Source organism: Achromobacter sp. (genome assembly GCF_032102605.1).
In the GTDB taxonomy this organism is placed as follows: Bacteria; Pseudomonadota; Gammaproteobacteria; order Burkholderiales; family Burkholderiaceae_B; genus Achromobacter.
The window spans coordinates 189,838-305,180 of sequence record NZ_DAMDGT010000007.1; the positions used below are offsets into that span (position 1 = coordinate 189,838).

Consider the following 115,343-nt stretch of genomic DNA (forward strand, 5'->3'; position numbering starts at 1 on the left):
GCGTCGGCTCGGGCGTCGGCTCGGGCGTCGGCTCGGGCGTCGGCTCGGGCGTCGGCTCGGGCGTCGGTTCGGGCGTCGGCTCCGGCGTTGGCTCGGGCGTAGGCGCAGGCGTCTCGCCCGGCGCCTGCGTGGGCGGTGGCGGCGTTGGTACGGGGGCCACGACGCCTGCGCCCCCGACCGGCAGTGCAATCGTCGGCAGGTGGACCGGAGGCACCGCGGCGCCCAACCCGAAACTTACGATGTCCCCCTCGGCGCAAGGATTCAGTTGCAACGGGGCTCCTTGCACGATTACCTCTTTCGATCCGATGATTTGAATGCTCGTTCCCACCAACGCGATCGTCCCGTCGGCCAGCAAATTGATGCCGGCTTTACCGCAGGTAATTCCAACCACAGCGCCCGCGTTCACCAGGTAACCTGCGCCAACGTTCAAGTTGGCGGCGGCTCCAACGTTAACTGCATAAGCGCCGCCCACGTTCAGGCCGCAAAGGCCGCCAACCTGGGTGGTTTGCGCCAATCCGACGTTATAGGATGCCGTTCCGCACACCGTGCTGCTGAGCATGCCTCCGACGGCTGTCGAGTGGTTGATGCCAACGGCCTGGCCGTAGGTCAGGGCCACTGTGTGCAGCTCGGCGCCCTTGGTCAACCTCACCATGTCGCGCTCGGCCTGCATATAGAATTCCTCGCTGCCGGCCTTGTCCTCGAAGCGGAATCCGTTGTAGTTTTCCCTTCCGCCTTCAAGGCTGCGAGTCACGATACCGCTCTTGGTGGCTTCGGCCGGAAGGTCCCATGGCGGACGCGTCACGCTGTTGTACAGGCCGCCCAGGATGATGGGGCGGTCCGGGTCGCCGTTCATGAAGCCGATCATGACTTCCTGTCCGATGCGAGGGATATACATCCCACCAAAGTTCGATCCTGCCCAGGCCTGGTTGACGCGCACCCAGCAGGAATCGGACGCGTCGTTGCGCGCGTACCGGTCCCACAGAAAGCGCACTTTGACGCGGCCGAACTCGTCCGTCCACACCTCCTGGCCTTCCGGCCCGACGACCAGGGCCGACTGAGGGCCGTTGACCACCGGTTTGGACGTCACCCGGGGCATGCGGAAGACTTCGTCCGTCGGCTGCACTTCCATTTCGTTGGTGCATTCGTACAGCACGCCGCTGCCCGCCTCCTCGGGAATTTCGGACAGCGACAGGTTCGAGGCCAGCACCAGGTACTCGCGGTTTGCCTTCTCGTACAGGTGATCCGTCAGGTTGAAGGTCTGGCCGGTGGCCAGCCCGCGGACATTGCCAAAGCCGCGCGATCGCACACCACGCGCGCGCCGTTCTTCCATCCGTACCCGGCTAATCAGCGCGCCATGTTTGGCATCGGTATAGTCGCCCGGCCATTCGAAGATCTCTCCTTCGGACCAACTGGTTTCCCGGGGCTGGTGGCTGGACGTCACCAGTTGCATGCGCGGCCGCGTGAAGTCGAAGTCGTCGACCACCACGCGGCCTGGAAACAGCCGCTCATCCACGCCGAACTGCCGGAAGACGTCGCAGTCCAAGCGGCCGCCCTGCGGGTGCATCGGAATATTTTGATAGGCCTGGCTGTCCGGCGGACGATGCGCGCCAACGTGGTCGCACAACACCAGACGATGCGTGCCTTCGGTGTGCTCGAAGAACCAGTAGATTCCCCATTCCTCCATCAGCCGCTGCATGAAGTGGAAATCCGTTTCTCCGTACTGCACCTGAAAATTGCGCGGCTCATTCGCGTCGCTTTCAGGCAGGATCGCGTACTTCTCGATGTCCAGCCGCTTTTCCACGGGATAGGGATAATCTTTGAGCACGTGGTCGATGATCTGCACCACGTTCTGATCCTGGAAGATCTTGTAGTCACTGGTCAACGTCGCCAGCCAAAGCCACGGCCGCAGCGTAACGCTGTAAAGATTGTGATCGCGTTCCTGTCGCACGAACCCTGCCTTCACCACCAGGCCCGAGATTTCGCGAGGGCTTCCGTCAGACAACTGGACCGTCGCCGTCAGCTCTTTACCGATCATGCCCGTCAGATCCAGGTTGGCGGTCACCGAAAGCGGCACCTGCGTGTCGTTGGGCGTGCGCAGGATGACGTCATAGGTGAACAGTTCGCCCATGCGCTCCTGACCTTCCAGCGACTGAAGGCGCAGCATGGGCTTGCCCATGGCGGACGGCAGGCCAGCACCCTTGATTTCGACCGTGCGGGCTTGATTTGAAACTGCAGTACTCACGTTGGCCATCATTTACTTCCTCAGGCAAGATCGGCCGAATCAGCGGCCGTTACCGACATAAAACTCACATACCCGGCTTGCACATCCTGTTGCCAATACCACGCCAAGCCATGGTCTTCGAAGACAGTCGAAGGCCAGTTGCGCCAAGGCGCGTGCGGCACGCCGGCCAGGCCGTCATCCCGGACTTCGGAGGGCCAGCCGTCGGCCCAGCTACGCGCAGTCGACAAGTCCCGAACTTCCTTGCGCCGCCGCAGCGCACCCAACACGCCGGATCCGCCCGGACGCCATAGCCGATTGATCTGGTCAACCAGGCCAACTCCGCGCGCCGCAGGCATGGCGGGCGCCGCCAGGTGGCTGCGCAGCAGACGTGAGAGACAAAACAACGCGTTGTCATGGGCGCCCAGCAGCGTCGACACGCCAGCCGGCGAAAGCTGAAACCACATCAGGAAGGGATGCTCCCGGCCGAATTTGTCCCGCGACGGGGCATACACCCCAGCCACATAGCGGTCTCGCGAGAACGCCACGCAGCCTGGGCGCAGCACGAAACTCCACGGCATGTGATAGGCGTCTACCTGAAGCGATTCCCGCCAGGCTTCCTGGAACGGCCCCTGCAGCCAGTGCCGCCAAGCCTGCTGGACGTCCGCGGAAGCGCCTTGCCGAAGAAAATCGCCGTAAGCCGGGAGCTTTCCCCAGTAAGCGGGTCGGGGCAGGTTCACCACGTTCCCCCCGGACAGCGGAAGCCGCGCAGCAGAGATCCCGTCAGGAAGTTGCCCTTCCGCCCGCCGCCGATTTCCAGAACCGCGTGACGCCCGTCAAAGTCGAAATCGACCAGCGACCTCCCGGATGAAGCCGTGGCGGTCACGCGCCCGTGCTGCAACAGGCGCAGCGGCGCCCACGGACCCGACAGGTGCACCGACGAAGACTCTGTCGTCACGCGCGGCTTGGCGGACAGCTCCAGGTGGCTGCCGCTGCGCGGCCCCGGCCAAGCGAAGGAAAAGGGAGAGACTGGTCCGTGTACGTACCGCAGGCTCTCACCATCCACGTCGAGCAGCAGTTCGGTGATGGCTGGGTCCACAGACACGATGCTGCCCGTCAAGCGGTAGTGCAGACCCCGGTTGCCGGCGCCATCGAAGAACGCCTTGCGAATGTCGGCAGCGCGCTCGAAGGGCTGCAGGTCAGGCCCCTGGATCGGCCGCATCCCCGGACCCGTGGACTTGTAGCGCCAGGGGCTGGAACTGGTGTCGACATAGCTGGCGAGCGACCGCTGGAACGTCGCGTCAAATACCCCTCCTGCGGCGAAAAGCTGCACGAAGTCGTCCGGGTCCACCTCCTGGTCCGAGTCTGAAAACGGGAATTTTCCCGATATCGCCGAGCGGCAGATGCCCCCGACTGCAGCGTTGACCTGCTCGGACAGCAGTATTCCGGTCTCTCGGCCCAATTGGTTGGCCGCGCGCTGCGACAGACCCGCCAAAATGCGCTTGAACGGCGCCGGCAACGTTTCGGCAGTCAGAAAAAGAGTGGGACTGGTTTCCTGTGGCGGCGGCATGCTTGCCGAAGCCAGGGCGTTGCTGGCAACCGCCATCTGGGTATATTGGTCGTTGATCAGTTGCAGTACCTGCTGCAGCTGCGCGCCTGGCTTTACGGGGTCGATGGGGCCCGGGTTGGGAGATCCCATCACCATTTCTCGCAGGGCCGAAAAGCGCTTGTCCACCAATTCTTCAGCCAGCTTGTCCTGGTCGAAATCGACCGCCAGCTTGTTCAGCGCGTCTGACGCCCGAGCGACCGTCGAGGACCGGCGCTGGGCCGTTTCCGCGGCGAGCTGGATGGCGGCGCTGGCCGCAGGATTGCTAGCGTCCGCATCGGCGGACAGCGTCGTCTGCCGTGATAGCGCAAATCCCAGTCGCGCCAAAGGCGAATTTGTCGCCGCCAACGCGCGCAAGGTAGCCACGTCGACGGCAAGAGGGCCGTCACCCGCGCCGAATCCCGAAACCAGCCGGATCTGATTGATATACCTTTCCCAGTGCGCGGCATAGTCACGCAGGAACAGCGTCTGCACTTCGCGTTCGATGCGCTCCTTGTCGAGCCAGCCGCGACGGGCGTCCTGCGCTCCCGCCAGCGCATTGTCGTCACCGGCGTTCTGCCGTCCCAACATCCAACTTTCACGAGACCAGACCGAATCGATGAATTCGCTCACCCGCTTGCGGAACACGTCGCGATAACCCGCGTAAGTAAAAATTCCGGGAACTCCCGATTCCCCGTCTGCGGCATGGTCGCTGAACAGGGCGGCGTCGCTCGCACCCAGCACTTCATGCAACGTGAACCGTGCGGGCGCGGCGGCTTCCAGTGCGCGCATCGCGCGCTCGTACATGCGGGTGGCGTCGGGTCGCTCTTGCAGCATCGACCTTGCCTGCTCGACCAGCGCGGCATCCTGCTCCGCCTGGGGCAACGCTTCGTAGCCCGTGCCGAACAGCGAATGCAGATGCACATCAAGTTGAGACTTTTCGCGCTCGCTGTCGTGTCGGCTACGTGCCCATTGGCGCTTCACCCAGTCGATCAGGGTGTCGGGCTCGAAGTACCGGGTGTCATACAGCGACAGGTAAAGACCCAGCGTTCCATAGATACCCTCCGTATCCTTGCCCGCGACCTGCGAGCGCAACGCGGTCTCCAATGTCTTGTCGACCGTCGGCAGAAGGTGTTTGCGCAACATGCGCGAGTACGTCTCCTGCGCGGCAGAATCGACCGGCGGCGCGGCGTACAGGCCATACCGGTAATCCAGCGGCGGCGCATCCAAATCCAGGCCCTCGACCTGAGCCATCGTTGCTGCGTCGGTCAGCAGGCGCACTCCCTGGGAATCCAGGGTTCCCGCCGGCACCTGGGCGGCGCGCTGCGTCACCCCTTCGGCCTTTTGACCCACTGCTGCAAGGTAATGCGTGTTGTTGGCGCGACTTGCCACCATTCCGCTGACCAGCCACACCATCAGACCCGCCGACGCCAGGTGAACGCCCCAGCGGGCTACCCCCTGCGCCAGGATCCACTTTCGATTGGGCCGGACCAGGTGTGACTCGGGAATCATGACCTGTTTGAAAAGGTTGCGCAGAAAGTAGCTGCGATGCGCCATCAGCGCGGGCTCCCGCCCAGCCGACGTCAACGCGACACCCTCGCCGCCATACAGTCGGCCCAACGTGCGCCGGAGCCTTTCAAATAGCGAATTCCGATCCGCCGTGACGACCGTCTCGGCCTGCCGGGCGCTGCTCAGATAGACGCCACGCAACATGCGCTGGATCTGCACGTCGTCATAGCGCGAATCCAGGAACACCTTTGACAGCAGATCGGTCAGTTCCCGCGCCAGGCCGCGAAACTCTTGCGGAAAGGGGTACAGCCGCTTGCGCCGCACCGCGCCGTACTCTTCGACGAGACGTGCGTTCAAGCAATCTTCCAGCCGCCGGCTCAACAATTGAAATTCGCTATCGAAGCGAGTGCGCAGGTCGAAGGGTTGCGCACTGGATTCTTTCAACGCATAGTCCAGCGTGAATCCCCAGACTTGAGACCGCCCTTCGGCAGTCATGGCCTGGAAGTACTCGTCAAAGCCGGGCAGCAGGTCGAGCTTGGTCACCAGCACATACACCGGGAACCTGATTCCCAGAGCCTGTCGCACGTCGGCAAGGCGCGCACGCAGGATCGATGCGAGCATGCCGTTATCGCCCGGCTGCTCCAGAAGTTCGGCCACGCTGACCGCCAGGATCACGCCGTTGATCGGCGCGCGTGTCCGATGCTTTCTAAGCGCGCCCAGGAAGCCCTGCCACTCGGCTGCGTTCACCTGCGCAGCCTCGGCATTGCCCTGCTCATCCTGGTCGCTGTATCGGCCGGCCGTGTCGATCAATACCGCTTCGTTGGTAAACCACCAGTCGCAATTCACCGTGCCGCCCGCGCCGGGCAGGCTGGCGACGCCCATCTGCTCGGCCATGGGAAAGTCCAGGCCGGAGTTCAGGATGGCAGTGGTCTTGCCGGCGCCCGGCGTGCCGATGATCATGTACCACGGCAGGTCATACAAATATCGCTTGCTTTCCAGCAGACGCCTCCAGCCCTGCGGCCCGGCCCGTAGGCGCTTGATCTGCCCAACGGCCTTCGACACGACCAATCGCACGGCGCGCACTTCGGACGAAGCGTCCCTGTCGGCCTCGTCGCGCTTGGGCGCGAGGATACGCCGCAGCAACGCTTCGTCCGTGCGCAGCAAACGGAACAGCCGGTAAAGGCCGTATATCGCGCTAAGCAGCACGATGACCGATATCACGCCTACCCGCACGCCGACTTCAGCCAGCGGCCTGAATTCCCCTATCGCCGCCATCGGCCCGCCGAACCAGACCAACGTGCTCAGCGCCGCCATCGACACGATCCACAACGGCCACCCACTCAACCAGAAAACAAGCGCGGCAAACAGCAGGCTTATCAGCGCCACGCGCACGATGGCCTCGTCCAGCGGCCGCAGGCCGCCTACGTCCAGCATCGGCCCGACCATCCAGACCATCGCCGCGAGCAGAACGCAGACCACGATGGCGCCAAAGCGCCACGAGAACAAGAAGCCCAGCAATCGTTTCATTGTTTGATCATCCATTGCGCGCCCGATGGCGCGCACATCAGTACGACGTCACGTACAGCTCGACACGCCGGTTCTGTGCCCGGCCTTCGGGCGTGCTGTTATCGCCAAGGGGGTTTTGCTCGCCGCGGCCTGCGGATATCGCCTGCTCTGGCGTCATCCCGCGCTTGAGGAAAATGTCTCGGACGAACTCTGCGCGCTTTTGCGATAACGCCTGGTTGTCTGGAAATTGGCGGGTGCGTATGGGCTGGTTGTCCGTATACCCAAACACCTCGACTTTGCCGTCCACGCGCTTGACCTCGTCCGCAACGCGCTGCAGCACTTCGATCATCGGGGCATAGACGTCGCTGCGTCCGGAAACAAACATCGTGTCGCCCGGAAAGGTGACCAACGTCCGCTTGGGCTCCTCGCGCAGCCTCACCAATCCCCGCGCGATCTCCTCTTTCAGGAGTTCAGCAAGCCGCAGCCGGGTCGACGGCGACGCCAGCCCGTCCGTGGACGGCACGCTGGCGACGGCCTCCGGCTGCCCTTCCAGTCCGACCTGAAGAATGCGGTGCGCCAGGGTGTCGCGCTGGGTACCGATGTCGTTGAGCAGGTAGGCGAATACAGCCGCGCATACGAGCAGCGCGACTGACGCGCTGAGCCAGGCCGGGATGATCCGCCGCGAATTTCCGGATATGGGGCCGTCTCCGCGCCAGTTCACCGACAGCTCGCTGGTGGCGGAATCCCGCGCGCGTGCAACCAGCGCCGACAGGCGCTGGCGAATCTGCTCGAGATGACGGTGCCCGTCGGCCACCACGCTATAGCGACCTTCGAAGCCCAAGCCCAGGATGTGGTACAGCACTTCAAGCGTTCCGGCGTACTCGTCGGGGTCGCTCGCCATTCGGCCGATGAGAAGGAAGAACTTCTCGCCGCCATCCGCCTCGCCCTCAAAGGCAATCAGCAGGCCTTGGGCCGCCCAGACGCCTCCTGCGCCCCAGGCGCTGCGGTTAGCGGATTCGTCCAGCGCGGTGCATAGGCAGTAGCGTGCAACGGCAACCTGCTTCCAGGGCACGCCCGCCTTGTCGCACAGGTTCTGAAACTGGGCGATTTCCCGCATGAGCAGTTGGCGCAATGCCAGAATCGCCGTCTGGTCCGGCAGATGCTCGGGCATGGAGGCCAGCAACCGCAGCAAAGGCCCCGCCGCTTCGAGCAGCGGATTGTGCGCGGCACGCACGTCTTCCAGCCGCACGGCCAGATCGCCGGCCGATCCCTCCTCATCCACGGCAAAGTCCAGGGCCTTTGACGGCTCGGGCCGTGGCATGTCCGGCCTGGCGGGAGCCGTTCCGGTCAGCAGATCGAACGTCCTTACGTCAAATCCGGGTGCGTTCATCGGCTTCGGACTCCCCACAATTCAAGTTTCAGCTCAGGAAAATGCCCGGCGATGTGCAGGGCAAGGCCGCCCTGCCGAGCGATCTGGTCCCACAGCGGCCCGGAACGGGTCAGCTCGAAATACACGTTGCCCGCGGCGAACGGAATCTGGCGCGGGGGAACCGGGAGCGGGGATAGCGCCACGCCCGGCAGGTGCGAACGGATCAGTTCGGAGATACGGTGCGGATGCGAGATCTTTGTTTGCGACACGAACTGCTGGAGCAGTTGGTCAGGCGACATCTGGGCGCTGACGGCAAGCACCAGGTTGGCGTAGCCCTGCAATTCCGACGGCATCAGCGTCGCGGTGCGGATGCCATGGGCTTGCTCGACGAGCGCAATAGGCTGCGCGCTGCGCACCAGCACCTGGTTCAACAGGCTGTGCACTTCCGCGACCAGCGGCTGGATGCTGCGGTACAGTTCGGCGTGGTCATAGCCAGGGGCCGGCGTGGGTCGCCGCGACTGCGGCCTGACGTAGGTGGCCAAATCGCCCGCCAACATCGCCAGGGTGGTGTACAGGGTTTCGGGCGGCGTTTCACCTACGCGGCAAACGTGGTCCAGCAACGGGTCATAGCGATTCAGGATCTGCAACAACAGGTAGTCCGACACCTCGGCAGCCGACGTCACGCTGCCCTGTCCGCTAGACAGGCGGCTAGCCAGTGCGTCAGCGCGCAGCTTGATCAGCCCCTGCAGTTGCTGCCCCCATTGCACAAGCAGCGGATTCGCGGAACAGGCGCTGACGGGCGGGATGAAGTCGCCATCGTGCAAAGTCACGGAGCCATCCGCCAGTATCGATTTCACGCGGCCGACCGCCACGCCGATCCATGATTGCGTCAGCTCTTTCTCGGGCATCAGGCGTAACTGCAGATGCGCCAGCTGTACGGCCTTGGCGCCCTGGCCGATCACATTGCTGTCGGCCATTTCCTTTTCGAACGCGACGTAGCGCGCCATCGAGGACGAAGCGTGCTCGAACGCGGTCTCGTCCACGTCGGGCAGGCGCAGCGGCACGGCCAGGAATATCCGCTGGTTCAGGTGTTCGGGCAGCACCGTCAGGGGCGCCGGCGGAAGGTTGTGAGCCGGAATATCAAAAGGAGTGCCGTCGGGGAACACGCCGGATCCCTTCTGCAGAGCGACTTTTCCGAAGGACAGCGCTTCGTGGTCGACCTCGTAGCGAGAGAATCCCCAGAAGAATGGCCCAGACGGAACGGCTCGCTTATGCGCGAAGTACTCCAGGTAGCGTTCCTGCTGCTGGAATAGTTGTGGAATGAGGAAGAGGCCCTCGCTCCACACGACTTTGCTGTAGAGGCTCATTGTTCAATCCGCCTCGGTGACAGAGACAGTGTCCGCGCCGACCTTGATCCGCACGCGCACAGTCTGATTGGACGAGCTGAACCAGCCCTTGACCTGCTTGGGCGGCATCGGATGAGAAGCCCGCCATACGCTGCGACCCAGGTCGCGGTATCCGGCAATGACGCCGACCGATACGGTCTTCGGGTCGGCGCGGCGTTGAATGCGCTTGGAGTCGCCCGGACGCAGAACCAGCTCATCGGATTCGGCCAGGTCATCACCCAGCACCTGGCGCGGTTTGCCCTGCAGCGAAAAGAAATCTGCTTCCTCGAATACATTCCGGGACTTCAATTCGAAAATGCGGACCTGGATAGGCGCCGGCCGACCCTGGTTATCTGCATTCACGCGCGCATCCGCCTCGATCACAATGTCGAGGTTGACCGTCTTCTCCGGCGATTCGGCCTTGCTTGCACAGGCGGACAGGGAGGCCGCGAGCAGCAACGCCGCCAGCAAGATCATCGACCGCAGAGAGTCAATCAGCAAACGTAAAGATTCGGTTGTATTCATAGGATCGACGCGCGCCGGAAAAGGGGGGGTGTCCTGACAAGACACCCCGCAGCACGCAATTACGGTGGGAAATGGACGGATACCCCGCGCAGCGGCAGCCCGTCCGTCCTGATTTCAGGAATCCCGCAGGGCTCAGGCGGCGTTCTTCTTGATGTCGAACGTGGCCGTGACTGCTCCGCCGCTGCCGCCCTGGGCGTTCTGCAGGATGTATTCCTGCTTCATGCTGGAGAACGACAGGCTGACGCGTTCACGCGGGCGCGACTCGTCGGTGGACACGCCCTCGGGATTGACGCGAGTTACGAGCACATCGTTCATCGTCAGCTTCAGGTATTCCAGCGGGCTGCCGCCGGATTTGCGCACGACCAGTTGTGCCTGCTTGATGTGCTTGCCCAGCAGGCAGTACTGAACCAGGTTGGGCGTTGCACGGTCGATGAAGTGCTCGAACGTCAGATCGTCGACGGTAGCCTTGCCGGCGCCGCCGCCCGAGCCCATGTGCATGTTGGACTGTTGCGACACGCCCCAGGACCAGCTCAGGACTTCGATTTCGTTCTTGTGCGTTGCATCTTCGGTTTCGCCTTCGATGCCGTCGATCTTCAGGAAAATATCGTGTGCCATGGGAAATCCTTTACATCATTTGTTGTTGCGAAAATGGCCGGACTGGTTTGAAGAGCAACCGGCCGACTGCTCCGGCGGGAGAATCCGCCACACTCAACTCACCCAGGCCTGGCCTCAGGCCGCCGCCTTGACAGACGGAAGCTTGGCCACCAGGCGCAGCGAAACGGTCAGGCCTTCCAGCTGGAAATGGGGCCTCAGGAAAAACTTGGCTTGGTAGTAGCCGGGGTTTCCTTCGACGTCCTCGACCACGACTTCAGCCGCAGCCAGCGGGCGTCTTGCCTTGGTCTCCTGCGAACTGTTGGCCGGGTCGGCGTCGACGTAGTTCATGACCCATTCGTTCAGCCACGCCTGCATCTCGTCACGTTCCTTGAACGACCCGATCTTGTCGCGGACGATGCACTTCAGGTAGTGCGCAAATCGCGAGCACGCAAACAGGTACGGCAGCCGCGCCGAGAGATTGGCGTTCGCAGTGGCGTCGGCGTCGTAGTATTCGGCCGGCTTCTGGAGGGACTGGGCGCCGATGAAGGCTGCGTAGTTGGTGCTCTTGCGGTGGATCAGGGGAATGAAGCCGTTCTTGGAAAGTTCGGCCTCGCGTCGGTCGGAGATGGCGATCTCGGTAGGACACTTCATGTCCACCCCGCCGTCATCCGTCGGGAACGTGTGGCAAGGCAGGTTATCCACAACGCCGCCGCTTTCCACGCCACGAATAAGCGTGCACCAACCGTATTCCTTGAACGAGCGGTTGATGTTCACTGCCATCGCGTATGCCGCGTTGGACCAGACGTACTTGCGATGATCGGCGCCGTCGGTGGATTCCTCGAAGTCGAACTCGTCCACGGGGTTGGTCTTGGCGCCATAAGGCAGGCGCGACAGAAAGCGCGGCATCGCCAGCCCGATGTAGCGGGCATCCTCCGAATTGCGCAGCGCGTTCCACGGCGCGTATTCAAGGTTCTGCGTAAAGATCTTGGTGAGATCTCTTGGGTTGGCCAGCTCCTGCCAGGAGTCCATCTGCAGCACCGAGGGCGCGGCGCCGGTGATGAACGGCGCATGCGATGCCGCCGCCACCTTGGCGATGGACGCCAGCAGATCGACATCGTGGGGCGTATGGTCGAAGTAGTAATCGGCCACGAGGCAACCGTAGGGCTCGCCGCCCAACTGGCCATATTCTTCTTCGTAGACCTGCTTGAAGATGGGGCTCTGATCCCATGCCAAGCCCTTGTGGCGCTTCATCGTGCGGCGCAGCTCTTCCTTGGAAAGATCCATGAAGCGGATCTTCAGCTTTTCGTCGGTCTCGGTGTTGTTGACCAGATGATGCAGCCCGCGCCAGGCACTTTCCAGCTGCTGGAACTCTGGGTGATGCAGCACCAGGTTGATCTGTTCAGACAGCTTTCTGTCGATTTCGCCGATGATGGCCGCGATGCTTTTGTAGGCATCGTCGGACACGCGCACTACGTTCAGCAGCGCCTGCTCGGCCAACGTCTGTACGGCGCGTTCCACGGCCGCGCGGGCCTGGTCGGTCTTGGGCTTGAATTCGCGGGCCAGCAGATTGTTGAAATCCGAATGCAAGGCTTCAGGTTGCGCCGCGGCCATTGCCGTGGACTTATGCTTGACTGCCATTTTCTTCACTTTCCAATTCTCGGTTTCGTTGCGGGCGACGCCTTACTCGGCCGGGGCCTCGTCAGCATTCGCTTGCGGCTTGGGTTCTTTGGCCAGGGTCTGCAGCAGCGTGGGATCACTCAGAACTTGATTGATGAGGGTCTCGGCGCCCGCCTTGCCGTCCATGTACGTCTGCAGATTGGCCAGCTGAGTTCGGGCTTCCAGCAGCCTGGCGAGGGGCTCGACCTTGCGCGCGATGGCGGCGGGGGAAAAGTCGTCCATGCTTTCAAAGGTGATGTCGACCATGAGCTGGCCCTCGCCCGTCAATGTGTTGGGCGCCGCGAACGCCACGCGCGGCTGGATGGCCTTCATGCGTTCGTCAAAGTTGTCGATGTCGATGCTGAGGAACTTGCGCTCGCCCACGGCGGGCAGTGCTTCGATGGGCTTGCCGGACAGGTCAGCCAACACGCCCATGACGAACGGCAGTTCGACCTTGCGCTCGGATCCATAGATCTCTACGTCGTACTCAATCTGGACTCTGGGCGCGCGATTGCGCGAAATGAACTTCTGGGAACTACTGGAAACCGCCATGGTTGCTCCGACGCTAACTAAAGGAATATGAAAGTATTGAAAGCGCGCTTGCCGACATCCACAAAGCCCCACGTCCGAGACCGGATCGGCATGCGGCCTGCGCTGAAATCGAGAACAGTCGCAATACACGCAGCTTATGCAAGAGGCATTTCGACCGGAATCAGACTTGTCCTAGATCGTGAAATTTGTTTTGGGAGAATGCCGCCACGTTGCAACGATTCGGCCGGGGCCATGCGGAAACTCGTCGTGCATGCGGGTTCTTAATCCGCAGGCACGATGCCCTCGTCTAACGTGCTGCAGGCAAAGCCATCCGACGGAAGCGGCGTCAGGGTTATTTCCACACGCCGGTTCTGCGCGCGGCCTGCTGCGGTGATGTTGTCTTCGGCGGGCTGCGAAGAGCCGCGGCCCGATACGTAGAATTGGTCAGGTCGAGCGCCGCTCATCGCGATGAGTTCATCGCGGACGGCCTGCGCACGCGCCATCGAAAGCTCGGAATTTTTCTCGGCGCTACCCGTTGCATCGGCATGACCGACGATCCTGACGTGCAGATCCCGGTTTGCCCGCAGCAACTGCGCGGCGGGTTCGAGCAGCCGTAAGGCGCTTGCGCGGACCAGCCGGGCACTGCCGCTTTCAAATGCCGCCATGCTATCCAGCCGCAATGCCGTCTGCGGCATCCGATAGGCAGCAATCGCCTCCGACAACTTGCGCGACGTGACCTCGGCGCCGGCCTGATGAAGCGCCCAGGATCGAAGCCCGCCTTCGCCCAGGCTGCGCGCGAGTTCGTCGTGATCGGATCGGAGCTGCAGCAAGGCTGCGCACTTCTCGAACATGCGTTCGGCCGGCAGCGATTCGTAGGCTTGCAGATCTTCGGCGTATCGATGGATATCCTGGAAAATGCGCCAGAAGGGAATCGAAAGCAGGAGAACCACCGCCAGCGCCGTCACTGCAGCGCCGACGCCTATTCGCGCCCAAGGCCATGGAGGCGTGCGGGGCGGCTTGGCCACGAGATCCCTCCACATGATGCCTTCGCCTGCCGTGTCGAATTCCAGATGCGGCAACGGCAGCGCGCCGGTTTGAGGAGGCGCCAGCGCAGGATTCAACCCCGTCCGACTGGTCAGCCAACGCAGCCAGGCCGACATATTGGGAATGGTCACACCTGCTTCCACCAGATACACGCCAGCCAGGAACAGGGGCGGCGTGTTGGCGACGTCCTCCAACGCGGCGAGCAATGCGGCTTCGGTCGCCCAGTCAAGAACGGACAGGGCCAGGCGTTCACGGAGCATGCCTGGCGCGGGCGGGCGGCGCACCGCAGCATCGCGCAGCGATTGAACGGCGTGCCGCAGGGTGACGCGACTTATGGCGTTGTGCCCACGGGACGGCGCGCTGCTCAGCCTGACGGGATGTCCCGTTGCAGGGCCAAGGCATGCGTACACGGCGGCGTAGACCGCGACGGTGGATCTTCCCAGCACGGCACAGCGGGCAACGGCTTGCCGCCACTCGCGCCATTCACGACGCATTGTCATCTCGTCGTTTCCGGCGGGCACGATGGGCAGCAGCACGGCGCATCGAGCCCCATCGAGCGAAGCCTGCTGCAGCATACTGAGTAGAGCTTCGGGGTTTTCGGCAAGCACCCACGCAGCGTTTCCACCCCAGCGCTTTCGCAGTCCTTCCTGCGTCGCCCGTTGCTGGGGCTTCTCGAAAAGGTACGCGGCATTCGGCCCCGCGACGATCACTGTGGCGACGGCTTGCTGTGGAGCCTCGTCATTCACGACCGTTTACCTCCTGCGACGCCGAAGGCCAGATCTTGATCAGCCTTTCGCTTAGTTGGTGGCGGCAGCGCGCGGCGTCGGGACTGCGACGCAGCAACCCTGCCGCGAACAGGAGGGCATACCAATGCAGCCAGCCTTCAGCACCGACGGACTGCTGGCATACCGTGTCGATATCGGCCAACACCGCCTGACCAGCATCGACTTGACCCAGTTCGACTTCGCACAAGGATGAACTTGCCCAAGCCTTGCGCACGGAATCGGGGCAGAAGTCCATCGTAGCTTCGTCCAACAGAAGCGCATGCGACAGACGTAGCTGGCGCACCTGCGCAGGCGTCACCGCTCGCGCGAGCAGGTCCTCGTCGACGTTGGCCATCAGGGCGACGCAACGCGCTCTCCAGGCATGCAAGGGGCCGATGGCGGCGTTCTGGTGCAGCACAGAAAGATGCAGCAGCGTCTCGTCCAGCATCGGCGTGTAGCTGTACAGATCCGGTTGATCGCCGGATGGGCTTGCTGCGGTCATGGAATATCGATTACGTAGTTCACATAGGTATTGACCACGCCGGCGGTGGCCCCACCCGTGCCGTAGTATCGGGCGAAGTACACGAGATTCAGCAGGCCACCATCACCCGTGGCATTGATCGGGGTGACACTGTCCCTGTCGCCGACACGTATCTGGCTACCGGACTCGTTCAGTAGCTCGACCTTCACGCCGGTGGCGGCAACGCCCGGAGAGGCGTCCTGCGGGTCCAGGCGCCCGTTGGCATCCGACGTAGGTCCCGCAAGAAAGTAAGCGCGCACAGTGCCGGGGGTTCCTTCGCATTCGATGGGGATCTCGAAGCGAGTGGACCCGGCGACATCTCCTGGCGAAGCCAAGGACTGCACAGACACCGTGGGCAGTTTCACGGTCGTGGTCTCTGCGCCGCTTTGGACGTTGCAGCTCAACGGCACGTAGCGGCCCGTAAATCTGATTTGCACGTCTTCGGTCGCGCCGAACGCCGCGCCCGCAATCAATGCCGTTGCCAACATCGGCATCGCAAGGAAAGACCGCGCACGCGGCGCGTTCGATTTCAGTTTCATGAGTTAGCCTGCCTTGTCAGGTACTGTCTGCGCCACCGGACCGGTGGTGTGACACGGCGCCTGGATTCGCACGATGCTGTTCGCATCGGCCTTGGAAGACGGTTGCGTCGCCGGTGCTTCGGCGGGAAGACGATATTCAGCCCGGCACTGCTGGTCTGGCCCTTCGCCCCAACGGACTTGCACGGCACCCTGCTCGGCCAGCCCGCGCACCAGCGCGGCGCCGCCTTGCCCCACAGTGCCCAGGGCGCGTCCCCCTTCTTCCTGGAACACATCGGCGCCCAGCGGAACGGCGTCGCCGTCTTCGCGGCGCAAGCGCAGCAGCACAGGTTTGCCCTGGGTGGTGCGCATCTCAACCAGCACAACGGAATCCAACGTGGGCACCACTTCTTCGGCGGTGTTTGCAAGTTCGACGTCCATGCCAACATTGGACGGGTCCAGCATCACGTGGTTGACACGGTACGGCGACAAGGTGGGAACCAGTGCATAGCCGTTAGCGTTGATCTTGGCACCGTGCCCGTTAATGAGGCGCGCACCGGTGGCGCCCTTGGCTTGCACCAATGCCGCGGCGCGCCCGAGCGACGGCCCTGCCGTGACGCCTCCGGCATGGGCCACCACCGAACCCCGCGCACCGAGGCCCATCTGCTTTGTGCGGTTGCCCACGGACGCGTTGGCGGTGTACGTGCCGAAAGGCGCGCGGTAGGTTCCGTAGGCGCCCAGCGTGTTCGTGCTGGCGCTGGACTCTTCGCTTTGCGCGGTCGTGGCGGTCAAGCCGAACGAGACCGGATGGTTGACGCCACCCGAGCCGTTGGCCGAGGCCTGAACCAGATGGTCGCCGTGCGATCCGCGGGCGACGCTGGTGCTGAGGCTGTTGAAGCCCGGCCCGGAATCCACCGCGTTTCGGCCCAGCGGGATCGACAGCGTCAACATGACCTGGTTGCCGAGCGAGCCGGACTGACCGCTGCGGCTGCGCTGCGCATACACCGCATACGTGAGCTGGCGGTAACCGCCGCTATAACCGACCTGAAACTGCAGATCGTGCCCGGAGTCGCCGCGCCAGTAGTTCTGGCTGCTGCCGGTAACGAATACGTTGCCGCGCTTGCTGACCGGCTGCGATACGTTGACCTGGAACCGTTCTTTCACGCGATAGTCGTTCCAGGCGTAGTTGGAGTCGGAGTCGCCGCGCCCGGCCCGCGCATAGATCGCGTCGCGCAGAGAATAGAAATTTGACGTGGAATAGCGGTAGCCGGCCATGGAGAAGCGCGTGCCGGTGCCCTGAAGGATGTTCGCGTAGTTCAGGCGAGTGCTGACGCCCGTGTGGGACGTTCCGTCCACCTGCGTGCGCGCGCCGGTCACGTCCAGCGAGAACGCCCCGACCGGAGAGTTCAAGGCGGATCCCAGCATCAGCGAGGCATATCCCTCGGAAGCCTGCGTACCGATGTAGGCCGTGACGCCGTCGGTCACGCCGTACTGATAGGTGCCTTCGAACATCCAGGGTTCACTGTCGAACTCGGCGTTGCGGTACTTGCCCACTCCGGCGCTGTAGCGGTGCACGCCCTGGCGCAAGAGCAGCGGCACCGTCGAGAACGGCACGCTGAAGCTGCTCTGACGTCCGTCTGCTTCCTGTATGGTGACTTGGAGGTCACCTCCGTAGCCAGCCGCGGGCACGTCCGAGAATTCGAACGGACCGGCAGGCACGTTCTGTTCGTGGATGACGCGCCCGCCCTGTCTCACGGTGACGACCGCGTTGGTATCGGCAATGCCGCGTACGACGGGTGCGTAGCTGCGCATGGACTCGGGCAGCATCCGGTCATCGGTGAACAAGCGAACGCCACGCAGGCTGCTGGTGTCGAATAGTTCACCGCTGGTGTTGCTGTCGCCCAGCACGAGTTGCCCGCGCCACGGCGCTATGCCACGCTGAGCGTAGGTTTCGAGGCTGTCCCAACTGGAGTTGCCCTGATTCGACCAGCTTTTGGTTGATCGCTGGCGAAGGCGCCACGGCCCGAGGTTCACGCCGGACGTCAGGCCAAGATAGAGATTGCTGAACTGACCGCCGCCGTTATTGGTGCGGCTGGAGTAGCCGTTCAGGCTGTAATCCAACAAGCCCACCGTGACACCGTCGTCCCACCGCGCGGGATCGACCCAGCCCCTGACGCGAGTGTGCATGAATGCCTGCGGCACGCTTATATCAAGCTGCAAGTCGCCCAGGTTCATGTCGGCGCGCGCGCCGGGGACGGCTGCGCTCAGCACCTTACAGCCGCCCGCCAGTTCAGCGACAGGTCGCTGGCCCTCCGTTGAATCGCCGGGCTTTGCGGCGGGCAGTCGTGAGGTGTCGACGCCAAGCTGTTCGAGATCACGCTGGCTGAAGCAGGGCTCGGAGAAACCTGACGCGTTCACCGCTTGGAACTGGACTTCGAACGTGCCGGCCCGTTGGCCATTGACCTTGACGTCGGCGACATAGACGCCCGGCAACACGGCATTGCCTTGGCTGAACCGTGACAGGTCCATGGACGTACCAAAGAGAAACCGGGAGTCGAAATCGACTTGGGCATATCGCGGGGACTCCTGGGGCTGTGCCGCGAATGTCGCGCCGGGCACCATAAGCGCCGAGACCGCCACATGCCGCCAACGTCCCGACCGGGCCTTCCGGGAATTGCCCGAGATCCCGGCCGCCCACCTCTTGTGCAACTTCACGCAATCTCGCAGCATTATCTTGTCCTTGAATAGCTACTGACGCGACCTGAGTTCCGCCTGCGTCTGCACTTCCGCACCATAGTCATTGATGACCCCGAAACGAACCTGATTGACCTCAACCGGCACCTTGTCTGCCGTCTTGCCTGCCGCGCGCGTCAGCTCCAGCGAGCCAAACGGCGGAACCATGTCCTGGTTGAAGACGACCTGTGTTCCAGCGATGCTGGCTTGGACGCGGCTGAAGGTGACGTGGTACGGGGTGGGGTTGTGCACATGAACCTGGCCCTTTGCTGTGAGCTCCCAGGAAAGGGCTTTCGGGGCCTCTTCGATCTGCGTGGGCAGGCCGCTTGGACGCAAGAAGAGTTTCAAGCGCGTGCGCACCGCCAACTGCATGTAGTTTTCGTCCTGCTTTCGTTCGGTCTTGGGCGGGACTTCCAGGACGTTCAGGAAATAGAGGGATTCGCGGTCGCGTGGGAGATCGGCGCCGACATAGACGATGCGCAGCGTCTGCCCCTTTTTTGGTTCGACGCGCGACATGGGCGGCGTAACGAGGAACGGAACATCCAGCTTGGCGGGCGACTCATTAATGGAGCCGTCATCGATCCACGCCTGCACCAGCAGGGGCTTTTCATCCGCATTGCGCATTCGGATGCTGACTTCGCGGCTGCCTTCCAGGTAAACGACGCGGGTGCCGGTGATGACCACGCCGGCATTTGCACTTGCCGCAGTGCATGTCAGAAGCACGGCGAGCGCCGTGCGCAGATAGACGAGAAACACGGTAGTCCTTGAACTTGATAAGCAGGAGAAGGCTCGCGGGGGGCTGGAGCCCCCCGCGACAGTGCTACTCAAACAAGCAGATACTTACGGATAAGCGAGCGTGAACTCGGCGAAGGTCTGGACAGCGCCGGCGGAGGGCGAGCCCAGCGAGTAGTACTGACCGCCGTAGATCATGGTTGCGCCACGCGTGGCGCCGGTGCCGGTGACATCGAACGCCTTGCCGGTGGAGCCGGCGGGCACGACCGAGCCATCGGCGTTGAGCAGCTGCACCGTAACGTTGGTGGCGGCGGAGGCCGTTGCCAGGTTCAGCAGCGTGCGGTTTGCGGCTTCCATGTTGGTCATTTCAAAGTGGGCCTGAACCTGATCGATGGTGTCCGGGCACTCGATCACGTCGATCTCGAATGCCGTGGAGCCTGCCGTATCGCCCTTGGTGCCCAGCGACTGCGTCGAGACGACGGGCAGCTGGACGGTCTGATCTTGCGAGTCGGTCGCGACTTGGCAGGTTTCGGCGATCAGCATCCCGTTGAAGTTGACCTTGCCCGTACCGATGGCGGGAGCGGCGCTGGCCGGCAGCGATGCTGCTGCAAACAGGGCGGCGATCGAGAGACCGAGAATGTGGGATTTCATGTTGAGGTTCCTATACTTTGATATCGATATTGAGAGTGATCAAAAGCCGAAAGCAGGCAGCGTGTTGCGCTTGACCGCCTTTCGGCACGACCACGGTCAGTCTAGGGAGCCCCGCCAATTCTTCACATCAGTGCTGTCTGACGAGCGGCTAATTTGTCCCATATGCGGGGCGTTATCGGCCACTATCGGACGAAATCGCGTCAGCCAATCAGGCCGTTGCGCACGCCGTACCTGACAAGTTCGCTGTCTGTGTGGATGCCGAGCTTGCGCATGGCGGCGCGCTTCTGTGCGCTGACGGTCTGCTTGGATCGGGAGAACTTCTCGGCGATTTCTCCCACGGACAGGCCCGCCAGAAACAGTCGGACGACTTCTACTTCGCAAGGCGTCAGCCTGCCTGCGCGGTCGGCGCCGACCGTGTCGGGCCCAGCCTGAAGCGCACCGCTTATCCGGGGCGATCGATAGCTTTCACCGCGACAGATGGCCTGTATTGCATGCCGCAAGTGTTCCGACATGTCCGCCTTGCTGACAATCCCCTGGACCCCCTGGCGATCGACGGCTTTCAGCACCAGTGGACTGTCGATCGAGGTCAGCACGACGAGCTTCAGCGCGGGGTGCCGCTGCTGGATCAACGACAACATGCCAAGTCCGTCGCCGAAGTTTTCGCCCGCCATGACGTAATCACTGACGAGCACGTCGCAGGGCTCACGTTGGAGGACGCTGAACAGATGGGTGGAGTTCTTGACGCATGCCACAACTTTGGCGTGGCTCATGGCCGCGATTTCGACTTGAACGCCCTTGATGCAGACAGGGTGGCTATCGGCCACGACGACTCGGATCGGATTGGACATGCGCGGCCCCTTTAGTTTGCATCGAGCAAGTGCGGCTTGAATGAGAACGCTGTTTCGGGCGGGGCGTTGGTGTCCAGGAGCTGGATATCCACCTGATCCAGGACCATGCGATCGGCCATGGCGTCCATCCAGACGGACGCAAGGCGAGGAAGGATGTGTTGCTCAAGGAAGCCGATCAGCGCGCGCGCCCCCGTTTGGTCCACCCGGCAGGCGGCGACGACATAGTCAACCACTTCCTGCCCGTAGGAAAGCCGGGCCTTCAAAGTTTCGGACATACGGCGCACCACGCGGTCCAGATGCAGACGCACAATGCTTGCCAGCGCGTCGCTGCGCAAGGGCGCATACGGCACCACGGTCAGGCGCCCGAGCAGCGCCGCCGGAAAGCGCGCCAGCAGCTCGGGTTCGATGGCCTGGCGCAAGCCGTCGAACGCGGGCGGCGCGTCCTCGTCACCACATAGCGTCGAAATCATGTCGCTTGCCACGTTGGTGGTCAGCAGGATGATGGTGTTCCGGAAGTCGATGTAGCGGCCGTCTCCGTCTTCCATGTAGCCCTTGTCGAACACCTGAAAGAAAAGCTCGTGCACATCGCTGTGCGCCTTTTCGACCTCGTCCAGCAGAATCACGGAGTAAGGCCGGCGCCGCACTGCCTCCGTGAGCACGCCTCCTTCGCCGTAGCCCACGTATCCGGGCGGCGCGCCACGCAGCCCCGAAACTGTATGGGACTCCTGGTATTCGCTCAGGTTGATGGAGATCAGGTTCTGTTCACCGCCGTAAAGGGCTTCCGCCAGCGCCAACGCGGTTTCGGTCTTGCCCACGCCGGACGGGCCCGCAAGCAGGAATACACCTTGTGGCTTTTGAGGATCGGACAGGCCGGCGCGCGCCGTGCGCACGCGCTGCACGATGCGCTCGATCGGCTGTTGCTGGCCTATCACTCGCGCATGCAGGGCGTCCTGGAGATTTCGCACAGCCGTGATCTCGTCCGTCAACATGCGTCCCACGGGAATGCCAGTCCAGTCGGCGACGATTTCCGCCACGGCGCTGTCGCCTACTTCCGGATGCACCAATGGGGTCTCGCCCTGCAGAGCGCGTAGCGCCTGGGCGGCCTCGGCCAGCGCGTTGGCGGATTCAGGCTCTGTGCCGTCCTGTGCGCCATTGAGCGCCATAGAACGCCGTTCAAGCAGCGCTTGAACACGATCTCGCTGTTCGCTCCAACGGCTTTCGATGGCCGACTTCTCTTCGCGCACCATCGCCATGCGCGCGTCGATTTCGGTCAGTTCGGCGGCGTTTCGCAGACCGACGGTAACTTCGGCGTTCAGCAGGTCACGTTCGGATTCCAGGGCCAGCATGCGCTGTTCGACGTGTTCCAGCATCTTGGGCGGCGCGTGCTGGGACAGGGCCACGCGGGCGCACGCGGTGTCCAGCAGGCTGATGGCCTTGTCGGGCAGCTGCCGAGTGGGCAGGTAACGCTGCGACAAGGTCACCGCTGCGCGCACGGCGTCGTCTCGCACCAGCACGCCATGATGGCGGGCGAAGCTGGGCACGAGGCCGCGCACCATCGCCACGGCCTGTTCCAGCTGCGGTTCGGCCACTTGCAGCATGTGGAACCGACGAGTCAGTGCGGGGTCTTTCTCGATGTAGCGCTTGTATTCCGCCCACGTGGTGGCGCCGATCACGCGCAAGTCGCCGCGCGCGAGCATGGGCTTGAGCAGGTTGGCCGCGTCGCCGGTGCCCGCCTGCCCTCCGGCGCCCACCAGCGTGTGCATTTCGTCGATGAACAGAATGGTCATCGACGTGGAGCGCTTGGCCGCTTCCAGGAGCCCCTTCAGGCGCGACTCGAATTCGCCCTTGACGCTGGCGCCGGCAAGCATGGCCCCGATGTCGACGTTCAGCACGCGCGCACCCGCCAGCATCGGCGGCACCGTGCCTTGCGCGATCGCCAGCGCCAGGCCTTCGACCACGGCGGTCTTGCCGACTCCCGCCTCGCCGGTCAGCAGCGGGTTGTTCTGGCGACGACGCATCAGCACGTCCACCATTGCGCGAATTTCGGTTTCTCGGCTTAGGACCGGATCCAGACCGCCGTCACGGGCGCGGGCAGTGAGGTCGGTGCAAAACTTCGTCAGCACGTCGTCCTGGCCCCCCGGGCCGCCGGGTGCGGCGCCTTCAGATCCCTGCCCCGATTCCGTGCCCGACGCCTCGGGCGATCCTTCGATCCAGGCGCGCAGCGGCACGGCCAGATCGTCCATCGGAATCTTGCGAAATTCGGGGGAAATGCCGAGCAGGACCCGCCGCAATTCGGGATCCGTGGCGAGCGCATGGACCAGCCAGGCCCCGCGAATGCGGGTGTCGTTGAATTGAAGCGTGGCGCTGATCCACGCACGTTCGACTGCGATTTCAACCTGGTATGAAAAATCGCTGACGGAGCCGGCGCCGCCCGGCAACGACGCCAACGCTTCGCGCAGGTGCAGGTCGATGATTTCAGGATCGGCTCCTGCGTGGCGCAGGATTCGTTGAAGATCGCCGTCAGACTGATTCAAGAGCTGGTGCAACCAATGGACCACTTCCACATAGGGATTACCGCGTAATTTGCAGAAAGCCGTTGCCGATTCCAGGCTCTGGAATGTTCTTTGATTGAGTTTTCCAAATAGGACGCGCCGAAGGATTGTCATTCGTCTTTTACAGGTTGGCCAAAGAAATCCTGCTGAGGCTAGCCAGCATCCATCAACGAAACAATCAGACTAGACAAATGCTTTATCGGACCGAACGACGTTATGTGCGCTTCTCTTCGTCGCTTTATCAAGCACCGCCTATCGTTCAATGCACCCGCATAAGTCTTGCGGCTCGCCATTTTCGAAATAGTCCTATTCCTTGTTTTCTTCCGGACCATAAGAATCGCACCGGCGATCGCGCCTTGTGTTCTTGATTCGTGCGTCGCCGCAGCACCGCCGGACCAACCTAAGCGGCGGTTTTCAGCCGCCCGACAGGTGGCCGGCATTATTTAATTCGCAGACAGGCAGAACCTCTGATTCATATGCATATGCATCCGCCCCGAATACGGCTCGGCATTTTGGATAGCCATCCCCTGATACTCAAAGGCCTTACCGCAATATTCGATAAGTGCATCGACATCGATGTGATCGGCGCGTGCGACGACAGCGTCGATTTGCTGAACACGATGAAGTCCACCCGCGTCGACGTCATACTGCTGGAGTACTTTCTGGACAGCTCAGACCAGGACGCGGCCGAGATCATTCCCATCCTTCGCCGGCGGCACCCGGGCACGCGCATCATCATTTTTTCCGCGTCGCAGGATCCCAGCATTGCGGCGTTGGCATTGCGGCTTGGCGCCCATGGCTTCGTCAGCAAGAACGCTCACGAGGACGTGCTTCTCAATGCGCTGCGTCGCGTTCATGCCGGGGGCCAGTTCATCGACCCGGCCATCCGGCACTTGCTGCCCGACAGCCTGTCGCCCATCTACCCTGTCGCTTCCCATGGCGACCACGCCGGCAAGCGCATCCAGGCGCTGCTGGATAGCGCAAAGCTTTCTCCCAGCGAACGCATCGTCGTCAAGACGTTCGTGTCGGGGATCAATGTGATGGAAATCGCGGCCCGCCTGCAGAAAAGTCCCAAGACGGTCAGCACGCAGAAAGCCGCCGCGTTCCGCAAGCTGGGCGTGTCTTCGGACAGCGGTTTGTTTCGTCTGATAAGCAGCACGTCAGAGCCGTACTGAACTGAACCAGGCCGTAGCGCCTTGATGCGCGTGAGGGTTACCCGCGCTGCGCGGCGCGGTCGGCTTTTTCTGGCTGCACCAGCACCGCGCCCTTGCGGCGCGTGAACTGCGCCAACGACATCAGCGCCAGCCCGTGCATGGCCGCCACTGCAGGAAGCATCGTTTCTTCCTTGCGCGTCAACACACCGACGATGCGTTCCACCACGGGCTCCGCCAAGGGCACGAAGACCAACCCGCTGCCAGCCGCCGGCCGCGCCAGGACTGGCAGGACCGTCACCCCAAGTCCACCCACCACGCTGGCCAATAGCGATGCGCGGTTGGACACCACGATCGCGGGATCGTCGATGGCGCTGCCCAGTTGACGGTTTTTCAGGGTTTCAAAGGTGGCGTTGCCGATCAGGCGCTCGTCGGCCAGCGCTTCCCATGGCACCGGGCCACGCCGACGCGCCAGCGCATGGCTCTTCCTGCAGACCAATCCGAAGGCGTCGCGCGCCACCGGCGTAAAGGCAACCTCGGCGGTGCGCGGCGCCTGCCCGGCCACGCCGACCTGCACTTCTCCAGACAGCACCAGACGGTGCACTTCGGGCGATGTTTCGTCCAGGGCGCGGATCCTGATGTCCGGGTGGCTGCGCGCGTAGCGCTCGAGCAGCCGCGGCAGCCATTCGTCAGCCAGCGAAGGCATGACGGCCAAGGACACGGGACCCTGGTTGCCCGTGCCGAACTGCCTGGCGGCGTCCAGCACGCGGTCATGCGTGGACAGCAGCTCCTGGAACAGTGGGGTGACCGCCACGCCCAGCGGGGTCAATTGGGCGCGCTTGCCCGGTTCGAACAGTGGTGCGCCAAGTTGCTGTTCGAGGTCTTGCATGGCGGCTGACACTGCCGCCTGCGACCGAAAGGTGCCCTGCGCGGCCGCCCGGAAGCTGCCGTGATCCGCGGCCAGCAGGAACTGCCGCAGGTGCTGGATCTTCAAGGACGTAGGCATGGTGCTGATGACTCTTAAATTCGGATTTCCCGAAATTAGCTTACGTTAATTTGGATTGTCAAAACTCGACAATGCGCCCAACAATGATCCCATCGTTTATCACTTTGGATCTGGAGCGCGGAATGTCTCTGCAAGTGCGCAAGGTAGTCAGTTACGTCGAAAAGACCCTTATTGAAGGCGGCCGCGCGGCCGAGCGCCCCCTTGTGATGATTGTGGCCGCCGCCGTCATCCGCAATCCTTGGGCCGGCCTGCCCTTTCAGGAGGACCTGCGACCGGGCATCCTCGAGGCCGCGCCGCCGCTGGGCGAACTGCTGGTGGGGGAAATCCTGCGGCAGGCCGGTTCGGCGGACAATATCGAGGCTTACGGCAAGGCCGCTGTGGTGGGCACCGCGGGCGAAGTCGAGCATGCCTCTGCGCTGATCCACACGCTGCGCTTCGGCAATGCCTATCGCAACGCCGTGGGCGGCACCAGCTACCTCAGCTTCACCAATATGCGTGGAGGGCCGGGCTGCGTGATTTCCGTGCCGCTGATGCACAAGCAGGACGAAGGCCTGCGTTCGCACTACCTGACGGTGCAGACCACCATCAATGATGCGCCGGCGCCGGATGAAATCGTGATTGCGCTGGGCGCGGCCACCTCCGGCCGTCCGCATCATCGTATCGGCAACCGCTATTCCGACCTGCAGGAACTGGCGCAAGAGGCAGAGGCAAAATGAGCGCGCAACGGCGGCGTTCCGGCCGCGGCGAACCTCTGGTCCTGTTGCACGGCGTCGGTCTGGACCACACGCTTTGGGATGACCTGGCGCCCCTGCTCGAGCCGGACTTCGACGTGCTGCGCTATGACCTGCTGGGCCATGGCGCGGCGCCCGCGTTGCGGGGCAAGGCTGACATCCAGGATTTCATCGCGCAACTGGACCAGGAGCTGGACGACGCCGGCTGGGGCGGCGCGAGCGTGCTGGGCTATTCCATGGGCGGCCTGATCGCTGGCGCCTACGCCGCAGCCCGGCCCCGGCGGGTCAACCGCCTGGTGCTGCTGAGCACGGTGTTCCGACGCACGGACGACGAGACCGCGGCCGTGCGCGCCCGGTTGGAGGCGGCGGCGACGCAGGACACGCAGGCGGCGGCCAAGGTATCGCTGGCGCGTTGGTTCACCCCGGCGTTCCAGGCTCGCCGCCCTGAGCGCGTGGCCCAGGTGGAACGGCGCCTGCTGGAGAATGATCGCGACAGCTTCCTGGCCGCCTATGCCCTGTTTGCTAATGGCGACTCGATCCTGGCGCAGGCCGCGCCGGATATTGCCTGCCCGGTGCTGGTCATGACGGGCGAACACGATGTTGGCTCGAACCCGCGCATGACGCGAGAGCTGGCAAGGGCCCTGCCCAAGGCATGCGCCCGCGTGGCGCCGGAGCAGCGGCATATGCTGCCGGTGGAGGAACCCGCCTCCGTGGCCGCCGCGATTCGAAGCTTTTTCCAGGCGCACTGCACGCAGGGCCAGGGCGCGCCAGCACAAACGCATACATAAACGCCGTAATCCCACACGTAACGGTTTACGCACACGCTCACACACACGCACACGCAAACGCAAACGCAAACGCAAACGCAAAAGCGCAACCCGGAATCGTCCACCGCATAGAGACGATGCGCGACAAACCCGCCGCCAGGCGGGGACGGAGACAAGAAACATGGACCGCAGAACCCTGATCAAGACCCTGGCGGCGCTGGCGCTCACGCCGCTGAGCGCCACCGCCGCCCGCCAGGCCGCCGCGCGCGAAGCGCCCTTGCGCGTCATCGTGCCCTTCCCGCCGGGCGGCGGCACGGACGTGCTGGGACGCGTCATCGCCGCGTCGCTGGAAGGCGCGCTGGAGCGTTCGGTGATCGTGGAGAACAAGCCCGGCGCCAGCGGCATGCTGGGTGCGGACTACACCGCCAACGGCGCGAAAGACGGCAGCATGCTGCTGTTCGCTGGCCTCGTGCCTTCGGTGCGCTATTACGCGCGTCCGCCGGAAGAGGTGCTGAAGCAACTAGCGCCGGTCTGCCCGATCGCCCGCTCGCCCTACATGGTGGCCGTCAACAGCGACCTGCCTGCGAAGACGCTGGGCGAACTGGTGTCCCAGGCCAAGCGCGAGCCCAAGGGGCTGACCTTTGGCACCCCGGGCAACGCCACGCCGCAGCACCTGGCGACCGAATTGCTGCAGGCCGCCTGCGGCATCGAGATGCTGCACGTGCCCTACCGGGGCACCGGCCCCATGATGACCGACCTGCTGGGTGGGCAGATCCAAGTGGTGGTGGCTACCGTGGCCGCCGTGGAACCCTATCTGAAGAGCGGCCGCCTGCGCGTGCTGGCGGTTACCAGCCCGCAGCGCCTGCCGAAGTATCCGGACATTCCGTCGGTGGCCGAAAGCGGCTTCCCCGGTTTCGCTGCGCAGATCCAGTTTGGCACGTATTGCGCGGCGGGCACGCCCGAAGCGACCATCGCCGCCTTGAACCAGGGCATCAATCGCGCCTTGAAAACCGAGGCCGTGCACGCCAAGCTGGCCGAACAGGGTTTCGAGCCCACCGGAGGCACGCCAGCGCAACTGCAGGACGCGTTGCTGGCGGAAATCCGCGACGTGGCGGGGCTGGTGCAGTCCGGCAAGGTCCGGGTAGACCTGTAAGGAAGCGTACGGCGGGTTGCGGACGGGTGCGGCGGCTAACTAGAATCGCGATTCGTCCCCAGCCGCCGGCCTTCCCATGCTCCGATTTCCCTCCGCCCTGACCGGCGCGCTGGCCCTGGCAGCGCTGCTTGCCTGCGGCGCGGCCCAAGCCGCCCGCGACGCGTGCCCGCAAGCCGCGGATATCGTCCGCGCCGTCTACCCGCAAGCGCCCGCTCCCGATGCCGAGGGCCGCGTGCGGCTGGGGCAGGACAACCTTGTCGTCCAGATTTCCGATGACGAATTCGGCGCTCCGTTTGCCGTGACCTGCAAGGCGTGGCCCGCGAACCCGAACCTGTTGCTGGCCGCCATACCGTTGGTACAGGACGGGCCGGACGATGCCGACGGCCACGACGGCGACCTGCAGATATTGGTGCTGGATCGCGCCACGCTCAACATGCTGCACGACCTGCGGCTTGAGGGACTGATGTCGGACGACGCCATCCGGGTGAGCGGCGTGTCATTCGACACCGCGCGTTACGACGTCGCGCCCGGCCGCCGCACCTTCGGCCTGCGGATTTCGCGCGAAGGCTCGTCGCGCGCCAACCCGTTCTCCGAGACCAGCCTGCGCCTTTTCGACATTGGCGCACAGCGGCTGGACATGGTGCTGGACGGCCTGATCGTCGATCGCTCCAGCGGCGAATGGGACACCAACTGCGCCGGCGAATTCACCGAACGCACCGTCAGCCTCGCCATGGACACCGCCCAGGCGCAAGGCCTGCGCGACATTGTCGCGACGGAGTCCTACGAATCCAGCCGATCGGCGGTGCAGCATGGCGACTGCGTCGAGAAGACCGTGGACAAGGGCAAGACGCCGCACACGCTGAAGTTCGACGGCCAGCGTTACCGGATCCCTGAATCGTTGCGTGCGCTGGACCGCGAAAACGCGGGGTAAGCCTGCCAGCCGCCCGGCCCCGGTCGGTCGCACGTGACCCGGTCGCCTCGGCCTCTCTTTCCGAGGCGGTAATCCATCACCCCGACGCATGTTCCTCGCGGCAGCGCGGGCGCCCGGCCGCTTGCGTTGGCCGTGACGGCCGAGGTAAATTGTTGACAATCTGATCCGCCGAATGCGGTTTTGCCGGTTTATTTCTTCAAATTCAGATTGAATTGTCGACACCATGAGCAAAGTGCTGACCCTGCCGGGCGCGCCGCCCGGCGATTCCGAAACGCTGTCGGACCACATCTTCCGCAAGATCCAGTCCGCCATCGTCAAGGGCGAGATCGCCCCGGGCAGCAAGATTTCCGAACCCGAACTGGCGCGCATCCATGGCGTCAGCCGCGGCCCGCTGCGCGAGGCCCTGCACCGGCTCGAAGGCCAGAAACTGTTGGTTCGCGTGCCACACGCGGGCGCGCGCGTCGTGTCCCTGTCGGTCCAGGAACTGTCCGAACTCTATGAAATCCGCGAATCGCTGGAAGGCATGGCCTGCCGGCTGGCCGCCGAGCGCATGCCGCCGTCGGAAGTCGCGGAATTGCGCGGCGTGCTGGAAGCGCACGAACGCGACGAGGCCTTCCAGGCCGGGCTGGGCTACTACCAGCAGGAAGGGGACTACGATTTCCATTACCGGATCGTCAAGGGCAGCGGCAACCAGATGCTGTTCCGCATGCTTTGCGACGAGCTCTACCAACTGGCGCGCATGTACCGCATCCAGTATTCGACAACGCCCAACCGCCCGCGGCAGGCTTACGCCGAGCATCACCGCATTCTGGACGCCATCGCGGACGGCGACGGCGAACTGGCCGAAATCCTGATGCGCCGGCACATCCGCGCATCCCGCATCAACATCGAACAACAGATCGCGCACAGCACCCAGCAGCGCACGGAGGCATGATGAACAAGTCGTACCGCAAGACCCTGCCCGGCACCCGCCTGGACTATTTCGACGCTCGCGCGGCCGTGGAGGCGATTTCGGCCGGCGCGTATGACGGCCTGCCCTATACCTCGCGCGTCCTGGCCGAGAACCTGGTGCGACGCTGCGATCCGGCGCTGCTGACCGACGCGCTCAAGCAGCTGATCGAGCGGCGCCGCGACCTGGACTTTCCGTGGTTTCCCGCGCGCGTTGTCTGTCATGACATCCTGGGCCAGACCGCGCTGGTCGACCTGGCGGGCCTGCGCGACGCCATCGCGGACAAGGGCGGCGACCCGGCCAAGGTCAATCCCGTCGTGCCGGTGCAGCTGATCGTCGACCATTCGCTGGCCGTGGAATACGACGGCAACGATCCCGACGCCTTCGCCAAGAACCGCGCCGTGGAAGACCGCCGCAACGAGGACCGCTTCCACTTCATCGACTGGACCAAAGAGGCCTTCGAGAACATCGAGGTCGTGCCGCCCGGCAACGGCATCATGCACCAGATCAACCTGGAACGGATGTCGCCCGTGATCTACACGCAGGACGGCGTGGCCTTCCCCGACACGCTGGTAGGCACCGACAGCCACACCCCGCACGTTGACGCGCTGGGCGTCATCGCCATCGGCGTGGGCGGACTGGAAGCCGAAAACGTCATGCTGGGCCGCGCGTCGTGGATGCGCCTGCCCGACATCGTCGGCGTCGAACTGGCGGGCCGCGCCCAGCCCGGCATCACCGCCACCGACATCGTGCTGACGCTGACCGAATTCCTGCGCAAGGAAAAGGTGGTGGGCGCCTACCTGGAGTTCTACGGCGAAGGCGCTTCCAGCCTGACGCTCGGCGACCGCGCCACCATCTCGAACATGGCGCCCGAGTATGGCGCCACGGCCGCGATGTTCTCGATCGACCAGCAGACCATCGACTACCTGCGCCTGACCGGCCGCGAAGACGAGCAGATCGCGCTGGTGGAAACCTACGCCAAGACGGCGGGCCTGTGGTCCGACAGCCTGAAGACCGCGCAATACGAGCGCGTGCTGCGCTTTGACCTGGCGACGGTCGTGCGCACGCTGGCCGGCCCGTCCAATCCGCATCGCCGCCTGCCGGTGTCGGACCTGGCCGAACGCGGCATTTCCGGCGTGGTGGAGAACCAGCCGGGCCTGATGCCCGACGGCGCCGTCATCATCGCGGCCATCACCAGCTGCACCAACACCAGCAATCCGCGCAACGTCATCGCGGCCGGCCTTCTGGCGCGCAACGCCAACCGCGCGGGCCTTGCGCGGAAACCCTGGGTCAAGAGCTCGCTGGCGCCGGGATCCAAGGCCGTGCAGCTTTACCTGGAAGAAGCAGGGTTGACCGAAGACCTGGAAAAGCTGGGCTTTGGCGTCGTGGCGTTCGCCTGTACCACGTGCAACGGCATGTCCGGCGCGCTGGACCCGACGATCCAGCAGGAAATCATCGACCGCGACCTCTACGCCACGGCCGTGCTGTCCGGCAACCGCAACTTCGACGGCCGCATCCATCCCTACGCCAAGCAGGCCTTCCTGGCGTCGCCGCCGCTCGTCGTGGCCTACGCCATCGCCGGCACCATCCGCTTTGACATCGAGCGCGACGTGCTGGGCGTGGCGGCCGACGGCCGCGAGATCCGCCTGAAGGACATCTGGCCCAGCGACGAAGAGATCGACGCCATGGTCAAGTCGGCGGTCAAGCCAGAGCAGTTCCGCAAGGTCTACGCCCCCATGTTCGGCATCAAGGACGATCGCAAGAGCGCCGTCAGCCCGCTTTACGACTGGCGCCCGCAAAGCACCTACATCCGCCGCCCGCCGTACTGGGAAGGCGCGCTGGCCGGCGAACGCACGCTGCGCGGCATGCTGCCGCTGGCCGTGCTGGGCGACAACATCACCACCGACCACCTGTCGCCGTCCAACGCGATCCTGCTGGACAGCGCCGCCGGCGAATACCTGGACAAGATGGGCCTGCCCGAAGAGGACTTCAACTCGTACGCCACGCACCGCGGCGACCACCTGACCGCGCAGCGAGCCACCTTCGCCAACCCCAAGCTCTTCAACGAAATGGTGAAGAACGCCGACGGCACGGTGAAGCAGGGGTCCTTGGCGCGCGTGGAGCCGGAAGGCAAGGTCATGCGCATGTGGGAAGCCATCGAGACCTACATGAACCGCAAGCAGCCGCTGATCATCGTGGCCGGCGCGGACTACGGCCAGGGCTCGTCGCGTGACTGGGCCGCCAAGGGCGTGCGCCTGGCCGGCGTGGAAGCCATCGTCGCCGAAGGCTTCGAGCGCATCCACCGCACCAACCTGATCGGCATGGGCGTGCTGCCGCTTGAGTTCAAGCCGGGCGTGAACCGCAAGACGCTGGACCTGGACGGCACCGAAAGCTACGACGTGATCGGCGAGCGCAAGCCGCGCGCGGACCTGACGCTGGTTATCCACCGCCGCAATGGCAGCACCGAGCAGGTGCCGGTGACCTGCCGCCTGGACACCGCCGAAGAAGTTTCGATCTACGACGCCGGCGGCGTGCTGCAACGTTTTGCGCAGGATTTCCTGGAAGCCGCGTCCGCCTCGGACGCCGGCAAGCTGGCCTGACCGGCGTTCCACTGACCGGCGGGCGCTTCGGCATCCGCCGCCCTATTCCGATATCTCAGGACTGTTCCATGGCACATGCTCCCCAAACCAAGATCACGGCCACCTACATGCGCGGCGGCACCAGCAAAGGCGTGTTCTTCAAACTGGATGACCTGCCGGAATCCGCGCGCGTCCCGGGCGCCGCGCGCGACGCGCTGCTCATGCGCGTGATCGGCAGCCCCGACCCCTACGGCAAGCAGATCGACGGCATGGGCGCCGCCACCTCCAGCACCAGCAAAACCGTCATCGTCGGCAAGAGCACTCGCCCCGACCATGACGTCGACTACCTGTTCGGCCAGGTATCCATCGACCAGCCCTTCGTGGACTGGAGCGGCAACTGCGGCAACCTGTCGGCAGCGGTCGGTCCCTTCGCCATCACCAACGGTTTGGTGGATCCGGCGCGCATTCCGCAGGACGGCGTCGCCGTGGTGCGAATCTGGCAGGCGAACATCCAGAAGACCATCATCGCGCACGTGCCCATGACCGGTGGCGAGGTGCAGGAAACCGGCGACTTCGAACTGGACGGCGTGACTTTCCCGGCCGCCGAACTGCAGCTGGAATTCATGAACCCGGCCGAGGAAGGCGATGGCGGATCCATGTTTCCCACCGGGAATCTGGTGGACAACCTGGAGGTGCCGGGCGTGGGCACCTTCAAGGCCACGATGATCAATTCCGGCATTCCCACCATCTTTCTGGAGGCCGACGCCCTGGGCTACACCGGCACGGAGCTTCAGGACGCCATCAACGGCGACGCCGCCGCGCTGGCGCGCTTCGAGACCATCCGCGCGCACGGCGCGGTGCGCATGGGCCTGATCAAGGACGTCTCGGAAGCCGCGGGCCGCCAGCACACGCCGAAGGTGGCGTTCGTTGCGCGCCCGACGGAATACGTGTCGTCCAGCGGCAAGAAGATCGGGACGGGCGACATCGACGTGCTGGTGCGCGCGCTGTCCATGGGCAAGCTGCACCACGCCATGATGGGCACGGCTTCGGTCGCCATCGCCACCGCGGCGGCCGTTCCCGGCACGCTGGTGAACCTGGCGGCGGGCGGCGGCGAACGCGACAACGTGTGCTTCGGACATCCGTCGGGCACCTTGCGCGTCGGGGCGCAGGCCCGGAAGGTCGACGGCGAATGGAAGGTCACCAAGGCCATCATGAGCCGCAGCGCACGCGTGCTGATGGAAGGCCGGGTGCACGTGCCGCGCGAGGGATTCTGACCCGAGCGCGGCCACGCCGCGCCCGGTTTTCCTGGTGTGTGGGCAGGGTTCCAGCAATTGCGAGCCGCGAGCAAAGGCTCGCAATTTTGTCTAACATGCCGCTCATGACGGGCCGAGCGCTGGACGCCACGCGCATCCGCCCCTATAATTTTCGTCTGTTGTCATTCATCACCGGCCCCGCCGACGCTTAACCGTCGGGGGCAACCGTCACACGGCTGCGTACAGCGGCCCGGCGCCAGCGCCGAAACACCCCAACCCAGCCCCAGGCTCCACCGCCGGCGGCTGCGGAACAACAACCTGCCTATCCGGCAGGACCATTGCTCACCGCATTGAGCCCCATCGACGCCCATGGCATTCGTGCCCCCGGCGCGTGGGACCCATGCCGCGGCAAGGCACCAATACGGTGTGTCTTGAATCTGTCCGCTCCGGGGCGCTATCCGCTGCCTGGAACGGACAGGCACGCGATCGCGCGCTCGGCACGCATATGTCCAGCGCGTGGTGCAAGGGTGTTTCGTCCTCGCCATGGGCAGGCCCGCCGCCCATCGCACCCCGCGGAATCGGCGCTTATGCAGCCACGGCTTCGGCCGCGCCACGGCTGTCGAGGAGTAAGGATCCCCAAGATGCAAGAGCCAGTTTTCTTCCAGTTGTCGGCTACCACAGCCATCCTGTTGCTCGCCGGTTTCTACGGCGCCACCTTTCTCATGTCGCTGTTCATCGGTGAAAAACATGAAAATGTCGACGGCTACATGGTGTCGAACAACGCGGTCGGCTTCGGCCTGTCGGCCGCCAGCATGATCGCCACCTGGATATGGGCGGCCTCGTTCTACGCCAGCGCCACCTCCGGCTACAAGTACGGCCTGTCAGGTCCGCTGCACTACGGTTTCTGGGGCGCCCTGATGATTCTCTTCATCTATCCCTTCGGCAAACGGTTCCGGCAACTGGCGCCCAAAGCGCACACCCTGGCCGAAGTGATTCATGCGCGCCATGGCACGTCCAGCCAGATGATCATGGCGGTGTCGAACATCGTGGGCAGCTGCATCAGCCTGATGGTGAACTTCACCGCGGCAGGGGCGCTGGTGTCCATCCTGAGTCCGTTGACGTTCATCCAGGGCGTGCTCATCGCCGGGCTGGGGGTGTTGTCCTACACCTTGTGGTCGGGATTTCGTACATCGGTCATGACGGACTTCGCGCAACTTGCAGCGATGATCATCGCCGCCGTGATCATCATCCCGCTGATCTTCTTCAACGCCGGCGGGCCCGACCTGCTGCAAGCCAACATGTGGCGCCTGGACAGCGAGCAGGCCGACTTCTATTCCACCAAGGCCATCCTCGAACAGGGCGCGCCGTACTTCGTGGCGGTGCTGGCCTATGCGATTGGAAACCAAACCATCGCACAGCGTCTGTTCGCCGTGCGCGAGGATCTGATCAAGCCCACCTTCCTGACCGCCACGATCGGCTATGGCGCCGTGGTGATCGGACTGGGCATGCTGGGCCTGCTGGCGCTGTTCGTCGGTCTGGAACCCGCTGGCGGGGACATGAACAACATCATCCCGCAGATGGCTTCCACCTATCTGCCGCCGTTCGGCATTGCGCTGTTTTTCCTGCTGGTCGTGGGCTCGCTTTCGTCTACCGCCGACTCCGACCTGGCGGCGCTGTCCGCCATCGTCATGACCGACGTCTACGCCAAGAACATCGCCCGCGGCCGTCCGGACCCGCGGCGCATGCTGTGGTGGGGCCGGGCCACCATGATCGTCGCCACGATGATCGGCGTCATTTTCGCGAGCCTGCGCCTGGACATCCTGGTCATGCTGGTCTTCGTCGGTGCGCTGTGGGGCGCCATCGTGTTCCCGGTGATCGCCAGCTTCTATTGGGACCGCGTCGACAACCGCGCCTTCGTCAGCGCCGTCCTGGCCGCGGTTCTGCTGTTTGCGGTCGTGCGCTTTGAACTGCTGCCGATCTCCGGCGCGCTTGCCGTGTTCTTCGAGATCTGCTCGGCCATCGGTGGCGGCGTGGTGCTGGGCCTGATGGCGTTCGGCTTCTTCGGGCGCGTCGTCGCCATCGTCGTCGGCGCCATCGGCACGGCGGTCATGCTGCCCGCCTTCATCGGCAATCTGCGCGACTACATCGTGCTGATGGGGTCGCTGACGGCCTACGGCGTCAGCGCCAGCGTGTGCGTGGCCTTGAGCCTGCGCAACCGGGAACGTTTCGACTTCGGCCTGCTGAGCGAACGCGTCACCTCCTTCCAACGCGCGCAGGCTGGCGAAACGCACGCGCCGCCTCAGGCGGTCGCGTCGGCCAAGGCCTGAGCCCCGCCCCCCTTCACACCAGGAGATGGATATGTTGTTGACCGCTTACTTTCTTGTCTGGCCGGCTGTTTCGGCCGCGATTCTGGCGATCCTGTGCGTCACGTTGTGGCGAGACCTGCGCGCGGCAAAGCGCAGCGGGAAGGCCATGATCTGAGGCTCGGCGCTCGAGCGCCGCAGGGGGCCACCGCATTGCTGAATCAAGGCGTGGAAGGCGCGCTTCCCATCACCTTCAGCACCGCCGCACCCGTCGCGAGCGCACGACCCGCGACGCTCAATTCGCCTTGCATGAACACCAGGCTGGACGTCGCGCGCACCACCCGTCCGCGCACTTCCAGGAACTGGCCTGCACGCGCCGCGGCCAGGAAGTGCGTGTCCAACTGCACGGTCACGCAGGTGCGGCGGCCCAGCGCTTCCCACGCAATGGCGCTCAGCCCGTGGTCCAGCAGCGACGTGAGCAATCCGCCGTGCACCACGCCCGCCGGGTTCAGGTGATTGGCGTCCGCCATGAGTCCGTAGGCCCAGCCTTCCGCTTCCTTGCGCACGTACAGCGGGCCGATCAGGCCCGCGAATCCAGGCAGGTCTCTCTTGCGCCATCCTTGGGGCACGGCCGGTGTAGGCGCGGCGGACTCAGGCGCGACCGACTCAGGCGCGGCCGGTTCAGCCGAGGCCGGATCAGGCAAGACGGGATCGACGTCGGATTGCGCATTCATCGGCTCAGTTCCTTGCCGCCAGCAGTTGCGATAACCCGGTTGCCTCGGCTTGCAGTTCCCGCGCAAGCGAATCGACGCGCGCCGCGTCCAGCTGTTCGGCCAGGCCCGCCGCCACCAGCGCGTGCGTCAGCCGTTTGTGGCTGTCGAACACGGGCACGGCGATGACGACGACGCCGTTGATGTAGTTGTTCCGATCCAGGCTGTAGCCCTGGCGGCGCACGTCATCGACGTCGGCTTTCCATGCTGAAAACTCGGGCGCCTGATCCCAGCGCAGGGCCTTGAACCGGCGCTCCAGTTCCTTTTCCGACAAGTCCGCAAAGGCGGCCACCAGACGGCCCGTCGCGCTGATCAGCGCGGGAAAGCGGCTGCCCACGTCCACATGCAAACGGAACGGCGCATTGGAACGAGACAGCGCCAGCACCACCATGTGATCGCTGCCCGAGACTTCGACGCCGATGGCCGTGACGCTGGCGGCGTTGGCGATCCTGTCCAGCACCGGCTGCGCCAGCGCAGGAAAGGGATTGCTTTCGATCACGCTGCGCGCCAGCGTCAGCATGCCCACGCCCAGGCTGTAGCGCTTGGCGCCGGTATCGACCTTTACCAGCCCCTCCTCGACCAGGACACGAAGAATGTGCAGGCAGGTGCTGGTCACCATGCCCAGCTCCTGCGATATCGCCTTCAGCGTCATGGGTTCGCCGCCCTTGCCCAACAGACGCAGGATCGCGATGGACCGCGTCACGGCCGGAACCGGCCGAACGCGGGGGCCGGCGGCTGCCGCGACTTCCGGGGTACTGGTTTCACTCATCGGGTTCTCCGTTTTTATTGCGGCAAGCATACCTTGCACAGCCGCCAAAGCCAGGGTTTCGCCCACACCGTAATTGTATATATACAATTCATAAACGCCATTGACAATTTATTTGGCGGCGCGCATAGTCGCTTCAACAGGTTGCCGACCCACACAGGTGCGACGAAATGACGAAGCTGACCGAAACCCTTTCCTACGCGGACGCCCAGGCGCTCTGCTCGCCGGAAAAGCTCTGGGAGCTTTTCGATGGCGACCGCGAATACATGAACATCGCCCACGAATGCATCGACCGGCATGCGCACAAGACGCAGCCCGCGATCATCCTGGTCCGCGCAGCCGGTGGGGACGAGGCGTACTCCTTCCGCTACATTGCCGAGGAATCCTCGCGCTTCGCGCACTACCTGGTTGAGCAGGGCATCCAGCCCGGGGACCGCGTGGCCGTGATGCTGGAACCCTCCCTTCCCTTCTACGTGGCCATGTTCGGCGCCATGAAGATGGGCGCCATCGCCGTGCCGCTTTTCACGCTGTTCGGGCCGGACGGCATCCGCCTGCGGGTTCAGGACTGCCAGCCGCGCATGCTGGTCACCAACGCCGAAAAGGCGCCGCTGGCCGCCGGTGGCGACGACATGCGCGTCGTCATTGCCGACGACGCGTTCATCGGGACGCTGGGCGGTTACCCGACCCGGTACGACTGCCGGACGCGCGCCGACGACCTGGCGATCTTCCAGTACACGTCCGGCACCACCCGCGAACTGCCCGATGCCGTCAAGCACACGCACCGCGCATTGGTGACGCTGATGCTGGCGGCGTTGTACGGCACCGGCGTGCGCCCCGGCGACCGCTTCATGTGCCCGTCGTCGCCCGCCTGGGGCCACGGCCTGTGGCACGGCACGCTGGCGCCGCTTGCCATGGGCGTGACCATCGGCGCCTATGCCGGCAAGTTCAATGCCGAACGCCTGCTGCAGGCTCTGCAGGATCACGGCTTCAACAACATCTCGGCCGCCGCCACGCACTACCGGATGATGCGCAACAGCGGCGCGGCGGATCGCTATCGCTACAAACTGGACAAGGTGTCCTTCACCGGCGAACCGATAGACAGCGAGACGTCGGCTTTCGTGGAAGCGACCTTCGGCCGGCCCGTCTGCAGCATGTACGGCACCACCGAAATCGGCGTGTGCCTGGTGAACTACCCCGGCGCCCCGGATTTCAAGGTCAAGGCCGGCTCGCTGGGAAAACCGGTGCCCGGACTGCGCGTGCAAGTCCAGGACGCCCAAGGCCAGCCCTGCGCGCCCGGCGAAACCGGCGAACTGAAGCTGTGGCGCCGCGACGCCTGGGTAGCCACCAAGGACTTGGGACGCGTCGACGAGGACGGCTATTTCTGGCATGGCGGCCGCGCCGACGACGTCATCATTTCGGCCGGCTGGACCATGAGCGCCGTTGAAATCGAAGACGCCATCCTGAAGCACCGCGACGTGGCCGAGGCCGCCGCGATCGGCGTGCCCGACCCCTTGCGCGGCCAGGTGGTCAAGGCCTTCGTGGTGTCGGCCCGCGCCGGCGACGACGCCTTCGTCGAGGAAATCCAGGACGCCGTGCGCAGCCGCCTGGCGCAGCACGAGTACCCGCGGCAGGTGGTGTTCGTATCTGAACTGCCCAAGACACCCGCCGGAAAGATCCATCGCAGGAAATTGCGCGAGCAAGAACTGGCAACCGCCCAACCGGCGTCCGCCGGCGCCGCGCACGCCTAACTACCCCCAGGAGACATCATGCTGACCCAGACCAAGACCGAACGCAGCTTCCCCAAGATCACCGAACGCGGGCTGGACGAGCTGCGCGAACGCATCGGCGTCAAGATCGGCGCCACGGCCGAGCCGTGGTGCTACGAGGCCACGCGCGACAACATCCGCCACTACGCCCACGGCATCGGCGACGACAATCCCCTGTGGTCGGACCCGGAGTACGCGGCCAAGACCCAGCACGGCGGCATCATTGCCCTGCCCAGCTTCCTGTTCGCCACCAGCCGCATCGTGTCCGGCTACGTGGGCGGCCTGCCCGGCGTGCATGCCATGTGGTCCGGCGCCGACTGGACGTGGCACAAGACGGTCAAGCGCAACGACACCATCTCGACCGAAGCGCACCTGAAGAACCTGATCGAACACCAGACGCGCTTTGCCGGCCGCGCCGTGCAGCAGATCTACCACGTGGACTTCTTCAACCAGGACGGCGACAAGGTCGCCGAGGCCGATAGCTGGTGCTTCCGCACCGAACGCGACCACGCTCGCGAACAGGGCAGCAAGTACAAGGAAGTGCGCGCCCGCGAGCCGCGCCGTTACAGCCCGGAGGAAATCAAGGAAGCCTACAAGCTATATGCGCAGGAAGAAGTGCGCGGGGCCACGCCCCGCTATTGGGAAGACGTGAAGGAAGGCGACGAGCTGCCCGTGATGTTCAAGGGTCCGATGACGGTGACGGGCTTCATCGCCTACGCGCAGGGCTGGGGCGGCCTGTACATCCGCGCCAACAAGCTGGCGTGGCAACTGATCGACGCGCACCCCGGCGTGGGCATCACCAACCGCTTCGGCATTCCGGACGTGCCCGAGCGCGTGCACTGGGAAGAAGACTTCGCGCTGGAAGTGGGCGCCCCGGGCGCGTACGACTACGGCCCCGAGCGCAACTCGTGGCTGACGCATCACCTGACCAACTGGATGGGCGACGCGGGCTTCCTGCGCAAGTCCACCTGCAAGATCCGCCGTCACAACCCCGAGGGCGACATGCTGTTCTTCAAGGGCAAGGTGGTGCGCAAGTATGTGGAAGACGGCCGCCATCTGGTCGAAATCGAACAGGAAGCGCGCAACCAGGACGACGAGCTTTCCGTGTTGGGTTCCGGCGTGGTCGAATTGCCTACCCGCGCCTGACCGGCGGCAATCCCCCAAATCGAGGTGGGCGATGTCTGATTCATCGGAACATGCTGCACCCGGCCCCGCCGCCCCTGCCCGGGGCGCGCTGGAAGGCCTGCGCGTCATCGACTTGTCCCGCGTCCTGGCCGGGCCGCTATGCTCGCAGATGCTGGCCGACCAGGGCGCGGACGTGATCAAGGTGGAACCCCCCGGCGGCGACGAGACCCGCAGCCTGGGGCCGCCGGTCAACGAGGACGGCGCCGCGGCCTACTTCACCGCCGTCAACCGGGGCAAGCGCGCCATCGGGCTGGATCTGTCCCAACCCGCGGGGCGCGACGTGCTTTTTGCGTTGCTGGAAGACGCCGACGTCCTGATCGAGAACTACATCCCGGGCACGATGGCCAAGTGGGGACTGGATTACGAGGCGGACCTGAAGCCCCGCTTCCCCCAACTTATCCACTGCTCGATCTCGGGCTTTGGCGAAGACGGCCCGCTGGGCGGTCTGCCCGGCTACGACGCCGTGCTGCAGGCCATGTGCGGACTGATGAGCGTCAATGGCGATCCGGCCAGCGGCCCCACGCGTATCGGCGTGCCCATCGTCGACCACCTGACCGGCTATACCGCGCAGTCCGGCATCCTGCTGGCGCTGTACCACCGGGCGCGCACCGGACTGGGACAGCGGGTCGAGGTCACCCTGTTCGACACCGCGCTAAGCCTGCTGGTGCCGCATGCCGCCAATTGGATGCACACCGGGCAGGCGCCCGGCCTGCTGGGCAGCGCGCACCCCAACATCGCTCCCTACGACCGCTATGCCTGCAGCGATGGCGAGATCTTCCTGGGCGTCGTGAATGACCGCCAGTTCCGCCGGTTCTGCGATTACGCGGGCCTGGCGTCGCTGCCGGAGGACGCGCGGTTTTCCACCAACCGGTCGCGGCTGGAAAACCGCGATGCATTGCGGGACGCGATCGAGCATGCCCTGGCGTCCCGCCCGCGCGAAACATTGTGCGCGGACCTGATGCGGCTTGGCGTGCCCGCCGGCCCCGTCAACAGCGTGCCGGAAGCCTTTGCGCAGGCGCACACCGCCCATCGCGGCATGCGCGTCGACCGCGACGGCTACCACGGCATCGGGCCGGCGGTCCGGCTGTCGCAGGCGCCTGCGCGCGTGCGCCGGCTGCCGCCCGCCTACGGACAGCACACCGACGAGGTCCTCCGGGAGGCCGGCCTCGGCGAATCACAAATCGCGGCGCTCAAGGAACAGGGCATCCTGCCGCGCTGGCCTCCTCCGAAGCCCTAGCCGCAACCCGATGCAGCCAAATAAAAAATCGAGGAGACCACCATGAAGACACTACGCCTTATCGCCGCGCTTGCGGCGCCGCTGCTGTTTGCGCAGCCCGCCGCGGCCGCCGACAGCTATCCCTCCAAACCCGTCAAGATCATCGTGCCCTACCAGGCCGGCCAGGGCACCGACGTCGCCGCCCGCTACCTGGCCGAATACCTGGCCCGCGACCTGGGCCAGCCCTTCATCGTGGAAAACCGCCCGGGCGCGGGCGGCAACATCGGCGCCTCGGAGGCCGCGCGCGCCGCGCCCGATGGCTACACGCTGCTGATGGGCACCAATGGCACGCACGTGCTGAATCAGTACATGTATACGTCCACCTCCTTCGATCCCGAGAAGGACTTCACGCCGGTCATGCTGGTCAGCTCGTTTCCCATGGTGCTGTTGACCACGCCGGCCTCGCCCTACGCCAGCCTGGCCGACCTGCGCAATCCAGCCAAGGCGAAGCCGGACAGCGTCAACGTGGGCATGCCCAGCACCACCGCCCGCCTGGTCTACGAACTGCTCAAGAAGCAAGGCGTGACCAGCATCCGGGGCATCCCCTACAAGGGTTCGGCCACCGCCACGACCGATCTGTTGGGCGGCCAGGTGCAGGTAGGCATCGACACCGTCAGCGCCGCGCGCTCGTTCATCACCAGCGGCAAGCTGCGCCCGCTGGCAGTGACCTCGTTGAAGGAATCGGCCCTGCTGCCGGGCGTGCCGTCCGTGGCCGGTCAGGGGCTGGACGGCTTCCAGGTCATCGCCTGGAACGGCCTGTATGCGCCGAAGGGCACGCCCCCGGCCGCCGTGAAGCGGCTGAACGAAGACCTGGCGAAGATCCTGGCGCGGCCCGAGGTGCGGCAGAAGCTGCTGGACCTGGGCCACGAGCCGGGCGGCGGCACGCCCGACGAGCTGGCGTCGTTCGCCCGCAGCGAACGGCTGAAATGGCAGCCGCTGATCGAGCAGGCGGGACTGAAGGCAGAATAAGACACCCCGCGTCACGCGGAAATGCCGCCCACGGCATTTCCGCTCCGGATCACTGGGCCTTTTCCTTCGGCGCGCTGGCCACCAGCGCGTCGAATTTCTTGTCCAGTTCCGCCAGTGAATCGCGGATGTGGGCGCGGCGTTCCTTGATCCATTTGTCCTGCGCGGCAAGCTGTTCGCGCGCTTCCTTGATCATGCGGTCCATTTCCTTGGGCTGCGGACCGCCGCTGGTGGCGCGGTTCTTCACGATGGCCACCGGGTCCAGCGTCGAGCGGAACTCCGCTTCGCTCATGGGCAGATCCGTGCCGTACTTCGAATCCTTCATGGCGTCGGCATAGATGCGCCGCGCCTGTTCGTACGGGAAGTCCAGCGGCTTGATGTTGTTGGTCTTGGCGTACGACACGACTTCCGACGCAAAGTGGTGACCTGCGCGGAATGGCAGCTTGTATTTGTGCATCAGCACGTCGGCCAGTTCCTGCGATGCGGTCCAGTCGCTGTTCAGCTCTTCCAGCGCGCGGTCGGGGCTGATGACCATGGCCTTCAGCACGCGGTCCCAGCGCTTCAGCGCGGAGATGCCGCTGTCGACCATCGCGGAGTTTTGCTTTACGTCCTTGGGGTCGCTCATGCCGGGCGTGATGTTGTGCGTCTGCAGGACCGGGCCCATCGCCAGCGTCACCGCCGTGGACGCATCGCTGCGCGTGTCGTTCAGCAAGCCCGGATTGCGCTTTTGCGGCATGGCGCTGGACACGTAGGTGTTGCCGCCGCCCTCTTCCAGCAGGATCCACGGGCGCGACTGCGCATACTGGGTCATCACGTCTTCGACGAAGTTGCCGGTGCGCAGCGCGATGCTGGTGACGATGGACGCGACCTCGACCGGTTGATCCATCGACGAAATCTGCGAGGCGTCGTAGGCGTTGTCGACCAGCGCCGAGAAGCCCAGGTATTGCGCCATGCGCTTCCTGTCCAGCGGCCAGCTCGTGCCGTTCAGCACGGTGGTGCCCATGGGCGAGCGATCGATGCGCACGTAGGCTTCGCGGATGCGCTGTGCATCGCGCGCCAGACCCGCCGCCTGGCCCAGCAGGTAGTGTCCATAGCTGTTGGGTTGCGCGGCCACGCCGTTCGTGTAGTTGGGGACGATGGTGCCGGCATGCTTGGCCGCCAGCTCGACAAGGGTCGTGGACGTGGCGTTGAGCTGGTCCGCCAGTTCCAGCAGCTTGTCGCGCAGGATCGCGCTGCGATAGGTGGCGTGCATGTCCTGGCTGGAACGGCCCGCGTGCAGCAGGGTGATGTCTTCGCCCGCGGCCTTGATCAGCAAGGGCTCGAACGTGATGACGGTAGCCGGCCGCTTGGCGCCTGGCTGGTTGCCGTCGCTGATGACCTTGGCCACGCCGGCCGCCAGTCGCGGCGCCATGGACTTGTCCAGCAACCCTTCGTCCGTGTTGATGACGGTGGTGGCCTTGTTCATCTCGCCCAGCCAGAAGAATGGATCGCGGGGCGGGGACTGTTGCGCGGCGGCGGCGTTGCCGGCCAGGGATAGCACCAGGGCGGCGCCCAGCGTGGGAAGAAACTGTCTCATGGCGTTCTCGTTATAGGGGTGGGCGGACAGTGTATCGAAGCCCCTTTGCGGGGGACATCCTGTATTGCACCAAGGCGCCGGCTGAAAATTGCCGCCGCGAAAAAAAAGCTGGCCTCCGAAGAGGCCAGCTTTTTGCGAAAGCGCCGAGGCGGATCGCCCTAGAAGCGCCAGCTCACGTTCACGGTGCCGGTGTTCTGGCGGTTGCCGTCGCCGAACTGGCCCGAGTAGGCCAGGCCCAGGGTGGCGTTCTTGCTCATCGCCAGATCCACGCCCACTTCCATGACGGCCGCATCACGCGCCAGCGGGTTGCCCGCCACGGTGAACGGCTGGCTGCCGTCGAACGACATCGTGGCTTCCGGATTGACGTCGCCGTAGGCATGGCGCCATCCCAGCATGCCGCGCAGGCGGCCGGCGGTGTCCTTCACGTCGAAGGTGGTCTGCGCGCGCAGGGCCAGCGTGGTCGTGCCCACGTTGTTGGTGCTGCTCTTGCCGCTGAGCGCGGCGTCGCCGCCCGACTCCGAGAAGCCGCGGGTGCGCAGGTCGCTGAAGTCCGCGCCAACGAAGGGCTCGAGGGTGATGCGGTCGGTCAGCGGGATGGAGTAGCCCACGTCGGTGAAGATCTGGCCGGTGCTGGCGCTGTAGTCAGCCTTCAGTTCCTGACGCTCGCCAGCCGCGTTGATGTTGCGCTTGCTGTCGATGTCGTGCCACGTGTAGGCCACGCCGGCGGTGAAGTTGATCTTGCCCGAGCCGGCTTCGAACGACTTGCCGCCGTAGAGGATCGCGCTGTAGCTGTTCACGTCGGACTTCGCGGAACGGTCGTCCACGGTGATGCGGCTGTCGGTGTAGCCGAACGCGCCACCGAGGCGCCAGCCATTGCCCACGCCGTGATCGCCGCCGACGAAGATGCCGACATCGCGTTCACGGGACTGGGCGACGTTGCCGTTGCCGTCCATCGTGCGCCAGTTGCCGAACACCTGCGCCCACATCGGCTGCGCGGCGGAGCGCGGCAGCATCGAGGCGTCGCCGCGGCCGACCTGAGCCGTGGCGGGGCCAGGCAGGAAGCCGGCGTTCATGTTGGCGCGCAACTGGGCGGTGGGAAGGCTTGCCACGTTGTTGCTGACATTCTGCATCGCGGACACGCTGCTGCCGAAGGATTCGCCGGACAGGTCGGCGAACACGCCGGCCGGGGCGCCGTTGGGCAGGTTCAGAACACGCGTGTACAGCGAGCTGTTCTTGGGCAGGGTTTGCACGGCCTTCGCCGCCGAACGCTGGTTGCCGGTCGTGGCCAGGTCAGCGAATTCGATGGGGCGGGTTTCGCCGCCGGTGTTGCCGCCGTTGTCGATGGGTTTGGAATCCGGCTCAGTGGACACCTGCTTCATGTCGAGCGACAGCACGACATCGTTGTCCTGGTGGCTCAGCTTCGGTTGCAGGTAGGCCAGGTCGCTGGACACGCTGTCGAAGTTGCCGTTCAAGCTGCCGGCCGACAGGATGGTGTAGTTGGTCGAAGCCGCATACGTGCCACCCGAACCGACGTGCACCACGGAGCCCGCCAGATTGGCCGTGCCGGTGACGTTCACGCGGTCGCTTTGGCCGTCAGGCGTGGCGTCGACCCGGTAGGTCGAGCCCTTGTTGAAGGTGAGGTCGCCGTTCACCGTAAGGTTGCCGATCGGCGCCGCGATGGGGCTGATCGAAATCGCGGCAGTTGGCGCCAGGGTCGCCATCATGATGTGGCTCGACGATTTCGCGGAGCCCGGCGACAGCGTCGCACCCGATTCCAGGATCGTCGTGCCCACGTTGCCGGAACCGGCCAGGGTGCCGTTCACCGTCAGCAGGCCATTCACCTCCGACCCGGAAAGCGTCAGCGTCTTGCCCGCTGCGACGTTCACGGCGCCAACCGTGATGGTGCCTTGGGGCGTGAAGTCGGTATTGATGTTCAGCGTGCTGCTGCCACCGCTGCTGGCCATGAGCCTGGGCTGATCGTCGTCACCGATGATGGCGCCGTAGACGCTGCCGCCATCGATGTTCATCGTGGAGGTGCCAAGGCGCACGTCGCCAATGATGGAGCCCGTGTTCGTGATGAGCATCGGCGAACGGGCGCCCTCGACGTCCACCGCGACGCCATTGGACAGGATAGAACCACCATAGGCGTTGATGTTGCCGGAGTTGACAATGCCGCCCGTCACTTCAGCACCGCCGCTCACCACGACACCGCCCCAGATGTTGCCGTCGTTTTCAATACGCCCGAAGACAGTGCTGCTGTTCGTGATTTCCACGGCCACACCGCTCGACGGGAGGATGGGGCCATTGTTGCCGGAATAGATATTGCGGTTATTGATGATATTCCCAGCGACCTCGCCGCCATCGGTAACCGTGATACCGGCGCCCGTGCCCGTGCTGCCGCCTGCGAAGCTGTGGAAGATGTCTTGACCGTGGATATCGCCATTGTTGACGATGCTGCCGTCTATGCGGGCGCTGGAAATCTCCACACCGTAAATCGTGCCGCCAACCTCGTTACGAATCGAACCAGTCAGGCGCGAACCCGACTCCACCGAGATGGCCTTGAAACCGTCGTACCGCCCTTCCATCAATACACTGTTGACGATGCTCCCATCGCGAACCGCGTTGTTGAAAAGCCGGATGGCCACGAAGTTTGGAAATGCCGAATTCTCGATATCGCCCGTCAACGTCGGCTGGCTAGTGCCATCCTGCTGATAGCCGACGAGCTGCGCCGAGGCCGACGGAGCAATGAAAGGTGAAGCACTCAGGCTAAGCAGAACGGCAATACGGGTAAGCGGAAAGCGGCGAGACATTTTGTAGTAACCATGTAAATTTCGTGTCTGAAATGTACTGATCATTGCAATCTCGAACCTGAGCGAATCTAAGCGATTTGTAAATTTTTGGGCGATTCTCGCCGTATCGTCGAAATTAGACCAAAAACGGGGCGCTTTTCACTATTTTGATGCAGCCTTACGCCGGCCTGACTGAAACAAACAGATGCTTTTGCGCAACAATCTTGGTCCCGAGGAGGCGAATCATGAAGCAGCGCCAGCTTTCACACCCCTCGCGGGTGCGGCAGCGTCAGGCAGAAACACACCGGTTCGTCCCCGCCCGCAGACTCCAGCGTCACGCCCCCGCCTAGTCGCTGGGCAATCGAACTCACCAGATACAGCCCCAACCCGGCTCCCGGGTGCCGCAGCGCGTTCTGTCCCCGGTAGTACTTCTGGAACAGCCGCTCCACTTCCGCCGGTGGAATCCTGCTGCCGGGATTGGAGACCGCGATCCGCAGCATTTCCCCCTGGTCTCGCACGTCCACCAGGACGGCGCCGCCCTCCGTGCAATGCCGGTCGGCGTTAGCCAACAGGTTGCGCAGGGCGATGCGCAGCAGGCCCGCATCGCAGTCCAGCACATATCCGCCCGGCTCGTAGACGCACTGCACCCGTCCCGGCGGGTAATCGCTGGCCAGATCCGCCAACAGCTCGTGCAGGTCGCATTGAATCAGGCGCAGGTCGGCCCGCGGCTCGCGCATGCGGTCATCGGTAAGGTATTCGTCCACCAGGGCCAGAAGACGCATCGCGGCGTCCCGGATATTCGCGCAGCGCGCCAGGCTTTTTTCCAGCGGCGCCGCCAGATTGCGGCCTAGTTGCTGGGCCGACGTGGTGATGATCGCCAGCGGCGTGCGGAATTCGTGGGACACCATCGCCACGAATTCGCGCTGTTCCACGAACATCTGGCGTTCCTTTTCCAGCGACGTGCGCAATTCGCCTTCCAGCGCCACCCGGCGTTCGATCTCGCTTTGCATTTCGGCCGTTCGCAGCGCGACCTCGCGTTCCAGCCAGTGGCTGTGCTGGCGGGCCAGGTCGGCGGCCAGGTTGGCCTGCTGCAGTTCCCGGATGCGCCGCTGCCGTTCGTAGCGGCCGACGATGAACAGGCTGAGCAGCAGCATGTGCAGCATCGTGCCCAGGGTAGAAACATACTCCGTGAACGCGTTGACGGGCAGCAGGCCCAGGTTGCGCAGAAAGGCGATCAGCACGCTTACGTAGAACACCCCGAACGCCAGCACGAAAAAGCGCGCCGGCCGCCAGCCCCGCTTGAGCAGGTAGGCCGCCAGCGTCGAAAAGCCCACGATCACCAGCAGCGCCAGCGCCTGGATAGGCTGCATGCCGGCGGCGTAATGGCCCGTCACGATCAGGCCCGAGCAGACCACCGCAATGCCCCAGAACAGCCGGTCGAGCCATCGCACCGCACGCGGGTACAGCGCTTCCAGGTTCAACTGGCGGCAGGCGATCCGCAGCGCCACCGGCAGGCTGACGGCGATGCCGACGCCCAGCAGGCGGTCGCTCCAGCCCACGGGCAGGCCCGTCAACTGCTGGACCAGCCCCAGCGACAGCACTTCGTTGAAGACGCAGTTGCCGATATAGGCAAGGAACAGACCGCTCATGGGCGCCCGCGTGACCAGCCAGAATGCGGCGTGCGCGCAGATCAGCAGCAGGTAGAAGCCGAAGTACAGGCCGAATAGCAGGCCTTCGCGGCGCGACTGGTTGTCAAAGGCCAGCCGCTGCCAGACCTCGAGCCGGGTCGCCAGCGCATTCTTGCTTTGCAGCCGCAGCAGGATCACGTACGACCCGGGTTGCGAGGGATTGAACTGGACGACGGGGCTGCGGTAATCCACCGGCCATTCCCGGCGCGCAAGGTCCTCGCCGCTACGTCCCAGCAGTGTCCAGCTCTGGTCGTAACCCACGTAGATGCGCACGTCGTCCAGCAGCGAATTGCTCAGGCGCAGCATCCATCCGCCCTGCATGACCTTGTCCACCTGCAGGGGCAGCCGCAGCCAGATCGTGGCGGGCGTGAAGCCGGCGCTCAGATTGCCGGGCAGCGCCGTCCAGCCTTCCGCGGCCGCGGCGCCCGCGACGTCAAGCGTCCCGTCAGGGTCGACCAGGCGCTCCAGATGGCCGCCGGCGTCCTCAACCCGATCCACCGCGTCAAGGCGCAGGGGCTCGGCGCGCGCCTGCCCGGCCGTGGCCAGCAGGCCTGCGACAAGGCAAGCCAGCAGCGCCAGCCACAGCCCTGCCCTGGAGTAATATTCCCGTTTCATCAAGTCGCGATCTACGCAGCATTTCCGTGCAACCCGGCAGATTACACCAGCCCCAAACGCTGCATCCCGCAGGCATCCCATGCCTGAAGTGATACTGCTCGAGGACGAACCCGTACTGCGCCAGGAGCTTGGCGAGTTTCTTGAAGAACTGGGATACGCGCCAACGTGCGTCTCCAGCCTTCAGGAATTCGACCAGCGTTTCGAACCTGACCGTCATCATCTGGCCGTCATCGACATCGGCCTGCCGGACGGCTGCGGCCTGGACCTCATCCAACGTCTGCGCCAGGAAGGCCAGCAGGTCGGCATCATCGTGTTCAGCGCGCGCCAGACCGGCCGCGACCGGATTTCGGGCCTGGGCATGGGCGCCGACCACTACCTGGGCAAGGGCTGCGACCTGGACGAGCTGGCCGCCACGCTTGCGGCGCTTGTACGTCGCCTGGGCCTGCCGCTACCGGGCGTGGACACGCCGCCCCCGAACTGGCTGCTGGAAGTCGGCCCGCGCCGGCTGCACATCCCGGGCGCCGCAGCCATGCCGCTGTCGCAGCAGGACCTGACGGTGTTGCATTGCCTGATGAGCCAGCCGGGCGAGAACATCAGCCGCAGGCAGATCATCGAAGCGCTGGGCGCGGACTACCTGGAATACGACCAGCGCCGCCTGGACACACAGATGCGCCGCCTGCGCCGCCGCGTGGAAGCGCTGAGCGGGCAGACGCTGCCCGTGAAGACACTGCGCAGCAGCGGATACTGCTTTTATCAACCGGCTCGCGTGCAGGGCTGATGCGCTACAGCGGCGCGGGCTCGCCCTGCAGCCGGATCTGCGCCACGGTCAGTTCGCCGCGTTGATCCAGCGAAAACTCGTACCGGTCCGGATAGCGCAATTCCAGGCGCCGACATAGATTGCCCAGGCCGCCATTGCTTTCCACCCGGTCAAAAGGCGCCTGCAATTCGCCGGGGTTGTTCACCTCGATGACCAGCGCGCCGCCCTGCAGCCGCGTACGGATGTGGATCACGAACCGGTCATGCTCGCAACGCATGCCGTGCTTGATCGCGTTTTCAGCCAGCCCCTGCAGCGTCATGTGCGGGATGTGCATCTTCAGCGTGGCGGGATCGACCTGGCAGCGGCATTCCAGCTTTCTTTCGAATCGCAGCGCCTGGATGCGTATGTAGGCCTGCGCCGCTTCAATGTCTTCTTCCAGCCGGCACAGCCCGCGCCCGCGCCGGTCCAGCGAATAGCGCAGGTATTCCGCCAGGCGCCGCGTCATCTCCTCGGCCACGGCAGGCCGGTCCGCGATCTCGGCGACGATCGTATTGAGCGCGTTGAAAAGAAAGTGCGGCTCGACCTGTAGCTGCAAGTGCTCCAGCTCCAGCTTCAGCGAGCGGGTCTCGGCTTTCATCTTCTGCAGGCGCTCGGTGCGCGCGGCCAGTTCGGCCGACACGCCGAAGTAGATCAGCGTCCAGATGGACAGGATCCCCATGTAATAGATGAAACCCAGCCAATACTGATTGCCGGGGATCTCGCGGATCCCGGCCAGGAACAGATGATTGATGGCGTAGGCGATGGCGGCCAGCAGCGTCGAGGCGGCCACGCACAGCAAGACGGCGCCGGCCAGCACCTTGACCGGATCGCGCGCGGTGGCGGGCAGGCGGCCGTGCAGGGTGGCAGCCAGGCTGGTCAGGGCAAACGCCAGCGGCTCCAGCGCCAGCGTCAGCCAGAAGGCCGCGACGGCGTTGCCGTACACCGTCAGCCGGATGAAGTACCCGACGATGGCCAGGAATATCCAGCCCACGGCCTGGGCGCGCCAAAACCCCGGAGCAGATTCTCCCTGGCTCAATTCCCGGCCGATCGAAGTCCAGATCATGCACACTCCACCCGAAACGGCCGGGCGCGGACGGCGGGTTCCACCGTCGTCGCGGATGGCCTTATATTTACCCGCGGATCGGACCGAAAGAATACACTCGCCCCACTTTGCTGCCCGAGAGAACCATGCTGCGCGTGCTGATCATCGACGACGAAGCCCCCGCCCGGCGTTATCTGCGCCGGCTGCTCGAAGCCGCCCCCGCGGTCCAGGTCGCCGGCGAGGCGGCGTCGATCGACCAGGCACGCAGGCTCATCCATGACCACAACCCGGACGCCATCTTTCTGGACATCGAACTGGCCAGCGGCACGGGCTTCGATTTGCTTGAAGACCGGCAAAGCACCGCTTCCGTCGTGTTCGTCACCGCGCATGACGGCTACGCCGCCCGCGCCTTCGATGTCGAAGCGGTCGACTACCTGCTCAAGCCCGTTTCGCCGGACCGGCTGACTCAGACGCTGGCGCGCCTGCGGCCTCGCGCCAATGGTTATCTTTCGATGCGCACCCGGACGGGGACGCGGCTTGTCAAAGTGCAGGAATTGACGGTCGTGCAGGCGCAGGGGGACTACGTGCGACTGTGCAGCGCCGCCTACGCGAACGAACTGATGCACATCACGCTCAAGCGTCTGGCGGCGCAATTGCCCAGCCCCCCGTTCTGCGCCTTGTCCCGGTCCATCATCATCAATCTCGAACATATTTCCCACCTGGAACAGCGGCCCGGCGCGCAGACCGAGGTGTGCTTCAACAATGGGGTCGAGCCCATCGTCTTGGGCCGCGTGGCCTCGCTGCGCTTGCGGCGCGCGCTGGCCTAGGCGCGCGGCGTTCAGAACGGCATCGACACCTTCAGCGCGGCGCTGTTGCTGCGAACATGCTGCGAGAACTGGCCTTCATATTGCAGCCGGAAATCCACGCCGCCCGCGTTCATGACCTGCAGGCCCGCACCCACCTTGCCGACCACGTCGTCGATGGGCAGCGACGTATCGAACGATCCTGTTCCCGCCGGCGCGCCACGCAGTCGTGCGCTGGACGTCCAATCGTCCTGCGACAGGAAGGACGCGCCCGCGTACAGGAAGGGGCGCAGCAGCGCGCCATTGCCCAATTCCGCGCGGCCGCCGACTTCGATCATGGGCGACACGCCCATGATGAAGTTGTCGCTGCTGTCGACCGACAGCGCCAGCGGATTGGAGCCCGACTCCGTGTAGCCCGGCATCCGGCTGTAGCTGAAGTCCAGATCCACATAGGGTTTGACGTACATGCTGCCGTGCACGAACGTCCGGGCAGCGCGCAGGCGCGCGTTGAAGCCATAGACGTCGGGCCGGCTGGACAGGCTTTCCTGGTAGCCCGCGATGTCGATGTTGCGGTCCATGCTGTAGCCGCCGTAACCGCCGCCCAGCGCCGCCGAAAACACCCACGGTCCCGCTTCGCGCTTGAGCACGACGCCCGCGTAGCCGCTGTCGCCATCACCGCTGACGCCGCCGTCGTGCGCGCGCACGCGGCTGTTTTCATAGGCGAAGGAGCCACCGAGGAACCAGCCGGGACTGACTTCTCGCTGGCCGCCGAACTGGTATGTCACGGTGTCGTAGTCAAAGCCCGAGATGCCCCGGCTAGCCTCCTGATCAGTCGCGCGTCCGCTCACCTGACCCCAAAAGCAATTGCCCTCGCCGGTCATCGCATCCGCGCCGCTGAACACCGGGCAGGACATCATTGCGCCAGTGAACTGCGCCAGGTTGGATGCCGATTGCACGGCAGGAGCCAGCGTCACCCCCGGCGACAGATTGGCCACGCTGTCGCGATAGGCGCTGGCGCCCTGACGCGAAGCCAGGTCCAGTTGCGCGAACAGCGGCGCCAGCGCTGAATTGCCGCCCGCGTCCCAGATGCGTTGCAGATTGCCAGCCACCTGGCGCTGGTTGGATTTCAGATCCATGGACGGCGCATTGAAGTCCGCCGCTTCGACACGGATGTGGGTATCCCGGCCGGATTGGCGTGTTTCGTAGTCAAAGACCGGGCTGTCCACCGCGGCAAGCGCCCCTTTCGAATTGCCCTGAACCGTCAGCACGAGAAGTTCGCGATTGGGCAGCAAGGCCTGCGGCAGCACATCCATGCCGCCCGCCAGATCCGCGTCGCCCTCGACGACCATGCGCGACGACCGCAAGCCATCGAAGTCCACGTCGGCGCGCAGCACGCCGCTGCCGGACTGCGTGAGGTTGCCGCGCACGGCCAGCGTCTGGAACTGGCCGGGCTTGCCGATCACGATCAGCCCGTCATTGCGGACGTGCGCATCGTAGGCGGTGGCGTCGGTGGCCAGTGCGCCTGCCTGGTTGTTAAAGGTGCAGGCGGGAAGAGGATTTTCGCTCTTGCACTGGAAGTTGCCGGATACCGTGCCGTAGTTGTCGATGTTCAACACGGAACCGCTGGTTGTGTAGTTTCTTCCGTCGTAGCGGACCGCAACGCCCGACAGCGCGCTCAGCGAGCCCGTAGCGTTCACGGTCAGGTGGTTTTCGAAGCCCGAACTGATCCAGACGCCGCTGCCGGATCCCGATCCGCCCTGGACCTGCCCGTTGATCGTGACGACGGCCGGCGCCGGATAGACGACCCCGTCGCTTTGCGCAAAGATGCCCGCCGCGCCCGCGCCGGTGGCCTGTAGCACACCCGACTGCGTGACCGCGACGACGCTGGAGTTTCCGCTTACCAGGGTGGATCCCGCATAGCCGCCCTGCGGGCCGCCTGCCAGCCCGCCGCCCCCGCCGATCGACTGCGCCACGATGCCATGTGCGTTCGCGCCGCTGACGATGAGGTTGCCATCGAAGGAAACGCTCACCGCTCGCCCGTTTCCGGATTCATAGGTGTTCGGAATCGACGGCCTGACAAAGCCTCCGGGATTGAGCTGAATGGCTTGTGACACGTCGCCAACGATCCCGCCGCCCCCGCCAATCGACTGGGCGACGATCCCGTGCGCGCCGGCGCCGCGCGTGGTCAGGTTGCCGCTCAGGTTCAACATGACCTCTCTGCCGTCGCCAGCGGAACCGCCGCTGCGCAGACTGCCCAGGGCAATCGTGCCCCCGCCGTATGCGCTGCCCGCCGTCGCGATGCCTCCGCCCGCGCCGATGGACTGCGCGACGACGCCGATTGCACGATCGCCATAGGTGTTCAGATCCAGGCCGGTGGTCACGCTGACCACGCCCCCATCGCCATCGCCGCTGACGTTGCCCGCGGTCATGTCGAACTGCTGGCCTCCCGGATTGGCGGCCGACCCGGTGCTGCCCGCCATGGCGATGCCGCCTCCGCCCCCGATCGATTGCGCGACCAGGCCGTACGCGCTGTCGCCGTGAGTCACGATATTGGCCCAACTGCCGTTGGTGACTGTCACCGCGCCGCCATTGCCGCTGACGCCGCCCAGCGTCATCTGGCCACGCGCGCGCGGCGAGCCAGACCCGGCCATGCCGCCGCCTCCGCCGACGGATTGCAGCACGATGCCGGCCGCGCCATAGCCTGCGGTGTTGAACCCGTTGCCGCCGTTGTCGTTGAGCCAGGCCGTGATATCGCCGCCGGCCCCGCCGCCACCGCCGCGGCCACCGACCGACAGCGTCACGTTGGACACGGAGACGCTGGATGACACCGTGGAAGCGCCGCCCGCTCCGCCGCCCCCGCCAACGGATTGCAGCACGACGGCATCGGCATAGTCGCCATAGGTCTGCGTGGCGCCGCCCAGGCTGGCCGGGGCGCTGCTGCTGCCGATGGCGCCACCTGCGCCGCCCGCCCCGCCGCTGCCGCCGACATAGACATCGAATTTGTAGGTGGCGCCCGCGTCATCCACCGGCGACGGTATGGACGTCGACTTGCTATCGCCGCCCACCGCGCCGCCCAGGCCGCCCGAGCCGCCGATGCTCTGCGCCAGCAGGCCGTCCGCATCGGCGCCGTAGGTGGTGACCCGCCCGCCGCTGTTCAGGTTGATCGTGCCGCCATTGCCGCCCCCGCCGCCGCCGCGCCCGACCTGGACCGAGCCCTCGACGTCCGTGCTGCCGTCTTCTTCCGAGGCCTGCACCTGCAGGCCGACCTGGCCACCCTGCGAAGCGCCGCCGCCCCCGCCGATCGATTGCACCAGCGCGCCGCGCGCGCCGTCGCCCTGCGTGCTGACCGTGCTGCCGGCGTCGATGGTCAGGCTCGCGACGCCGCCGTCTCCGCCCGAGCTGCCGGCGCCGCCCAGTGCAATGGAGAGCGACACGTTCGCGTCGGTATTGACGCTGCGCCCCGTCGCCGATCCGACGCCGCCCGCGCCACCGCCGCCGCCCACGCTCTGCACCAGGATTGCATTCGCGGAATCGCCGGCGGTGGCGATGCTGCTGCCCTGCAGGACGAGCGTTGCGGCGCCGCCCGTCATGCCGGCGCCACCGGTGCCTCCCAGCGCAGACTGCAGGGATCCGCCGATCGATTCGCCGGTGCCGATCACCGTTGACGTAGCCGATGCGCTGCCGCCCAGGCCGCCGCCTCCACCGATCGACTGGACGATCACCCCCTGCGAATTTGCGCCCTTCGTCTGGATGGCGGCGTTGCCCAGCGTCGCCGTGGCCGTGGCCCCCGCCCCGCCGCCGCCGCCCGAACCGCCCACCGAGAAGCTGACCGCCACGCCGATCGGCACGCTCTCATCGGGAACCGAAACGCTCATGGCCTGCGCCACCGACGCGCCGCCCGCTCCACCGCCGCCGCCGATCGATTGCACGATCACGCCGTGCGCGTCGCTCGCATTCGTCACCACGCCCGCGTTGGCCACGTTGGCCGTGGCGGCGCCGCCCGCGCCGCCGTTGCCACCCGCGCCGCCCACGGCGACGGCCATTGAAAATCCCACGCCGTCGTCATAGGCCGAAGCGGCGCCGCCGGTGCCGCCACCGCCGCCAATGGCCTGCGCGACAAGGCCGTAGGAATGATCGCCCCCGGTCTGAAGCGAGAAGCCCTCCAGGCTGGCGACGGCGTATCCGCCCGCGCCTCCGCCCCCTGCGGTGCCTCCGATGACCGCCACGCCGTTGGCGGCGCCGCCGTCTCCGCCGCCTCCGCCGATGGACTGGGCCAGGATGCCTATCGACGCCGATCCATTGGTGTTCAGGTTCCCGCTGTGGCTGACGTTCACCGTGCCGCCGGCGACCGCGCTGCCGCCGCCTCCGCCCACGGCGACGATGCCCGAGCTGGGCCCCGCCGTGCCGCCGCCTCCGCCGATCGCCTGCGCCACGATGCCATGGGACGACGCGCCAATGGTCGTGATGGTGGACAGGCTGTTGACCTGGACGGCGCCGCTGGCCCCGCCGTTGCCGGCGTCGGCGCCCGCGTTGCCGAACAGCTCGAAATTGCCCGACGTGGCGCCGCCGATGCCGCCCATCGATTGGGCAAGAATGCCGATCGAGTAATCGCCCTGGGTCTTGATCGTGCCGCCCGCCACGCCTTCCTGCGCGTCGCCGGTGTCGACGACGACCTTGCCGCCGGCGCCGCCGACGCCCGCGTTCTCCGCCTTGAAATCGATCGCGCCGCTGCTCTGATGCAGGCCGCCGCCCGCGCCGCCATAGCTGCGCACCGCGACGCCATGCGACTGCAGGCCGTTCGTCGATATGCTGGCGCTGCCGTTCACGGTCACCTGCGCGCTGCCCCCATTGCCGCCGTTGCCGCCATTGCTGGTTCCATAGCCAATGCCGCCGTTGCCGCCCTGGCTGACTACGTTGACCCCGGGCAGGTAGTCGCCGCTGGTGACCAGCGCGGATCCGTCGTTGAGCACGGCGGTGGCGAGCGCCGTGCTCGTCCCGCCCGTTCCGCCGATCTCGCCGGTGGTGTTGGTAACCGTGTTCGGGCCGCCGCCGCCATCGCCGCCCAGTCCGACCACCACGATGCCCCCGGACAAGGACTCCAACGAGGTCGGGGGCTGCACCGAGTGGCTGGTAACCGAAATCTGCCCGAAGTTGACCGCCGCCACGTATCCGAACCCGCCGCCCGCGCCCCCGTTGTCGCTGCCGTCGTTCGACGTGAAGCCGGCGTTGCCCTGGCTGGTGGCGTACAAGCCGCGCACGCCACCCGTCATGAGATTGCTGGTGGAGCCGCCGGGAGTGTCCGCCTCGACCTGCACCTTGCCGAAGTTGGCGACCTGCGTGACGCCTCCCGGATTGCCGCCGCCGCCCGTGCCGCCCCGACCATTGTCGTGGCCGCCCGCGCCGCCGATAGATTCCGCGCCGATGCCCCAGGCGTAGCGTCCCGCGCTGCCCGATGACACGGTTACCGAGCCATTGTTGGCAATGCTGACAACGTCGCTGTTGCCGCCGCTGCCCCCCACCTGGTCTCCGCTCGGATCGCTCATCTGGTTGCCGCCCGTGCCGCCAATGCTGGCGCCGTAGATGCCCACGCCGCCATAAGGCAGCTTCTGCACCACGACCTGTCCATTGTTGGTGATGCTGACAGCCGAACCGTTGCCGCCATTCCCTCCATTGCCCCCGCCAATGACCGTATCGGGCGGCGTGCCGCCCATCCCGCCCACCGATGCGCCGTAGATGCCGAACTGGGCGCCGGCGTCGTCCCAGATGCCCGGCGCCGTCCCCTGCGCGCTCTCCACGGGAGACGCGTTGGACTCCACCGATTCGTTGTTCGTGATGGCGATCAGGCCGCCCCAGCCGCCGGACGTGCCCGTGTTATCCCCGTCGGGAGATCCCGTGCCGCCTTTCAGCCGCATGAACAGCGGCGCCTGCTGCGGGTTGGGTCCCAGATAGCCGTTGTTGACCACGATGTAGTTGCCGCCGTAACCACCCGCGTTGCTGCCGGCGCCCGTGGCGCCCGTGTAGTCGATGGTCAGGTTGCCGCTGTCCGTTGCGCCGACGGTGCAGGTCGTGGGGGACGACGACGACGTCGGCTGCGGACAGGTGATATCGGCAAACGCGGGTTGCGTCAGCAACAGGCCGGCCTGGCCCAGCAGAATCGCAACGCCCGTGCGCGCGGGCGGCTTCACGGTCAACTTCTTCATTTCTCATCCTTGGCAGGCAGCCAATAGGCCGCATCGAAGACGTGTCGATTTTTATCGGCGCACGGATGAGAGACTGCTTTTTTTCGACGAAACGTCGTTTCGGGTCGACAAAAAGCACTGAAGCAGCATGTAGGAAATTAAATGTCGATAATTTCTCGGCCGTCACGTAACAAAAGTCTGCGAACCAGCCGAGGTCTGCGCCCTGCGGCGCTACACGATTTGCGAGCAACGCCCGCCATGCCCATCTTCCTGCCGGGCAACGGGCGGGCGTTCAGCGCGGGGGTGGCGTACAAGTTCTGACGCCCGCCCGCCTGCCGCATCAGAACTCCGTGGACACCGACAGCAGCACCGTCAGCGGCGCGCCGACCGTCAGGCCCTCGCGCGCAGCGGACTGCCAGTAGTTCTTGTTCAGGACGTTCTCGACCATCGCGCGGATGACCACGGGCTTCCCATTGGCATTGAAGGCATAGCGGGCGCCGACGTCGAACCGCGTCCAGCCCGGGATCTCCTGCGTGTTGGCCACGTCGACGATCTGCGAACTGGTGCGCAGCATCCGCGCCGTCAACGTCAGCCCGGGCACGAAAGGCGTGTCCCACTCGGCCGCGGCGTTGAACTGGAAGCGCGGCACCGCAGGCGCCCGGTTCCCGTCGTTGACGCCGCCTTCGGTGCGGGTCAGCCGCGCATCGGTGTAGGCCACCCCGCCCAGCAAGCGGACCCCGTGCGCCGGCTCGCCCTGCACCAGGAACTCCAGCCCCCGGTTGCGCTGCTCGCCATTGGACACGTAGCGCAAGGTTGCGGGATCCAGGTAGCTGCTGGGGCGCTCGATCTGGAAGGCGCTGAGGGTGGTTTCGAATTGGCCGAAGTCATACTTCGCGCCCAGTTCGAACTGCTTGGAGATTTCCGGAGCGAACACCTCGCCCGCGTTGACGGCCCCTTCCGGCGCCGTGCCGCCCTGGCTCAGGCCTTCGATGTAATTGCCGTACAGCGACAGGCGTTCGGTCGGCTTGACCGTCAGCGCGAACGCGGGTGTGACGGCGGACTTGTCGTAATCCGATGTCTGGCGACCGGTCGCGGCATCGAAGTTGGCGGACTCCACGCGCTGGTGCCGCACGCCCGCGATGAACTGCACGCGGTCCTGCGCCATCGAGATCGTGTCGGCCAGGGCAAGGCTGTATAGGCGCGAATCACTGGTCCTGGGCAGATCCGACGGACGCGCGATGTTCGGCTTTGCCAGGTTTGCGGGGTCGTAGATATTGGAGAACACCGTGCTGGAACGGATCCGCGCCGACGAATAGTCGATGTCGAGCACGCTGGCGCTGAGCGCGGGTTCATGCTTGAGCGCGCCGGTCTGGAAGCGGCCGCGTACGCCGACCTCGCCCGTCTTGCTGGTCAGTTCTTCGTTCAATCGCGCCGGCACCGCGCCGATATCGCCCGCCTCGTTCAGCATCAGCCAGCTCGTCTGCATGCTCTCGAAGTCGTGCTTGCGCGCGCCCACCGCACCGTAGACGGTCCAGTCGGGCGTCAGGTCGTATTCGGCGCGCAGCGCACCCGACCATTCCTTGGTCTTCCAGTAGGTCCACGACGGAAAGAAGTTCCGCCGCGCTTCCGGCGCCGAGGGGATATCCACGCCAGACGGAGGCGGGAACAGCAGGCCGCTGCGCGCGTCGGTAGTCCGGTTCTGGTAGTTGATGTCGCCCTCCACTCGCAGGCGCTCGCCCTGGTAGTCCAGGCCCAGGGCCACGGCGCCCAGGTCTTCCCGCGCCCCGTCCATCGGCAGGTCGCCGCCGCTGCCGGCCACGTTCAGGCGCACGCCCCACTCCTGGCTGTCGCCATAGCGACGCGACAGGTCGGCATGCGCGCCGAACTGGCTGTCGCCGATGTAGGACACGGTAAAGCGGTTCAGCGGATCCGCTCCCGCGCGCTTGGGCACCAGGTTGATCGAGCCGCCCACGGATCCATAGGGCGCCATGCCGTTCAAGAGGGCATTGGGGCCGCGCAGCACTTCCACGCGTTCGACGCCGATCAGGGAACTGGAATTGCGCGGAGACACGCCGTACAGGCCGTTGAAGGACACGTCGTAGTTGAACAGCGTGAACCCGCGGATGTTGAACTCGTCGCGGCCGGCCCCGCGCGAATAGGTATTGCGCACGGTGGGGTCGTTGACCAGGACGTCGCCGATGTTCTGCGCCTGCTGGTCTTCGATGAGCTTGGCGGTGTATTGCGTGGCGCTGAACGGCGTGCTCATGTCGTCGCGGTCGCCCAGGAGGCCCAGGCGCCCGCCCCGCGCCACCTGGCCGCCGGGGTAGACGGGCGGCAGTCCGCTGGACAAGCCCGACGCAGTCACCGTCACGGTTTCCAGCGTCGCGGTCTCGGACCCGGGCAGCACGCTCAGGCGATACTGGTTCGGCGCCTCGCGCGTGGCGCGCAGCCCGGTCCCGGCCAAGGCTCGCTGCAACGCATCGTGGGTGGTATAGCGGCCCTGCACGCCGTTGCTGTTGCGGTCGGCCACCAGCGCCGGCTGCGCGGCCAGCAGAATGCCTGACTCGTTCGCCAGGCGCGTCAGCACCTGGTTCAGCGGCGCGGGCGGTATGTTGAAAGTGACCAGGTCGGCCGCTCCCGTTGCCGCCGGCGTCGACTGCGCATGGGCTGGCGGCCCCCAGGCCGCGCCAAGCGCCAGGGCCAGCGCCAGCGGCAGGCCCCAGGTTGGCATACGGCCGCGACGAAGCGCCAAGGGTCGCGCGCGGGTCATGGAGAAAGCCGCGGCGGCAGGGGAAAGGCAGTGGGACATGACGGGACCTGTGCTCTCGTGCGTAGTGTTCGGGGGTAGGGAGAGCGACGCGCTTGGCATTTCCGCGCGCGAATCACTCTTACTGTCCTTATTCGAACGAGGCGGCAAAACCCGGAACCGCCCGACGCATTTATTTTTTTCAGGCGCGCGATTCGATGCTGATCCACCACGGCATCGTGCGCCGCACCCGGACCGGCAGCACCGAGGCCAGCATGTCCAGCGCACGGTCAGTCTCGTGGATCGGATAGCTGCCGAACACGTGCATCCCGGCAATTTCCGGGGCGACGGCCAGATGGCCGAAGTGATAGCGGCGCAGCTCCGCGACGACCTCCCCCAGCGGCGTGTCGTCCGCCACCAGCACGCCGCGCGTCCAGGCCTCGCGTGCCGGATCCACCGGCAATTGCGCGTCCAGCGCGTTTGCGGTGAAGCGCGCCTGCCGCCCGGCTTGCACGATGCCCGTGGCGTGGGTCGCCGCCGTGTCGATACGGACGGCGCCCTCGTGGACGGCGAGCACCACGCCGTCCGCCTCGCCGCGCACCGTGAAGCGCGTGCCCAGGGCCTGGAGCCTGCCCTGGTCGGTGTCGACCACGAAGGGCCGCATGGGGTCTTTGGCAGTATCGATGAGCAGTTCGCCGGTGACGAGCTGCAAGCGGCGCAGCGTGGCGCCATAGTCGACGTCGAACGCGCTCAACGCCTTGAGCCACACCTGCGTGCCATCCGCCAGCGAGACACGTCGGGTTTCGCCGATGCCCGCGCGATGGTCGGCGCCCCAGGTCGAGGCCATGATGGGCAGCGGCGTCTGCCGCCATGCCGTCCACCCCAGGCCTGCGATGCCGAGCGCGCCCGCCAGTCCCAGCAGCATTTGCCGACGCCCACGCGGCCGGGCGGACGCCGCCTGGCCGAACGCCGCGACCGCGGCTGCCCTGTCGGGACTGGATTGCAGGGGCGAAAACCGGCTGCCGATGCGCTCGACGTAGCTCCATGCCTGGCGATGTTCCGCCGCGCATTCGAACCATTGCTGCCATTGCAGGCGCTCGGCATTGGAAACGTCGCCTGACCGCAGCAACGCATACCATTCGGCAGCCTGCTCCATCACCCGGTGCGAAGGTTCGCGCGCCTGCGCGGCGCTCATGCCGCGGCCCCCTGCGGCGTGACCACGGACTCGCCACCGAGGCGCGCCTCGAGTTTCATGCAGCAAAGCATGGCCTGGGCGACGTACTTGCGGACCATGCGCGACGACACGCCCAGCACATCGGCCACTTCCTGGTCGGTCATTTCACAGGCCACTGCCATGACGAAGGCGTGGGCGGCTTTGGGCGGCAGTCCCCGCAGCATGGCGTCGATCTCGCCCAGGGCCTGCAGCACCATGGCCTGGTCCTCGGCCGACGACACCGTGGGTTCCGGCTGAGCCGCCAGGGCATCCAGCCACGCCTGCTCCAGGTCGCGGCGGCGCCACAGGTCGATGCACAATCCGTTGGCCATCCGGCGCAGATAAGTCCTGGCATGACGCGCGTTGTCGAACTTGCACGGACGCGTCAGCAGGCGCACGAAGGCGTCGTGCGCCAGGTCCGCGGCATCCGCCGCGTTGCCCAGCCGCCAGTTCACCCAGGCCAGCAACCAGCCATGGTGATTGCCGTATAGGCTCTCGAAATCCTGGGAAACCCCTTCCGATCCGCTCACGATCCCGCCCGCGCGCCATAACCCCCGCATGATATGTAATGCGAACGGTTATCAATTAACAAAGGGCAGATTATGGCCCGGGGCTGCGGGATTTGGCAACGGGTGGATTCGGCGATAATCCTGCTGCCCTGGCGGCTTAGCGACGCCTACCGACGCCGAAGGATGCGATGAACTGGGACGATGCAAGAATCTTCCTCGCCCTGCAAAGAGAGGGAACCCTGCGCCGCGCCGCGCGCGTCGCGGGCGTGGACCAGGCCACCATCGGGCGGCGAATCGCCACACTGGAACACACCCTGGGCGCCACGCTGTTTCTGCGCAGTTCCACGGGCTACACCCTGACGCCAACCGGCGAAAACGTGCTGCGCTCCGCGGAACGCATGGAGCAGTTCGCCAATGACCTGGTGCGCCAGGCGCAGGGCACCGACGGGCGGCTGGAAGGCGAGGTCAAGGTCGCCACGACCGACTCGCTGGCGATGGAGTTCGTCATACCCGCCATCGCGTCGCTGCATGCGCGCCACCCCGCGGTGCGAGTCAGGTTGAGCGTGTCGACGCAGATGGCCAATCTTGCACGACGCGAGGCGGACATCGCCATCCGCAACATCAAGCCGGAAAACCCGGACCTGGTGGCCCGGCAACTTTCCCTGTGGACCGTCGGCCTGTATGCCTCCGAGGCATACCTGGAACAACGGGGAGCCCCCGCCGAGGGCCAGGGCTTCCCGGGGCACGACCTGGTGTATTACCAGCCCTACCTTGAAGGCGGCCGCCCGCCCACCATCGTGGGCGAACCCGTCCAGGCGGGCCGTATCGTGGCCACCGCCAATTCCAGCCTGATGCTGCGCGCCATGATCGCCGACGGAATAGGCATCGGAGAGCTTCCCGTGCCCATGGCCGAGCGCGGCGGACTGGTCCGCCTGTGGCCCGGTCGAGAACGCGCAGGCGGGTTTCCCGTGTGGCTGGTGACACATCAGGACCTGCGGCACACCGCCCGTGTCCGGGCATTCATCGACGCCGTGGCGGCGCAGTTCGACCCGCCGGCCGGCTAAGCGGCAACCGCTGCATTTTTGCATTGGTCATCATGCAAATCGCTGCGTGATTCCAGCACTTTGGCTACCTATACTTTTCGGCAGGCCGATCGTTTCCGATCGGCTTTCGAAGGTAGAGGTCCGCCATGTCCCGCCAATCCGCCGATGCGCCAACCGCGCCGGCACCCCGCTCAACCCCCGCCTGGCAATACGTGTTCGCCGGGTTCGCCGCCAGCCTCGCCAGCATCGGCCTGGCCCGATTCGCCTACGCGCCCCTGGTGCCCGCGCTGATCCAGGCGCAGTGGTTCTCGTCATCCAGCGTGGTGTTCCTTAGCGCCGCCAACCTGACCGGCTACCTCGTGGGCGCGTTGATCGGCCAGCCCCTGGCGCGGCGATTATCCAGCACGCAAGTCCTGCGCGCCATGATGGTCCTGGTCACCCTGGCCTTCCTGGCCTGCGGCTATCCGCTGTCCATCGGCGGGTTCTTCGGCTGGCGCCTGATCTCGGGCATCGCCGGCGGCGCCATCATGGTGCTGGCTGCGGCGACCATCCTGCCGCACGTGCCCCGCGAGCGTCGCGGCCTGGCGGGCGGGGCCATTTTCCTGGGCATCGGCGTGGGCATCGCCGGTTCCGGCACCGTCGTGCCATGGTTGTTGGGCATGGGTTTGCAGGCCGCGTGGTCCGGCCTTGCCGCCATCTCCGCCATTCTCACGCTGCTGACCTGGTTCGCATGGCCCGCCCATGGCCCGGCGTCCCATCCCGCAGCCGCCACGCCGCACGCCACCGCCAGCCGTAATGGCAGCGACCATCCCGATCATCGCGCTGGCGTCGTCCTGCTGTTCGGCCAATACGGCCTGATGGCCGTTGCGCTGGTCCCTGCGATGGTTTTCCTCGTGGACTTCATCGAGCGGGGACTTGGAGCGGGCGCCGCGGCCGGCGCGCGCTTCTGGGTGCTCTACGGCGTCGGGGCCATGATGGGACCCGTGGTGTACGGCTGGCTGGGTGACCGGCTGGGCGCGCGCAAGGCCCTGCGCGTCGTGCTGGTCGTGCAAGCGCTTGCAATGGCGGTGCTGACCCTCGGCCATGATCACGCATGGCTCGGCGTCGCCGCCCTGATGGTGGGCACCTTTCCGCCCGGCATCGTGCCGCTTGCCCTGGCGCGCATCCACGACCTGATTCCCCACGATGCCGTCGCCCAGAACCGGGCCTGGAGCCGCGCCACGGTCAGCTTCGCCACTTTCCAGGCGCTGGCAGGATACGGATACTCAGCCGTCTTCAGCGCAAGCGGCGGCCAGCACCGGACGATGTTCGCAATCGGCACGGCCGCGCTGATCGTTGCAGTGCTTGCCGAGTCCGGCATTGTGGAAAGGCAGATCGCCCGGCTGCTGCGCGCGCCGCGTCGCGTCGCGGCGACATCGGGCGGCAGCGCCGTCGGCCCCGCGGCGCACTGCAGGTAGCGCGCGTCCGGCAAAGACCGGGCGCGCGCGTCGGATCACCCCAGGTGTTCCACGTTGCCGCACACGGAAATGCTCTGGCCGCTGATCATTGCCCCTTCGGCCGAGCACAGGAATGCCACCTGGTTGGCGACGTCCTCCGGGGTGGTCATGCGGCGCAACGACACTTTTTCCACAAGCTGGTCGCGCATCGCATCGGTGCTTACTCCGCCCGCCGCCGCGCGGGCCGCGATGATGCGCTCCACCCTGTCGCCCGACACCACGCCCGGCAGCACGGAATTGACGCGGATGCCGGACGGCCCCAGCTCCATCGCCCAGGTCTGCGTCAGCCCGGCCAGCCCGAATTTGCTGGCGCTGTAAGGCGTGCGCAGCGAAAAGCCCAGGCGTCCCGCGACGGACGAGATATTGACGATGGACCCGCCGCCAGCGGCCCGCAGCAGCGGAACCGCGCTACGCGCGCACAGGAAGTTTCCCGTCAGGTTGACGTCCAGCGTGTTTTTCCAGGCGTCCAGCGTCGTTTCTTCCAGGCGGCTAGTCGGGCCGGACACGCCCGCGTTGTTGACGAGCGCATCGAGCGCTCCCCATCGGTTCTCCAGTTCCTGGAACATCGCCAGCACCTGGGCCTCGTCGGACACGTCCGTCAGGCTGGCGCCTAGCGTCGGATGGCGCTCCCGGGCGGCCTTGAGCGCCTGCTCGTCGACATCGCACACATGCACGTCGGCGCCCGACGCGAGGAACTTGCGCGCAATGGCCAGGCCAATGCCTTGCGCGCCCGCCGTGACCAGGACGCGCGCGCCCTTCAAGGATTCGATCATGTTGCCTCGCCGAAGAATGTTGGGATGCCGGCGCGGCGGATTGCCGCGCCGGCGGGATCGCCGTTCAGAGCGCGAACTCCGGGCGGATGCCGCTGCGCAGCGGCAGCCCCATGATCTCGCGCGCCTCCGCGGGCGTCGCGGGTTCCATGCCCAGCTCGCGGATGATGCGCACGATGCGCTCGGTAAGCTGGACGTTGGTGGCCAGCTCGCCATGCCGGTAATACAGGTTGTCTTCCAGCCCGACCCGCGCGTGCCCGCCCAAGAGCAGCGCGCTGATGTTGGCCTCGAGCTGCGACGGGCCGATCCCGCTGACGCAGAACACGCTGTTCTTCGGCAGCAGGTCCACCATCATCTGCAGGTGCCGTGGAGAAAACGGCATCGCGTTCTGGAAGTTGCGATGCACGTTCATCACCAGGTTGATGAAATGCGGCCCTTCATCCAGGTCCTCGTTGATGAGCGTCGTCACGTCCTGCAGGATGTGCGTGGGGCTGAATACCTCCCACTCGGGCTTGATGCCGCGCGCCTTCATGCCGGCGGCCAGCTCGCGGCCCTTGCTGAGCGGCGTGTTCATCAAATATTCGCGGTCGCCGAACGCCAGGTTCAGGGTGGTGGCGTCCAGCGTGCACATCTCGGCCCCGGCGTCCATGCCCTTGAGCCGCTCTTCCCACAGGATTTCCCAGGTGCCGGGCGACGTTTCTCCGACCATGTCGCCGTGCACGCCGCCGCCCGTGGAGTTGTTCAGGACGATGTCGCAGCGCTCGCGAATGAGCTGGTTCATCTGCCGGTACACCCCGGCATCGCAGGTGGCCAGATCGTCCGGACGCCTGGCATGCAGCGCCACCACGCTGGCGCCGGCGTTGTAGCAGCGGTAGACGTCCTCGGCGATCTCCGCCGGCTGCGTCGGCAGGTGCGGGTTCTGGCTTTTCAGCGCCATGCCCCCGGTCGGGGCGATGGTCACGATGACTTTGCGTTTGGCCATGAGGTTTCTCCTAGGATTTCCAAAGCGCGCAGCGGCTTTCCGACTGCGTCGTGAAAGCCTGGTTGCCGTCGATGGCCTGCAGCACCGTGAAATAGTCCCAAGGCTCCTTGGACTGCTCCGGCGACTTCACCTGCAGCAGGTACATATCGTGGACGACACGGCCGTCGGGCCGCACGACGCCGTCCTTGATGTACATGTCGTTCAGCTTGTTCTCGCGCATATGGGCCAGCACCTTGTCGGCGTCGTCGGTGCCCGTGGCCTTGACCGCGCGCAGGTATTGCAGCGCCGCCGAATAGTCCGCGGCCTGCAGCGACGACGGCATGGCCTGGCGCCGGTCAAAGAACTTGCGCGCCCATGCGCGGGTCTCGTCCGATGCGTTCCAGTACCAGCTGTCGGTCAGGTACATGCCCTGCGCGGCCGGCAGCCCCATGGCATGGATGTCGTTGATGAACATGATCATGCCGGCCAGCTTCATCGTCTTGGTGATGCCGAACTCGTTGGCGGCCTTGATCGAATTGGTCGCGTCGGCGCCGGCATTCGCCAAGGCCAGGATTTCCGCCTTGCTGCTTTGCGCCTGCAACAGGAAAGACGAGAAATCGCTGGCGGCCAGCGGGTGCTTCACGCTGCCCACGACCGACCCGCCGCCCGCCTTGACCACGGTGGTCGTGTCGGCCTGCAGCGCGTGCCCGAAGGCGTAGTCGGCCGTCAGGAAGTACCAGCTCTTGCCGCCCGCCTTCACCACCGCGGCGCCCGTGCCGCGCGCCTGCGCGACGGTGTCGTAGGCGTAGTTCAGCGTATAGGGCGTGCATTGCTCGTTGGTCAGCGCCGGAGCGCCCGCGCCCACCACGATGATCGGCTTCTTTTTGTCCGCGGCCACCTTGGACATCGCCAGCGCCGTGCTGGAATTGGTGCCGCCGATCAGCATGTCCAGGCCGCGCTGGTCAAACCATTCACGGGCCTTGGCCGACGCGACGTCCGCCTTGTTCTGGTGGTCCGCCGTCAGCAGCTCGATCTTCTTGCCATTGATCTGGCCGCCCATTTCCTCGATGGCCATCTTGATGGCTTCGGCGCCGCCGGGGCCGTCGGGCCCCGAGTACACGCCGGACATATCGGTAATGAAGCCGATGCGGATGACATCGTCCGACACCTGCGCCTGGGCAGGCGCAGCGTGCATCAGCGTGAAAGCCATTCCGCAGGCGATGGCGGTGGCGGACATGCGTGGCATTGACAACATACCGGTCTCCTCTTATGGTTTTTGGCCCGAAGGGCGTCAAATATTCTGCGTCCGGCCCGCCCCTCGGACAGTCATCATGTTGACAAAGGCCCCTAGGGTTTACCTGGGCGGCCATCCACCAACCACACGGAGCGACCATGCGCGGACCGCCTGCCCTGGCGGGCAACGACACGCCAAACGCGAACCGGCGGCTCGCGCGATGCCCCGTGGACAAAATGCTGGACGTCGTGCCCTGGTACAAGGGCCTGCCGGAACTGGAGCGCGACGTGGTCCGCTCGGAACTGCGCACGGTGTCGCTGGCCGCCGGCGAATACCTTTTTCGCGCGGGCTCGCGTTCGCCCGGCTGGTACGGCGTGGTGGAAGGCCTGGTGAAGTGGTCGTCCCCCGGCACCGACGGCCGGACCCTGTCCCTGGCGGGATTCAGTACAGGAAGCTGGTTCGGCGAAGCCACCATGATCCGCCGCGAGCGCTTCGAATACGAAGTCGTCGCGCTGCGCCCCAGCCGTATCGTCATCCTGCCGCGCGACACCTGTGAACGCCTCTGGAACAACAACATCGAATTCACCAAGGCGCTGATGACGCATCTGGCGCAGCGGGTGAACTGGCTGATGGCTTCCTACACCGGCAACGTGCTGCTGGACGTGGACACCACCGTGGCGCGCGCCGTCGCCGCGCAACTGGACGCCGAGGTCCATTCCGGCACACGGGGACGCCTGAAGATCTCGCAGGAAGAGATCGCCGGCCTGTGCGGCGTATCGCGCCAGCGGTGCAACACCGCCCTTACCCGCCTGGCGCGCGAGGGAGTACTCCAAACGCACTACGGCGGACTGACGGTGCTGGACCCGGACGCGCTGTACCGGTTTGCCAAGATCAGCCGGGAGTCGGGCGCGCCGCCTCGACGTGAAAACTAGGGTCGGCATGGCGCCGCGGCAATCCGGCATAATCGCTGCCACGTCGCCGTACACGAACGACACGGCATGAAGGGACAGTGATCCCGCCGCGCCAGCGAATACGGCGTCCTTCGCAGAACTGTTCTGCATATCAATGGGGTAATCGGCAGCACCGATAAAAATTATCATCGGATGCTGAGATAACCCAAGGCCGGCCGACAAGCGCCGGCCGACCCGACCGCCGGCATGAAAACATAAAAGCCGGCCCACGCGAAGCACGGCGTGCACGGCGGCGGGAACAGGAGAGAGACAATGACCAAGCTCACGCGCCGCGGGTTCATCGCGGCCGGAACACTCATGATGCTTGCCCGGCCGCTGCGCGCCGCACCCAAGCCCGTCACCCTGATCGTTCCCTACGCGGCCGGCGGGCCGAATGACAACTTCGCGCGCCTGCTGGCCGAAGGCATGGGCGCAGAGCTGGGCATGAATTTCATCGTGGAAAACAAGCCGGGCGCCAACGGCATCATCGGCGCCACGCACGTGGCCCGTGCAGCCGCCGACGGCGGCACGCTGCTCATGGGTGGGTCCGGCCCTGTTTCGCTGAACATCCTGCTGCGTCCCAGCCTGAGATACGGATTCGACAGTTTCCGATCCGTGGCCATGATGTTCGACGGCCCGCTGACGATCACCGTGCCGTCGAAGATGGGCGTGAACACGGTCGCGGACCTGGTTGCGTACGCCAAGACCGAAAAGCGGGCCCTGACCTATGGTTCGCTGGGCCCGGGCAGCGTCACTGACTTATACGGCCTGATCATGGCGAAGGCGCTGGACATCCCGCTGACCGCCGTGCCCTACAAGAGCACGCCGACCAGCCTGATCGACCTCATCACCGGACGCAACGACCTGTCCTACATGACGCCCATCGCTTTGGCCGATCACCAGAAGGCGGGCGCAGTGAAGATCCTGGCGCTGACGACCGACCAGCGCGATCCGGCGCTGCCCGAAGTGCCCAGCGTCACGGAGCTTGGCTATCCGCAACTGAAGGCCAGTTACTGGACCGGGTTGCATGCGCCCAAGGGCACGCCGGACGACCTGGTGCAGGCCTATGCCGCCGCCGCGATCAAGACGGTCCAGTCGGACGCCTTCCGCCAACTGCTCGTCACCAATGGCCAGACCGAAAAGGCCGGCGGCCCGCAGGCGTTGGAGGCGCAGCTGGAATCCGACCGCCAGTACTGGGGCAAGGTCATCAAGGAAAACCAGATCGTCCTGGATTGATTGGGCCAGGCGCCGTCCGGATGGCGGCGCCTTTTCCTGGCCTCTGGTTTTCGCGCATTCATGCCGAGACGAATTTTTCGCCGCACCTCAAGCGCCCCGCCCTTGCGCAGAAAAGCAAAGCCCGCCGACCGGCGGGCTTTGCTGTTTGGGCGAGGCAGTCTCCGTCGACGGCTACTGCATCAGCGCAGGCGCAATGCGATGCGTGGCCGCCTTGAAGTTGATCACCGGCGGCGCCTCGCGGCAGGCCGTCTTGCGGATCTTGCCAACGATTAGGTCGTGCGTGCCCAGCATCTCGGTGCAGACGATGTCGCATTCGATGCTGGCCAGCGCGTCGGGCAGCACGGGCGATCCATGCTCGTTCATGATCCATCCCCCCTGCGCGAAGCGCGCCTCGCCCTGCGGCTTGTTCAGGAACGCCTGGATCACGTCGCCATGGCCTTCGCCCAGGATGTTGGCGACGAAGCGGCCGTTTCGCAGCAGCGGTTCCCGCGCGGACGACGTCTGCTGCACGAAGAACCCCACCATCGGCGGATCCGCCGAAATCGACGTCAGGCTGGAGACGATCATGCCGGCCATCTGCTCGCCATCGCCGGTGCTGACCGCGCTGATGCCGGCCGGCAGCGAGCGCATCGCCGCCTTGAAGTCATCCACAGACACCACTTCGTCGCGCTCATTGACGACCATGTGGGCGCGAATGTCGCCGCGGTCGTCGACCCAGCCGTGGCGCGCCGCGTAATCCACCATCGCCGTAAAGCCCGCTTCCCACTCCGGCTCGCCGGCATGCTGCGACAGAAAGCGCAGCACGGAAGGAGACAGGCGCACATGCCGCTCGTCCTCGCGTCGGCCGATCCGCGCGATGGCCCGTTCCAGGCGAGCCTGCGGCTGGGGGTCGGCCATCACGTCCAGGCGGCGGAAGTCCGCCGGGTCGCGCAGCGCAATCGCGCCGGCATTGCTCAGGTAGATGCGCATGTCGCCCTCCTTCAGGCAAGCACTGCCGTGCTGCCGACTTCCTTGCGGATCGCGGGAATGATCTTGTCGCCCCAAAGCTCGATCTGCTTGAGCATCGTCTTCTGGTCGAAGTCGCCCAGCTGGGTCTGCAGGGCAATGTGCTTGGGACGCAGAATGCTGATTTCCTCGAGCATCTTGTCGATGACTTCATTGACGGAGCCCACGGGCAGGTTCTTGCGCAGCTGCTCGAAGGTGGGGTCGGTTTCCGACGGAACTTCCTTGACCATGTAGCCGTCATCGCTCTGCGCGCGGCGGAACTTCAGGCTTTCGGAAATGCGGCGCTGGAAGCGCGCGCAATCCAGATACGCGTCGATCTCCGCGTTGTTGTCCGACGCGTAGCCGCAGCGCAGGAAACCGAACTTCACATCGCGGTCCAGATCCTTGCCGTTGTCGTCGGCCACCTTTTCCAGCCGGCCGCGCAGTTCGGCGATGGCGTCGTTGCCCTTGAGCAGCGCCGTCACGAACAGGTTGTGGTTCTCGCGCACGCCGCGGCTCAGCGTCACCGGATTGCCCGACGTGATCCACAGGGGCGGCATCGGGTCCTGCACGCAGCGCACCGCGATCGAGCTGGGCGGAATCTTCAGGAACTTGCCGTCGTGCTCGAAGATCTTCTGCGTCAGGCCCTTGGGAATGACATCGAGGAACTCGTTGAAGATCGCGCCGGAATCCTCGATCTGCACGCCGAAGCGCTCGAACTCGAACTGCTGGTATCCCGATCCCACGCCCAGTTCCAGGCGACCGTTCGACACGGTATCCACGAAACCGACTTCGGCCAGGAAGCGCGCCGGATGGTACAGCGGCAGGATGCACACCGCCGTGCCCAGCCGGATGCGCTTCGTCTTGGCGGCGGCATGGGCCACCGTCATCAGCGGCGATGGCGACAACGAATAGTTGTTGAAGTGATGCTCGGCGTACCAGGCAGTGTCGAATCCGGCCTGCTCCGCCACCACTGTCTGCTCGATGGAGTTGTTGATGACTTGCGTCGAGGACTGGTGGTAACCTCGCTGCTGCGCCAGAATGAATACGCCGAATTCCATATTGTCTCCTCGGTTATCTGCATGAATCCTTGAGGAAATTCTAGAGTCCGGCAGTCATGCGCTGGAATACGGGAAAAGCGGCGTTCTGTGCTGCATAAAGTGGAGGAATGATGGACAGACTGCGCGCGATGGAGCTCTTTCTGTCGATCTCGAAAACCGAGAGCTTCTCGGAAACCGCCCGCCAGTTCGGCATATCGGCCACCTCGGTGTCGCGCATGATCACCGACTTCGAAACCGAGCTCAACGTCAAGCTACTGCTGCGTTCGACGCGGCAGGTCGTGCTGACCGAAGCCGGCCAGGAATACGCCCGGCAGCTCGAGACCATCCTCTGGAACATCAACGAGGCGCATCGCAACATCACCGAGATCCGCGCCGCGCCAAAGGGCATCCTGCGCGTGCACTCGCGCATGATGTTCGGCCTGGGCGTGCTGCCGCAACTGGTCGCCGCCTTCCGCGAGGCCTATCCAGAAATTCACATTGAATTGGTGTTGTCCGAAGCCAAGACCGACCTGCGTCGCAACAACTTCGACATCGATTTCCGCATCTCGCCGCCTGTCGAGGCGGGCCTGAAGCGCCGCATCCTGTTCAAGAGCGAACGCTACCTGGTGGCGTCGCCCGCCTATCTGGCCAGGCGCGACCTGCCCGCGCTACCCGCGGACGTCGCGCAGCATGACTGCCTGGCGTACCTGCTGCCCGGCGACCAGTATTGCTGGCGGTTCAAACGCGAAGACACCATCGATGAAGTGCTGATCAAGCCGCGGCATGTCACGAACAACGGCGTGGCGTTGCTGGAACTGGCGCGTCTGGGCGAAGGCATCGCACTGCTGGACGACTACACCGTCCACCACGACATCGAACGGGGCACGCTGGTTCGGCTGTGTCCGGAATATCGCGTCACCAACACGACGTTCGAGGAAGGCATGTACGCCACCATCCTGGATACGGCCATGATCCCCGTGAAGATCCGCCTGTTCCTGGATTTCGTGGCGTCGCACGTGTCGGGCGCCGAACTGCGCTTTGCGGCCTACGGCAAGCCCGCGGCCGCCGGCGCGGACTGACTCAAGGCCGGATCGCGCAGCGAGCTCTTGGCGCGGCGGTGTAACCCGCGCCGCGCACTCGCAGCAGCGCGCCGTCCAGGGGGCCATCCGCCGACAGGCGACCGCTGTCCCTGATCGACGTCACGTACAGGTCTGTCAGACCGTCTCCCCCAAAGCACAGCGATGCGGGATGCGCCACCGGCAGGTCGATACGCAAGTCCAGCCTGCCGTCCGCATCGAACCTGGCCACCGCGCCGGCATGCACCAGCGCCGTCCACAAGCCGCCTTCCTCGTCAAAGCAGCAGCCGTCCGGCGCGGACCCCAGCGTATCGGTGTCGACAAAGACTTCGCGGTCTGACAGAAGGCCGTCCGCGTCCATGCGATAGCGGTAGATTTTCCGTTGCGAGCTGTCGCATACGTAGAAGCCCGTCCCGTCGGGATGCAGGCCCGGCCCGTTGACCACGCCCAGGCCTTGGGCAATACGGGTCAGGCGGCCGGCGGTGTCCAGCCGGTACAGGCCGCCCAGCGGCGGCTCTCCGGCTTCGCGGAAGATGTGCATGGTCCCGGCCACGAAGCTGCCGTCGGGCAGCGGCGCGCCGTCGTTGAGCCGCAGATTGGGATGGCTGTCGCCGATGCCCGCCAGCGTGCGCAGGCTGCCGTCGGACAAGCGATATAGGGCGAACGATTCCTTCAAGGCCACCACCAGCTCGTCGTCGCCGTTGAAGGCGAAGGACCCCAGCGGCGCGGGCAACTGCCAGCTTTGCGTGCTGCCCGACGCCGGCTCCACGGCCAGGATCAGCCCCTTGCGGCAGTCAGCCATCCATAAAAGCCCGCGCCTGGCGTCCCATGCCGGGCATTCGCCCAGGGCCGCGCGGACGGTACCGATACGCTCGATCTGCATCTGCCGCCTGTCTCCGGATCATGTTTTTCAGACCATTCTGCCCATGATGGTAGCGGGCGACGCCGGTGGGGAATATGCCGCATTCCTGCAGAACACAACCACCGTTTTTGGCGTAGATCGCCCCTATACCGCATCCATAAAATCAAAAAAAAGTCCGACGCCCAGGGCGCGGAAACAGGATACGACCGGTCATTCAGACCCGAGGAGACTTACGATGCAGCATGCCCGCGGCGCCCGGCGCCTCTCTGTCCATTTCCAGTCGAACGAGGTGCGGGCATGAGCGATACCCCCGTCAAGTTCGAAGTCAGCGAGGGCGTCGCCCTGGTGACGCTGAACAACGCACCCGTCAACGCGCTGAACCGCGATATGCGCCGCCGCATCGTGGCGATCTTCGACGAAATATCCGAGCGCGAGGACATCCGCTGCGCCGTGCTGACCGGCAATGGCAAGGTCTTCTGCGCGGGCGCAGACCTCAAGGACCGCCCCAACGCCGACGTCGCCGGCGACTTCCTGGAACACAACCGCATCACCCGCGAAACCGGCAACGCCATCAAGGAATGCGCCAAGCCCGTCATCGCCGCCGTCAACGGCGCGGCGCTGGGCGCCGGGCTGGGTCTGATGGCCGCCTGCGACATCATGTACGCGTCGGACAACGCCACCTTCGGCATGCCCGAGATCAACGTGGGGCTGGCCGGCGGCGCGTCGATGCTGCGCACCCTGTTCGGGCGGTCGACGCTGCGCCGCATGTTCTACACCGGCCAGCGCCTCAGCGCGCACGACCTGCTTCGCCGCAACGTGCTGGAAGACGTGTTGCCGCCCGACCAGCTTCTGCCCACCGCGCTGGCGCTGGCCCACGAGATCGCCTCGAAGGCGCCGCTCGCCGTGCTGTACGCCAAGCGCGCCGCCAACATGGTGGACCTCATGCCCCAGCGCGACGCCTACCGCTTCGAGCAGGACTTCACCATGGCGCTGGCCAAGACCGAAGACGCGCGCGAAGCCCGCATGGCCTTCCTGGAAAAGCGCCAGCCGCAGTTCAAGGGGCGCTGAGCATGGCGCAGCAAAACCAACGCCCCGGCGCGGGCCTGGCGGGCTTTTTCGAGGCCCGGGGCATCGCCGTGGTCGGCGCCTCTGACGAAATCACCAAGATCGGCGGACGGCCCGTGCACATGCTGATCAAGCATGGCTATCGGGGCGCCGTCTATCCCATCAACCCGAAGGGCGGAACCATCCAGGGGCTGCCTGCGTACGTGTCAGTGAAGGACACGCCCACCGCGCCCGAGCTGGCCATCCTGGCCGTGCCGGCCGCGGCCACGCCCGCCGCGCTGCGCGATTGCGCTGAACGCGGCGTGCAGGCGGCCATCGTGCTGTCAGCCGGCTTTGCCGAGGCAGGCGCGGAAGGCGCCGCGCTGCAGGCCGAACTGCTGGACATCGCCCGCGCCCACGGCATGCGCATCCTGGGGCCCAACTGCCTGGGCACGGTCAACGTGGCCGAACGCCTGATCGGATCGTTCTCCATCGCGCTTGAAGAACACATGCCGCCAGCCGGCCAGGTGGGCATCGTGTCCCAGTCGGGCAACGTGGGCAGCCACACCATGCAGAGCGTCGCCCGGCGCGGCATGGGCGTCAGCCGCTTCATCGCCACCGGCAACGAGGCGGACGTGGATGCCGCCGACGGCATCGCCGCCCTGGCGCAGGATCCGGACACGCGCATCATCCTGTGCTGCATGGAAACCTGCCGCGACGCGGGCAAGCTCATTGAAGCCCTGCGCATGGCGCGCGAACAGGGCAAGCCCGTCATCATCCTCAAGATCGGTTCCACCGAGAAAGGCCAGGCGGCGGCGGCTTCGCACACCGGCGCCCTGACGGGCTCGGATGCGGTGATCGACGCCGTCTTCCGCCGCCACGGCGTGCTGCGCGTGCGCTCGGTCGAAGCGCTCATCGACATCGGCCACGCGGCTTCGCTGTTGATGCCCGACCGGCTGCCCGCCAACGACGCGGTGACCCTGGTGGCGGCGTCCGGCGGCTTCGGCATCATGATGGCCGACGCCATGAGCGAGGCCGGACTCGCCCTGCCCGCGCTGGCGCCTGACACGCAGCGGCGCATTCGCGAAGCCGTTCCCACGGCCAGCACCGGCAATCCTGTCGACGCGTCGGCGCAGATGTCCAGCCGTCCCGACATTTTGCTCAAGATGCTCAGCGCCCTGCTCGACGATCCGTCGGGCGGTTCGCTGGCGCTCTTCATGTCGCTGTCGCTCTACAACACGCGGCTGCGCGGCATCTACCTGGAAGCCCTGGCCCAGGTGCGCGCCAGTCATCCCGACCGCTTGCTGATGGTGATCAGCCAGGGTCCCGCCGACGCGGTGGAGCAAATCAACGCGCTGGGCATTCCGGTGTTTTCCAGCATCGACGCGGCCGCCACGGGCCTGGCGGGCCTGGTCAGGTTGGGCCGCTTGCGGTCCGCGTCGGTTGCCGCCGCCTGCCTGCCCGCCTCCGAGCCCGTGGATCCGGCCGTGTTTCGTAATGAGTTCCACGCCAAGCAGGCGCTGGGCAGGGCGGGCATCGACGTGCCTCGCGAGATCATCGCCCGCAACGCCGACGACGCCATCCGTGCGGCCGACGCCATCGGCTATCCAGTGGTGCTGAAGATTGCGTCGGAAGACGTCGCGCACAAGACGGAAGCCGGCGGGGTGATGCTCAACCTGGCCGATGCCGACTCGGTGCGCCAGGCGCACGACACGATCCTGGGCAACGTGGCGCGGCATGCGCCCGGCGCGCGGATCGATGGCGTGCTGGTGGCGCCGATGGTGCGCGGCGGCACGGAGATGATCGCCGGGATCTCGCAGGATCCGGTTTTCGGTCCGATCGTCATGGTCGGCATGGGCGGTATCTATGCCGAAGTGCTGAAAGACGTGGCCGTCCAGGCCGCGCCCGTCACTGAAGACGAAGCCGCCGCGATGATCCGCTCGTTGAAGATGTTCCCGATCCTGGATGGCGCGCGCGGCCAGGCCAAGGCCGACATCGCCGCCGCCGCGCGCAGCGTGGCGCGCCTGTCGGAATTCGCGTTCCGGCATCGCAACGACGTTGCCGAAATCGACATGAACCCCATCCTGGTGCGGCCGCAGGGCCAAGGCGTCGTCGTGCTGGATGCGCTGATGATCCCGCGCGCAACGCCCGCCCATTAAGGACAACCATGCAATTTGATCGACAAGTGGCGGTGCCCGACCCCGCCACCGGACCCGAGGTCTACCGCCAGCATGCGCGCACGTGGCTGCGCGCCAACCTGCCGGATTTCATGCGTACCGACAGCCTGGAATGGCGCGCCGCATCGCTGGCGGAAAGCAGCGCCTGGGAAGCGGCCATGTACCAGGCCGGCCTGGCCGGCATGACCTGGCCCAAGGCCTATGGCGGACACGGCCTGACGCTGCGCGAGCACCTGGCCGTGAACAAGGAGATCGGCGCGCTGCCGATGCCCGAGAGCGTAAGCTCGATTGGCAAGGAACTGGCCGGCCCCATCATCATGGCCGTGGGCACCGAAGCGCAGAAGCAGGACTTCCTGCCCGCGATCCTGGCGATGCGCCAGTACTGGTGCCAGGGCTTCTCCGAGCCCGATGCAGGTTCGGACCTGGCCCGGCTGCGCACCAAAGCCGTCCAGGAAGGTGACAACTGGCGCATCAACGGCCAGAAGATCTGGACCAGCGGCGCGGCGAAGGCCCATTACTGTCTGCTGCTGACGCGCACCGGCACCGTCGCCGACAAGCATCGCGGCCTGCTGATGTTCGCGGTGCCCATGGACACCCCGGGGATCCGCGTCGTTCCCATCAAATCGATCGACGGCAAGGAGTCCTTCGCCGAGGTGTTCTTCGACGACGTGGTGGTGCCTGACAGCGCGCGGCTGGGCGCCCCCGACGAAGGGTGGAACGCCGCCATCCGCGTGTTGTCCATCGAACGCGCCACCAACCGCATGTACCGCCCGTGGCGCTTCGCGTGCGAATTGCGCCAGCTCATCGCGGCCTGCAAGTCCGACGCCACGCTGGCGCCGGCGCTGGATGACGGCTACGTGCAGCGCCGCGTCGGCGATCTGGTCTGCGAGATCGACGGCCTGAAAGGCCTGGTCGAACTCACGGTGGAACGCATGATGCGCGGCGAGACGATCGGCGCGCGCGGCTCGCTCACCAAGCTCTATTGGTCGGAATGCCATCAGGCCTTTGCCGGCCTGGCGCTGTCGCTGCTGTCGCAGGTCGGCCCGCAGTCCAGCCCGCTGGCGCGCCGCGCCCAGAAGACCTTTACCAACGCCTATCTTTTCTCGCGCGCGGAGACGATCTACGCCGGCACCACCGAAGTGCAGCTCGACGTCATCGCGCAGCGCGTCATGAATCTTCCCAAGGACCTGGCATGAGCAACGAAGAACTGCGCCCCGAGGAATTCGCGCAGGCTGCCGAGGCGGCCATCACCGACGCCCTGACCCGCCAGGATCCGCGCGCCATGGCCGAAGTGCTGGCGCAGGCGGGATTGTGCGGCGTCATGGCGGCCGAGGACGACGGCGGATTGGGGCTGGACCTGGCCTTTGCGCTGCCCATCGCGCAGGCAGCCGGACGCCTGCGCCTGCCCTTGCCGCTGCCCGAGCAGATCCTGCTGGCCAGCGCGCTGGCCGGCACCCCACAGGCGGCGGCCCTGGCAGCCGGCGAACGCCTGGCCGGCATTGCGTGGCAAGGCAGCCTGCAATCCGGCCATGCCCGTCTGGACAACGGCCCTGCGGACTGGGTCCTGGTGGCCGACGGCGACGGCGCCGCGCTGGTCGACGCCAGTGCGCAGCCCCGGGACGAGCAAGGCGCGCTGGACCCCGAGCAGCCGCAAACCTGGATCGCGCTGGAAGGCGCGACCGTGCTTGCCCGCCTGGACGGCCAGGCCTGGCGCGCGCTGCAACGCCAGGCGCACCTGCTGCTGGCCGAATACGCCAACGGCGCCGCCGAAGGCGCGTTGCAGGCCGCGGCGGACTACATGGCGACGCGCGTGCAGTTCGGCCGTCCGCTGTCGGCCAAGCAGGCCGTACGCCACTTGCTGGCGCGCATGCGGCTGCTGCAGGACGTCTCCAGCGCCGCGATCCGGCGGGCCACGCGCACCGACGAATATGGCGCGTCGCGCGACACGCAGCCGGCGCTGGCCGGCGCCCTGTCCAACGCCGCCTTTGTCATCGAGAAGGCCATCCACCTGCACGGCGGCATGGGCTTCACCTGGGAACTGCCCCTGCACCGCGCGCTGCGCGCGGTGCGCAAGCTCGACACCGCCTTCGCCGGGCTGTCCCGCGACGCGGGCCGGGCCTTCATTCAACGGGTATAGGAAAAAACCATGCGACAAGATCTTGCAGGGCGCGTGGCGCTCGTCACCGGCGCGGGCGCCGGCATCGGCCGGGCCACCGCACGCCTGCTGGCCGCGCGCGGCGCGACGGTAGGCATCAATGACCTGAAGCAGGAACTCGTGGACGACGCGGTGTCCGCCATCGTCGCCGACGGCGGCAAGGCCTTCCCGGTGGTGCAGAATGTCGCCACGCGCGAAGGCATCGGCCAGGCCGTGCGCCTGGCGGCGGAACAGGGCTCGCGCCTGGACATCCTGGTCAACAACGCTGCGTGGGTACGGTATCAAAGCGTGCTCGAGATCCAGCCCGACACGCTGGAACGCATGCTGGACATCGGGTTCAAGGCCGTCATCTGGGGCATCCAGGCGGCCGCGGAAGTCATGGACCCGGATCGCGGCGGCGCCATCGTCAACGTGGCCTCCACCGCCGCGCTGAAGTCCGCCCCCAACTCGATGGTGTATTCGGGCATCAAGTCCGGCGTCCTGGGCGTCACCCGCGCAGCGGCCGCCGAACTGGGCGCGCGCCATATCCGGGTGAACGCCGTGTGCCCGTCGGCCGTGCCGACGGAAGGCACGCAGCGCAACCGCAACGCCGAGCGCGACGCGCGCCGCATCGCCAGCACGCCGATGGGACGCCTGGGAACGGTGGATGACGTCGCCGACGCCATCGCCTTCCTGGCCAGCGACGACGCCCGCTTCATCACGGCGCAGGCGCTGGTGGTGGACGGCGGCATCACCTTCACCACGCTTTGATGGATACCGTCCTGCTCACCGGCGCGGCCAGCGGCATCGGCCGGGCCACGGCGCGGCGGCTTGCGAGCCAGGGCCACCGCTGCATTTTGGTGGACCGCAATGAACAGGCCCTGCAAGCGCTGCGAACGGAGCTGCCGGTGTCCGCCGGCCAGGATCACCGGGTGTGCGTGGCGGACCTGACCGACGTCGACCAGATCGCCGCGCTGCCGGACGGCATGCCGAAACTGGACGCCCTGATCAACAACGCGGGGATGACCGACAGCAGCAATCGCGCGACCGTGGATTTGGACCCAGACGACTGGCAGCGCCTGCTGGACCTGAACCTGCGCGCCCCCGCCCGGATGGTCGACGCGCTGCGCGCCCGACTTGTTCGCGGGGCGCGCGTCGTCAACGTGGCCTCCGGCGCGGGCCTGCGCGCCATCCCCTGGCGCGGCGGTTACAGCCCCAGCAAGGCCGGCCTGATCGCGCAGAGCCGCGCCTTGGCACAGGCCGATGCGGAACTCTGCGTCATCGTGCTGTGCCCGGGCTATGTGCGGACGGAACTTGTGGCGGGCTTGATCGCATCCGGCCGGCTGGACCCTGCCCGCGCCGTCGCCAAGATTCCGCTGGGCCGGCTGGCCGACCCCGAAGAACTCGCGTGCGCCCTGGCGTTCATGGCGAGCGGCGACGCGGTCCCCATGGCTGGCTCCCTGCTGTGCGTGGACGGGGGCTCGTCGGTGTACGGCGGCAGCCAGACCTACGCGCCCGCCGACGGCGATACGCGCGCGCCGAGCGATACGCCGCTGTCCCTGACGGTGCGCGGCGAGTGGCCGGCGCCGGACGACGATGGCACGAGCGGCGACCAACATGGCGGCTATCACGCCGTACTGGACGCCACCGCGCTGTCCAGCCCTCCCGGACAGCGGCTGGCGGCCGTCCTGGAAGCCGCCCGCCGTTTCGACATCGACGGCCCCGGCAGCCTGACCGTGTTGCTGCCGGGCGGCGAAAACCTGGCCTGGGAACACGCCGGCGATCATGCCGCCGCGCGAATGCTGGTGGCCTCGCTGGCCTGCGAATGGGGGCCGGCCGCGCGCCGCATCAACGCCGTGGAGGTCGCGCCGGGCATGACGCCCGACGCGCTGGCGCCGCTGCTGCGTTTCGCCGCGGGCGCCCAGGCGCAATACTTGACGGGACAGGTTCTATGCCGCCGGTGAACGACCTGGACGCCATCAAGGCGCGCTTCATCGAGGCGCGCGGTTACTGGCGCCCCTGGACCGAGGCCGTGCTACGGGGAAATCCGGCGTTTCTTGCGCACTACGCCGAGTACGCGGGCTATCCGGCCGCGACGGGCCCGCTCACGCCGCGCATGGTCGAACTGATCTATGTGGCGCTGGATGCGTCAGCCACGCATCTTTACGAAGCGGGTCTCGCCACGCATATGCGCCTGGCGCGCCAGGCCGGCGCCAGCGACGCCGACATCTTCGACGTGCTGCACCTGGTGACGATGCAGGGCCTGAGCGCGGTCCTGCAGGCCGCCGACCTGCTGCACGAGGCCGCGCCGCAACCGGCCCCGGACCCGCACGACCCCTTGCGCGCCCGCATCGCCGCGCTATGGCCGGAACAGGCGTCCAGCCTGCTGCGACTTGTGTCGCAGGACCCCGGCTACGTGGCCGTTCTGCTGGATTTTCTGGAAGGCGGCGCTCTGGTCGGCGGCCTGGCCAGCACCGAACGCCTGCTGGTGCGGATCGCCTTGCACGCCTGCTTCACGCACGGCGACATGGCCACCACCCGCGTTCTGATTGCGCAGGGACTCGAACATGGCCTGGTCCGCCAGGAGATCCTTCAGGCCATCCAGTTGGGCGCGCACCTGGCGGTCCACGGCGCGGCGCTGGGCGCGACGGTCCACGCGGGCGCGGCCGCCGCCCGCTAAGTCGCGCTGGTCGCGACACCTTCAGGCAGCCAGCCGCTCCAACACCGACCAGCCGGCTCGCGCCTCGATGGCCTCTCCGGCTTCCAGGCACAGGTCCTCGCGGAACCGCCCCGCCACCAGTTGGACGCCGACGGGGACACCTTCCGCCAGGCCCACCGGCACCGACAGCCCCGGCAGCCCCAGGATCGCAGTCGAGATCAGCGGGCTCTGGGCGCGCAGCATCGCCGCCATCACGTCCTTGCCCTGCTGGTCCTGATCGATCCGGAACGGAAGATCGAAAGACACCGGCATCAGCAGCACCGGATAGCGCTCAAAGAAACGGCCCCATTCGCGCAGAATCGTCGTGCGCATCGCCATCGCCTGGATGAAGCCTTCCTTGTCCAGTCGCGTCGTGTGCGCCAGCATGCTTTGGTAGGCGTTCTGGATCGCGCGGTCCCCTGCGCGTTCGATCTCGCGCTGCATGGAACCGGCGGCCTCGTTCATCAGCACGTCCAGCCACAGGCGCGCGGCAGCGTCGAAGCACGGCGGCTCCGCGGTCTCGACGATGTAGCCCGCGTCCTGCAGCCAGGAAGCCGCCCGCCGCAGGGCCTCGCCGACCGCGGGATGCGCCCGGAATTCCGATGTGCCGGTGAACAGCGCGACGCGCCGGCTGTCGCCCGTCTGCCGCAGGTCCAGCGGCGCCGGCGCCCACCAGGGATCGCGCGCGTCGCCAGCGGACATCGCCGCCAGGCCCAGCCGCAGATCGGCAACGGTCCGAGCCAGCGGGCCCTGCGTGGCGGCCATCTGCGAAGCCACCGGACGTTCCGTCGCCTGCGTGGCGTTGTAGCCGGGCACGCGGCCCTGCGAGGGCCGCAGGCCGGCCACGCCGCAGGCGTAAGCCGGATACCGGATCGATCCGCCCTGGTCACTGCCATGCGCCAGCGGCCCGATGCCAAGCGCCGCCGCCACCGCCGCGCCGCCGCTGGATCCGCCGGGCGTGCGCGCGGCGTCGAACGGATTGACGGTGCGGCCATGCAGGTCGTTGTCGCTGAACCAGCGCCACGAGAACGCCGGCACGTTCGACCGTCCGATGACAATCGCGCCCGCCTTGATCCAGTTGTCGACGGCGGGATTGTTCTCGCGCGCGACGAGGTCCCGATAGGCGACCACGCCGTTGGTCGTGGCGGTGCCCGCCAGATCGGCGTTGGCCTTGATCGTGACGGGCACGCCGTGCAGGGCGCCGAGCGCATGCTTGCCCTGAACCGCCGCATCGGCCACATCCGCCGCGCGCAACGCCTGGTCGGCGTAGATCTCGGTCAGCGGATTGAAAACCGGATTCAGCGATTCAGCCCGATCCAGGCAGCTTTGCACCGCTTCGCGGCTCGATACGTCCCGGTTGCGGATGGCCTTGGCCAGATCCTGCGCGCTCCAGCGCCAGAGTTCGTTCGTCATGGTGTCTCCGTATTGTTCCGCGGCCTTGTCAGTCGGCCGATGCGCCCGACTTTTTCACCATCTCGCCCCAGCGCGGAATCTCGGTGGCGATGAGGTTGGCGAACTGTTCCGGCGTGGACGGCATCGCCTCGACAGACAGGGTTTCATTCAACTTCAGCACGGCGGGATCCTTCAAAGCCTTCGCGATGGCGGCGTTCAGCTTGTCGATGATCGGCTTGGGCGCCCCCGCCGGCACCATGATGCCGCCCCACGAGACCACTTCGAATCCCTTCAGGCCCGATTCGTCCAGCGTCGGCACGTCCGGCAGGACCGGGACGCGCTTCAGGCTGGTGGCGCCCAGCACCTTGACCTGGCCCGACCGGATAAAGGGCAGGACGCCGGCCACGTTGTCGATCATCACGTCCAGCTGCCCGCCCGCGATGTCCGCCACGGCCTGCTGGCCGCTCTTGTACGGGACGTGCAACATGGTGGTTCCGGTTTCGCTCTTGAGCATTTCCCCGGCCAGGTGCGCGCTGGACCCGACGCCCAGCGACCCGACGCTGACCTTGCCCGGATTCTTCTTCGCATACGCGATCAGCTCCTGCACGTTGCTTGCCGGCAGGTCGTTACGCGCGATCAAGACCAGCGCATTGCCAATGGCCAGGCTGACCGGCGCAAGGCTGCGCTGCGGGTCGTAGGGCAGCTTGGCGTGCATGCTCTTGTTGATCGCCAGAGTCACCAGATTCCCGAATCCGATCGTGTAGCCGTCCGGCGCCGACGAGGCCAGCGCCTGCGTGCCGACGATGCCGCCGGCCCCGCCCCGGTTGTCCACGATGACGGGCTGCCCCAGTTCACGCCCCAAGGCATCGGCAATGGGGCGCAGCACGACGTCGGGCCCCGAGCCCGCGACGTAGGGGACGATCATCTTGATGGGTCTTTCCGGCCATTCGGCCTGGGCTGCCGTGGCGCCTGTCGCGGCGGCGAAGACCATCAATAGCGACAGGGCGCGGCGAATACGGTTGGGGAAGTGCATGGTTTTCTCCTTGAGGGCTTCGCGGACCAGACTGCGGATCGCGCCCGGTTCCTTTTCGCCGTCAAGATTAGGGATCGTCCGCGCTGCTTGGAAGGCTATATTTTTGTTAAGGTGACCACCCCGGGTTGTCAGGCCCCGAGCCGTCATGAAAGACCACCATCTACGCGCATGGCTGAAAGTGGCTGAACTACGCAGCATCCGCGCGGCGGCGCGCAGCCTGCACCTGAGCCAGGCCGCGGTCACCAAGGCCATCAAGGAACTCGAAACCGAACTCGACGCCCCGCTGCTTACGCGCAGCCCACAAGGCATCGCCGTGACCGAATGCGGCGAACATCTGACCGTGCGGGCGCGACTGGCGCAGGCGCAGCTGGCCCTGGCGCGGCAGGACATCCGCCAGCTGCTCAGCGGCGCCCAGGCAAAAGTCGCGGTGGGCGTCACGCCGATGGTCATGCTGAGCGTGCTGCCCGATGTCCTGCGCGATTTCCGGGACAGCATGCCCGCAGCCAAGGTGAAGGTCTCGGAAGGCCTGCTGGCGGCGGTGCAGCCCGCGCTGCGCAACGGCACGCTGGATTTCGCGTTGGCTTCGCGCATGAAAGACGGCGGCAGCAGCCACGAATTCGAATTCGAAGAACTGCGCCCGCTCGAATTCATGATCGCCTGCCGCCGCGGCCATCCGCTAGCGCGCGCCCGGCGCTGGGACGACATCCACGGCTGCGAGTGGCTGCTCAACGTATCCGGCGGCAGCCACACCGAGGCTTTCCTGCAGGGTCTGCGGGCCCACGGCCTGCCAGAGCCCGCCCGCGTCATCGAGTGCGACACCTTCGGCGTGATGTGGACGCTGATGACCCGCAGCGACGCGCTGATCATCTGCCCGTCGGGCATGCTCGATGTAAAGCCCTACGGAGACGAAGCGCGACGCATCCGCGCCGACGTTCCCATGCCCGTCGCCAGCATCGGCATCATGAAGCTCCAGGGCACGCCGCTGTCGCTGGCGGCGGCGACCATGGCGGACATTTTCCGGCAGCATGTGACGCGCGCAGCGCTGGGCGGATAAGCGCCCGGAGCCTTACGGGGCCTTGAAGACGCTGCCTGCGCCGCCCACGCGAAAGGATGCCGGCATGGACGGCAAGGCTCGCCATTGCCAGGCCAGCGTGATCAGCGCTACAGGCACCAGGCACAGGAACGCGCCGCGCCAGCCGATGACGCCGCCCAGGTGCGCCCCCAACGGCGCGGCCACCACTGCGGCCAGCGGATTGCCGCCGTTCAGGATCGCAAGTGCGCGCGGAACCTGAGCGGGGGCCACCAGACGAATGGCCGTGGCCGCCGACATCGACCAGAAGCCGCCGATCACGACACCGATCATCGCCCGCCCACCATATACGTGAAGTAGCTGCCTGCCATCGCGACCACGGCGAACGAGCCCGAGATGGCGATGCCCTGCCCCGCCACCCCTTCGGTCACATGCAGGTCGGCGGCCATCGGGTCAACAGGCTGACCGGCAGGAATTCCGACACCACCAAGGCAAACGCGCATATGGTCATGGCGAAGACGCCACTCCAGGACGCCCGCTGCGCGTTGGGGGTCAGTCGAGTCGTCCTGGGACGCGTCGAGGGGATTTTTAATGGATTCAATGGCAGTGCTTGTCATCTTCGTTTCAGAATCGTTTGGCGACGCAATAGGAGCTGCCGCGCAGCATTCGATGTTGAAGGATCTTCGCTCATCTGATTAGGGGGGTGTAATCTTTATTAACCTGTGAAAAAGATTCAGCAGTGGCATACCCCAAAGGGGACCCGCCTGGCGTCTGATGGTGGTAGGATCGCCTGCATATTCGCGCGGCATCCGGCGCCTGCAACGCCTCATGACCTGACTGGACTTCCCTGCGTCAACACCCGGCACCGGCCGTCCGGTTCCATCTACGCATGGGAATTCGAAAAGTCCGGACAGGCGTTCACCGTCAAGGTCGAAGGCCAGCTTGTCTTCAACAGCACCATGCACGTGCTCAATGCAGCCCTGGATGGCATCGGCCTGGCCTACGTGCCGGAACAGCTTGTCGCACCCTATCTGGCGGATGGACGCCTGCAGGAAGTCCTGGCGGACTGGTGCCCCACGTTCCAGGGCTTTCACCTGTACTACGCCAACAGGCGACAGACGTCTCCCGCTTTTTAGGCCTTTGTCGAAGCGTTGAAAATATCGCTGAGGTATCACCCTACCGGACCGCATGGCGCATCGCCGCCTGAACAGCCGGCCGGTCGCAGCGCATCAATTCATGAATTTGGAGTTTCTGCCTTGTTCCGCAGATTTGAAAGCCAGCTCAACCCCTTCCCGTCGGAGAACGTGCCTCCGCCGCCCAAGGGCTTCTTCGCGTTCCTCTGGTTCTGCACGCACGGATCGCGCCGCTACATCGCCGCGCTGGCTGTCCTGAGCGCGGCAGTTTCCATCTACGAGGCGTGGCTGTTCGCCTTCCTGGGCCAGATCGTCGACATGCTCTCGGCCTGGCACGCGGGCGAGCCGGCCTCGGCGCAGGAGCGCCGCGTGCTGTGGACCATCGCCATCGTCCTGTGCGCCAGCGTCGGCGTCGTGGCGCTGCGCACCATGGTCCAGCATCAGATACTGGCCATCAACCTGCCGCTGCGGCTGCGCTGGGACTTCCACCGCATGATGCTGCGGCAGAGCCTGTCATTCTTCTCCGACGAATTCGCGGGCCGTGTCACCACCAAGGTCATGCAGACGGCGCTGGCCGTGCGAGAAGTGCTGCTCACCATCTGCGAAATCGTGCTCGGCATCGCGGTGTACTTCGTCACCATCGTCGCGTTGGCCGGCGGCTTCGACTGGCGTCTGATGCTGCCCTTCATCGGCTGGATGGGGCTCTACATCCTGGCCATGCTTTACTTCGTGCCCCGCCTGGGCAAGGTCGGCAAGGAACAGGCCCACGCCCGATCGTCCATGACCGGGCGCGTCACCGACGCATACACCAACATCACCACGGTCAAGCTGTTCTCGCACACCAACCGCGAGGCCCGCTTTGCACGGGCCGCCATGGAAGATTTCAAGGAAACCGGCTACCGGCAGATGCGCCTGGTCAGCCAGTTCGAGATCGTCAACCAGGCGCTGGTGTCGGCGCTGATCCTGGCAGCGGGCGGCTACTCGCTGTGGCTCTGGCACGGCAGCGAAATCGGCGCGGGCGCGGTCGCGGCCGTCACCGCCATGGCCTTGCGCGTGAGCGGCATGTCGCACTGGATCATGTGGGAGATGACCTCGCTGTTCGAAAACATCGGCACCGTGCAGGACGGCATCGCCACCCTGACCCACGCCCCCAAGGTCCAGGACGCGCCGAACGCCTCGACGTTGGAAGTCACCCGGGGCGAAGTCCGGTTCGACAACGTCTTCTTCAACTACAACAACGAACGCCAGGTGCTCGACGGTCTGAGCCTCACCGTGCGTCCGGGTGAAAAGATCGGCCTTGTCGGCCGCTCCGGCGCCGGCAAGTCCACGCTCATCAACCTGCTGCTGCGTTTCTACGATGTCGACCGCGGACACATCCGCATCGACGGGCAGGACATTTCGCAAGTCACGCAAGACAGCCTGCGCAGCGCTATCGGCATGGTGACCCAGGACACGTCCCTGCTGCACCGCTCGATCTGCGACAACATCTCGTACGGCCGCCCCGACGCCGATCCGGCCGAAGTCCGCGCCGCCGCGATGCGCGCCCAGGCCGACGAATTCATCCAGCAACTCAGCGACTCCCACGGCAACACCGGCTACGACACGCTCGTCGGCGAACGCGGCGTCAAGCTCTCCGGCGGCCAGCGCCAGCGCATCGCCATCGCCCGCGTGATGCTCAAGAACGCGCCCATCCTGCTGCTGGACGAAGCCACCAGCGCGCTCGACTCCGAGGTCGAGGCCGCCATCCAGGAAAGCCTGGACGAAGTCATGCAAGGCAAGACCGTCATCGCCATCGCCCACCGGCTGTCGACCATCGCCGCGATGGACCGGCTGATCGTGATGGATCAGGGTTGCATCATCGAGCAGGGCAGCCACTCGGAACTGCTGGCGCTGAACGGCGTGTATGCACGGCTATGGCGGCATCAGAGCGGCGGGTTCCTGGCTGAAGAAGAACTGACCCACTAGGTTCGGATGCTTGCCTACGTGTGCGGCCTGGTGGCCGCCGCCGCCCTGTCGGCCAGCCTGTATGTCAGCCTGAAGAAGCCGTTCCGGTTCAAGGACAACGGCTCGGGGCCGGATTTCCGGCCGTCGGCGGCCGTGGCGGGCGGATTGATGACGATAGCGGTGGCGGGGCTGGTGCTGGTGCTGGCGATCACGTTGTAGTCGTCGCCGTACACCGCTGGACTGTCGCGAAAGCGATCAACAAAGATTGCTCAAAAGCCGCCGTCCCCAATCCGGCATCTTCGATGAAGACGACTTACCGATCTATGATGGCGACTAGATCCCGCCGCATGTCGAAGGGGGCCTTCCATCCGGTAAGGGACAATATGTTGTGCGCAAAGCTACGGGTCAGCGGATTGTTCCGATCACGCTTGCACAAATCTAGCCCCGCCGAAGGAGTTGACTCAAACCCGGGAGTCCCGTGAGCCAGTGCCATGTATTCGAATGCAGCCCTCGTGGATGGATTGAAGTCTGCTTCGCTAGAGTGCATGTGTTGGTTTCGTCCCGCGAGGATCACGGCCCCCAGAGGCAGTCCTCGGACGACGCGGCCGGCCCAGAATTGAGACTTTTTGGGATGAACGAATTGGCGGGCCTGTGAGTCCAACGTGCGGTTCGAACCATACTGCTCAATAGCAGCGCTCGCGATCTGCAAGATCGAACCGGCGAGCGTAGCTTGGGAAAACGTCTCCGCAGCGAAGTTTTTAAACGCCTCCCTTTGACGCGCAATAGCGCTTTCATTGGCCGCACACCAGGCTTGAACTTGGCGATCCAGATCGGCATCATCTCGATAAGATGTGACATGTGGCTCAACTGCCGCGCTCTCCAAGATATCTCGATATTGCTGCAATCCATCGAATAGGATTTGAGCAGCGGAATTTGTGCGATCTAAGTAGTCGCTCAGCGTTTGCATGGAACCTCCAAAAAGTTGGCCTCGCTCGAAATCGGCCGCTCAAGATTGCCGCACGGGGCGCCGGAGCGGGCAATTTCGCCTGCTACTCAACCTGCCGTCGACTCACGCTCGACAATCCGAAACCCCACGTCGACGATGCGTTCTTCGGGCGCCTCGCCCCGACAGCTCGCCATCAGAATACGCGCCGCCTGGGCACCGATGGCGGCGCCGTCGATGTGCACGGTCGTCAACGACGGCGCAAGATGCGCCGAGAAATCGGCGCCGCCGAATCCACACACCGCCAGGTCCTGCGGCACGCGCAGGCCGCGCACCCGGGCCTCGGTCAGCACGCCTTCGGCAAGGGCGTCGGCGCTGCAGAACACCGCGCGCAGGCCCGGCGCCTTGTCCAGCAGCTCGGCCGCGGCGCGCCGGCCCGACCCCACGTTACTGGGCGCCGGGACCACGGCGGTGGGCACATCGCGTCCCAACGTCGACACAAAGCCCTCGCGGCGCACAGCTGCGCGCTGGTCATCGCCGGTGGCCAGGCCCACGTTGCGCCACCCCTTGGACAAGAAGAACTGGGCGACCGCGCTGCCCACTTTGCGATGCGAGAAGCCCACCAGCATGTCCAGGGGATGCTCGCTCAGGTCCCACGTCTCGACGACCGGAATGCCGATGTCCCGCAGGCGCCGCGCGGCCGGCGTGTCGTTGAGCAGCCCCGCGACCACGATGCCATCCACGCGCCGTCCCGCCATCGCGTTGAGCAAGGCTTCTTCCCGGCCGCGGTCGTAGCCCGTCTGGCCCAGGATGAGTTGGTAGCCTTCCTGGTCCAGGGTGGTGGTCAGCGCTTCGATGGTCGGCAGGAATTGAGGCACGGAGATGATGGGCACCAGCGCCGCCACTGTGCGGCTGCGGCGCGACTTGAGCCCCCCCGCCAGCAAATTGGGGATGTAACCCGTTTCCGCGACCGCCTGCTGCACCCGCGCGATCGTGGCTTCTGACACCCGGCCAGGATTTCCCAGCGCGCGCGACGCCGTGATGAGCGACACGCCGGCGGCGCGGGCAACGTCGTGCAGGGTGATGGATTTGGTTTTCATGCGATGTTCGATGCGGGTTTGTACGGAGGAAAAGCTGGCTTGCCGCGAATTTTGGACAACGTTATCATGAACTCGCCGCAGCACCGATCGCGCCGTGCCATCACCGTCGAAACGCGTTCAGGTGCCTTTTATTGGCCCTGAAATGACAACGTTGTCCATATCCATCAATGGGCAACCGAAACACCCTGGAGACTCTCATGACCGCTGCTTCCCCCGCCGACCGCATTGCCTGGCTGCGCATCTCATCGTGCTATCTGCCGCTGGCCACGCCCATCAGCGACGCGAAGGTATTGACCGGCCGGCAGAAGCCGATGACCGAGGTCGCCATGCTGTTCGTCGAAGTGCAGACCGAGAACGGCGACGAAGGCATCGGCCTGAGCTATTCCAAGCGCGCCGGGGGTCCGGGCCAGTTCGCCCACGCCAGCGAAATCGCGCCGGTCCTGATCGGAGAAGACCCGAGCGACATCGGCCGCCTCTGGACCAAGCTCTGCTGGGCCGGCGCCTCGGTGGGCCGCAGCGGCCTGTCGACGCAGGCCATCGCCGCCTTCGACGTGGCGCTCTACGACCTGAAGGCCCGCCGTGCCAAGCTGCCGCTCGCCAAGCTGCTGGGCGCCTATCGCGACTCGGTCGCCTGCTACAACACCTCGGGCGGCTTTCTGCACACGCCGCTCGAACAGTTGATGGTCAACGCCAGCGCCTCGCGCGAACGCGGCATCGGCGGCATCAAGCTGAAGGTGGGCCAGCCCGACCGCCAGCTGGACATCCGCCGTGTCGAAGCCGTGCGCAAGCACCTGGGCGATGACGTGCCGCTGATGGTCGACGCCAACCAGCAATGGGACCGCCCCACCGCGCAACGCATGTGCCGCATCTTCGAGCAATACAACCTGGTGTGGATCGAAGAGCCGCTGGACGCGTACGACCACGAGGGCCATGCCGCGCTTGCCGCCCAGTTCGACACCCCCATCGCCACCGGCGAGATGCTTACCAGCGCGGCCGAACACAGCGAGCTGATCCGCCATCGCGCCGCCGACTACGTGCAACCCGACGCCCCGCGCGTGGGCGGGATCACGCCATTCCTGAAGATCCTTTCGCAAGCCGAACAGGCGGGCGCGATGCTGGCGCCGCATTTCGCGATGGAGCTGCACGTGCATCTGGCCGCCGCCTACCCGACCGAGCCCTGGGTCGAGCACTTCGACTGGCTGGAACCGCTCTTCAACGAGCGCCTTGAAATCCGCGACGGCCGCATGCTGGTGCCGCAGCGCCCCGGCCTGGGCATCTCGCTCAGCGATCAGGCGCGCGCCTGGACCCGTGACAAGGTCGAGATGGGCAAGCGGGTCTGATTCATTTTCCCCCGGGGCCGCGCGCGTCGCGGCCCGACTCATGCAACACCAACGGCGCGCAGACGCCATCCAAGAGGAGACTCGCATGAAGAAATGGTTCACCACGCTCGCGCTCGGCCTGGCTGTCGCGACCACCGCGCAAGCGCAGACCTGGCCCGCAAAGCCCGTCTCGATGCTGGTGCCCTTCCCGCCCGGCGGTTCGACCGACCTGATCGCGCGCACCGTCAGCGCCAAACTGCAGGAGAAGTTCGGTTCGACCTTCGTCGTCGAAAACAAGCCCGGCGCGGGCGGCACCCTTGGCGCCGGCCAGGCCAAGCGGGCCGCGCCGGACGGCAACACCATCCTGGTGTCGTCGCTCGGCCCCTTCGTGATCGGGCCGCATCTGGTCAAGGATCCCGGCTACGACGCGCTCAAGGACTTCGAATACATCACGGTGGCGGTGCAGGCGCCCAACGTGCTGGTCGTCAACGCCAACTCGCAATTGCGCGACATGAAGGGCGTCCTCGCCTATCTGAAATCCAACCCGGGCCGCATGACCTTCGCGTCGGCCGGCAATGGAACGTCGGATCACCTGACCGCCGAACTGTTCTGGCAGGAAACCGGAACCCAGGCCACGCACGTGCCGTACAAGGGCGGCGCGCCAGCCATCGTCGACCTGCTCGGAGGCCAGGTCGACGCCAGCTTCAGCAACATCAACACGTGCCTCACGCACATTCAGTCGGGCAAGCTGCGCGCCATCGCCGTGACCAGCGCAAAGCGCTCGCCCCTGCTGCCCGACGTGCCCACCATGGAAGAACTGGGCCTCAAGGGCGTGACCGTCACCTCGTGGCAAGCCTTCGCCGGCCCCAAGGGTCTGCCGGCCGACATCCGCGACAAGCTGCGCGGGGGCATCGTCGAAGCGCTGAACGACCCCACGGTCAAGCCGCGCCTGCTTGAACTGGGCTTTGAGATCGTCGGCAACACGCCCGCCGAGTTCACCCAATTCCAGGCGGCTGAGTTCGTGCGGTGGAAGAAGGTGATCGAGGTAGGGAAGATCACGGCCAATTGAAGGCAAAGGCTAGGACGGAACGCGCGGAGCCGTGTTGGGGCTGTTGCTCCTGCGGCAGTTCCAATCGCGATGCGCCGCTCCGTCTTGGCATCGCGTTTGCCATGCCATGCTGCGCCGGATCCCGCTGGCCCAGACGGCAGATCAGGTGCGCTGGCGGGATGTCCCGATCGCCACGGTGAGGCGCGCTGCCCTGATGGGGCCAGCGCCCAGGCCGCCCCAAGAAAGTTTTAGTTGCACTTTATTAGGGACGCAATAAAAGACCAATCGGATAATTCAGGCGCTATTCGAAAAGGATCTTTATTTTGAAGTTGAAAGCTGTACTCCTGATCTCCGCCCTGAATGCGGTCGCGATCACCGCTGCCCAGGCAGCGCCTCAACGTTCCGTCGACGCCCGCAGCTTCGACGTCGCCGGCGTCAAGACCGGCATGGACTACGACGAAGCGGCCGCCGCCGCTGCAAAGAACTTCCACGTCGGCAAGAACGACATCAAGGCAGGCTACGCGACGAACAACCCCGTCACGAACACCAAGATGCCGATGAATTTCAGCTACGAAAAAGACGGCGTCAGGCTTGTCGTCCACTTCGAGCCTCGTCTGCCCGTTGATAAGCAGCATCCGCTGGTGGTTTCCCAGGTGCTGTATGAAATGCCCTGGACCCCGGCCAACAAGGACGCGATGGGGCAGGCAGTACTGGCGAAGTACGGCAAGCAGTCGAACTTTCCCAACAACCTGAACCTGGAATGGTGCGAAAAGCCCAGCACGAATCCCGGCATGGGCTGCTCGACGGACATGAAGCAGGCGGTGTTGAAGTACAGCGGCGTCAGCATCCAGCTGCACGATCCGGCCTGGATGCATGCGCGGATCGAGTACATGGATCGCTCGAACTCCCGCAAGCCCAGTTTCTGATCGGACGACATGTCTGAACGCGAGTGCGGGGAGACCACGAATCTCCCCGCATCCGCGAAGCATTGAAGCACCGGCCTGCCAAGCGCTTTGGCGGGCCTCCGGTCTCTCAACTACTCCTCTTTCCGCCCTTTCGCGCTGGCTTTGAACTCATCGGCCAATTGCATGAGCTCACGCTTGTAGTCGTCCAGCGACCCCGTGTAATTATCCAGATAGAGATCCCGGCGCGCCTTGTCCATCGCCTCGGATGTCACGGCCTGCCTGACGAACGCCGCCAGCTGCGTTTTCACCGCCTCGGGCGTATCCGCGCGCACCGCCACGCTATAGCTGCTGTGAAACACCATGTCCGGCACGCCGAGCTCCGCGAACGTCTTCACGCCGGGCAGATGGCTGGCGCTGCCGGGCCGGCCGGTATAGGCCAGCACCTTCACATGGGGATTGTCCTTGACGCTCTGCGTCGTTCCAATCGTGGTGAAGTAGCCGTCGATCTGGCTGCCAAGAATCGCCGTGAGGCCTTCTGCCCCGCCCTTGAACGGAATGGGACGGTATTGCGTATGCAGTCCGGACGCCAGCCGCGCCGCCAGCGTGGAATAGGTGCCCACACCGAGGTCCGCGATGCCGATATCCATCTCCCGATTCAAGCCCTTCAGGTCCTGAAGACTGTTCCAGCCCCGGTCGGCCGGCACGATGAAGGCATAGCTGCTCTGGCCTAGCGGAGCCAGAATTTCGAAGTCGGAAAATTCGTAGCCTGCGCCGGGCGTCGTGAACTTGGCGCTGTAGAAGCCTTCGGCATGGACCAGCAAGGTGTACCCGTCGGCTGGCCGGCTCTTGACGGCCGTGATGCCAATGGCCGACCCCGCGCCCGGCCGGTTTTCCACGACCACGGGTTGCCCCATGATCGTGCCAAGCTGTTGGGCAAACGCACGCGAGATCGCGTCGGTGGCGGCGCCCGGCGGATACGGCACGACAAGCCGGACGGGTTTCGATGGATAGCTCGTTTGCGCGGCAGCCCCGAAAGAAAAGAGCGCGCCAAGAACTGCGGCGCCAAGCAGCAAACGACGGCGAATCGCGAAAGGCATGGGTCGCCCTTAGTCAGTTGTCCGCCTGAAAGTGTATAGATCGCATGCCCGTCGATTCCCGCCATTTTCCGAAGAAGTCTTCTGCAAAAAGTGCAGCAGGAAGACATCCTCATCCACAGCGGCGGCGTCGGCGATTTCCTCGAAACGCGCAGTTCTGAACTGCGGGTTCAGCTATAGCCAATCTGTGTCGGCTACCTAGAATTTGAACATTCCAATAACTCAAAAATTCTGGAGACACTGATGACCCATCCCCTTTTCACACGACGAACCATCCTGCTCGGCGGACTGCTGATGGGTCTGGGCGTCAACGCCTTTGCAGCCCCGGACAACTGGCCGGACCGTCCCATCCGGCTGGTGGTCGCTGGATCGGCCGGCGCGGGCGGCGACATTTTCGCCCGCCTGATTGCCGCTCCCCTGGCCAAGGCGCTGAAGCAGCCGGTGGTTGTCGAAGCGAAGCCCGGCGCGAACGGCATGATCGCATGCGATACGGTGGCCAAGGCAGCCGCCGATGGCTACACATTGCTGTTCGCGCCGTCGTCCGCGATCCTTCTGAATCCCGTCGTATTGCCCTCGCTTCCCTACGATCCTGAAAAGGACCTGCTTCCCATCGCTCAGGTCGGGGCGGCCGGAATTCTGCTGGTCGCCAACCCCAGCACCGGCTTCAAGAACCTGGCGGACATGGTCGCCTACGCCAAGGCCAATCCCGGCAAGCTTGCCTACGGCTCGTGGGGCACCGGTTCATCCGGCAACCTCGCCATGGAAGGCATCAAGGCCCACTACGGCCTGGACATGCCGCACGTTCCCTACAAGCAATTGGTCACCGAAAGCACCGACCTGATCGCCAACAACATCAGCGTGGGCTTCATGGATATCGCCTCGCCCATCCCGCACATGCGCACCGGCAAGCTGGTCGCGCTGGGCCAGACGGGATCGCGGCGCTGGCCTGCGTCGATGGACGTGCCCACGCTGGGCGAGCAAGGCTACAAATTCGAGGCCGACGGCTGGTACGGCGTATTTGCCCCGGCCGGCACGCCACCCCAGATCATCGAAAAGCTCAATGCGGAGATCTATCGCGCACAGCACGATCCCGACGTTCGAGAAAAGATCGAAGGGCAGAACATGATCGTGCCGGCGAATATGTCAGCACAGGAGTTCGCATCATCCATCAAGCGCGACGCCGACATCTGGCAGGGCCTCGCGAAAGTCGCCGACCTGAAAAACAAGTAGGCCGCGCGTATGGAACCGTCATCTGATCAGCCCTTCTCTTCCAACGCCTTGCGAGGCCGCGTCGCCGTGGTAACCGGCGCCGCCGGCGGCATTGGCCTGGCCATATGCCAGCACTTGCGATCCATGGGCGCGGCGGTAGCGCAGCTCGATATCAACGCATCGGACACCCCCGCAGACGTCCCCGACCTGCTGAACGTGCGCTGCGACATCTCCGATCCCGACTCGGTCGCCGATATGGCCGACCAGGTACGCAAGCGTTTTGGCCGCTGTGACGTGCTCGTCAACAACGCCGCCGTCAGCACGGCGCCGATAGGCTTGGAGGAACTCCCACTGGACCTATGGGACCGAATCTTCCGCGTCAATCTGCGCGGCGCGCTGTTGTGCGCACAAGCCGTAATTCCCTTGATGCTGGAACAGCAGGCGGGCAGCATCATCAACGTAGCATCGATCTCCGCACAATCGCCCACTCGGGTCGGCGCCTATGGCACCACCAAGGCCGCCCTGCAAGCGCTGACTCGCCAGATGGCCGTCGAATGGGGCCCGCGCGGCATCCGCGCAAACTCAGTCAGCCCGGGCATGATCCGCACGCCGCTATCCGAAGCGCACTACCGCGACGAATCCGTGCTGGAAAAACGCATCTCCCACATCCCCGCACGGCGGATCGGACTTCCGTCGGACATTGCGGGAACCGTCGCGTTTCTTGCGAGCGACGCGTCGCGGTATGTCAACGGGCAGGATATTGTGGTGGATGGAGGGTTTCTCAGGGCTTCGTTGACGAATCTCTACGCCCCTTGAAGCATTGATGCCTTCCCCTCGCGAACAACGGGCGCGTTCTGCAATCAGAACGCGCCCCCTGAAACGACGAGCGGGGTTTTGCCGTGTCCGGCGGCAATATTCGCTCGTCGCGACAGGCTAAGGCCGGCCGGCTGCCGTGATCACGATCTCCACGCGACGATTCTTGGCACGACCCTCGGCCGTCGCGTTGCTGGCGACGGGCCGCGCGTCGCCAAATCCCTGTGCCGAAATCGTATTCGACGGGACGCCTTTGGAGGTCAGGTAGCGCGCGACATTGTCCGCGCGGGCCGACGACAGCTCAAGATTGGACGGAAAGTGCGCCTTCAGCGCCGGGCCGATAGGCTCGCTGTCGGTGAAACCTTGCACGACGACCTGTTTGCCTTGCAGGTTGGACAGGGTGGGCGCTATTTTGGCGAGTGTCTGCTCACCTTTGCGGCTGAGCCTCCAATCGCCTTCAGGGAAGAGGATCTCGTTCACCATGGTCACTTTCAATTCGTTCTGCAGTTGGGTGATCTCCACCCGGTCGCCGCTCAGTTCGGTCGACAGCTTCTTATTGAGCGCGGAATACTCGGCCGCCAGTTGTGCCTCTTTGTCGTAGGTCTGTTTCGTTACACAACCTGAAACCGCCAGCACGGTGCACAGCGCCAAGATAGTCTTGTGAAACCTCATTGCGATTCTCCGTCCGGTTGTAAGCCAAAAGGATGAGGCGTGGCCTCGCTTTGGCTTATGTAATATCCCAAGGCACATCACGTTTGGTGTCTGCCAGGCAGGAAGCGCGCCAGCAGATTCTCGCAACCACAGGCGAAGAATAGGCACAAGTGAACAACGTCACCACTCATATGACGCCAACGCTGGTCCGTTCACACAGGAACAACGGCGTGCACGTGCCCCCTGTGAAATCGGTCATGGTGTTGGCTGGCGTGTCGGGACTGGTGAGAGACGCTTTCGGAGACACGATCCTGCGGCAGGCCAAGCAGGCGGTGATGCTGGACATCGAAGCCATCGAGCGTCATGAGTGCTTCATTCCCCAGGCCATGGTGACCGAATTTCTTTGGGAAATCGAAAGACGCGCCAGGGAAGTGAATATCGGCCTGCTGGCGGCGCCCGTTGTGTCGTTGACCAACTACGGAAGCTGGGGCCGGTACGTTCTGGCGGCAGACTGCCTGGGCGAAGCCCTGATTCGCGCCGCATCGACGCTGCACTATCACAGCACGGGCGACAGCATGCAGATCGTGGACGACGGGCGGATCGCCAGGATCAGCTTTGTCAATGCCACGCGCGGCCGTCGAGGCTACTCGCATGTGGCCAGCGGTACGGTGGCGGTCATCCTCAGCATCCTGCGCGCTTACCTGGGCGCGGGATTCGTTCCACGTCAGATAGAACTGGATGCTCCCCGCCCGCAGACTCGCACCCCCTTCGAGGATTCCTTTCGTTGCCCGGTCCTGTTCGACGCCGCCGCGGTCACCGTGTGCATCGATGCGTCCCTGCTGAAGCGGCAACCCGCGTCGGGGGCCAGGCCTGCTCTGGTAACGATAGAAGACGTGGCGCGCGCGCTTTCCCAGCCCGTCGGGCTGGGCAGTTTCCTGGGCGTAGTCGCCTGGCACATCCGCGCCCAGGTCCAGGCAGGAGTTCTGTCAATCGACAGCACCGCCCGCGCGATGGGCACCAGCGTCCGCACCTTGCAGCGCGTGCTGCGCCGCGACAACGGCGTGGACTTTCGAGAACTGGCCAACGCCGTCCGGTTGCGACGGGCCGAAGAACTGCTGCGCGGCACCACCGTTTCCATCACGCAGATCGCCATGGACTTCGGTTATTCATCGCCGGCCAATTTTTCCCGCGCATTCAGGAAGGCAAGCGGCCTGGCGCCGAACGAGTACCGTCAACAACTTCTGACGAAGTAGCGTCCCCCTGCCGTGGCAAACAAATCGGGCCATATCATCAGAACCGTATCGTCAGGCCGGCCATCGGACCTTGCAGCACGGCGTCGAACTTGAAGCTGCCCTGGCTGTAATCCACCCCAATGGCGCGATAGCCGATCGCGGCCGAGACGTTCTTGCTGAAGTTGTAGCCAACGCCCAGCCCCACATCCCAATCCGCCTCGGCGCCGCCCGCGCCGACCAGGCCCCATCCCGTCAGGTAGAACTTCTGATTCAGGAAGTAGTTGCCCCGCACGCCCACCAGGGCATCCACCCAGGTCGCGCTGTCGCTGCGCTTTCTGCCGTTCAGGATGGAACCGTTCAGCGTGACGTCCATGTCCACCGACCAGACGCGCAATCCTGCCACGACGTCCAACTGATGCGGCGAGTTTTCCAGGACCGAATAGCCGACGCCAACCAGCCCCGCAAAGGTCGACGTCTTCACGTCCGCGCTGGTGGCCAGGATACCCCGCGGGGTGTCTCCCCGAGACCCGATCTTCGTATAGATCAGGTCGCCGAAAATGCTGTAGCGGCCCTTCCGCGCGTCGGCAATCAGCATGGCGCCAAAATCCAGGTCATCGAACAGCTTGTCGAAATCCGCTTGAACGTCGATGACGGGCAAGCGCCGTTCGGAGAACTTGCCGGACAGTCCTGCCGCCCAGAAGTATGGCGTGACCGCGAAATTCCATTCGTCCTGCACAGGACTGACCGATGCAGCGGCTACTTCCCCTTCAGCCGCACCGCCGGGCCCCGCATAGACCAGCCCGCAGATCAGGCAGCTCACGATATTTTTCATTCGCAATCATCCGGTGCGCAGGGATGGCGGATGCCATCCACCATCCCTGCTGGACGTAAGCCAGTGAGTGTGTCGTGCTAGATCTTTTGGTCAGGTGACCCGACGTACCGGCGGTATGGTCCATGAGCCGTTGATGATTGAGGGATCGCTCTCGTTGGGCCAGTACAGCCGCATCATCAGGATGAACTTGCCCCTGGGCGCGGGCAGCCAGTTCGACTCCAGGTCTTTGCCCGGCGATTCGTTCTGTATGAGCAGATCGATCGAACCATCCGCCTTGGTCTTCAGGGGTTGGCGAGCGCTGATGGAATATCGATTGAGCGGGTTATTCACAAAGAAATAATCCGCGTCGTACATCGTCAGCGACCAGAATCCCGACACGGGCGGCGTCAGTCCCTTCCGGAACGTCAACACGTACTTTTCAGACCCGTCGTACGCCCGCCTGATCGCCCCGTTGTCCGACCTGAGCGAGGTCGGATAGACCGCGTCTTGCGGCCGGTTGGCGCCCAGGCCGATGGCCGTCACCAGGGCCCGCTGGAGGTAGTTGGTGCCGTAGATCCCCGTCTTCGTCGTGAAGCCCCAGCCGTCGACGTTCTGGATATCGCCGTCGCTGTCCTTGAAGTGCCCCATGATCCGTCCGAACGCAGCCGACGGCACGCGCTTCGCAAGCTCGGGGTCGAACTTGCGCTTGTCAAAGTCCTTGCCGAGAACGATGCCGATGGACGCCAGCTTCTCCAGCATGGGAGCGTCCGCGGCGGACGGAGGATTGCGTTTGAGCAGTTCGGAAAACAGCGAAAAATACTCTACCGCGTCCATCCTGTTGACCTGCTCGCGAACGGCCATCTTCATGTCGATGGCCGGGTCGACCTTGCCCTTGGGCGGCTGCCATTCCTTCCCCCACGCGCTGAGCGGGCTCAACTTCACCTCGTCCTGCAGCTTGTGGACCTTCGCATAGTCTTCCGGCGTTCCCGAGCAATAGATGCGTCCCAGCAGCCAGACAATGCTGGTGGGCGACTTGTACTGCGTCATGCCCTGCGGCACTGCGCCCTCCCACCCGGGCCCGGTCACGACGAAGGTTTGCGCGCCGGTGCCCGTCGTGCGCTTTCCCGGTACGTCGAACACGGTGGTCCATCCGTCCAGCATCGGAAACAGCGCGTAGCGATCCTGCATGTCCGGCAGGCTCACCACCCACGGCTCGTCACCCACGTCGAAGAACGCCGTGGTGTAAAGGGTGTCCGCGTTCGGCGCTGTCACGTCGCGGAATTTTGCGTCGGGATATTCCCGCAGCTTGATCAACGTCCCCATAGGCGCCCGGGTGCCTTTGGGCGCTTCGACATTGGTGATGACCCGTCGGGTCAACTCCATCGTGACTAGGGGATAGGCGTAGATATAAGCGCCGATCGCGGTGGTGAACTGATCGTCGGCCTCGGGGAAATCGGTCACCAGGCCGTCGGCCCGTGCCGACACGGGTAAAGCGCCCGCCGCCAGCAGGGCGACGCCCGCGGTGTTGAACTTTCGACGTGATAGCTTCATTCGAATGCTCCGACAAATAAAGTGGTAAAGCCAATCGGGAAAAGCGTTCAGAACGCATTGACCAACTGCTGATTCGAATGGGTCCATCCGCCCATCCACGGTGACGCCACAACGATTTATTCGGTTCGGTTTCTGATTCGTTTGCCGTGCCACAGGATCCGCCGCAATGCATGCCGACGTGTCTTCGGTTGGAGGAAAGACTAATGACGAGCCCATCGCGCCGCCACTCATTTCACGCCAGTGGAATTTGTCGACATCCTGCTGTGACGACGGGCTGCGCAGACGAATGAGATCTACCGGCCTAATGACTGGCACGAGTTTCGCGGCGGCCATCGATCAAATTTGGCGCGAAATGAGTGGCGCCGCCGCTGCGCTGCTCGCTACGCTTGCCACGACGGTTCAGCGTCAGTCCAGATGACTGAAGCCAGCGATCCCTGCCCCCTACATCCCGGTTTTCCTGAACAGAGGATTGAATGCCATGCAGATCAAAAAGCTGTTGGTTTCGATGATGGTGATGAGCGGCGTGGGCCTTGCTGCGACGGGCGCGAGCTTCGCGCAGGACGCCATTGAATCGCCCGCTGCCAAGCAGATCGGTGTCGGCAAACCCCGGATCGAGCCGGCGCTGATCGTGCTCAACTCGCGCGGCGCGCAATTGGCGGACGGCAAGCTCACACTGTCGGGCGTGTCGCCCAATTCCATCATGTTCGCGGACAGGCCTGTCCGTGCCGCCGGCCATGTGCTGACGTCGCATCTGCTTGAAGAATGGGCCGGGGGATCCAACAGCTTCGCCGTCGATCCGCCCAACGCCACTGTGTCCGTCCTGAATAAGAACGGGTCGGACGTCATCGATGCGGTCGTCACGCTGAAGACCCCGAAGCTGGAGGGCGACAATCTCGTCTTCTCGGTGGACGTACTGGAAGGCGACCTGACGGGCGCCGACGGCCCGGCGTCGATCTTCATCGACATCATCGGCATGCCGTTCACGCCGCTGTCATTTGCCGGAGTCGCCCGGCGCACGGCCTACCGCAGCGCCTGGTACGCGGGCGCGGCCGCCGCAGCATCGCCCTATTACGCGCGTCCGCGCTGCGGGTATTACCCGTTGCCGCCGTGTTATTGAAGATCGTAGGGGGAGTCGAGTGTCGCTGCGTCCATGCCGAACGCAATACCCTCCGCACATAGCCCGGGGCTGATGGAAAACTTGGGAGTTGGGTATGGAGCGGGTGAAGGGAATCGAACCCTCGTATGAAGCTTGGGAAGCTGCCGTTCTACCATTGAACTACACCCGCTCGGGTGTCGTGCCGCGGCCGTGAGCCGGGCAGAGCGGCGATTATAGCGCGGCTTTATTCAGCCGGGGCGGCCAGGAACGGCCGCCCCTTTTCCATGCAAACCGGCCGTATCAGTTCGCCGTGATGTTCGCGGCCTTGACGACCTTGCCCCAGCGGTCCAGTTCGGTCTGGGTGTAGGTGCCCAGTTCCTTCGGGCCCATGAAGATGGCTTCGGCGCCCTGCTCTGCTGCCTTTTTACGGAATTCGTCGGATTTCATGATCTTCTGGATTTCACCGGCGATCTTGTCGACGACGGGTGCGGGCGTGTCCTTGGGCGCGTACATGGCGAACCACGACGAGACGATCAGGTCGGGATAGCCGGCTTCGGCGGCCGTGGGGACGTCGGGCAGCGACGGCAGGCGGGTGTTGCCGGTGACGGCCAGGGCGCGCAGCTTGCCGGCGGCGATCTGGCCCAGGAGCGGAGGCGGCGTGGTGATGGTCATGTCGACGGCGCCGCCCAACAGGTCGTTCAGCGCGGGGCCGGTGCCCTTGTACGGGATGTGCGTGATCTGCGTGCCCGCCATCTGGTTGAGCAGTTCGGTGGCGACTTGCTGCAGCGAGCCGTTGCCGGACGAGGCGTAGTTGAGCTTGCCGGGATTGGCCTTGGCGTATGCGACCAGTTCCTTCAGGGACTTGATCGGCAGGTCGGGGCGCACGACCACGACTTGCGGGGCGGACAGCACGTTGGCGACGGGCGCGAAGTCCTTGATGGGATCCCAGCCAGCGGCCGGGGTGACGTGCGGGGTGATGACCTGGAAGCCCGAGTACTGCAGCAGCAGCGTGTAGCCGTCGGGCTTGGCGCGGGCGACGGCCTGCGCGGCGATGCCGCCGGAGGCGCCGGGCTTGTTTTCAACGACGACGCTCTGGCCCAGCGCCGCGCCCAAGGGCTGGGCGATGAGGCGAGCGGCGATGTCGGTGGTGCCGCCGGGTGCGGCGGACACAATCAGCGTGACGGGGCGATTCGGAAAATCGGCCTGTGCGCTGGCGGCGCCGGCGGCGAGGGTCAAGGCGATCGCGGCGCTGGCGCGCAGGACGGTGGGCAGGCGGGAAGATGACATGGTTTGTCTCCTGGATATTGTTATCTGTGGGTGGTGTCGGGTACTGCGGGTACTACGAATCTGGGCAGGTCTTCTGGCGGGCTTGGCCGTCAGGCCGGTGCCGCGGGAAATCGTTCCGCCAGCCAGGCCGGCGGCGCATGCAACGCCAGCCTCGGCCCCGCTTGCAGCAACGCATTCGACAGGTCTCGTTGAACCAAGCCGGGCAAGCTACGCACGATGGCCAGCAAGGGTTCCAGCGACACGCCGGTGTCCACGCCCATGCAGGCGAACATGTGGACCAGTTCTTCGGTGTTGACGTTGCCGCTGGCGCCAGGCGCGTAGGGGCAACCGCCCAGGCCGCCGGCGGCCGCGTCAAAGCGCGTGATGCCGGTCTGCCAGGCGGCGATGGCGTTGGCCAGCGCCATGCCGCGCGTGTTGTGCAGGTGGACGGTCAGCGCGGCGCCGGGCAGGCGGGCCGCGGCTTGCTCGCACAAGGCGGCAACCTGCGTCGGAAACGCCATGCCGGTGGTGTCGCACAACGTGATGCCGGCGGCGCCCGCGTCGACCAGACGCGCGGCCAGGTCCAGCACCGTGTCCGCGGACACGTCGCCGTCGAAAGGACAGCCGAAGGCGGTGGACAGGGACACGTTGCACGGCGCGCCGGCCTTGGCGGCGGCGGCCAGCACCTGGGACAGTTCGGCGAACGACTGGTCGCGCGTCATGCGCAGATTGGCGCGGTTGTGGGTTTCGCTGCACGACATGACGAGGTTCATTTCGTCGGTGCCGGCCTCCAGCGCGCGTTCCAGGCCGCGGACGTTGGGCACGAGCGCGGTGTAGATCACGCCGGGACGGCGACGGATGCGGCGCATGACGTCGACCGCGTCCGCCAACGCGGGAATGGCTTTGGGCGACGTGAAGCTCGTCACCTCGATGCGGGCAAAGCCGCAGTCGGACAAGGCGTCCACGAAGGCGACCTTGTCGTCGGTGGCGACCATGGCTTTTTCGATCTGCAGGCCGTCGCGCGGACCGACCTCGTTGATCTCGATGCGGGCAGGTCCGTTATTCATGCGATGACTCCCTTGGCGCGCAGGGCAGCGCGCTGTTCTTCGGTCAGGCCGGCGGACGCCAGCACGGCGTCGGTGTGTTCGCCCAATGTGGGCGCGCGTTCACGCACCGCGCCGGGATTGGCGGACAGGTACGGGAATACGGCCGGCATTTCGACCTGCACGCCTGCCGCCGATTCCATGGAGGTAATGGCGTTGCGGGCGCGGTAGTGCGGATCCTTGGCGATGTCGGCGATGGAATAGATGCGGCCTGCGGGCACGCCTGCTTCCAGCATCGCGGCCAGCACGTCGTCGATGCGGCGCTGCTGCGTCCAGGCGCCGATGGCGGCGTCGATCTCGTCCACGCGGCGGGCGCGGCCATCGTTATGCGCCAGCGCAGGGTCCTGGCCCAGGTCGTCGCGGCCGATGCGCGCCATCAGGCGGGTGTAGATGGCGTCGCCGTTGCCGGCGATGAGCACGTAGCCGTCCTGGCAGGGATAGGCGTTGGACGGGGCGATGCCGGGCAGCGACGCGCCGGCCGGTTCGCGCACCGCGCCGAACACGGAGTATTCGGGCAGCAAGCTCTCGCTAAGGTTGAACAGGCTTTCGTAGAGGGCGGTGTCGATCACCTGCCCCACGCCGCCCCGCGCGTCGCGCTGGTACAGGGCCATCATCACGCCCAGCGCGCCATGCAGGCCGGCGATGGTGTCGCCCAGCGACAGGCCGGCCCGCACCGGGGCGCGGCCGGGTTCGCCGTTCAGGTAGCGCAGGCCCGCCATGGCCTCGCCGATAGCGGCAAAACCCGGTTCGCGCGCCTTGGGGCCGGTCTGGCCGTAGCCCGAGATGCGCAGCATGATGAGACGGGGATTGAGTTCGTGCAGGGCTTCCCACGACAGGCCCCATTTTTCCAGGGTGCCGGGGCGGAAGTTTTCGATCAGGACGTCGGCCTCGCGCGCCAGCATGCGCACGATGTCCTGCCCTTCTTCCTGGCGCAGGTCCACGCAGACCGACTGCTTGTTGCGCGACTGGGCCTCCCACCACACCGAGGTGCCTTCGTGCAGCAGGCGCCATTTGCGCAGGGGATCTCCCTGGCCCGGCGGCTCGATCTTGATGACCTGGGCGCCAAAGTCCGCCAGGGTCTTGGCCGCGAACGGCCCCGCAATGAGCTGCCCCAGTTCCAGCACACGGATGCCATCAAGAATCTGCCCTGCCATATCGCCTCCCAGGCGGTCCAACGGTGTTGATGGACGGCAGTGTGCGCGCAAAGCGCCCGCCAGCGGAATGGACATTCGCGGAAAGGGGCATTCCCGGAACGAGAAACCCCGGGCTAACCCTCGGCTTCGTCGCGCAGGTGGGCCAGCAGCAGGCGGGCGGCGACGGTCAGGGTGTCGGCGTCGCGCACGCCCAGCAGCAGCCAGCGGCGCGCCCATTCGTCGGTCAGCGGGATCAGGCGGATCGGCATGGACCGCGCGTGCGGCTCGGCGGCGATGCGCGGCAGGATGCCCACGCCGCGCGTGGCCGCCACCATGCGGCAGATGGCGTCGAAGCTGCGCACCTGGATGCGCAGGCGCATTTCGCGGCCCATGCGGCCGCTTTCCTCGGACAGCCGGGTGGCCAGCGACGTCGCCGGTGGCAGCCCAACGTAGTCGTACGCCAAGGTGTCCGCAAAGGCGACTTGAGGCTCCGAGGCCAGCGGGTGGCGCTGCGGCACGATCAGCACCAGTTCGTCCAGCCGGTATGGAAAGGTGGTCAGCCCGTCGGCCGGCGTGCGGTCGGCGAACACGCCGATGTCGGCGCGGTTCTCGAGCACCGCGGTGACGATGTCGATGCTGTTCTGCTCTTCCAGGTCGATGCGCACCGCGGGGTGCTCGTCCATGAAGGCGGCCAGGTCCTCGGGCAGGAATTGCGTCAGCGACGAGGTATTGGCGGCGATGCGCACCTGTCCCCGTACGCCTTGCGCAAAGTCGGACAGCGCGCCGGCCATCTGCTCGACCTCTTGCAGCACGCGCAGCGCATGGACCAGGCAAGCCTGGCCCGCGTCCGTCAGTTCGACGCCGGCGGCGTTGCGATACAGAAGAGGCGTGCCCAGCGCCGCCTCGAGGTCCGAGATGCGCTTGCTGGCCGCCCCGACCGCCAGGTGAGACTGGCGTGCGCCCGCCGAGATGCTTCCTTGGCGCGCCACGGAAACAAACAGGGCTAGCGTGACGAGGTCGATGCGGGCAAAGTTCATGAAAAGGGTCTACGGCGCAGGGGAACCGGCCTGAAACTATAGCTGGAGCCTTGCGGGGCAAAAGTGTCCCCATTTTAGTCCCTATGACCGACTCCGCCCGGACAAGCCTGCCACTACAATCCCGGCTATGAATACGAACAACCCTGCGGACACTCCCGCGACTCCGCCCGTGAACCCTTCGGCAACACCCGACGCCAACGCCGCGCCCGCCCCCGTTTCCCCGGAAACCCAGGCCGCGCTGGCCAGCACCGCCCACGCTCCGAACAGCCCCGGCGCCACCCACATCCGCAGCTTCGTGCATCGCCGCGGCCACATCACGCAAGGCCAGCTGGCCGCGTTGGAGCGCCTGATGGGCCAGTGGTCCATCCCCTACGCGCCGCGCCGCCTGGATCCGGCCGCCGCATTCGGCCGTGAAGCGCCCACCGTGCTGGAAATCGGCTTCGGCATGGGCGAGACCACCGAGAAGATCGCACTGGCGCGCCCCGGCGACAACTTCCTGGGCGTGGAAGTCTTCAACGCCGGCGTCGGATCGCTGCTGCGCCGCATTGAAGATTCCAGCATCCCGAACCTGCGCATCATCCAGCACGACGCCGTGGAAGTGGTGCGCAACATGATCGCCCCCGATTCGCTGGCCGGCGTGCACATCTATTTTCCGGATCCGTGGCCCAAAAAGCGTCACCACAAGCGCCGCCTGATCCAGCCCGCTTTCATTTCGCTGCTGGCCAGCCGCATTGCCCCCGGCGGCTACATCCACTGCGCCACCGACTGGGAAGACTACGCCGTGCAGATGCTGGAAGTGCTGAGCGGCGAGCCCCTGCTGAAAAACACCGCGGACGGCTACGCGCCGCGCCCCGACTACCGCCCCCTCACCAAATTCGAGACACGCGGCCTGCGCCTGGGCCACGGCGTCTGGGACCTGATCTTCAAGCGAGCCGCCTGATGCTCTATCCGCCGATCGAACCCTACCGCCAAGGCATGCTGGATACCGGAGACGGACACCAGATCTATTGGGAAATGTGCGGCAATCCGAACGGCAAGCCTGCCGTTTTCCTGCATGGTGGTCCTGGCAGCGGGTGTTCGGCCGTGCATCGCCAGTTGTTCGATCCGCAACGCTACAACGTGCTGCTGTTCGACCAGCGCGGTTGCGGCCGTTCGCAGCCTCACGCCAGCCTGGACAACAACACCACCTGGCATCTGGTCTCGGACATCGAGCGCCTGCGCCAGGAAGTCATGGGCGCCGAACAGTGGCTGGTTTTCGGCGGATCCTGGGGATCGACCCTGGCGCTGGCCTATTCGGAAACGCACCCGACGCACACCAGCGAACTGGTGCTGCGCGGCATCTTCGGCCTGCGCCGCGCCGAAATTCAATGGTTCTACCAGGAAGGCGCGTCGTGGCTGTTTCCGGACCGCTGGGAAGAATACCTGGCGCCCATTCCCGAAGACGAACGCGGCGACCTGGTCACCGCCTATCACAAGCGCCTGACGGGCAATGACCCCGTCGAACAACTGCGCGCCGCGAAAGCGTGGAGCAAATGGGAAGACAGCACCATCACGCTGCTGCCCAGCCCGCGCCATCAGCAAAGCCATGCCGCCGACCGCGCGGCGCTGGCCTTTGCGCGCATCGAGAACCACTATTTCTTCAATGCCGGCTTCATGGAAGAAGGCCAGCTCATCCGCGACGCCCACAAGCTGCGCGGCATTCCGGGCACCATCGTGCAGGGCCGCTACGACGTCTGCACACCCGCGCGCACCGCGTGGGACCTGCATCGCGCATGGCCCGAGGCACATTTCCATCTGGTGCCCGACGCCGGCCATGCCTTCGACGAACCCGGCACGTTGGCGCGCCTGATCGCCGCCACCGACGCCTACGCAAAACAGTAAGGAGACGCGCCATGCACATCACCCTGAACGGAGACGCCCGCGAGTTTCCGCTGGACACCACGGTCAATGAATTGCTTGATGCGCTGGGCTATGCCGGCAAGCGCGTGGCCGTGGAACGCAACGGCGAAATCGTGCCCAAGAGCCAACACGCGCAAACCGCGCTGTCGGACGGCGACCAGATCGAAATCGTGGTCGCGGTGGGAGGCGGTTGAAACCTGAAATTGCAGCGCGACTGCGCTGCTTTGCGATCCAATTGAAGGCCGCTGACCCCAGCGGCCTTTTTGCATGCCGCCCGCTGGCCGATGGGGCGTAGACCCGCGGATACCAACGTCCTGCGAAGTTGCCAGCATTGTTGCGTAGTCTGGCGAGAGGCTAGCAACCTGTTACACCATGCCCCCTCGTCGCACGCCAAAGGTGCGAGTCATAATCGTTCGTGCCGGCGCCCCTGAAGAAGGTCCGCGCCATCGCGGCAGGCAATGCGGGACACGACCTATCCGCGACCGCCCGCAGTTTCTTAAATGGGAACGCCACTCGCCCATCGCGCTGCGCGCAATCGCAAGAGCCCTGATCGTGGATCCGCGCGTCCTGGCAGCGCAGGTTTTCTCACCGCAACATCGATAAAGGAAACACTATGGGTCTGCTCAATTTCATCAAGGACGTTGGAGAAAAGCTCTTCGGCGCCAGCGAGGCGAAGGCCGCGACGGCGGACGAATTGAAGAAAGAGCTCGATAAGCACGGCCTGAACGCGGATGGCCTGCAAATCTCGGTGGACGGCGACAAGGTCACGGTCGCGGGCGAGGCGTTGAGCACGGAAGACGCCGAAAAGATTTCGCTTGCGCTCGGCAATACCGTGGGCGTGGCCGCCGTGGATAACCAGTTGAAGGTCAAGCAGGCGACGCCCGAAGCCAAGATGTACACGGTGCAAAAGGGCGACAACCTGTGGAAGATCGCCGAGGCGCAATACGGCAAGGGCCAGGGCGCCAAGAACACGCTGATCTTCGAAGCCAACAAGCCCATGCTGACCAGCCCCGACAAGATCTACCCGGGCCAGGTGCTGCGCATTCCGCCGCTGTCGTAAGCGGCGCTTAACCCAACAAACCGGGGGACACCCATGCGTTCTCCGGCTTGTGTCGCGGCGCGGCGCCCCCTGCCTGCCGCGATTGCTTGGCCAGACGCAACGTCTGGCCATTTTTTTGGCGATTTGCGGTGTAGGGCGTACGCAAGAACAGCCGCCCCGTTGCCCGGCCGCCCGAAGGCGGGGCAGCCCCCTCGGGGGGGCAGCAAGCGAGCGAAGCGAGTGCGGCGTGGGGGCCTACTTCATTCCGAAGCGGCCCAGGCCTTTCATGCCGCCCATGGCGCGCATCATCTTGGCCATGCCGCCCTTTTTCATCTGCTTCATCATCCCCTGCATCTGCTCGAACTGAGCCAGCAGGCGGTTGACCTCTTGCACCGGCACGCCGGAGCCGGCGGCGATGCGGCGCTTGCGCGACGCCTTGATCAGTTCGGGCTTGGCGCGTTCCGCGGCGGTCATGGAGTTCAGGATGCCTTCGGTGCGGCGCAGCTGCTTTTCGGCCTGACCGCCCTGCAACTGGCCGGCGGCCTGCTGGAACTGGGCCGGCAGCTTTTCAAGCAGCGAGCCCATGTCGCCCAGCTTCTTGACCTGGCCGAGCTGGTCGCGGAAGTCGTTCAGGTCGAACTTGTTGCCCGACTTGATCTTCGAGGCCAGCTTCTGCGCCTCGGCGATATCGATGTTCTTCTGCGCCTGTTCGACGAGCGAGACGATGTCGCCCATGCCCAGCACGCGCTGCGCCATGCGGTCAGGGTAGAAGGGCTCCAGGCCGTCCAGCTTTTCCGACACGCCGACGAACTTGAGCGGCTTGCCGGTAACGTGACGCACCGACAGGGCCGCGCCGCCGCGCGCATCGCCGTCCAGCTTGGTGAGCACGACGCCGGTCAGGGGCAGCGCGTCGGCAAAGGCGCGCGCAGTGTTGACCGCGTCCTGGCCCTGCATGGCGTCCACGACGAACAGCGTTTCCACCGGCTTGACCAGGTCATGCAGTGCGCGGATTTCGCGCATCATGGCTTCGTCGATGCCCAGGCGGCCGGCCGTGTCCAGGATCAGGACGTCGTAATGATGGCGGCGGGCGTGGTCCATCGCGCCGCGCGCGATGTCTTCGGGCTTCTGGCTGGGGTCGGACGGCAGGAAATCCACGCCGACCTGCGCCGCCACGCTTTTCAATTGGTCGATAGCGGCCGGACGATAGACGTCGGCGGACACCACCAGCACCTTTTTCTTGCCGGTCTTGCGGCCGTGCTGCGTGTGCTGGCCTTCGGTGAGCCAGCGCGCCAGCTTGCCGGTGGTGGTGGTTTTACCAGCGCCCTGCAGGCCGGCCATCAGGATGACGGCGGGCGGCTGCACGGCCAGCGACAGTTCGTTGGAATCAGCGCCCAGGTCGCCGCCCATCAGGGAGGTCAGTTCCTTGTGGACGACGCCCACCAGCGCCTGGCCGGGGCTGAGGCTGCCGGCGACTTCCTCGCCCAGCGCCTTTTCCTTCACCCGCGAGATGAAGTCGCGCACGACCGGCAGGGCCACGTCGGCTTCCAGCAGCGCCATGCGCACTTCGCGCAGCATCTCCTGGGTGTTGGCCTCGGTCAGGCGGGCTTCCCCGCGCAGCGTCTTGACGACGCGCGACAGGCGTTGAGTTAGGTTATCGAGCATGAGAGGCGTTTCCGCTTAAACTAGTTGATTGAACGGTGGCCGCAGGCGCGGATTCTGCGCTTTCGGGTGACGCGCACCCCAAGGCCCCATCCAGACAACGGTTTCTATGTCACTAGGCATTGTATTTCACACAGCGGCTGCCTTGGCGTACGCGGTGCTCGGGGGGTCGCTCTGGATCCGCCTGGCCGGCGCCGGGGAAGTGGAACAGACCGGCAAAATCGCCCGTCTGTGCCTGCTGGGAGCCCTGGTTCTCCATGGGATCGGGCTGCAACAATCGATGCTGGGCTCCCAGCATCTGTTCATTGGATGGGCACTGGCCCTTTCCGCGGCCATCTGGCTGGGCATGGTGGTGTTCTGGCTGGAAAGCCTGCTGGTGCGCATCGACGGCCTGCAATTGCTGCTTTTGCCCGCCGCCGCCATCGCCAGCGGCCTGGCGGCGCTGTTTCCCCAGGGGCAGTTCGTGCCCCATGCCGACGATCCCTGGCTGCGCACGCACCTGCTTATCGCCCTGGCCGCCTATGGCCTGATCACCATCGCCGCCCTGCACGCCATGATGATGGCGCTGCTTGACCGCCACCTGCACCGTCCCCTGGACGCCCCCGCCGAACGCAGCATCATTGGCCGCGTGCTGGATTCCCAGCCTCCGCTGCTGGTGCAGGAACAGCTGCTGTTCCGCATCATCTGGATCGGCTTCGTGGTCCTGACGCTGGCCGTGGGATCGGGATCGGTGGCTTCCATGAAGCTGACGGGCAAGGTCCTTCCCTTCGACCACAAGACCGTCTTCACGTTGCTGTCGTGGCTGACTTTCGGCGTGTTGCTGGCGGGACGGCACATCTGGGGCTGGCGCGGACGAGTCGCACTGCGCTGGACCCTGACGGGTTTTGGTTTTTTGATTCTGGCCTACACCGGCAGCCGGTTCGTGCTGGAAATGATTCTGCATCGAGGCTGAAGTGGGCAAGTTGCTGTTCTGGATCGTCCTGATCATTTTGGTCCTGTTCGTCGCCCGCATCGCCGGGCGCATCGCCGCCGACCGCCAGGCCGGCGCAAAGGCCGCCGACGGCAAGAAGCCGGGGCGCGGCGCCCCGCCGCCGCCCAAGACCCTGGAATCCATGGTGCGCTGCGCGCATTGCGGCATCCATCTGCCCCGCTCCGAAGCCCTGCTGCAGAACGGCCAGACCTGGTGCAGCGCGGATCACGCCCGCCTGGGGCCGGCCAAGCATTGATCCGCGCGCGGCCGCTGCCGGCGGCCGCCCTGCCCCGCTTTTCGATCGATAGGGCGCCGCACGGGCTCACGGCATAATGCATGTCGGAATCCTCACGTGCTCTCTTCCCATGCCTTTGCTCCTGGATCGACATGGCTGGCTTAAGCCGGCTCCGGGCGTTTCCCTGCATCCTTCGCCCAACTGCGACGCCCGCCCCGACGGCGCGCAGGTCTCGTTATTGGTCCTGCACAACATCAGCCTGCCCCCCGGGCAATTCGGCGGCCCCGAAGTGGCCGGCCTGTTCCTGAACACGCTGGACTACGGTTCCCATCCCTGGCTGGAACGCCTGCGCGGGCTACGCGTGTCGGCGCACTTTTTTATCCGACGCACGGGCCGGATCCTGCAATTCGTGTCCACCGACCGCCGCGCCTGGCATGCCGGCGTGTCGCGCTTTGCAGGGCGTGAACGCTGCAACGACTTTTCCATCGGCATCGAACTGGAAGGCACGGACACCCTGCCCTACACTGACGAGCAATATGCGGCGTTGCGCCGGCTGGCGCCGGTCCTGCGCGCACGCTATCCTCTGGCGGCTGCCTGGGGACACGAGCACATCGCACCGGGGCGCAAGACCGACCCCGGTCGGGCTTTCGACTGGACGCGCTTTTCGCGCGACAGCGGCTTTGCACGGCGGCAATTGCCGCCGGTCTGACCCTTACAAAAGGATTGGCTATGTTGAAGATCTGGGGACGCCTGACATCCGTCAACGTTCAGAAAGTGATGCTGGCCGTGCGGGAATTGGCCCTGCCGCACACCTTTGTCCAGGCCGGTGGCCCGTACGGCGTGGTCGACACGGACGACTACGCCGCCAAGCTCAACCCCAACCGCCTGGTCCCCGTCATCGACGACGGCGGCTTCGTGCTGTGGGAGTCCAACGCGATCGTGCGCTACCTGGCCGCGCGCTACGGCGTGGGCACGCTGTGGCCCGAAGACGTCTGCCTGCGCGCCGACGCCGACCGCTGGATGGACTGGCAGGCCACCGAATGGCAGCCCGCCATGGGCCCGGCCTTCCTGGGCCTGATCCGCACACCTGAAGACAAGCGCGACCACGCCGCGATCGAAAACGCCATCAAGCGTTCCAACGCGCGCGCCCTGATCCTGGACCAGGCCCTGCAAGGCCGCGAGTTCATCGCCGGCCGCCACCTGACCATGGGCGACATCGCGCTGGTCTGCGCCGCGCATCGCTGGCTGGCCCTGCCCATCGAACGTCCCGACACGCCCGCGCTGTCCGCGTGGTACCGCCGCGTCATGATGCGCCCCGCGCCGCAGGGCGTCCTGACGCTGCCGCTGGAATAAACGCCGGGGCTGTTTATTCCACCCAGGGCGTCTGGGTCCAGATCTGCCGCAGGCGCGCATCGTCGCCCTTCAGGCGCTCCTGCCACGCTGGCCCGTCCACATAGTCCATTTCGGTGAACTGCTGCTTCATCTGGGCCTGGAATTCGGGATTGGCGGCCACCTTGCCCAGCGCCTTGCGCAGCTTGTCGGACACGTCCGCGGGCAGATCCTTCGGCGCGACGATGCCGCGTTCCGATGCGAACACCAGGTTCACGCCCAGTTCCTTGAACGTGGGCACGTCCGGGCCCAGCGGCGACCGTTTCTCGCTTGCCTGCGCCAACACCCGCATGTTCTTGCCGTTATAGGGCATGACCTCGCCCAGGTTCAGCCCGCCGATGACGGTGTGCCCGCCCAGCACGGAACTGCGCAGCGGGCCGGCGCCGTTGTACGGCACGTGGTTGAGCTTGGCGCCCGTCAGCGATTGGAACAGCACAAGCGCCAGATGGTCGTCGGTGCCCACGCCGGTCGATCCATAGCTGACCGCATCCGGCCTTTCCTTGGCCGCGGCGATCAGCGCCTCCAGCGTCTTGTACGGGCTGTCGCTGGCCACGCTGAACGCGCTGGGATCGCGCACCAGATTGGCCAGATAGGTGAAATCGCCGCCCGTGAAGCCCGCCTTGCGCTCGATCGGCAGCGACACCAGCCCCGGCATGTTCGTCATCGCCAACGTATAGCCATCCGGCTTGGAGCGCGCCACATAGGCCAACGCGATGGCGCTGGATGCGCCCGGCTTGTTCTGCACCACGACCGTCGTGCCCAGTTCCTTTTCCAGGAAGACCGCCAGCGAACGGGCCGTGAGGTCCGTGCCGCCGCCGGGCGCAAAACCGACCACCAGTTCGATGGGCCGGTCAGGCCA

General features: G+C 65.5%; 94 protein-coding genes, 1 tRNA gene and 2 pseudogenes (1 of these 97 running past the window's edge). 47 read left to right on the forward strand and 50 right to left on the reverse strand.

Annotation, left to right across the window (positions count from 1 at the left end):
- From RT614_RS17495 to tssH, 17 genes and pseudogenes are all read right to left on the reverse strand, one after another.
- Positions 1-2,254: pseudogene (locus RT614_RS17495) on the reverse strand (type VI secretion system Vgr family protein); the annotation flags it as partial.
- Between the two features lie 8 nt (positions 2,255-2,262).
- A complete protein-coding gene (gene tagF, locus RT614_RS17500; protein ID WP_313623397.1) occupies positions 2,263-2,958 on the reverse strand; it encodes a type VI secretion system-associated protein TagF in 696 nt (231 codons plus the stop codon).
- Entirely contained in the window at positions 2,955-6,839 is a 3,885-nt protein-coding gene (tssM, locus tag RT614_RS17505) for a type VI secretion system membrane subunit TssM (protein ID WP_313623398.1), read from the reverse strand. Before tssM ends, tagF begins: the two co-directional genes overlap by 4 nt.
- A gap of 37 nt (positions 6,840-6,876) precedes the next feature.
- Complete coding sequence (tssL, locus tag RT614_RS17510) at positions 6,877-8,208, reverse strand: type VI secretion system protein TssL, long form (RefSeq protein WP_313623399.1); 1,332 nt, start codon at positions 8,206-8,208, stop codon at positions 6,877-6,879.
- Positions 8,205-9,554 carry a type VI secretion system baseplate subunit TssK gene (gene tssK / locus RT614_RS17515; protein ID WP_313623400.1) on the reverse strand — a complete coding sequence of 450 codons (1,350 nt, stop codon included), beginning with the start codon at positions 9,552-9,554 and terminating at the stop codon, positions 8,205-8,207. Before tssK ends, tssL begins: the two co-directional genes overlap by 4 nt.
- Positions 9,555-9,557: 3 nt before the next feature.
- The gene (tssJ, locus tag RT614_RS17520; RefSeq protein ID WP_313623401.1) at positions 9,558-10,097 is read right to left on the reverse strand and encodes a type VI secretion system lipoprotein TssJ; all 540 of its coding nucleotides are present in this window, start codon (positions 10,095-10,097) and stop codon (positions 9,558-9,560) included.
- A 132-nt stretch (positions 10,098-10,229) separates the two neighbouring features.
- Positions 10,230-10,712, reverse strand: a complete 483-nt coding sequence (locus RT614_RS17525) for a type VI secretion system tube protein Hcp (protein ID WP_313623402.1) — start codon at positions 10,710-10,712, stop codon at positions 10,230-10,232.
- Between the two features lie 114 nt (positions 10,713-10,826).
- Positions 10,827-12,329 carry a type VI secretion system contractile sheath large subunit gene (gene tssC, locus RT614_RS17530; protein WP_313623403.1) on the reverse strand — a complete coding sequence of 501 codons (1,503 nt, stop codon included), beginning with the start codon at positions 12,327-12,329 and terminating at the stop codon, positions 10,827-10,829.
- 42 nt (positions 12,330-12,371) lie between these two features.
- Positions 12,372-12,899, reverse strand: a complete 528-nt coding sequence (tssB, locus tag RT614_RS17535; protein ID WP_313623404.1) for a type VI secretion system contractile sheath small subunit — start codon at positions 12,897-12,899, stop codon at positions 12,372-12,374.
- A gap of 260 nt (positions 12,900-13,159) precedes the next feature.
- On the reverse strand, positions 13,160-14,668 hold the full coding sequence (locus RT614_RS17540) for an OmpA family protein (RefSeq protein ID WP_313623405.1): 1,509 nt from the start codon (positions 14,666-14,668) through the stop codon (positions 13,160-13,162).
- Complete coding sequence (locus RT614_RS17545; RefSeq protein WP_313623406.1) at positions 14,661-15,188, reverse strand: DotU family type IV/VI secretion system protein; 528 nt, start codon at positions 15,186-15,188, stop codon at positions 14,661-14,663. Before RT614_RS17545 ends, RT614_RS17540 begins: the two co-directional genes overlap by 8 nt.
- Positions 15,185-15,745, reverse strand: coding sequence for a fimbrial protein (locus tag RT614_RS17550; RefSeq protein ID WP_313623407.1), 561 nt, complete (start codon positions 15,743-15,745; stop codon positions 15,185-15,187). Before RT614_RS17550 ends, RT614_RS17545 begins: the two co-directional genes overlap by 4 nt.
- 3 nt (positions 15,746-15,748) lie before the next feature.
- On the reverse strand, positions 15,749-18,451 hold the full coding sequence (locus RT614_RS17555) for a fimbria/pilus outer membrane usher protein (protein ID WP_313623408.1): 2,703 nt from the start codon (positions 18,449-18,451) through the stop codon (positions 15,749-15,751).
- A gap of 18 nt (positions 18,452-18,469) precedes the next feature.
- Positions 18,470-19,210: a molecular chaperone gene (locus RT614_RS17560; RefSeq protein WP_313623409.1), complete on the reverse strand. Its 741-nt coding sequence runs from the start codon at positions 19,208-19,210 to the stop codon at positions 18,470-18,472.
- Positions 19,211-19,294: 84 nt separating this feature from the next.
- Complete coding sequence (locus RT614_RS17565) at positions 19,295-19,837, reverse strand: fimbrial protein (RefSeq protein ID WP_313623410.1); 543 nt, start codon at positions 19,835-19,837, stop codon at positions 19,295-19,297.
- A 200-nt stretch (positions 19,838-20,037) separates the two neighbouring features.
- A complete protein-coding gene (locus RT614_RS17570; protein WP_313623411.1) occupies positions 20,038-20,685 on the reverse strand; it encodes a response regulator transcription factor in 648 nt (215 codons plus the stop codon).
- A gap of 11 nt (positions 20,686-20,696) precedes the next feature.
- Positions 20,697-23,351 (reverse strand): type VI secretion system ATPase TssH, encoded by a 2,655-nt coding sequence (tssH, locus tag RT614_RS17575; RefSeq protein ID WP_313623412.1) that lies wholly within the window; start codon positions 23,349-23,351, stop codon positions 20,697-20,699.
- Positions 23,352-23,749: 398 nt separating this feature from the next.
- Between tssH and RT614_RS17580 the strand changes: the two genes are divergently transcribed.
- Positions 23,750-24,412 carry a response regulator transcription factor gene (locus RT614_RS17580; protein ID WP_313623413.1) on the forward strand — a complete coding sequence of 221 codons (663 nt, stop codon included), beginning with the start codon at positions 23,750-23,752 and terminating at the stop codon, positions 24,410-24,412.
- A gap of 37 nt (positions 24,413-24,449) precedes the next feature.
- Here the strand turns inward: RT614_RS17580 and RT614_RS17585 are convergent, their stop codons facing one another.
- Positions 24,450-25,394, reverse strand: a complete 945-nt coding sequence (locus RT614_RS17585; protein WP_313623414.1) for a LysR family transcriptional regulator — start codon at positions 25,392-25,394, stop codon at positions 24,450-24,452.
- A 122-nt stretch (positions 25,395-25,516) separates the two neighbouring features.
- On the opposite strand from RT614_RS17585, the gene RT614_RS17590 reads away from it, so the two are divergent.
- The 9 genes from RT614_RS17590 (at position 25,517) to RT614_RS17630 (ending at position 36,238) form a co-directional block, all read left to right on the forward strand.
- A complete protein-coding gene (locus RT614_RS17590; protein WP_313623415.1) occupies positions 25,517-26,110 on the forward strand; it encodes an amino acid synthesis family protein in 594 nt (197 codons plus the stop codon).
- A complete protein-coding gene (locus RT614_RS17595; RefSeq protein ID WP_313623416.1) occupies positions 26,107-26,913 on the forward strand; it encodes an alpha/beta fold hydrolase in 807 nt (268 codons plus the stop codon). Before RT614_RS17590 ends, RT614_RS17595 begins: the two co-directional genes overlap by 4 nt.
- A gap of 160 nt (positions 26,914-27,073) precedes the next feature.
- Complete coding sequence (locus RT614_RS17600) at positions 27,074-28,045, forward strand: tripartite tricarboxylate transporter substrate-binding protein (protein WP_313623417.1); 972 nt, start codon at positions 27,074-27,076, stop codon at positions 28,043-28,045.
- Between the two features lie 76 nt (positions 28,046-28,121).
- The gene (locus RT614_RS17605) at positions 28,122-28,976 is read left to right on the forward strand and encodes a hypothetical protein (RefSeq protein WP_313623418.1); all 855 of its coding nucleotides are present in this window, start codon (positions 28,122-28,124) and stop codon (positions 28,974-28,976) included.
- Between the two features lie 223 nt (positions 28,977-29,199).
- Positions 29,200-29,910, forward strand: coding sequence for a GntR family transcriptional regulator (locus RT614_RS17610; protein WP_313623419.1), 711 nt, complete (start codon positions 29,200-29,202; stop codon positions 29,908-29,910).
- Positions 29,910-32,525 (forward strand): Fe/S-dependent 2-methylisocitrate dehydratase AcnD, encoded by a 2,616-nt coding sequence (acnD, locus tag RT614_RS17615; protein ID WP_313623520.1) that lies wholly within the window; start codon positions 29,910-29,912, stop codon positions 32,523-32,525. Before RT614_RS17610 ends, acnD begins: the two co-directional genes overlap by 1 nt.
- Before the next feature lie 68 nt (positions 32,526-32,593).
- Entirely contained in the window at positions 32,594-33,778 is a 1,185-nt protein-coding gene (prpF, locus tag RT614_RS17620; RefSeq protein WP_313623420.1) for a 2-methylaconitate cis-trans isomerase PrpF, read from the forward strand.
- A 620-nt stretch (positions 33,779-34,398) separates the two neighbouring features.
- Positions 34,399-36,084, forward strand: coding sequence for a sodium:solute symporter family protein (locus tag RT614_RS17625; RefSeq protein WP_313623421.1), 1,686 nt, complete (start codon positions 34,399-34,401; stop codon positions 36,082-36,084).
- A gap of 31 nt (positions 36,085-36,115) precedes the next feature.
- On the forward strand, positions 36,116-36,238 hold the full coding sequence (locus RT614_RS17630; protein ID WP_313623422.1) for a putative transporter small subunit: 123 nt from the start codon (positions 36,116-36,118) through the stop codon (positions 36,236-36,238).
- Positions 36,239-36,281: 43 nt separating this feature from the next.
- Here the strand turns inward: RT614_RS17630 and RT614_RS17635 are convergent, their stop codons facing one another.
- Both RT614_RS17635 and RT614_RS17640 read right to left on the reverse strand, forming a co-directional pair.
- A complete protein-coding gene (locus tag RT614_RS17635) occupies positions 36,282-36,794 on the reverse strand; it encodes a PaaI family thioesterase (RefSeq protein WP_313623423.1) in 513 nt (170 codons plus the stop codon).
- Positions 36,795-36,798: 4 nt separating this feature from the next.
- On the reverse strand, positions 36,799-37,599 hold the full coding sequence (locus RT614_RS17640) for an IclR family transcriptional regulator (RefSeq protein WP_313623424.1): 801 nt from the start codon (positions 37,597-37,599) through the stop codon (positions 36,799-36,801).
- Positions 37,600-37,766: 167 nt separating this feature from the next.
- On the opposite strand from RT614_RS17640, the gene RT614_RS17645 reads away from it, so the two are divergent.
- Genes RT614_RS17645 through RT614_RS17660 form a run of 4 tightly spaced genes read left to right on the forward strand, consistent with a single transcriptional unit; the run spans position 37,767 to position 42,792 of the window.
- The gene (locus RT614_RS17645; protein ID WP_313623425.1) at positions 37,767-39,344 is read left to right on the forward strand and encodes an acyl-CoA synthetase; all 1,578 of its coding nucleotides are present in this window, start codon (positions 37,767-37,769) and stop codon (positions 39,342-39,344) included.
- 18 nt (positions 39,345-39,362) lie between these two features.
- Positions 39,363-40,508 carry a MaoC family dehydratase N-terminal domain-containing protein gene (locus RT614_RS17650; protein WP_313623426.1) on the forward strand — a complete coding sequence of 382 codons (1,146 nt, stop codon included), beginning with the start codon at positions 39,363-39,365 and terminating at the stop codon, positions 40,506-40,508.
- 31 nt (positions 40,509-40,539) lie between these two features.
- Entirely contained in the window at positions 40,540-41,784 is a 1,245-nt protein-coding gene (locus RT614_RS17655) for a CoA transferase (protein WP_313623427.1), read from the forward strand.
- Between the two features lie 42 nt (positions 41,785-41,826).
- Positions 41,827-42,792 (forward strand): tripartite tricarboxylate transporter substrate binding protein, encoded by a 966-nt coding sequence (locus tag RT614_RS17660; RefSeq protein ID WP_313623428.1) that lies wholly within the window; start codon positions 41,827-41,829, stop codon positions 42,790-42,792.
- Between the two features lie 49 nt (positions 42,793-42,841).
- On the opposite strand, the gene RT614_RS17665 is transcribed toward RT614_RS17660, so the two are convergent.
- The 3 genes from RT614_RS17665 to RT614_RS17675 all read right to left on the reverse strand — a co-directional run bounded on the left by RT614_RS17665 (position 42,842) and on the right by RT614_RS17675 (position 49,457).
- Positions 42,842-44,365: an argininosuccinate lyase gene (locus tag RT614_RS17665; protein WP_313623429.1), complete on the reverse strand. Its 1,524-nt coding sequence runs from the start codon at positions 44,363-44,365 to the stop codon at positions 42,842-42,844.
- Between the two features lie 158 nt (positions 44,366-44,523).
- On the reverse strand, positions 44,524-47,175 hold the full coding sequence (locus RT614_RS17670) for an autotransporter domain-containing protein (RefSeq protein ID WP_313623431.1): 2,652 nt from the start codon (positions 47,173-47,175) through the stop codon (positions 44,524-44,526).
- 242 nt (positions 47,176-47,417) lie between these two features.
- Positions 47,418-49,457, reverse strand: a complete 2,040-nt coding sequence (locus RT614_RS17675) for a sensor histidine kinase (RefSeq protein ID WP_313623432.1) — start codon at positions 49,455-49,457, stop codon at positions 47,418-47,420.
- A 79-nt stretch (positions 49,458-49,536) separates the two neighbouring features.
- On the opposite strand from RT614_RS17675, the gene RT614_RS17680 reads away from it, so the two are divergent.
- Positions 49,537-50,235, forward strand: a complete 699-nt coding sequence (locus RT614_RS17680; RefSeq protein ID WP_313623433.1) for a response regulator transcription factor — start codon at positions 49,537-49,539, stop codon at positions 50,233-50,235.
- Between the two features lie 4 nt (positions 50,236-50,239).
- Here RT614_RS17680 and RT614_RS17685 read toward each other — a convergent pair whose 3' ends face one another.
- Positions 50,240-51,316, reverse strand: coding sequence for a sensor histidine kinase (locus RT614_RS17685; RefSeq protein ID WP_313623434.1), 1,077 nt, complete (start codon positions 51,314-51,316; stop codon positions 50,240-50,242).
- A 125-nt stretch (positions 51,317-51,441) separates the two neighbouring features.
- On the opposite strand from RT614_RS17685, the gene RT614_RS17690 reads away from it, so the two are divergent.
- A complete protein-coding gene (locus tag RT614_RS17690) occupies positions 51,442-52,122 on the forward strand; it encodes a LytTR family DNA-binding domain-containing protein (RefSeq protein WP_313623435.1) in 681 nt (226 codons plus the stop codon).
- A gap of 11 nt (positions 52,123-52,133) precedes the next feature.
- On the opposite strand, the gene RT614_RS17695 is transcribed toward RT614_RS17690, so the two are convergent.
- The 4 genes from RT614_RS17695 to RT614_RS17710 form a co-directional block, all read right to left on the reverse strand.
- The gene (locus tag RT614_RS17695) at positions 52,134-58,298 is read right to left on the reverse strand and encodes an autotransporter outer membrane beta-barrel domain-containing protein (protein WP_313623436.1); all 6,165 of its coding nucleotides are present in this window, start codon (positions 58,296-58,298) and stop codon (positions 52,134-52,136) included.
- 319 nt (positions 58,299-58,617) lie between these two features.
- Positions 58,618-61,047 carry a TonB-dependent receptor gene (locus RT614_RS17700; RefSeq protein WP_313623437.1) on the reverse strand — a complete coding sequence of 810 codons (2,430 nt, stop codon included), beginning with the start codon at positions 61,045-61,047 and terminating at the stop codon, positions 58,618-58,620.
- A 178-nt stretch (positions 61,048-61,225) separates the two neighbouring features.
- Positions 61,226-62,218, reverse strand: a complete 993-nt coding sequence (locus tag RT614_RS17705; protein WP_313623438.1) for a FecR family protein — start codon at positions 62,216-62,218, stop codon at positions 61,226-61,228.
- The gene (locus tag RT614_RS17710; protein ID WP_313623439.1) at positions 62,215-62,796 is read right to left on the reverse strand and encodes a sigma-70 family RNA polymerase sigma factor; all 582 of its coding nucleotides are present in this window, start codon (positions 62,794-62,796) and stop codon (positions 62,215-62,217) included. Before RT614_RS17710 ends, RT614_RS17705 begins: the two co-directional genes overlap by 4 nt.
- A 137-nt stretch (positions 62,797-62,933) precedes the next feature.
- Between RT614_RS17710 and RT614_RS17715 the strand changes: the two genes are divergently transcribed.
- Together RT614_RS17715 and RT614_RS17720 are read left to right on the forward strand one after the other, a co-directional pair.
- The gene (locus RT614_RS17715) at positions 62,934-63,809 is read left to right on the forward strand and encodes a LysR family transcriptional regulator (RefSeq protein WP_313623440.1); all 876 of its coding nucleotides are present in this window, start codon (positions 62,934-62,936) and stop codon (positions 63,807-63,809) included.
- Positions 63,810-63,934: 125 nt separating this feature from the next.
- Positions 63,935-65,245, forward strand: coding sequence for a YbfB/YjiJ family MFS transporter (locus tag RT614_RS17720; RefSeq protein ID WP_313623441.1), 1,311 nt, complete (start codon positions 63,935-63,937; stop codon positions 65,243-65,245).
- Positions 65,246-65,280: 35 nt separating this feature from the next.
- On the opposite strand, the gene RT614_RS17725 is transcribed toward RT614_RS17720, so the two are convergent.
- From RT614_RS17725 to RT614_RS17735, 3 genes are all read right to left on the reverse strand, one after another.
- Positions 65,281-66,057 (reverse strand): SDR family oxidoreductase, encoded by a 777-nt coding sequence (locus tag RT614_RS17725; RefSeq protein WP_313623442.1) that lies wholly within the window; start codon positions 66,055-66,057, stop codon positions 65,281-65,283.
- Positions 66,058-66,121: 64 nt separating this feature from the next.
- On the reverse strand, positions 66,122-67,036 hold the full coding sequence (locus RT614_RS17730) for a 3-keto-5-aminohexanoate cleavage protein (RefSeq protein WP_313623443.1): 915 nt from the start codon (positions 67,034-67,036) through the stop codon (positions 66,122-66,124).
- 10 nt (positions 67,037-67,046) lie between these two features.
- Positions 67,047-68,261, reverse strand: a complete 1,215-nt coding sequence (locus tag RT614_RS17735) for an ABC transporter substrate-binding protein (RefSeq protein ID WP_313623521.1) — start codon at positions 68,259-68,261, stop codon at positions 67,047-67,049.
- 146 nt (positions 68,262-68,407) lie between these two features.
- Between RT614_RS17735 and RT614_RS17740 the strand changes: the two genes are divergently transcribed.
- Together RT614_RS17740 and RT614_RS17745 are read left to right on the forward strand one after the other, a co-directional pair.
- Positions 68,408-69,181, forward strand: a complete 774-nt coding sequence (locus RT614_RS17740; protein ID WP_313623444.1) for a Crp/Fnr family transcriptional regulator — start codon at positions 68,408-68,410, stop codon at positions 69,179-69,181.
- A gap of 291 nt (positions 69,182-69,472) precedes the next feature.
- The gene (locus tag RT614_RS17745; protein WP_313623446.1) at positions 69,473-70,435 is read left to right on the forward strand and encodes a tripartite tricarboxylate transporter substrate binding protein; all 963 of its coding nucleotides are present in this window, start codon (positions 69,473-69,475) and stop codon (positions 70,433-70,435) included.
- A 171-nt stretch (positions 70,436-70,606) separates the two neighbouring features.
- On the opposite strand, the gene RT614_RS17750 is transcribed toward RT614_RS17745, so the two are convergent.
- Together RT614_RS17750 and RT614_RS17755 are read right to left on the reverse strand one after the other, a co-directional pair.
- Positions 70,607-71,404, reverse strand: coding sequence for a flavin reductase family protein (locus RT614_RS17750; protein WP_313623447.1), 798 nt, complete (start codon positions 71,402-71,404; stop codon positions 70,607-70,609).
- A gap of 11 nt (positions 71,405-71,415) precedes the next feature.
- Entirely contained in the window at positions 71,416-72,480 is a 1,065-nt protein-coding gene (locus RT614_RS17755) for an LLM class flavin-dependent oxidoreductase (RefSeq protein WP_313623448.1), read from the reverse strand.
- 110 nt (positions 72,481-72,590) lie between these two features.
- Between RT614_RS17755 and RT614_RS17760 the strand changes: the two genes are divergently transcribed.
- Positions 72,591-73,538: a LysR substrate-binding domain-containing protein gene (locus tag RT614_RS17760; RefSeq protein ID WP_313623522.1), complete on the forward strand. Its 948-nt coding sequence runs from the start codon at positions 72,591-72,593 to the stop codon at positions 73,536-73,538.
- A 1-nt stretch (position 73,539) separates the two neighbouring features.
- Here RT614_RS17760 and RT614_RS17765 read toward each other — a convergent pair whose 3' ends face one another.
- Positions 73,540-74,418: an SMP-30/gluconolactonase/LRE family protein gene (locus RT614_RS17765; RefSeq protein ID WP_313623449.1), complete on the reverse strand. Its 879-nt coding sequence runs from the start codon at positions 74,416-74,418 to the stop codon at positions 73,540-73,542.
- Between the two features lie 276 nt (positions 74,419-74,694).
- On the opposite strand from RT614_RS17765, the gene RT614_RS17770 reads away from it, so the two are divergent.
- From RT614_RS17770 to RT614_RS17800, 7 genes are read left to right on the forward strand one after another with little or no spacing between them, the layout of a single operon-like run.
- On the forward strand, positions 74,695-75,465 hold the full coding sequence (locus RT614_RS17770) for an enoyl-CoA hydratase/isomerase family protein (protein WP_313623450.1): 771 nt from the start codon (positions 74,695-74,697) through the stop codon (positions 75,463-75,465).
- Positions 75,466-75,467: 2 nt separating this feature from the next.
- On the forward strand, positions 75,468-77,600 hold the full coding sequence (locus tag RT614_RS17775) for an acetate--CoA ligase family protein (RefSeq protein ID WP_313623451.1): 2,133 nt from the start codon (positions 75,468-75,470) through the stop codon (positions 77,598-77,600).
- An 8-nt stretch (positions 77,601-77,608) separates the two neighbouring features.
- Positions 77,609-78,814, forward strand: coding sequence for an acyl-CoA dehydrogenase family protein (locus RT614_RS17780; protein ID WP_313623452.1), 1,206 nt, complete (start codon positions 77,609-77,611; stop codon positions 78,812-78,814).
- Positions 78,811-79,755, forward strand: coding sequence for an acyl-CoA dehydrogenase family protein (locus tag RT614_RS17785; protein WP_313623453.1), 945 nt, complete (start codon positions 78,811-78,813; stop codon positions 79,753-79,755). Before RT614_RS17780 ends, RT614_RS17785 begins: the two co-directional genes overlap by 4 nt.
- Positions 79,756-79,764: 9 nt before the next feature.
- On the forward strand, positions 79,765-80,523 hold the full coding sequence (locus RT614_RS17790) for a glucose 1-dehydrogenase (RefSeq protein ID WP_313623454.1): 759 nt from the start codon (positions 79,765-79,767) through the stop codon (positions 80,521-80,523).
- Positions 80,523-81,716 carry an SDR family NAD(P)-dependent oxidoreductase gene (locus RT614_RS17795; protein WP_313623455.1) on the forward strand — a complete coding sequence of 398 codons (1,194 nt, stop codon included), beginning with the start codon at positions 80,523-80,525 and terminating at the stop codon, positions 81,714-81,716. The genes RT614_RS17790 and RT614_RS17795 overlap by 1 nt, the downstream gene beginning before the upstream one ends.
- Complete coding sequence (locus tag RT614_RS17800) at positions 81,704-82,432, forward strand: carboxymuconolactone decarboxylase family protein (RefSeq protein ID WP_313623456.1); 729 nt, start codon at positions 81,704-81,706, stop codon at positions 82,430-82,432. Before RT614_RS17795 ends, RT614_RS17800 begins: the two co-directional genes overlap by 13 nt.
- A gap of 21 nt (positions 82,433-82,453) precedes the next feature.
- Here RT614_RS17800 and RT614_RS17805 read toward each other — a convergent pair whose 3' ends face one another.
- Positions 82,454-83,863 carry an amidase family protein gene (locus tag RT614_RS17805; protein WP_313623457.1) on the reverse strand — a complete coding sequence of 470 codons (1,410 nt, stop codon included), beginning with the start codon at positions 83,861-83,863 and terminating at the stop codon, positions 82,454-82,456.
- A gap of 28 nt (positions 83,864-83,891) precedes the next feature.
- Positions 83,892-84,875: a tripartite tricarboxylate transporter substrate binding protein gene (locus RT614_RS17810; protein WP_313623458.1), complete on the reverse strand. Its 984-nt coding sequence runs from the start codon at positions 84,873-84,875 to the stop codon at positions 83,892-83,894.
- Positions 84,876-85,020: 145 nt separating this feature from the next.
- On the opposite strand from RT614_RS17810, the gene RT614_RS17815 reads away from it, so the two are divergent.
- Entirely contained in the window at positions 85,021-85,929 is a 909-nt protein-coding gene (locus tag RT614_RS17815; RefSeq protein ID WP_313623459.1) for a LysR substrate-binding domain-containing protein, read from the forward strand.
- A 21-nt stretch (positions 85,930-85,950) separates the two neighbouring features.
- Here the strand turns inward: RT614_RS17815 and RT614_RS17820 are convergent.
- A pseudogene (locus RT614_RS17820) lies at positions 85,951-86,416 on the reverse strand (MFS transporter); the annotation flags it as partial.
- A 211-nt stretch (positions 86,417-86,627) separates the two neighbouring features.
- Here RT614_RS17820 and RT614_RS17825 point away from each other — a divergent pair.
- From RT614_RS17825 to RT614_RS17835, 3 genes are all read left to right on the forward strand, one after another.
- Positions 86,628-87,041: a LysR substrate-binding domain-containing protein gene (locus tag RT614_RS17825; RefSeq protein ID WP_313623460.1), complete on the forward strand. Its 414-nt coding sequence runs from the start codon at positions 86,628-86,630 to the stop codon at positions 87,039-87,041.
- Positions 87,042-87,161: 120 nt separating this feature from the next.
- On the forward strand, positions 87,162-89,003 hold the full coding sequence (locus RT614_RS17830; RefSeq protein WP_313623461.1) for an ABC transporter ATP-binding protein: 1,842 nt from the start codon (positions 87,162-87,164) through the stop codon (positions 89,001-89,003).
- A gap of 6 nt (positions 89,004-89,009) precedes the next feature.
- Positions 89,010-89,201: a hypothetical protein gene (locus RT614_RS17835; protein WP_313623462.1), complete on the forward strand. Its 192-nt coding sequence runs from the start codon at positions 89,010-89,012 to the stop codon at positions 89,199-89,201.
- Positions 89,202-89,295: 94 nt separating this feature from the next.
- Here RT614_RS17835 and RT614_RS17840 read toward each other — a convergent pair whose 3' ends face one another.
- Positions 89,296-89,949: a hypothetical protein gene (locus RT614_RS17840; RefSeq protein ID WP_313623463.1), complete on the reverse strand. Its 654-nt coding sequence runs from the start codon at positions 89,947-89,949 to the stop codon at positions 89,296-89,298.
- Positions 89,950-90,035: 86 nt separating this feature from the next.
- Positions 90,036-91,025, reverse strand: a complete 990-nt coding sequence (locus RT614_RS17845) for a LacI family DNA-binding transcriptional regulator (protein ID WP_313623464.1) — start codon at positions 91,023-91,025, stop codon at positions 90,036-90,038.
- Between the two features lie 197 nt (positions 91,026-91,222).
- On the opposite strand from RT614_RS17845, the gene RT614_RS17850 reads away from it, so the two are divergent.
- The 3 genes from RT614_RS17850 to RT614_RS17860 all read left to right on the forward strand — a co-directional run bounded on the left by RT614_RS17850 (position 91,223) and on the right by RT614_RS17860 (position 94,318).
- A complete protein-coding gene (locus RT614_RS17850; protein WP_313623465.1) occupies positions 91,223-92,365 on the forward strand; it encodes an L-talarate/galactarate dehydratase in 1,143 nt (380 codons plus the stop codon).
- 85 nt (positions 92,366-92,450) lie between these two features.
- Complete coding sequence (locus tag RT614_RS17855) at positions 92,451-93,413, forward strand: tripartite tricarboxylate transporter substrate binding protein (protein WP_313623466.1); 963 nt, start codon at positions 92,451-92,453, stop codon at positions 93,411-93,413.
- Positions 93,414-93,715: 302 nt separating this feature from the next.
- Positions 93,716-94,318, forward strand: coding sequence for a hypothetical protein (locus tag RT614_RS17860; RefSeq protein ID WP_313623467.1), 603 nt, complete (start codon positions 93,716-93,718; stop codon positions 94,316-94,318).
- 110 nt (positions 94,319-94,428) lie between these two features.
- On the opposite strand, the gene RT614_RS17865 is transcribed toward RT614_RS17860, so the two are convergent.
- Positions 94,429-95,394 carry a tripartite tricarboxylate transporter substrate binding protein gene (locus RT614_RS17865; RefSeq protein WP_313623468.1) on the reverse strand — a complete coding sequence of 322 codons (966 nt, stop codon included), beginning with the start codon at positions 95,392-95,394 and terminating at the stop codon, positions 94,429-94,431.
- Between the two features lie 240 nt (positions 95,395-95,634).
- Here RT614_RS17865 and RT614_RS17870 point away from each other — a divergent pair, with 240 nt between their 5' ends.
- Positions 95,635-96,621 carry a tripartite tricarboxylate transporter substrate binding protein gene (locus tag RT614_RS17870; protein WP_313623469.1) on the forward strand — a complete coding sequence of 329 codons (987 nt, stop codon included), beginning with the start codon at positions 95,635-95,637 and terminating at the stop codon, positions 96,619-96,621.
- A gap of 9 nt (positions 96,622-96,630) precedes the next feature.
- A complete protein-coding gene (locus RT614_RS17875; RefSeq protein ID WP_313623470.1) occupies positions 96,631-97,416 on the forward strand; it encodes an SDR family oxidoreductase in 786 nt (261 codons plus the stop codon).
- 117 nt (positions 97,417-97,533) lie between these two features.
- On the opposite strand, the gene RT614_RS17880 is transcribed toward RT614_RS17875, so the two are convergent.
- A complete protein-coding gene (locus tag RT614_RS17880) occupies positions 97,534-98,085 on the reverse strand; it encodes an OmpA family protein (protein WP_313623471.1) in 552 nt (183 codons plus the stop codon).
- Positions 98,086-98,294: 209 nt separating this feature from the next.
- Here RT614_RS17880 and RT614_RS17885 point away from each other — a divergent pair, with 209 nt between their 5' ends.
- Positions 98,295-99,317 carry a helix-turn-helix domain-containing protein gene (locus tag RT614_RS17885; RefSeq protein WP_313623472.1) on the forward strand — a complete coding sequence of 341 codons (1,023 nt, stop codon included), beginning with the start codon at positions 98,295-98,297 and terminating at the stop codon, positions 99,315-99,317.
- Between the two features lie 37 nt (positions 99,318-99,354).
- On the opposite strand, the gene RT614_RS17890 is transcribed toward RT614_RS17885, so the two are convergent.
- Both RT614_RS17890 and RT614_RS17895 read right to left on the reverse strand, forming a co-directional pair.
- Positions 99,355-100,128, reverse strand: a complete 774-nt coding sequence (locus tag RT614_RS17890) for a hypothetical protein (protein ID WP_313623473.1) — start codon at positions 100,126-100,128, stop codon at positions 99,355-99,357.
- A gap of 90 nt (positions 100,129-100,218) precedes the next feature.
- Complete coding sequence (locus RT614_RS17895; RefSeq protein WP_313623474.1) at positions 100,219-101,658, reverse strand: DUF1254 domain-containing protein; 1,440 nt, start codon at positions 101,656-101,658, stop codon at positions 100,219-100,221.
- 478 nt (positions 101,659-102,136) lie between these two features.
- Between RT614_RS17895 and RT614_RS17900 the strand changes: the two genes are divergently transcribed.
- Entirely contained in the window at positions 102,137-102,775 is a 639-nt protein-coding gene (locus RT614_RS17900; protein WP_313623475.1) for a hypothetical protein, read from the forward strand.
- 95 nt (positions 102,776-102,870) lie between these two features.
- Here RT614_RS17900 and RT614_RS17905 read toward each other — a convergent pair.
- The 5 genes from RT614_RS17905 to RT614_RS17925 form a co-directional block, all read right to left on the reverse strand.
- Positions 102,871-102,944 (reverse strand) — tRNA-Gly (locus RT614_RS17905).
- 110 nt (positions 102,945-103,054) lie between these two features.
- On the reverse strand, positions 103,055-104,041 hold the full coding sequence (locus RT614_RS17910; protein WP_313623476.1) for a tripartite tricarboxylate transporter substrate binding protein: 987 nt from the start codon (positions 104,039-104,041) through the stop codon (positions 103,055-103,057).
- Positions 104,042-104,130: 89 nt separating this feature from the next.
- Positions 104,131-105,087: a hydroxymethylglutaryl-CoA lyase gene (locus RT614_RS17915; protein WP_313623477.1), complete on the reverse strand. Its 957-nt coding sequence runs from the start codon at positions 105,085-105,087 to the stop codon at positions 104,131-104,133.
- Positions 105,084-106,277 carry a CoA transferase gene (locus RT614_RS17920; RefSeq protein ID WP_313623478.1) on the reverse strand — a complete coding sequence of 398 codons (1,194 nt, stop codon included), beginning with the start codon at positions 106,275-106,277 and terminating at the stop codon, positions 105,084-105,086. Before RT614_RS17920 ends, RT614_RS17915 begins: the two co-directional genes overlap by 4 nt.
- A 113-nt stretch (positions 106,278-106,390) precedes the next feature.
- Positions 106,391-107,293 carry a LysR substrate-binding domain-containing protein gene (locus RT614_RS17925; RefSeq protein WP_313623479.1) on the reverse strand — a complete coding sequence of 301 codons (903 nt, stop codon included), beginning with the start codon at positions 107,291-107,293 and terminating at the stop codon, positions 106,391-106,393.
- A 127-nt stretch (positions 107,294-107,420) separates the two neighbouring features.
- On the opposite strand from RT614_RS17925, the gene trmB reads away from it, so the two are divergent.
- The 4 genes from trmB (at position 107,421) to lysM (ending at position 110,252) form a co-directional block, all read left to right on the forward strand.
- Positions 107,421-108,233 carry a tRNA (guanosine(46)-N7)-methyltransferase TrmB gene (trmB, locus tag RT614_RS17930; protein WP_313623480.1) on the forward strand — a complete coding sequence of 271 codons (813 nt, stop codon included), beginning with the start codon at positions 107,421-107,423 and terminating at the stop codon, positions 108,231-108,233.
- A complete protein-coding gene (gene pip / locus RT614_RS17935) occupies positions 108,233-109,174 on the forward strand; it encodes a prolyl aminopeptidase (RefSeq protein ID WP_313623481.1) in 942 nt (313 codons plus the stop codon). The genes trmB and pip overlap by 1 nt, the downstream gene beginning before the upstream one ends.
- An 11-nt stretch (positions 109,175-109,185) precedes the next feature.
- The gene (gene thiS / locus RT614_RS17940) at positions 109,186-109,386 is read left to right on the forward strand and encodes a sulfur carrier protein ThiS (protein ID WP_313623482.1); all 201 of its coding nucleotides are present in this window, start codon (positions 109,186-109,188) and stop codon (positions 109,384-109,386) included.
- Between the two features lie 419 nt (positions 109,387-109,805).
- The gene (gene lysM / locus RT614_RS17945) at positions 109,806-110,252 is read left to right on the forward strand and encodes a peptidoglycan-binding protein LysM (RefSeq protein ID WP_313623483.1); all 447 of its coding nucleotides are present in this window, start codon (positions 109,806-109,808) and stop codon (positions 110,250-110,252) included.
- Between the two features lie 234 nt (positions 110,253-110,486).
- Here lysM and ffh read toward each other — a convergent pair whose 3' ends face one another.
- Positions 110,487-111,893, reverse strand: coding sequence for a signal recognition particle protein (ffh, locus tag RT614_RS17950; protein WP_313623484.1), 1,407 nt, complete (start codon positions 111,891-111,893; stop codon positions 110,487-110,489).
- A gap of 106 nt (positions 111,894-111,999) precedes the next feature.
- Between ffh and RT614_RS17955 the strand changes: the two genes are divergently transcribed.
- The 4 genes from RT614_RS17955 to RT614_RS17970 all read left to right on the forward strand — a co-directional run bounded on the left by RT614_RS17955 (position 112,000) and on the right by RT614_RS17970 (position 114,448).
- A complete protein-coding gene (locus RT614_RS17955) occupies positions 112,000-112,842 on the forward strand; it encodes a cytochrome c biogenesis protein CcsA (RefSeq protein WP_313623485.1) in 843 nt (280 codons plus the stop codon).
- A gap of 1 nt (position 112,843) precedes the next feature.
- On the forward strand, positions 112,844-113,116 hold the full coding sequence (locus tag RT614_RS17960) for a PP0621 family protein (RefSeq protein ID WP_313623486.1): 273 nt from the start codon (positions 112,844-112,846) through the stop codon (positions 113,114-113,116).
- Between the two features lie 109 nt (positions 113,117-113,225).
- Positions 113,226-113,804 (forward strand): 1,6-anhydro-N-acetylmuramyl-L-alanine amidase AmpD, encoded by a 579-nt coding sequence (ampD, locus tag RT614_RS17965; protein ID WP_313623487.1) that lies wholly within the window; start codon positions 113,226-113,228, stop codon positions 113,802-113,804.
- Positions 113,805-113,824: 20 nt separating this feature from the next.
- Positions 113,825-114,448: a glutathione S-transferase gene (locus RT614_RS17970; RefSeq protein ID WP_313623488.1), complete on the forward strand. Its 624-nt coding sequence runs from the start codon at positions 113,825-113,827 to the stop codon at positions 114,446-114,448.
- A 13-nt stretch (positions 114,449-114,461) separates the two neighbouring features.
- On the opposite strand, the gene RT614_RS17975 is transcribed toward RT614_RS17970, so the two are convergent.
- A protein-coding gene (locus RT614_RS17975; RefSeq protein ID WP_313623489.1) for a tripartite tricarboxylate transporter substrate binding protein crosses the window boundary here: on the reverse strand, positions 114,462-115,343 show its 3' portion. Its footprint extends 78 nt past the window's final position; only the last 882 of its 960 coding nucleotides appear in the window; the start codon falls outside the window, past its right edge; its stop codon occupies positions 114,462-114,464.

Bases quoted from the DNA above. Each gene is read 5' to 3' on its own strand.
- RT614_RS17735 (WP_313623521.1), bottom strand. From the start codon at position 68,261: ATGCCACGCATGTCCGCCACCGCCATCGCCTGCGGAATGGCTTTCACG.
- tssJ (WP_313623401.1), bottom strand. From the start codon at position 10,097: ATGAATACAACCGAATCTTTACGTTTGCTGATTGACTCTCTGCGGTCG.
- RT614_RS17910 (WP_313623476.1), bottom strand. From the start codon at position 104,041: ATGTCATCTTCCCGCCTGCCCACCGTCCTGCGCGCCAGCGCCGCGATC.
- RT614_RS17785 (WP_313623453.1), top strand. From the start codon at position 78,811: ATGAGCAACGAAGAACTGCGCCCCGAGGAATTCGCGCAGGCTGCCGAG.
- RT614_RS17920 (WP_313623478.1), bottom strand. From the start codon at position 106,277: ATGGCAGGGCAGATTCTTGATGGCATCCGTGTGCTGGAACTGGGGCAG.
- RT614_RS17695 (WP_313623436.1), bottom strand. From the start codon at position 58,298: ATGAAGAAGTTGACCGTGAAGCCGCCCGCGCGCACGGGCGTTGCGATT.
- RT614_RS17800 (WP_313623456.1), top strand. From the start codon at position 81,704: ATGCCGCCGGTGAACGACCTGGACGCCATCAAGGCGCGCTTCATCGAG.
- trmB (WP_313623480.1), top strand. From the start codon at position 107,421: ATGAATACGAACAACCCTGCGGACACTCCCGCGACTCCGCCCGTGAAC.
- RT614_RS17775 (WP_313623451.1), top strand. From the start codon at position 75,468: ATGGCGCAGCAAAACCAACGCCCCGGCGCGGGCCTGGCGGGCTTTTTC.
- tssH (WP_313623412.1), bottom strand. From the start codon at position 23,351: ATGACAATCCTTCGGCGCGTCCTATTTGGAAAACTCAATCAAAGAACA.
- RT614_RS17550 (WP_313623407.1), bottom strand. From the start codon at position 15,745: ATGAAACTGAAATCGAACGCGCCGCGTGCGCGGTCTTTCCTTGCGATG.
- tssL (WP_313623399.1), bottom strand. From the start codon at position 8,208: ATGAACGCACCCGGATTTGACGTAAGGACGTTCGATCTGCTGACCGGA.
- RT614_RS17600 (WP_313623417.1), top strand. From the start codon at position 27,074: ATGGACCGCAGAACCCTGATCAAGACCCTGGCGGCGCTGGCGCTCACG.
- RT614_RS17795 (WP_313623455.1), top strand. From the start codon at position 80,523: ATGGATACCGTCCTGCTCACCGGCGCGGCCAGCGGCATCGGCCGGGCC.
- RT614_RS17955 (WP_313623485.1), top strand. From the start codon at position 112,000: ATGTCACTAGGCATTGTATTTCACACAGCGGCTGCCTTGGCGTACGCG.
- RT614_RS17635 (WP_313623423.1), bottom strand. From the start codon at position 36,794: ATGAATGCGCAATCCGACGTCGATCCCGTCTTGCCTGATCCGGCCTCG.
- pip (WP_313623481.1), top strand. From the start codon at position 108,233: ATGCTCTATCCGCCGATCGAACCCTACCGCCAAGGCATGCTGGATACC.
- RT614_RS17755 (WP_313623448.1), bottom strand. From the start codon at position 72,480: ATGGAATTCGGCGTATTCATTCTGGCGCAGCAGCGAGGTTACCACCAG.
- RT614_RS17555 (WP_313623408.1), bottom strand. From the start codon at position 18,451: ATGCTGCGAGATTGCGTGAAGTTGCACAAGAGGTGGGCGGCCGGGATC.
- RT614_RS17835 (WP_313623462.1), top strand. From the start codon at position 89,010: ATGCTTGCCTACGTGTGCGGCCTGGTGGCCGCCGCCGCCCTGTCGGCC.
- RT614_RS17715 (WP_313623440.1), top strand. From the start codon at position 62,934: ATGAACTGGGACGATGCAAGAATCTTCCTCGCCCTGCAAAGAGAGGGA.
- RT614_RS17790 (WP_313623454.1), top strand. From the start codon at position 79,765: ATGCGACAAGATCTTGCAGGGCGCGTGGCGCTCGTCACCGGCGCGGGC.
- RT614_RS17610 (WP_313623419.1), top strand. From the start codon at position 29,200: ATGAGCAAAGTGCTGACCCTGCCGGGCGCGCCGCCCGGCGATTCCGAA.
- RT614_RS17925 (WP_313623479.1), bottom strand. From the start codon at position 107,293: ATGAACTTTGCCCGCATCGACCTCGTCACGCTAGCCCTGTTTGTTTCC.
- RT614_RS17710 (WP_313623439.1), bottom strand. From the start codon at position 62,796: ATGCGGGGGTTATGGCGCGCGGGCGGGATCGTGAGCGGATCGGAAGGG.
- acnD (WP_313623520.1), top strand. From the start codon at position 29,910: ATGAACAAGTCGTACCGCAAGACCCTGCCCGGCACCCGCCTGGACTAT.
- RT614_RS17770 (WP_313623450.1), top strand. From the start codon at position 74,695: ATGAGCGATACCCCCGTCAAGTTCGAAGTCAGCGAGGGCGTCGCCCTG.
- RT614_RS17630 (WP_313623422.1), top strand. From the start codon at position 36,116: ATGTTGTTGACCGCTTACTTTCTTGTCTGGCCGGCTGTTTCGGCCGCG.
- RT614_RS17680 (WP_313623433.1), top strand. From the start codon at position 49,537: ATGCCTGAAGTGATACTGCTCGAGGACGAACCCGTACTGCGCCAGGAG.
- RT614_RS17595 (WP_313623416.1), top strand. From the start codon at position 26,107: ATGAGCGCGCAACGGCGGCGTTCCGGCCGCGGCGAACCTCTGGTCCTG.
- RT614_RS17570 (WP_313623411.1), bottom strand. From the start codon at position 20,685: ATGTCCAATCCGATCCGAGTCGTCGTGGCCGATAGCCACCCTGTCTGC.
- RT614_RS17840 (WP_313623463.1), bottom strand. From the start codon at position 89,949: ATGCAAACGCTGAGCGACTACTTAGATCGCACAAATTCCGCTGCTCAA.
- RT614_RS17670 (WP_313623431.1), bottom strand. From the start codon at position 47,175: ATGTCTCGCCGCTTTCCGCTTACCCGTATTGCCGTTCTGCTTAGCCTG.
- RT614_RS17810 (WP_313623458.1), bottom strand. From the start codon at position 84,875: ATGCACTTCCCCAACCGTATTCGCCGCGCCCTGTCGCTATTGATGGTC.
- RT614_RS17765 (WP_313623449.1), bottom strand. From the start codon at position 74,418: ATGCAGATCGAGCGTATCGGTACCGTCCGCGCGGCCCTGGGCGAATGC.
- RT614_RS17870 (WP_313623469.1), top strand. From the start codon at position 95,635: ATGACCCATCCCCTTTTCACACGACGAACCATCCTGCTCGGCGGACTG.
- RT614_RS17665 (WP_313623429.1), bottom strand. From the start codon at position 44,365: ATGAGACAGTTTCTTCCCACGCTGGGCGCCGCCCTGGTGCTATCCCTG.
- prpF (WP_313623420.1), top strand. From the start codon at position 32,594: ATGGCACATGCTCCCCAAACCAAGATCACGGCCACCTACATGCGCGGC.
- RT614_RS17725 (WP_313623442.1), bottom strand. From the start codon at position 66,057: ATGATCGAATCCTTGAAGGGCGCGCGCGTCCTGGTCACGGCGGGCGCG.
- RT614_RS17700 (WP_313623437.1), bottom strand. From the start codon at position 61,047: ATGACCCGCGCGCGACCCTTGGCGCTTCGTCGCGGCCGTATGCCAACC.
- thiS (WP_313623482.1), top strand. From the start codon at position 109,186: ATGCACATCACCCTGAACGGAGACGCCCGCGAGTTTCCGCTGGACACC.
- RT614_RS17895 (WP_313623474.1), bottom strand. From the start codon at position 101,658: ATGAAGCTATCACGTCGAAAGTTCAACACCGCGGGCGTCGCCCTGCTG.
- RT614_RS17720 (WP_313623441.1), top strand. From the start codon at position 63,935: ATGTCCCGCCAATCCGCCGATGCGCCAACCGCGCCGGCACCCCGCTCA.
- RT614_RS17675 (WP_313623432.1), bottom strand. From the start codon at position 49,457: ATGAAACGGGAATATTACTCCAGGGCAGGGCTGTGGCTGGCGCTGCTG.
- RT614_RS17875 (WP_313623470.1), top strand. From the start codon at position 96,631: ATGGAACCGTCATCTGATCAGCCCTTCTCTTCCAACGCCTTGCGAGGC.
- RT614_RS17855 (WP_313623466.1), top strand. From the start codon at position 92,451: ATGAAGAAATGGTTCACCACGCTCGCGCTCGGCCTGGCTGTCGCGACC.
- RT614_RS17970 (WP_313623488.1), top strand. From the start codon at position 113,825: ATGTTGAAGATCTGGGGACGCCTGACATCCGTCAACGTTCAGAAAGTG.
- RT614_RS17845 (WP_313623464.1), bottom strand. From the start codon at position 91,025: ATGAAAACCAAATCCATCACCCTGCACGACGTTGCCCGCGCCGCCGGC.
- RT614_RS17590 (WP_313623415.1), top strand. From the start codon at position 25,517: ATGTCTCTGCAAGTGCGCAAGGTAGTCAGTTACGTCGAAAAGACCCTT.
- RT614_RS17740 (WP_313623444.1), top strand. From the start codon at position 68,408: ATGCGCGGACCGCCTGCCCTGGCGGGCAACGACACGCCAAACGCGAAC.
- RT614_RS17545 (WP_313623406.1), bottom strand. From the start codon at position 15,188: ATGACCGCAGCAAGCCCATCCGGCGATCAACCGGATCTGTACAGCTAC.
- RT614_RS17645 (WP_313623425.1), top strand. From the start codon at position 37,767: ATGACGAAGCTGACCGAAACCCTTTCCTACGCGGACGCCCAGGCGCTC.
- RT614_RS17605 (WP_313623418.1), top strand. From the start codon at position 28,122: ATGCTCCGATTTCCCTCCGCCCTGACCGGCGCGCTGGCCCTGGCAGCG.
- RT614_RS17890 (WP_313623473.1), bottom strand. From the start codon at position 100,128: ATGAAAAATATCGTGAGCTGCCTGATCTGCGGGCTGGTCTATGCGGGG.
- RT614_RS17880 (WP_313623471.1), bottom strand. From the start codon at position 98,085: ATGAGGTTTCACAAGACTATCTTGGCGCTGTGCACCGTGCTGGCGGTT.
- RT614_RS17690 (WP_313623435.1), top strand. From the start codon at position 51,442: ATGCTGCGCGTGCTGATCATCGACGACGAAGCCCCCGCCCGGCGTTAT.
- RT614_RS17850 (WP_313623465.1), top strand. From the start codon at position 91,223: ATGACCGCTGCTTCCCCCGCCGACCGCATTGCCTGGCTGCGCATCTCA.
- RT614_RS17565 (WP_313623410.1), bottom strand. From the start codon at position 19,837: ATGAAATCCCACATTCTCGGTCTCTCGATCGCCGCCCTGTTTGCAGCA.
- RT614_RS17815 (WP_313623459.1), top strand. From the start codon at position 85,021: ATGAAAGACCACCATCTACGCGCATGGCTGAAAGTGGCTGAACTACGC.
- lysM (WP_313623483.1), top strand. From the start codon at position 109,806: ATGGGTCTGCTCAATTTCATCAAGGACGTTGGAGAAAAGCTCTTCGGC.
- RT614_RS17760 (WP_313623522.1), top strand. From the start codon at position 72,591: ATGGACAGACTGCGCGCGATGGAGCTCTTTCTGTCGATCTCGAAAACC.
- RT614_RS17915 (WP_313623477.1), bottom strand. From the start codon at position 105,087: ATGAATAACGGACCTGCCCGCATCGAGATCAACGAGGTCGGTCCGCGC.
- tssB (WP_313623404.1), bottom strand. From the start codon at position 12,899: ATGGCGGTTTCCAGTAGTTCCCAGAAGTTCATTTCGCGCAATCGCGCG.
- tssM (WP_313623398.1), bottom strand. From the start codon at position 6,839: ATGAAACGATTGCTGGGCTTCTTGTTCTCGTGGCGCTTTGGCGCCATC.
- RT614_RS17585 (WP_313623414.1), bottom strand. From the start codon at position 25,394: ATGCCTACGTCCTTGAAGATCCAGCACCTGCGGCAGTTCCTGCTGGCC.
- RT614_RS17705 (WP_313623438.1), bottom strand. From the start codon at position 62,218: ATGAGCGCCGCGCAGGCGCGCGAACCTTCGCACCGGGTGATGGAGCAG.
- RT614_RS17805 (WP_313623457.1), bottom strand. From the start codon at position 83,863: ATGACGAACGAACTCTGGCGCTGGAGCGCGCAGGATCTGGCCAAGGCC.
- RT614_RS17685 (WP_313623434.1), bottom strand. From the start codon at position 51,316: ATGATCTGGACTTCGATCGGCCGGGAATTGAGCCAGGGAGAATCTGCT.
- ampD (WP_313623487.1), top strand. From the start codon at position 113,226: ATGCCTTTGCTCCTGGATCGACATGGCTGGCTTAAGCCGGCTCCGGGC.
- RT614_RS17745 (WP_313623446.1), top strand. From the start codon at position 69,473: ATGACCAAGCTCACGCGCCGCGGGTTCATCGCGGCCGGAACACTCATG.
- RT614_RS17865 (WP_313623468.1), bottom strand. From the start codon at position 95,394: ATGCCTTTCGCGATTCGCCGTCGTTTGCTGCTTGGCGCCGCAGTTCTT.
- RT614_RS17660 (WP_313623428.1), top strand. From the start codon at position 41,827: ATGAAGACACTACGCCTTATCGCCGCGCTTGCGGCGCCGCTGCTGTTT.
- RT614_RS17780 (WP_313623452.1), top strand. From the start codon at position 77,609: ATGCAATTTGATCGACAAGTGGCGGTGCCCGACCCCGCCACCGGACCC.
- RT614_RS17730 (WP_313623443.1), bottom strand. From the start codon at position 67,036: ATGGCCAAACGCAAAGTCATCGTGACCATCGCCCCGACCGGGGGCATG.
- RT614_RS17655 (WP_313623427.1), top strand. From the start codon at position 40,540: ATGTCTGATTCATCGGAACATGCTGCACCCGGCCCCGCCGCCCCTGCC.
- RT614_RS17525 (WP_313623402.1), bottom strand. From the start codon at position 10,712: ATGGCACACGATATTTTCCTGAAGATCGACGGCATCGAAGGCGAAACC.
- ffh (WP_313623484.1), bottom strand. From the start codon at position 111,893: ATGCTCGATAACCTAACTCAACGCCTGTCGCGCGTCGTCAAGACGCTG.
- tssC (WP_313623403.1), bottom strand. From the start codon at position 12,329: ATGGCAGTCAAGCATAAGTCCACGGCAATGGCCGCGGCGCAACCTGAA.
- RT614_RS17650 (WP_313623426.1), top strand. From the start codon at position 39,363: ATGCTGACCCAGACCAAGACCGAACGCAGCTTCCCCAAGATCACCGAA.
- RT614_RS17640 (WP_313623424.1), bottom strand. From the start codon at position 37,599: ATGAGTGAAACCAGTACCCCGGAAGTCGCGGCAGCCGCCGGCCCCCGC.
- tssK (WP_313623400.1), bottom strand. From the start codon at position 9,554: ATGAGCCTCTACAGCAAAGTCGTGTGGAGCGAGGGCCTCTTCCTCATT.
- RT614_RS17900 (WP_313623475.1), top strand. From the start codon at position 102,137: ATGCAGATCAAAAAGCTGTTGGTTTCGATGATGGTGATGAGCGGCGTG.
- RT614_RS17750 (WP_313623447.1), bottom strand. From the start codon at position 71,404: ATGCGCATCTACCTGAGCAATGCCGGCGCGATTGCGCTGCGCGACCCG.
- RT614_RS17625 (WP_313623421.1), top strand. From the start codon at position 34,399: ATGCAAGAGCCAGTTTTCTTCCAGTTGTCGGCTACCACAGCCATCCTG.